Below are 97,903 nucleotides of genomic sequence, written 5' to 3'. Positions count from 1 at the left end.
TCTGGGTTGGAATGCATTTGGCGAAGAAGTTGGCGCGCTACATGGAGTCATAGATCCCCTTTGTCAGGCAGCTCGCGCAGGCAACGTGCTTCATCGGCAGGCGCATGCAAGGCGAAACCGCAGCCTCATCATCCCGTTTCATCCTTGAATGAATATAACCATTTTTGACCGGCTATTCAATGATGCCTAATGCAACATTTGATGATTTCGTAGGCATCGGCAGCTAACCGCAGAGAACAACTTGCGCGCTGATGCGGCAAACGTCCGGCGCAATTGGATTTCTTGAGGGCTGGCCGCTCTGCTAACCTAGCCGACTCAAATCCCGGCTTTTTTACGAGGTACAAAATGGAGTTTGGAATTCAGCTGCACAACATGGAGCCCGCCCAGTATCGGGCCAACGCGCAAGCCGCGGAGGCACTCGGCTACGACCTGATCGTTTTTCCCGATCATCTCGTGGAGGAAGGTCCGGAGCGGCAATACGATCCGAAGGAGCCGGCGTATGACCATATCGCGATGGCCGCCGCCGTCATCGAAGCCACGAAGAAGATCCGCGTCGGCCATCTCGTGCTGTGCAATTTGTTTCGTCATCCCGCAATCACGGCGCAGAGCCTGATGACGCTGGACCGGCTGAGCGGCGGCCGGCTCGTCGCCGGTCTCGGCACCGGATGGACCGAGACGGAATTCAAGATGAGCGGGATCGCGTTCCCGCCCATCACCGAGCGGCTGCGGATGCTCGACGAAGCGATGACCTGCATCCTGTCGCTGTGGAAGAACGAGCGCACGACTTTCGACGGTGAGTTCTACCATTTCAAAGATGCGATCCTGTGGCCCAAGCCCATACAGCAGCCACATCCGCCGATAATCGTCGGTGGCGGGGGCAAAGGTCTGCTGCGCCTCGCGGCCAAATACGCGGACTACGTCAACATCATTCCGGATGCGGGCAAGGCCGGATATATCTCGCTCGAAGTTGTGAAGCGCACGACCGACGACTCGTTCCGCGAAAAGGTGAGCTTCATCCGCGAGGAAGCCAGGCGGCTGGGCCGCAAACCTGACGCTGTCCGGATCAGCAACTACATTTTCGCGGCGATTATTTCGGACTCCCGCGAAGCCACCCGCAAGACCGCCGAGATGATGGCGCCGATGTTCGGTCAGACCCCCGAAGGGATACTGGCTTCGCCGATGACGCTGATCGGAACGCCGGAGGAATGCATTGTCGAGCTGAAGCGGCGCGCGAAGGACTGGAGCACGTCGCAGGTTATCTTTACCGGCGCCGTCGCGCGGGACGAAGAGCTGATGCGCAAGCTGCACGAGGACGTCCTCGCGCACGTGTAAGCGATCTCGAAGGAGGCGCCAATGAGGCGCCGGCGCCTGTCCTAGATGTTGTAGCTGATTGCGTGCTTGCGCTTTTCCGATAGCGCCTGCAGCGTCACTCCACGCAGGATTCCGTTGACCGAATCGCGGACCTCGCGCCAAACGTCGCGCATCGCGCATGCCTGATCGCGCGGGCATGACGACGAGCTTTCCTCGAGGCATTCAACCGGGGTGTAGTCACCCTCGATTATTTCCACCACGTCCGCCATCGTGATTCGCGCCGGCGGCTTGGCCAGCATGTATCCGCCGCTGGGCCCTTTCTGGCTGGCGACCAGACCGCCGCGCTTGAGTTCGATCAAGAGCCGACGCAGGTAGTTTTCGGGGATGTCCTGGGTCGCTGCTATTTCCTCGACTCGAACGGGCAAAGTGGTAGGATAACGCTCTGCCAGCAGCAGAAGGGCTTTCAAAGAGTAGTCAACGCCGACGCCGAACTTCATTTTTTCCGGAGCTTCCCCGGTCATATTGTTAGCATAACGCGTCAATCGGTGGAATAGGCGACCAGCTTAGTCATCTACTTAATTGACTAAATCAGTAATCTAAGTTACTTTTTATGTCCGCAGGAGATTCGATCAGTGCCGAAGAGAGAACCGCCGACTTGGGAAATGGTCTTGAAGCGCAATTCAGTCGAGCGCCTAAAGCACGAGCTGTTCCCCACTGAGCTGGCAAATCAATGGGACCGGCTGGCACAGACGTCGTATGAAAAGCTTCCCGAAGAAGACATCGTGCGGCTCCAGTGGTTCGGCATGTACCATGACAAGCCGAAGATCGGCACGTTCATGATGCGGGTGAAAATCCCCAGTGGCATCCTCAGCGCCGAGGGGTTGCGCATGTTGGGTGAAATCTCCGAGACCTACGGGCGCGACCAGGGCGAACTGACCACGCGCCAGAATTTCCAGCTTCATTACATCACGCTCGACAAATTCCCCGAGATTCTGGAGAAGCTCAAGAGCGTGGGGCTGACGACGATGGGCGGATGCGGCGACGTGGTGCGCAACATCACGGGATGCCCGGTCGCAGGCGTGGATCGGGACGAAATTTTCGACGTGACGCCGCTCGTTGCCGACGCCGCGGGATTTTTTTACGGCAATCGCGAGTACTCGGACCTGCCGCGCAAGCACAAGATATCGATCGCCGCATGCCAGCATCAGTGCAACGCTCCCGAGATCAACTGCGTCGCGCTGGTCGGGATGGTGAAGGACGGGCGCGAGGGCTTTGCGGTGCGCGTCGGCGGCGGACAGTCGTCCACGCCGCGCCTGTCGCGGCATCTGGGCGTGTTCATCACGCGCGAGCAGGCGATGCCGGTGATGCGCGCGATCATCGACGTGTGGAAGGGGACGACCGAGTACCGAATCTCGCGCGTCAAGGCGCGGCTCAAGTTCATGATCGACGATTACGGGCCGGAGGAATTTCGCCGGCTGGTCGAAGCGCGGCTCGGCTTCGCGCTCGAGAATCTCGCCGCGATGCCGATCCCTGAGACCGAGAGCGATCACATGGGCATCCGCGAGCAAAAACAGCCCGGGCTCAACTACGTCGGCTTTCCGGTTTACCTGGGCCTGATGAGCGGGCGGCAGATGCGCGAGGTTGCGGCGGTCACGGCCTCGTTCGGCGGCGACATCCGTCTCACGCGCCGGCAGAATTTCATCGTCACCGGGATTCCGACCGCGCAGCTCGACGACGTGATCGCGCAAGTTGGCGCGATCGGTTTCCCGCTGGATGCGAACGGCCTCTACGCGTCGTCGATCGGATGCATCGGCGATCCGCATTGCAACTACGCCGTCACGCCGACCAAGACCAAGCTCGCGACAATCATCGAGCGGCTGGTGAATCAGTTCGGCGAGCAGGTCGGCGGTCTCAAGCTGAATCTCGACGGATGCCCTCATGCGTGCGCGCAGCACTGGACCGGCGATATCGGGTTGCAGGGCACGACCGGCCGCGGACCCGCGGGCGAGCCGCTCGAGGCCTTCGACATTATATTGCGCGGCGGGCTGGGCAAGGACGCGGCGATCGGCAAGCCGATCATACGCCGCGTGCCGTCCGCAATGGTCGAAGACTACGTGTCGCGGCTGTTCGGGACTTACCTCGAACGGCGCAACGCCAACGAGACCTTCACGCATTTTTGCGTGCGCACCCCCGACGCTGACCTGATCTCGATCGCAAGTGGAGACGCAGCCGGCGCCAATGTCGCCGCCGCCTGAACCGGGTATCGCCCCAAGGACTCCGTCATGGCCGCAGGACCCCAAGTGCAAATCGAAAAGCCCGAACTGAGCCTGATTATGGACGAACTCGAGGCGGGTGAAGCCGCCGTCGAGCTCGACGACAAGGAGCCTCAGGAAGTCCTGGCGTGGGCCATCGATCGGTTCGGCAAGGAGCTGGCGATTTGCTGCAGCTTCCAGGCCGAGGGCTGCGTGTTGATCGACATGGCGCACAAGATCGATCCGAACATCCGCGTGTTTACGATCGATACGGGGCGGACGCCGCAGGAGACTTACGACCTAATCGACAAGTATCGCCAGCGCTACGGAATCAAGGTTGAAATCTTCATGCCTGATACGGCAGTCGTGGAGCAGATGGTTACCCGGCACGGCAACAATCTTTTCTACAACGACGTCAACCTGCGCCTGCTATGCTGCCAGGTGCGCAAGGTGCTGCCGCTGCGCCGTGCGCTCATGAATTACGGCGCGTGGGTGACGGGACTGCGCCGCGATCAGTGGGCGACGCGCTCTAACATCCGCAAAGTTGAAATCGATCACGACCACGGCGGTATCGTGAAGCTCGCGCCTTTGGCTGACTGGACTGAAGACGAGGTCTGGGATTACATCCGCGCCAACGACGTGCCCTACAACGCGCTCTACGCCAAGGGCTACAAGTCCATAGGATGCGCGCCGTGCACGCGCGCGGTAGGCGAGGGCCAGGACGCTCGCGCAGGCAGGTGGTGGTGGGAAACAGGCGCGCCGAAGGAATGCGGGATGCACTGCGCGATCGAGACCGGCGGCTTCGAGCACGAGCTGGCGGCGTTGCTCGGACAAAACGACGGCGGACACACCAAGTCGTAAACGGCGATGGCGAGCGACGACCAGCCCAAAGCGGGCGAATCGATAACGCTCGATAGTCTCCAGCGCGACATCCTTATTCCGCAAATTCAGGCGTTCCTCGACGCGACGAGCGATCCGCAGGCGCGCGAGGTCTATCTCTCGCTCAAGTCGGCGATCGAGTCGCTCGAAGTGCCGGCGGATCTCCAGCTTCGTCTCGGCGCGATCGTCGAGGTCGCGCTGACCAGCGGCCGCGTCAGACGGCTGTTCGGTCCCGGCGCGGAGCTGTCGCTCAACGCACTGTTCATGAAAACGCCGCGCGGCCGCGAAGTGGCCCAGTCGCTGGCCGAGCTCAACAAGGCGCTCGCGACGCTCAAGGGGGATACGGTCGAGCAGATAACCTCAACGCAGCGGAGCCCCGGCGCATACGCGCTCACGCTCAAGACCAGCGGATGCCAGATGGTGATTCGCTTCGAGCAAGCCGGCGTCCGTGTCGAAAGTCTGGAAGTAGACCTCGCCCGCTAGGGAACCTCTGCACGCATCTATTTCCTGCAGCAGTGGTTCGACCTGTCGGAGCCGCAGGCCGAGGACGCGATCTACGACAGCGAGTCGATGCGCCGCTTAGCAAGCAAATGGCACTCAACTGCCTGTGCAGAGGCTCCCTAGTGGGCGCCCTTGCGCCGCAACACTGCCGGAACGGTCCGCAGCAATATCTCGAGGTCTTTGCCGAGCGATTGGTCGCGGATGTATTCGAGGTCCAATTCGACCCGCTTCTGGTACTCCGCGATCTCGCTGCGGCCGCTGACTTGCCAATGGCCGGTCATCCCTGGCTTGGCGGACATGAAGAGCATCGCTGAATCGCCGTATTGAACCGCCTGAGGGGGCTCGACCGGGCGCGGCCCGACCAGGCTCATTTCACCGCTCAACACGTTGAATAGTTGCGGCAGCTCATCGAGGCTGGCTGCACGCAGGAAATTCCCGAGCGGAGCGAGGCGTGGATCTTCGCCCTTGGGAAGCTTGAAATTGTTTTTCAGGAATTTGGCGTACAAGGACGGCGAGTCCTTCAGGATCTGCTCCGCGTCGGCGCGCATGGTGCGGAATTTATAAAAAGTAAAGGGTTTTCCGTTGAGACCCAGGCGCTTCTGACGAAACAGCACAGGGCCCGGCGAGGTCAATTTGATTGCGACCGCGATTGCGGCCATCACCGGGGACAGAGCGATTAACAACAGCCCCGACACGACGAAATCGATGGCGCGTTTCACAGCTGCCTGAATGGGGGTCAGCTCACCCTTGCTTACTGAAAGCACAGGAATGCCCGCGATATCGCCGAGCGACTGGCGGAACAGCCTTGTATCGAGCAGGCTGGGTATGATGTGGACGGACTTGCCTTGCTTGAGAAGGGTGAGCATGCACTCCGTACTCGCCGGCCCGTCCGCCCCGTCGTTCATGCCGATGAGGTAAACATCATCAATCTCTTTGAGCGAAGCGCACTTCAGGTCGCAGCCAGACTCCGCCCGATTGCCGTTGCAATCAACCGCCCGCTTCGCCGGCTTAGCGTCTACCCGCTGATAGCCCATGGGATGCGCGGTGGTCAGAAGTCGCGCGAAGTGCTCGCGGGATGCCTCGTCGTCGCCGATCACGACCGCAGTCCGCCACTTATGTGCGGAGCGGCGCAGGCTCCGCAGCAAAAGTGTGGTTCCCATCTGCCTGAAGCAGATGAGAACCGCCGACGCGGCAATGAAATAAGCAGTGAACTGTCGGCTCAGATATTGAAATTTCAGTGCAAAGATCGCCGCAATCGTCACGAGGGACCAGATCAGCAACGTCTGTATCAGCCTGCGAGCAAGGAAATTGAGGCGTTCCGTACGGTGGGGTCGATAGGTCTCCGTGTATGCGGTCAGCGTCAGCCAGGACAGGATCGCGAGGATTAAAAGGGCCGAATACTGCGATTGCGCTTCGGAAGGCCTGCCGTGCGGGAATACCTGAATCTGTCCCCTGTACAGCGCGAGCACGATTTCTGACGCGACAAAGTAGCCGACGAAAATACAAATTGCATCGGCAATTCGCTCTGCCACTTCCCTGCTATTTTGCGGATTCAATGTCACCCCCCAGCGGTATCGTTCCAGCATCCCGAGCCTTCGGGCAGCAGTCCCCTAAATCTGCCCTAAAGCGTCAAATGCTCGTTCTTTTCGCCCCAAGCCATTCAGTCTTAGCTCTGTTACGGCTTTGTTGTCAAACTGTGCAAATTTGAAAAATCACCCCCTCCGGCGGGTGCTTGATTAGCGTGATTTTGCCCGCCAACGATTGGCAATTTGCGTTCGTGTTCGCCCGCTTGATAGATTGCTGTTCTTTTGGAAACCATTTTGCCGCGGAATCTGACTGGGCAAGTCCGGCGTGACTCAATAACGACTCGCCGGTTCGAGTGATTTCTGCATGCCACGCGTTTCAGCAGTTCTCGCACTGATTCGAGACGAGGGGATCCTGAATCTGCCGCGAATTGCTCTCGATTCGCTGAGGCTCCTCGACTTTCACATTTTCGTAATCAATCGCGGAGAGCAGCTGGCGCCGCTTCCGGTACCCGACGGCGTCACCATGTATGCCGACGCTTTGGATCGCCTCAAGCGCGCTCGCGAAAAGCGGACCGCCCTGTCCAATGAATTCTGGCGCGACCAGATGAGCGGCGCATCACACTGCGCGACGCTCGAGCTCAACGGGGAACTGGGAGGCGTGGTCTGGGCGTACGACTATCCGGCCGAGCGCCCGATAATCGTGTTGGAACCCGGGGAGGCGGAGTTATCGACGTCATACACCGTGGAAAAATTCCGTGGCCGCGGACTTTACCGGGCGTTGCTGTATTTCGCGACTGATTGGCAGCTGCGCGAGCGCCCCCGCCTGTTCACTATTGTCGCCAGCAACAATCCCACCCCCATGAAGGCGGTTTATCAAGTCGGATTTCACGAGGTCGGCGTCATCCGGCGTCGCGCGATACACGGGCCAAAGTTTTCGATTAATCAGATGACAGTGAAGTAGACCGCCGCGCCCAAGGGGTCCGGGGTAACTCCAGTTCGGCAGCTCGATTTTCAAGAAGTGCGATAATCGGCCAACGTCTTGCAGAGCGGTGCCGCTCATTTCAGAAGGACTAAAACAGAGTGTAGATGAATGGCGCAACCGCGGACGTCTCAGCGGCCACAACGAGCAAGCCTATGAAAACCAGCAGAACGACTACGGGAGTCAGCCACAATTTTCTGTTAGACCGAAGAAATTCCGCCAACTCGCGAAGGATTCCGAGTCGGGTCCCCAGTTTACTCATTACAGATCCTCTTTTTTAACTATCGTATTCTCTAAGACGACCATGTCCATCCCGCTGCGAGCGAAGCTGCTCAGGGCCTCGGCCGGCGTATTTACAATTGGCTCACCGCGCAGGTTGAACGAGGTGTTGAGTAGGACTGGTATTCCCGTCGCTTGCTCAAATCCAGACAGGAGTCGGGCATACAGCGGATTGGTTTCGGGAAGGACTGTCTGAAGGCGCGCCGTGCCATCGACATGGGTGACAGCGGGGATTTTTTCCCTTGCCGCGGGATGGACGTTTGCTACCATGGCCATGAAACGAGCCGGCAACTGCTCGGCGACTCGCGCTTCGAAGAAATCGGAGGCCTTGTCGACGAGGACAGACGGGGCGAAAGGACGAAACGGTTCGCGGAATTTTATCTTGGTGTTGACTATTTCCTTCATTTCCGATCGTCTCGGATCAGCCAGAATCGAACGGTTGCCGAGAGCTCGAGGGCCCCACTCGAATCGTCCCTGCATCCAACCCACCACTGAACCGGCTTCGAGCGCTGCCACAGCCCTACCGCACAGGGCATCTTCGTTGTCGAAGGTTTCGTGTCTGACGGATTGCGAATTGAGATAATCAACGACCGAACCGTTCGAGTGCTCCTCACCCCAATATGCGTGCGTCATTTCAAATTTTCGCGGCCGTCCATCGACTACATGATAAGCCCATAGTGCAGCGCCGAGCGCACCGCCTGCATCTCCGGCTGCTGGTTGCACAAAAATCTCATCAAAGCCGGCTTCCCTGAATATTCGCGAGTTCGCAACACTGTTTAGAGCAACCCCACCGGCTAGGCACAGGCGTTTGAGTCCCGTTCGTTGTTGCAAATGACGCGCCATGTGAAGAAGTACGTCCTCTGTAACTGACTGGACGCTTGCGGCTATATTAGCATAGTGCTGATTGGTTTCTGCCTGCCTTTTGAAGTCAGTTGGCTTGGCCCCGAAATACGAAGGGTAGCCGTAACTCTCCGTGAAGAACGGTGATTCCGGCGCTCGCGGCGGTCCGAAAAGCTCTACAAATTTTTCATTGTAGGTGTCGGTGGACGATCTATCAAAGCAGAAATATTTCATGTCAAGCTGGAAACTGCCGTCCCCGCCGACTCGAATAAGTTTTGAAACTTTGTCTCGATACTCCGGACGCCCGAAGGGAGCCATACCCATCACCTTGTACTCGCCTTCGTTTACTTCGAAGCCCAACAAGGCGGTGAATGCACTATAGAGAAGCCCCAAGGAATGCGGAAAACGTATTTCGCCGAGGAGCTTGAGATCTGTTCCGCGACCTTCCCCAAAGGTCGCGGTAGCCCATTCGCCGACTCCGTCGACGGTGAGTATGGCGGCATCGGTGAATGGCGAGCAGAAGAAAGAGCTAGCGGCATGGGAGAGGTGATGCTCGCAGAAGATTACTTTTTTTGGATCGAGTTTAAGATAATTGGCAAGCTTGCCTTTTATCCACAACTTGTCCTTCAACCAGGTAATCATCGCCTTCTGGAACACCACACACGACGACGGATAAGTGGCTGCGGCAGTCGTTAGAATTCGTTCCAACTTCAGGAAGGGCTTTTCAAAAAAAACGACCGAATCGAGCTCTTTACCGTCGATTCGTGCTCGACGGAGACAGAAGTCGATAGCTTTTTCCGGAAAATTATAGTCGTGCTTCTTGCGCGTGAATCTCTCTTCCTCTGCGGCTGCAACGAGTTCGCCGTCGTTCAGCAGCGCAGCGGCCGCGTCATGAAAGAAGCAGGAGACTCCAAGTGTGTACATAAACTAATTTGAAATTCCGATTGGTGATTATCGCTACGATCCGCTTAAGAACACACCTTGAAGAGCTCCGGGTCCAGGAACGGACCTTACGATAGGCCCTTGTCTACCATCTCAACTAACATAACTGATTCTCAAACTACGTTCCGAAGAATAATTAGTTTAACGGACTTCTGCCCGGGGTTCAATCGATCACTGAGCACGCTTGCGTCCGATCATGATGAAGAGGCCACCTTCCGCGCCGCCCTTTAGTAGCATCCCTGCCTGGGTCAGAAAGCGGGCCATGCGCGTCGGATGCGGCTCGGGCTGATCGAACAGCCGCTCGGTTCGAAGCAGCGGGCTTCCCGTGCATGTCGGGATGCTGGCGATGAATTCGATCCCGCACTGCTCGAACCATTCCAGCACTTCGCCAAAGGTGTGCTTGGATTCATGCGGGTGCTTGTATTGATCGTACAGCCAGGCCCGCCGCCTGCCCTCGTTAAGCGATACCTTTCGCAGGCGTGGATCGAGAACCGCAGCCTTGTCGCCGAATACCCGGATCATCGTGCGCCGGAAATCGGTGGGCAATCTCCCATAGGTGTTGTACAGGCCGACCAAGATGATGCCGCCCTTTTTGATAAGGCGCACGATCGATTTGAACCCGCCGTATGGGTCGCTGGTATGATGCAGCACGCCGTTGCTGAGGACGACATCGAAGCTTTCAGCCTTGAACGGCGGGCGAAACAGATTTATCTGGTAGAAGGTCACATTCTCGAGCGCGTTGCGCAGCTTGAATTCCTGCGCAAGCCGCAGCGAATTGAGGCAAAGGTCGGCGCCGATTACTGTCCGTGTGGTGCACTCGCCAAGGAAGTTGCTGAGTTGGCCGGTACCGCAGCCAACCTCCAGCACCTTTGCCGTCAAGGGGAGGTTGTCGTCGAGCAATTGGGCGAAGATGCCTTTGCGGGCTTTTTCGCGCAGCGTGAAGCTTGATTCGACGTCGTCGTAATTGGGGAAGGGATTCTGCTCATAAAATGCCTTCACGACGCCGGTTACGTCTCCGCTTGAGGCTTGATCGCCGGCGGGCCAAAATAGCAGCGCAATCCCGTTGTCGTATTCGAAGTTGCGCCCGCAGTGCAGGCATCGAAGCGTTTGCGCCGCATTCTCGAGGTCGCAGCCGCAAACCGGGCAGCAGACAAGCGCGAGATTTTTTGCAGACAATACCGGCGACGATGCGATGGCGGCAGCCTCGGGTGCTTGTGCGCTCATAGTTTTAGAATCTCGGCGCCTTAGCAAATCAGTAGTTCACACATAAAACGGAAATCCGGGCTAATACTGTTTGGTGGGATCGGTGCCAGGGGACACGCGAGGAGACCACGTTACTTCGGCGCGGTCCTCGCCCTCGATTGATTTTCGCCGCCCATTTCGAAGCGCCAAAGACACGACGCCAAAGACGGTGTAATAAAATACTCTCAAGATTAATCGTGCCTCGGCTTCCCCCACACGCTTATTCAAACGCTTGGCGCCGGCGACAATGCGTTTGCCGGCGCGAGCGAGTGCGCTCTTCCGCTCAGGGGGAGGTTGGGCCGTCATCGGAGTCGTGGTGATATCTGAACCCAATTGTTTACCGTACCTTAGCAAGCCCTGGGCTTTGCGCGCGAGAGTGCAATTCATCGAGAACCAGCGACGAAACCAGGTCGGCGATAACCTGATATCCCACTGGGGTCGGATGCATATCATATTTTGTATAGAAAAGAGCCGGCTGTCCGGCGCCAGCACTTCTCATTTCGGACGTCAGATCGCGAAACGGGATGTTGGATTGTGCGCAGACGCGCGAAAGCGTGTCGACCATCGCGAGGGATTCGCCTACAACGGAATTCGTTTTCGATGCTTGTCCATATACGCTCTCCCTGAATGGGACGAATACGACCAGCAATTGAGCACCTGACGAACGAACCTGTTGATCAAGCCACCGCACTTCTCCACCGAGTAAACGAAGACCAACGGTTTCAAAGGCGGCAGGACCAGCACTGGCGCGAGTATCTCTCAAATGGCGGCGTCGAATCAGGCCAGACATCGTGCCGCGAAACAGATTGAGTAGTTCGGAGTGCTTCGCAAGCCAGTCGTACCCGGGTAACTCGGTAATGAACTGGCGCGCGGTCAGGGTCCGAGACTGAAATCGCTCGCGTTGTACGGCGGACTTCGGATTTACGCCTCCCGACGCGTCAATGGTAAACAAGGGACGAGCAAGGTCGTCGTCGGTGTCGTTCGGAACGACGGTGAGAATAACCAGATTAGGATGGAAACGGCGAACCCATAAATCATACCACAGTGCCTCGTCCCCTGTGCCTATGCCGGGAATTCCGGCATTGAGCACTTCTGCGGGCCCGTATTTGCTATTCAGCAATCGCTCAAGCTGGCTTGGGTACGTCTGATCATCATTGGCGCCCCAGCCAAAGGTAAAGCTGTCTCCTAATACCGCCACCCTTATGGTGCGAGAGTCCGGGAAGGGCGCGAAGAGCTTCGCCGACCGGAAGCGTTGCGCATTCGTCGTGTAACTCACACTAAACGCGTGAGGTACGACGTGAACCTCGCGAATGTCAGGTCTTAGCGCAGGAACTCCGAGAATTACCTCGTTCAGCGGCACTAATCTCTGCGTTGGTACAAAAACACGGACAAAAATTTCGCCGAACAGCAACGTCAGAACGCTTGCGATCATCACAACCGAAGCTGACAGGAGAGCCCGGGCAAGCCTCGTGCGCAGGCGTTCCCCAGGTCCAGAAGGGCCGACGCTGTCGCCCTCTGGCGCCGAAGCGTGCATCGCATGATCAACCATTTGGCATTTGGCACTTCGACGGACAGTTTTACCCGCCCTCGCGAGATTCAGGTAGCTGTATAGCTTCCGAATTTCGGTTTTGCAAGCATGACGATGCTTCACGCCCGCTCAAATCTGTTTCAGCGCAGCCGATCAGATGCGCCACTTCGTTCGGTGTCCATAGGTTGGTTTCCCAGAGCCCGCGGCTCGCGTTTGAGCACGCGCTCGATCTTGTATCTAAATTATGCAAGAGCTGATGGAACCAGCGCAACTCATTACGCATCACCGCACATGGGCGGCGAACGACGCCATTTACGCTCGATTTCCACTACTACTCGGTCGGCCGCCATCCGGTTTAAGGCACGGGACTCCTGAATGAAAATCCTGGTAACTGGCGCGGCCGAAACGATGGGACTGGCCGCTTTCGTGGACCAGCTTCAGCTAAGACCAAGGAAGAGCCTCGGTCGCTTGCGCTACAGGGCGGGGTTGGGCTACACGGATTCTGATCCCAGACGTCAAAACGGAAATTCCGGGTTAATGATTCTGGATCAGTAATTTCGTTGCGAGCCTTGGGCTCCAGCATGTATTTCGTGTCGGCTGTCTCGGCGACGGAGTCTGGCTGGTATTCCAAGTGTTCTGATCCTTTTCTATAGCAAATCTGAAACTGTCCTCTTACCGGTCTGAACCACTTGAGTGCCTCGCGGTCCAAGATGCGCGCGAGCTTCCGTTCAGGTTCGGACTGAAACTTCTGCACGGGCTACAGGCATCGCTGGAATCCGCCGAACAGGTACTTGGCCATGTTGCTCTTGTCTGCGGGTGACACTCTGAAGTCTATCGGGGGCTCGCCCGCTTCAGCAGTGTAATTGCTCGGCTTCAGTTCCGTGAAGCCCTTGTTGACCTTCACCTCAAAGCCAACGTCTTCCTCCCAATAATGCTCCTGCATTTGGGCGTGGATGAACTTGGCGTCTGCAAGTGCGAAATCGTCGCGAACCTTGCGGCTCGCGTGCTGGAACCTTTCAAGAAAGGGGAGAGCATCCGGCGCGCATGCCGCACGATAGGGCGGGGAAGTGGCGAAAGGCTCGCATGGAGCGACGAAGACGCGCGCGCGCATGTAACAAGCAAGTTTGTTGGCTGCACGGTCGAACGAAAGCGAGAATTGCAATAGCCGTCGCGAGAACATCCACCTCATTTGTCCATAGCATATGCGTAGTATTCTTCAAAAGTTTCCGCCGGCGCGCGGTGTTTGAGAAGACGTGTTGACAATTGAAAGGCACGTGCCTGCTCGGGCATAATAGTAAAGGTCCAGTTAATCCCCTCCTTATATACCTGCGCAGGTAGTGAAGGATCAATCTCATGTGACAGCAGGATCACGACTGGCCTGCCCGTCGCCTGTTGGAGCCGCCGCCCATTGGTCAGGACATCGCCGAGGCTGAGCTCCAGTTGAGCCTTGCGTGTGAAATGGACTACATTGCCATACCGTTGCTCTCGCATGAGGTAGGTTGGGTTTGAGACATAGTAGGGCAGCGTCTCCAAAAGAAAATCGGGATCTGCGATGATAACCGCTTGCTTGAGGTCTGGGTGTCCTGCGAGAATCGATCTCACATTATTGTTGCGGTTGTCCAGCGCCGCGACTGGAGCGATCACAGTTCCGAAGACCTTTTGGGCGCTGTACCGCAACTGCAGAAGCAGAACCAACACAAACAGCGCCGTGCCCGCGGTTGACAGCCGACCGACGAACGGCTTCAGTCGGACAGGCGAAACAGGCTCCTTCTGCGCATTTCCGGGCACTGCAAGCCAGTACATACAGATTAAAAAAACAAGCCACAGGGCTTGATGACGATACGATCCAGGGATGAGGACTACGAAGAAGAGGGAGAATCCAACCAGAGTTGTCAAAGCGGCGAGGAAGGCGCCTGTCCGTCGAATCAAGCCCAGCGTGCTGCCGAATAAGATCAGAGACTTGACTATCGTCAACGGCTTGCCGAGCAGCGGCATTAGCCTTGCCAACCTGTCAGGGCCCGGAAGACCCCAGGAGTAAAACTGCAGCGAAGGCAGAAACATTCCCTTAATCAGTGTCTTGAATGTGACACTGTTGGGGTCAATCCTGATCGAATCAGCCAACGTCGGGAAGACCGTTATGAAGCAGGTCACGACGCCAATGGCCGCCAGGGCCGCGTTGTAGAGAAACATACGGATATTCCGCAGTTTGTTGGCGGCTTCGCCGCAGAGTATGTCCACAAACCAAAAGAGCAGGAGCCCGCCGACGAGCAGTACAGAATGCACGTTACAGTTAGCCAGCAAAAACAACAGCACTCCCAGCAAACAATCTCTATCGCGATGGCGCTCGTAGAAGGCGGCGAACAGGAAGAGAAGCAGCATGCTAATTCCGTAGTTGCGGGCCATCACGGAATACTCGTACATTGAAAAGCGCGCAGTCAGAATCAGAGCCAGAAGCGGCAGGCTGAAGGGGGCGCGTAGCACGAGAATCAGCACTGCAAGGGCTGCAACAACGATGGAAACAAGCTGCAGAACCTCAGGGCGTGGGACCAACGTATGCGCGGAGCGAAGAAGCAGGTACCAAAGAGCAGGATGACCCTCCCAGCGAAGCTCCTTAACCATGGCGAATACAGAGTCTCCCTGCAGGGCTATCGATAGCGCCTTCACTTCATCGCGCCAAACCAGATGCGTCCATGCAAGAAAAGAGACAACACCAAGCCAGACCACGAACATCGCCAGAGCGATCAAGCGCCTATGGGCAGCGCCTGTATCGCTGTAAATCGACGTTACATCAGTCATGCCCCTCCGCCCGATCATAACGGCAAACTGCGCGAGGCTCTGTGGGTGATGTGGCGGCGGGGATGGCGGATGATCCACGTTATTGTTTTCAGCGAGCCGACCCATTTTACCCGGAATTTCCATTTTGACTTTGCAAACGCGAGATCTTTAACCCGATAGCCGCTCCAGCGTCAACTCGGCGCCGGTCTGGCGGTTGTGGCCCGCTCGCGGTGGCGGCAGTGACCCGCTGCGCGCCGTTCCGGCCGCTTTCGCGTTGTTGCCGTACCTTATTTGGCGGCGGTCGGATCGATCGGATGGCTCGGCCGGAGCCGCGAGCAGGATAGGTGGGATTGTGATGGAAGCGGGGAGAATTGATCCTCGTCCGAAGGCCGTCCGTCGATAGCCACTACAAGCTTAGTCCGCGAATGTTAGCTCGCTCCCGGAGCGCCCGCTGGCTTATGCCGAGGTGCTATCCATGAGACTCGCCGCTCGCCGAGGCGCGATTCTGCCTCATCGCAACCACCGCCGCATCCTGATCTATAATTGAAATCTAAGGCTTATATCGGTAGTATCAAGTCATGCTGAGAGTAACTAGTCGAATGGCTGTCATAATGGTCGTCGTCTGCAGTTCGATGATCACGCTGATTGGCGCCGGGCATTGTGATGGCATCGTTACCGGAGGGCTCGATGAGCCGGAATCCGGGTTCAGTTTGGGACCGAATCTTCTAGTCAACGGAGATCTGCGGTCTGGACTCCAAGGCTGGACGCTCAACCCTTCCTGCTTCAGCCTCGAAGGGAGCGGCGATTCCGCCAGTCTGCGGCTGCACGTACCGTGCAACCCGCCGGTTGCAACGGCCAGGAATGCTTTGAAATGTCCGCCCGGTCTGTACACGATTTCGACTGAAATAAAAACTCAAACCACCATCACCGTGCCACAGGGGCGCGCGGGTGCCCGAATCAGTCTGTTGGCAACTCCTGCCAATAAATGGGCGTTCACTTGGCCGGTTGCAGGAACGACCGCTTGGACTACCGCGGTGAAAGCGCACGCTGCGGTCGCCGATGGAAGCATCGGTTCCTTCGTTGCGGGAAACGTGGGACCCGTCGCTGGAACGTCATGGTTTAGAAAATTTTCGGTGCGGCGCGAGCTTCCTGCGCCGGTGGAAACGTTTCTGCTGTACCCGAACTATCGCGGAATGATGTTCAGCGACCAGAGCCAGGTCGCGCGGGTCTCCATCGATGTTAATCCGCCTGCGGACACAACCATGGCGCAGCTTCACGTCGTGCTCGAAGTTATGGATCCGGGCGGAAAGGTGCTTTCGACCCATCGGCTGTCGCCACCGGTGGATGGCTCGATGGTCGCGAACATCGACATGGGCAGTCTTCCGCTTGGACAATATCGGCTACAGGGATATCTGGAAGGGCCCGGCGACAAGCGAATCTTTACGCAATCGTCCTACACGATCGTAAAGGTCAGCACCGAAACGCGCGCCTCGATGAAGGCGTGGATCGATTCGGACAATATCATTCACATGGGCGGCCGCCCGCGATTTGTGATTGGCCTGTACGATACGACCGGCTCTGGGCTTCGGCCAGATAACTACAGTCCGAGATTAAAGGGGATAGCCAAGGCGCCGATCAATCTGATGATAAATTATTTTCTCGGCAACGGCTGGCCGGATGTGATCTACCCTTACACCGAGGCGATGGAGCCGTTCGGCATTTTTTACCTGGCGACCGTAGGCGCGCTTTTCCCTTTGAAGAATAGCGCGCATTATCCAAAATGGGTGCATGCGGGAAAGGTTGGCCCGGACCAGGTGATTGCTCAATATAGTAAAGCATTGGCCGGCGATTCGCGCGTGATCGGCTATTACACATGTGACGAATGCGCAAGCGAGCTGCAACCGCGGACATTCCATCAATATGGCGTGATCAAGCAGTACGACCCGGCCAGCATAGCTTTTGCGGTGGAAAACTACCCCAACGAATTTCAATTCTGGCGCGACACCGTCGACGTGCTCGGTCTTGACCCATACCCTATCGGTACCCGCGCTCCTGAAAGCTATGTCGGCGATATGACCAGGAAGGTGATCGGTGCGGTGCATGGCGCACGGCCGGTGTGGACGGTGATCCAGTTTTTCCGGACGTATGCGCAATCGCACTTCCCCACCGAGCAGGAGCTCCATGACATGAGCTGGATGGCGATAACCGAAGGAGCGCGCGGAGTCTTCTATTGGTCATACGGAGTGCGCGGGCTCTCCTGGGGCAACGAGGGCCCAGTGGTTCGCCAGCAGCGCTACGACGAATTGGTCAACGTAACGCGTGGAATCAGCGCGCTTGAGCCGGTCCTGCTCGCGCCGGACAGCCCGGTGCTCTCTGCAAATTCGGCTTCCGGCATCGTGATTACCAAGGAGAAGGGCCTCCACGACGGAAGCCGTTACCTTATTTCGTACAATCACAGCGGCGACAGCGTTGAAGCCCGCTTCACGCTACGGCGGCCCGCTCGCGCGGTATCAGTGTACGGCGAAAATCGCTCAATTGCGGTGGACCAAGGCGGCTCTCAATTCAAAGATATTTACGCTCCATTTCAGGCTCACGTTTACAAGTTAAATTGATGGATTCTCGCGGGCGTGAATGCACCCTGTTGAGAATCCGTCATTCCTTCACTTCCAATCACCGATGCGCTACGTTTGTTGGGTTGTCGGTGATAGAAACTTGACATATGCGTGGCTCGCCCATGCGGGAGCGATCGCTTACACGAAGGTCATTTGACTGCGTCGCGTGATCGTTGACGTGAGAAGAGTGTCCTGCCGCGGCGATGCGTTTCGCATCTGGGTATACGGCGTCAGGAGAAATGAGTAACGGAAAAGAATTACGACTGCCCAGTTTCATTCATGTGGGGCCCCCTCGAACCGGTACGACCTGGTTGCACGAAGCGTTGATGGGTCACATCGGCTTGCCGAGTGAAAAGGAAACGCGCTTTTTCGATGTTCGCTACGATCGCGGAATCGAGTGGTATTGCAGCCTGTTCGGTGACTATCCTGCTAATGTGCCTGCGGGAGAGATTTGCCCCAGCTATTTCTCCAATGCGGTCGCGCGGGAAAGAATCAAACGGCACATCCCGGACTGCAAAATAATTGTCACCTTTCGCGAGCCGGCCGCCAGACTGTATTCGTTTTATCGGCATCGGCGGGGATTCCGCTCCAAGCGCGATCTGGCGATGAATGATACTTTCGACGCATATTGGCGCCTCGAGATGAGCGGCGGCGCGGATCTGTGCAGCTACGCGACTCACCTCAGGCGATGGCAAGCGATATTTGGAAAGCCGTGCGTGATGGTGCTGTTCTATGAAGATCTAAGTTCAAATCCGCAGGGTTATTTGGACGCGGTCTGCGATTTTGTTGGAGCGCGCCGCATCGCGCTTGATCGCTCCAGGGTCGGGAGCGCGAAAGTCAATTCGGCTCCTCGCGCCGCTCGCTCTAGGGTTGCCCGGCGCATGGTCGAGGCGATCTATTGGGCATCTCGCCATGGCGCACGACCATTGATTGAACTCGGCCAGCGCACCGCGCTGTGGCAGATCACGCGGCGACCATTCGTCGCCGACTTCCCGCCGCTGAGCCAGGAATCGGCTGACGAAATGCGCGCGATAATGCTTCCGGAAATCGAGGAGCTTGAACAAATCACCGGGAGAGACCTTTCCCACTGGAAGTCCGGCGCGCAGCGCAAATTTGACGATGGTCGCGCGGACGTTCGATCGCAGGCTGGATAGCAACTTGATGAAGCCGATCCCGTTCCTATCGAACCCGAGACTTTCGCTCGTCGCTACGAGTGGTGCCGTCCGATACTGCGGAGGACGTTCGCGTTAAGCCGCTCTCTCATGGAACTGCAGGCGCAAGCGGAAGCAGCAGAGCCCGGCAGAAGTTGGAAGCGCATCGGTTTGGGACGCGGCCTGAGCCATGCAGGGTCAGTCTGATCTTGTCGGGGTAGCGAGAGCGAGCTGAAAGAGGCGCCATGCAGAGGGATCTGATCTACGATGTGGGCTTCCACCGCGGGGAAGACACCGAATTTTATTTGACAAAGGGGTTCAAGGTCGTAGCCATCGAGGCACACCCCGCGCTTTATCATGCGGGTCGCCAGAAGTTTACTCACGACATAGAATCCGGACGCCTAGTGCTGTTGAACGTTGCCGTCGCGGAAACTTCCGGCCCGATCAGCTTCTTTGAGAGTGACAACGACGTCTGGGGAAGCATCCGACGCGATGCCGCCAAGCGTAACGAGCGGCTGGGCGCTGTATCGCGCGAAATCACGGTTGAAGGCAGGCAGTTTGGCGAAATTCTCAGCCAATTCGGCATTCCCTACTACATGAAAGTGGACATCGAGGGAGCTGATCTGCTGTGTCTGAAGGCTCTCGCGGAGTTCGACGACCGCCCCCAGTATATTTCGATTGAAGCGGAAGTAGATGCTCTCTCCGGTATCCGCAAGGAAATAGCGGCCCTAAGTGGATTGGGCTACGTCAAGTTCAAGATCGTCCGACAGGGCCATGTGCCGCTTCAGTCCTGCCCCTCTCCGGCGCGCGAGGGACGATTCGTCGAGTACAGGTTCCCCTACGGTTCAAGCGGAATGTTCGGCGAAGAGGCTCCCGGCCAGTGGCTTAGTGGCGACCGAGTGGTCGAGGGATACCGCAAAATTGTGCGCGTGCAGCGACTCTTCGGTGACAAGGGATGGATTCGCCGGCTTCCGCTCGGCAACAAGATAACCAACGTCTTGCGGCCGGATGTGAGCTGGTACGATACACATGCGAGTCTCGCCTAGGCCGATGCATCGCTGCCGTCTGAACGTCCCCGGGTCGACCGAGGCATCCAGCCACGCGGCCTTTGATCCAACCCCGCCGAATCGTCCGCAAATGCGATGAACGCCGGCGAAAGGCAGAACGACTTGCAACCGCTGGTCAGCATTGTCGTCAATAACTTCAACTATGGTCGTTTCCTGCGCGCGGCAATTCATAGTGCGCTTGAGCAGACCTATGCGCCCGTCGAAGTAGTAGCTGTCGATGACGGTTCGACCGACAATTCCCGCGAGGTGATTTCGAGCTATGGCGGCAGGGTATCCGCAATCTTTAAGCCAAACGGCGGGCAGGCATCCGCATTCAACGCCGGATTTCGCGCGAGTCACGGCAGCATCGTGATGTTTCTCGACGCGGATGATCTCTTGCTGCCGAACGCCGTCGAGGAGGTCGTGCGGGCGTGGCATCCGGGAGTGGCGAAGGCGCAATTCGTTCTGGCCCATATCGACGCGCAGGGGCGCGCGCTTGGAGGAGTCGTTCCATATTCCCCGGCGCAGATGCCAGAGGGCGACATCAGGGATTCGATACTCGATGCAGGCGGCTACATCGGAGTTCCCACCAGCGGGAACGCTTTCGCGCGAGCGGTTCTCGACCGAGTCCTGCCGCTGCCCGAGCCACAGTGGCATCAGGCAGCCGACGCCCCGCTTCTAATTATTGCGCCGTTTTTGGGAGAAGTCGTTTCGCTCAGAAAAACCCTCGGTTGCTACCGGATTCACGAGTCCAATCTCGGCATGCTCGGCGAGGAGATGGATTCACGCAAGCTGCGCGTCAAGATCATCATCGATCTGCAGCGCGAATGGGCGCTGGCTGAGTTCGCCAGCCGCTCAGGGTTCACAATTCCACGCAATTGGGCCGCGCGCGAGCCAGCGCATCTGAAGTATCGACTGGCCTCATTGCGTGTCGACCCAACCCATCACCCGATAATGGACGATCGGCCGATGCGCCTGATGCTTACGGGAATAAGGGTCTCTTGGCATAATTCCGGATACAACCTTCGAAGCAGGCTCTTTCACACGCTCTGGTTTCCGCTCGTCGCGCTTCTGCCGCAAGCCGCGGCAGTGAAGATAATCCGGCTCGGTTTGCAGCCCCGTCGGCGGCGCGCGAAGACTCTGGCGAAGGATTTCGTCCCGTCGACGCTCAGGAGCGACGGGACGCCGCCAGCGCCGGTCGCCAGACCAAATGGCGGCCATCGCAACGCAAGCGTTTAGCGGCCTTTGAACGGGCCTCGCGACTCCAGCAGATGCGGCGGGTCGCGCTGCGCCAAAGCTTCGCGATATACCTCCTCATATTTCGTCGCGACCGAGCGCCAGGAGTACTCCGCTTCGGCTTTGCGCCGCGCTTCGCGCGAGAGCGATTCGCGCAGCGCGGGGTCGGCCAATAGCCGGGCGACCGAATCGCCGAATTTTGCGTCGTCATCCGCGATCATCGCGTGCCGCCCGTCGATCAATGGCGTGCCGGAGAGGCTTCGCGAGGTTGCAACTATGGGCGCGCCGGAAGCCATCGCCTCGAGAATCTTGTTTTTCACGCCGAGCCCAAATCTCAGCGGACTGGCGTAAACGGCCGCGCTCCAGATCCACGGCCGAATATCGGCGACCGTCCCTGTGACGTGAATTCCGGGAACGCTCGACAGATTTCGAACTCGCAAGGATGGTTGCGCGCCTACGATCCAGAAAGAAGCGCCTGGAATCCGATTTCGGATCGCTGGCATGAGATCGCGAGCAAAATGTTCGGCCGCATCTTCATTAGGCGGCCAGCTCATATTGCCGGTGAAGACGATTCGGCCCGCTTCTGGCGCCGGCCGGTACGCGAAATACTCAAGGTCAACGCCGTTGGGTATCACGGCGATTCGTTCCGCGCTTAATCCGACCGACAGCGCCTGTGCGTCGGAGGGGGACGTGACCACGACGCGGTCCGCGTATCCAAACCATCGTAGCTCCTGACGCCGCGCGAGAAGCGAGAGAAGCTTGAGACGAAACCGCTCTCGCGCCCGGGCGGCATAGCCGGCGAATTCCCGGCACCTCAGCGCCTTCGAGTCATGCACGCAGAGAATTCCCGGCAACCCTCGCGTCGTCGAGCGAAGCAGCGCAGCCAATCCTCCGCCTTCGAGATGGAGCACGTCCGGACGCACTCTTGCGACCGCATCGCTGATGAAGCGCGTCAGCGCTGGATCGACGTCGCCGGTTATCGCGCGCACTTTGGCTCGAATTCCATGTTCGGAACGAAAAATCGAGACGGATTGGCAGTAAGCGCGCGGCCACTCCGATTGCTCTTCGCTCTCATCCCCGCGCGATAGCGCAATCAGGTGAATTTCGTGACGATCGAAGAGGTTGCGAATCAGGTTTGCGGATATCAGGCGGAACCCGTCATGGCTCGGCAGACAAGGGATCATCTCTGAAACGAGCAGGATCCTCATCCGGTACGCAGGCGTGGCCTCAGGGCCATTTGCTTCGCAGGCTTGGGCTGAGCGGATACGGTCTTCCTGCTCATTGCCGCCGCCTGAACGGAAAGTGCGTACAAATTGGGCGCGAGCGAGATAAATATCCAGGTTTCCTTTACGTATTGCGCGCTGATAAAAATTCCCGCCACCATAGCGCCGATCAATCCGATCTGAAATGACAGTGCGAGCGCCGAAATATCTTCGGGCACGCCCGGCAACTTCTGGGAGGCCCGGCAAGTAGCCAGGGTCACCCCCAGAATCGCCAAATAGAGCGCCAGCGTGGGAATCCCTCCCTCGGCGCCCAACTGTACGTAGGTGTTGTGTGCGATGTGACCAGTTTCCCCAACGCTGGTCAGCATCGGGTTGTAGTGAACCACGACCGACTTGAATTGGCCCAGCCCTACGCCGAAAACCGGATGAGCCTCCATCATATGGAGCCCCGCTCGCGCCAACTCGACACGCGCTCGCGTCGAGGCTTCAGGGCCAGTCTCCCACTGTCCTTGGAACTGAATCTGCTGGAACCGCTTGATCGTTTGGCCGGGACCAATCGCGACCATGAGGGCGGTCGCGACTGTGAATCCCACCACCAATCGCATTTTATGCCGGGAATTCACCCACGCCAGCGCGGTCATCACGATTAGCGCAAGCACCCCCCCTCGCGACTGCGAAAGGAAAACCGCGAATGTGAGAATCGGGGTGCAAATCCGTCCGGCCCATTTCCACAGATCGCGCTGGTCGTAGCGGGCCAGCCAGATTGCGAGCGGCACCGTCATGACCAATGAGAGCGCTTCGTAATTGGAATCCATCGAAGGACCACTCGGCCGCGGCGAATGATCAATGTAGTACTGTTTGTACAGCCAAATGCTGGCAAACGTTTCGACCAGCACGATCACCCGAATAGTCATTCGCAATCTGCGTTGTGAGCTGATCAGGATATTCGTCGCGAACATGAGAATCGCGGCGGAAAACAGCAAGGATGCATCGCTGGCCGGAAGTCTCAAGGAAGACAAGGTAGTCCCAAGAACCTGAAACAGCGCGAACGCGGCGAACAGCAAAAGAATTCCCGTGCTTGGCCGCGGCGCTGCATCGCGCGGCCGGCTGAGCAACAGGGTGGCAACGACCAGGGGAATTCCCACCAATTTAATCGGCGTGACGGGAAATGACCCGACATGGAAAAGCTGGGCTCCCAGGATGTGATGCTCCTGAAACGGAACGAGAAACAAAAAGATGAAATAAAGAATCACGGCGCTGAGCCCGTCCCCTGCATCAATTGGCGATCATTCGCGTGCCGCTGGAAGGTTCCAAAATTTGAGATACACCCCGAACAGACTCCGCAAATGCTACAGAATTCTCTCGCGGAGGTGGCGCTGGATTCTTCCAAATAATGACGCCCGTTCAGACCGGATCTCGCGCACATGCTTTAGTGAGTCAGCATCGAGATTGCGGCGGTCCATTCGCGACAACCCGCGCACCCCGTCTACGAATCCCCGCAGATACGCCCGACCTTGCCCTGCGCGCAGCGAAAAAAATCCCATCGTAGCGAGATGGGCAAACATGCGTGGGATGGCCGTCAACGGCGGAAATAATCGATAGACAACCCAGATTCCATTTCGTGTGTAGTAATAATAGACCCGCCAAGATGGATGCTGCTCGATCGCGACGTGATGCGTTGTCGATACGCGGGGTGTATGCACGACGCGGCAGCCGCTGCCGATTAATCGGTAGGCGAGGTCCACGCCCTCGTGGCCGAGGAAGAATTCGCCCGAGTAGCCGCCCACCGACAGAACCTTTTCGCGGCTGAGCGCGCACATTCCCTCTATAATAAAGTGAGTTTCGAACTCCCTGGTGGCGTGCGAGATCGGGCGGGGATGGCACCAATCGCGTGCCAGAACCTTACCGTCTACGCCGTTGACGGTGAAGACAAGGCACGCGAGTTGCGGATCGCGCGAAAATGCGGTTTCCACTTCCGTGATGCAATTGGAGCTGGACAATTCGACGTCGTCATCGAGTGTAATTACGATTGGAGTACCGGCTGCGCGCAGCCCGATGTTTCGGCCCTCGCACCCGGCGTTGGACGGTGCGGCGATGTAGCGCACATTCGGATATTCGGACGCCAGAAGGCTTTTCAGTTCCGGTTCAGCGGCGTTGTCGACCACGATGATCTCGGCCACCTGGTCCGCGTACGGAAGCACCGATGCCAGCGCGCGCCTGAGATGTTGATGGCGCTTGTAAGTGAGAATCGAGATGGTGACCGTGCGACTCATGCGGCAGCGAACCTCAAATGCCTCTCCCAAGCTCCGAGCGTGGCGCGAGTGAGCAGCCGCCGGCGTTCCGACGCGTCCTGCGCTTCAACGGCGAGCGCGCGGCAAAGCCCGGCCACCATGTCGGTTCCTCGACCGCCATCCGATCCGATCTCGTCCCAGAAGAAATCGATCACGCATCCGGTTCCGTATATCAGCGTGGCGAGCGAACCGACCCGCGCCGCCGCGAACATCGCGCGGGATCCCAATTGACGCAATCTGGAAGGCCGCCGAAACACGCGAGCCCAGTCACGTAGCCGCTGCGCGGCGGTCTCGATACTGCTCAGTCGCACGAAGATCCCGCGCCAATCACCCACAGCCGTGTTTGTGCCCAGCAATTGCCCGCTTTCCCAGTCCCAGGTCGCGCGCGCAATCTCAACGGCCTCGCTGAATTCACAGGCGAGATCTCCCGGCGCAAATCCGGTCTGGCCGAGCTTTTGAGCCATCGCATTGCGGAAACGGGAGATGAGCCGACTGGACATCTCGGCTCCCAAAATCTCTTTGTGCGCGCCAAGGGCTTCCTCAACCGGCTTTCGCCTGCTCCGATATGCCGGTTGGTAGCATCCCAAAAAAACCGACAGCGACGTTCCCAGATCAATCCAGAATTTGGCCAGTGAGTACGCAGTCGCAGTATTATCGCTGACGCGGTCCGCATACTCACTCCGTACCGCAATTTGTTCGATTATCCGGTTGTTCAGCAAACGAAACGCATCATATTTGGGGATTGCGTCTCCGCTCGGCGCCACCCGCGGAACCGGAATCGCGGCGGGATCGCCCCACAGCAGCTTTGCATGCTCGCACAGCTCTCGGGTAAAGATAGCCGGCCGCAACCGAGTCATCCCCTGCGTCAGAATCGCGCGCAATTCAACCTTGATTCCGCGCTCGGCATTGGCGGAATCGGAGTTGGTGTCCAGTTCGACCTGCCGCATCGACCGCCGAATCTCCCGCCTTGAGACGATGCCGCCCTTCACTACCACCAGGCACTCGACGTCGCTCAACCACCGGCTATTGGTCCTGGGATGTGGGATTATTGTTCCCTCGCCGCGCGCGAAACTTCCCGTCAGGAGAACGCCGGCGACACTTGGAGCGGCGGCGCAATTGCGCACGCGCGCGAGCAGCCGTTCCAGCTCGCCGCGCACCTCGTCTTGAAATGCGGGATCGGCGCTGAGGCGGAACGATCCTGGCGGGCTCAAGCTGAACGCGCCGTCAGTCATTCGTGCAATTCAGGGTCCGTGTACTTCGAGTACTTCGAGTATTTCCCGTAGCGCCCGTAGCGGCCGTAGCGTCCGTAGCGGCCATAACGCTCGCTGCGCAAAGTCGAATACGAAGGCTTGAAGCGGTTCAGCACCACGCCGAACAGAGTCTCGGGATCGAACATAAGAAAAGTCTTGGTGGTCGCGACGCGTGAGGTGCTGTCGGCGGCGGTCACGAGGATTGTGCCATCTCCGGCTCTCGCGAGAATCTGGGCATCCGGAACCAGCAATGCCGGCGGGGTATCAATTATTATGTATTGGTAAGCGCCGCTGCCCTTCAAGGTTTTCATCAACTCGTCCATTTTGGCGGAAGCGAGGTATTCCGGCGCGCGGTTGCTTGTTCCTCCCGAGGGCAACAGGCTCAGCCCCGGCACGGGCGTCGGCAGTACGCTGGAAGCGAATTTCGTGGTTCCCTGCAGACATCCGAGCAGTCCTCCCACTTTCGGCACCGGAAAGGCATAGTGCTGAAATGGCGCGCGGATATCGCCGTCGATCAAGAGAGCGCCGCTACCCGATACGGCTAGCGCGGCTGCCAGATTCAGCGCGACAAAACTCTTTCCCTCGCCGCCGATGCCGCTTGCAACGACGAATACCTTGGCGTCGTCGTGTTGCGCCGCCCATGATTTCAGCTTGAAGGCGAGCAGCTGGAACTCGTCAGCCGCACTGCCGATCATCCCCTCTCCAGCCACCACCAAGGGCGGCGCCGGATAGCGCGTGGCGAACCTTGCGGCGCGGCCCATGAGCGCCTGCAAATCTCCATTAGCCCCATTATGGTTTGCTGATTCGCCATCGGCCGTAGTTTGACCGCCGTTGGCGGACTGTCCATTTCCGCTTGCGTCGGAGTCGGCTGCGACCCCATTTCCCGGCAGCGCGAGCAGGGCCTCCGCCGATTTTAGCTCACCATTGACGTAACCGGGCTGGATTTCCCGCACCCGCGAGATGACAATTGTGTTGACATCGGCGAACTCGGCTTTCACGTCATCGGAATCCTTGAATGAAGTATCCGTGTAGAACAGCCCGAAGGGGATCGCCAGCGCGATCAACAGCGTCGCAGCAACGCCGCCTCCTATCAGCAAGAGCGGCTTTGGGTATGACGGGCTGATGGGCAGCGAGGCAGGCTGCAGCATCTGTAAGCGCTCCCCCTGGCCGCGTTCAAGCACTGCCTGATCGGCGCGAGCTTCGAAAAAGAGATTGCTCAGATCGTGATAGCGGTTCGACAGGATTCCATAGTCGCGGTCCACCGCAGCCATTACCTCCTCATGCGCTGGAGTCTCGGCAATTCTGCGCTGGTAATCGTCAATTTGCTGCTGGACCATACGGGCAGCCGAATCGGGGGGGGGCGGCGCAACGGCCGGTTGATTGCCGGGTTTTACGATTTCCTTCTCCAGGTCGGCGATCTGCGACTTGGTTTCGATCACTTCCGGATACTCGTCGCTGTACTGGGCTTTGAGCGCAAACAGCTTTGCCTGCAGCGCCGCCAGCGCCGCATCGGGCGTGTTTGGCATTGGCGCCTTCGGCAAAGGTGCTCCCGACGCATCGGTCTTGTTGTCGGCGCTCTGCTTGGCCCGTTCGAGCTGCAATTGAAGCGCCTGCAAGGCATTGACGTTGTCATCGAGGTCTTGCGGCATGCTCCCGCGATATTTCTCCTTCAGGATTTTGATTTGGCGCTGGCTTTCGGCGAGCTTGCCTTTGGTCTCATCCAGTTCGCTCGAAAGTAGTTTGATGGTTTCCGCATTGTGGCGCTCACGTTCCCTGCGGTACTCATCAATCATTATGTTTCCCAAATCACTCGCAACCGCTTGCGCCTTGGCCGGATCGCGGTACTGAAACGAAATCTCGATGTCGTCCGGAGGAAGGCTTCTCGTCCAACGATTCGGGGTCCCGTTCGCTGACTGCAACACGGAATCGGGAATAGTAATCGAAATCTCGCCGGCCATTTCTCCCATTGCGCCGGGCTCCGGCTTGCCGCCCAGAAGATACAGTCCGTGCTTCGATATCAATTCCGCAAGATGGCCGGGTCTGATGGTTTCCTCGCTAAGAGCCTCCAGACGCGATTCCAGATGAGTATTGTCGGTAGTATTTTGCGGCTCGGCTCCGATCAAATTGGCCTGAATATCGGCATGCCAGACTTCCAGCAGCACTGATGAAGTGTATTCCTTGGGTACAAGAACCACAGCCAGCACCGTGAGCGCCAAACCGGCCGCGACGGTTGAAAAGAAGATCACCCAGTGGCGGTGAATGATATCCCAGTAGGGTCCGATGGTTATGAAGGTCTGATTACTCAAAATTGCCAGCTCCAGCTAAGCGCTTCATTGCCAGCTCCAGCTAAGCGCTTCGACCGAAGCACTTAGCCCCACTATAATATAATTGCCAACCGCTTCCCGTCCATATTGGGACCCGCTGGGAAAAAATTGGCTGGCGACGGTCTCAGTCCGGCGAAGCTCAACGAACCGGGTGTAGATGCTTAGCCATTTGTTCACGCGATCGCTTAAACCGAGGCCCCAGTAAATCACTTGCCCATTAGATCTGTTGTTTCCGAGCGATTCATAATATCCGGCGCCCACATTTCCGGTCAGCCGCGGTGCGATGTCGTAGTATAGGTTACCGTTCACCCATCGAAAATTGACGGCGCTGACAAAGCCGGTGGCCAGACCCGGACGCTGGCCTCCGGTTATGGTCAGCAATGCGCGCTGGAAAGTGTATTTAAGCGACCCTTCCCCGGCCGGATTGACCGCATGCTCGCTGGTCCCCTGGGTATGGGAAATCTCGACGCCCACCTGTCCGGTGAGGTAAAGCTTTTCCATCGGCTGCCAGGCAGCCCGCACGAATGCCCAGTGTGCCTGTTCGCCGGGTTGTCCGGGATAGGCAAACATGAAGTCATAGAATTGATATCCCAGCCCTACAGCGATGCGATAAGGGAAATGGTAATCGGTGGAGCCGCCAATGCTTTGGTCGTAGCTGGTATTATTCGTGTTGCTGTTGGAGCCGGGCCACCAGACGGTATCTTGCAGAACGTTGAAGGCACTGGACCAGTTACTTCCCCAAGAGTGATACAGCTCTCCATTGAAGTAATTGGCCGACGCTCGGTCGCTCGCCAGCAACAGCTGAGCCCCAATGGTGTCGTACTGCAGGGGCTGAATGCTGGTGGCGACGGCCACATAGCCCGGCGCATCGCGCCAGAAGTATTCACGCAGGCGCAGCTTGGTCGTCGGCGACAGGTCTTCATCGTCGGTCGCGCCGACATACTGGCCTTCCCCTGCCCGATCGAACTTAGATTCGTGCGCGAATAGCTGGGCGAAAGTATCGTAATGCAGCGACGCGTATCTGGTGGCCGAGGTGTAATCGAGGTAAAAGCCGCCGATCATCAACCCACCGAAATCGCCCATCTTGTTGCTGGTCTGGAGCAGGACATTGTCGGAATAATATCCGCTTAGCGAGACCTCGGGATAAAGGCGGAACAAGTTGTCCGCACGCCCTGCCGCTGGAGCGGCGAAGATGAAGAAGACAGCGATAAGTGGAATACCTAGATGATTTCTCGTTCTCATGATCATGGCACTGATACCGTGTCTCCGGGTTCCACCGGAACATCCGCAGTTAGGTCTCCACCGGATCGCACCACGTTGTAGTTGACCGTCAGCACGATGGTCTCGTTTTCCCTATGGCGCAGGATATGAATCTTGCTGGGGTCGGCAAACTCCCCAAACCCGCCCGCCTCGGCGAGCGCTTGCGACAAGACTTCACCCGAGTGCAGCTTATAGGCTCCCGGTTTAGTTACCGAGCCGAGTACATAGAATACGTGGCTGGCTGGATCGCTCACACGCACCGTAACATTCACCTCATGAACATAGCGGACGTAGCGCTTCTCAAGGTCCGCTCTGAGCATGTCCGGCGTCAGGCTGGCCGCCACAACCCGCCCAATCAGCGGCATCGCGATCGTTCCGTCAGACGCGACGATTATCTTGCCGCTGAGTTGCGGCTGGTTCCAGACAACTATTTCGAGCTCATCATCGCTGCCGATCCGGTCGGGATCGGCGGTCTTCGCCGCCGCGTGCGGCACCACTTTTTCCTGCACCGCGTTGGAAGCGAACACGCTGCATGCGGCCATCGACATTGAAATCGTGACCGCGAGCAAAATTGTTACGGTCAGAGCCGCACTCGCAGCCACAAACTCGTGAGCGAACTCAATAGCGCCAATCTTCATCAAATTACTTTCCAGTCGCGCCTTTCAGCGTGGTCTTGCCCCTCGCACCCTTGGGCCGTTCGGCGACGACCGAAAGCCGGCTATAGTGCTGCTGCGCACCCGGCTCCGCAGCACGTGGCCCATCGCCGAGCGGCGGGCTGTGCATCCGTGCGAATCTGGGTTCCTGGAGGTCCCAACCCCTCAACAGTATATACTGTTTGCCGCGCCGCTGAACCAGACCGCGCTCCTCCATTTCGTTCAAAAGCCGGCTTACCAGCGGTCGCGAGCTCGCGATCATCTCTGCCAGATCCGCCTGCGAAAGCTCGGGTATTATCAGCGTGCCGCGGTTGTCGTGCACACCGACCCGTCGACCCAGATCACCCAGTACGACTTCGAGACGCTGCTGGAACGGCAAGCCAAGAAAACTTGTCCACCAATGCAGAGTTGACGACCAGAACGAATTTAACGTCTGGTAGAGCTCGATAGCCTGATCGGGATCAAGTAAGCGAAGCAGCCGTACGGCCCGCTCTCGCGTGAAGAGCGCAATCGAGCACTTGGTCAACGCCTGCGTCTCAAATATCTTCGACCGGCGGCCCTTGCCGTCTTCGCAATCGGCGTAGCCAATTATATCGCCCGGACCCGACAGCCGCGCCAGCACCCGCGCGCCATTAGCCGCGTTGCAGTACACCTTTACGTAGCCCGCCAGCACGCAGCCGAACAGATCGCCCGGCGATCCTTCCAGAAACACCATTGCGCCGCGCGCGTAACTGACCGTGCTTCGCTGATCGACGAGTTCGTCAACAATGGCGCTCGGCACGCGCCAGCGGCTGAAATTTCCCCGCAGCCGGGCGTAGCCTTCCTCGCATACGGCGGCGATCATCATTACCCGTTCCTCCGTGTCATACGTGCGCCTTCATCACGCCGAATATGTCGGTGATCTGATTGATGCTGTCGCCATAATCGACGCTCGACACGAATGCCGACCGCGAGTGCGGCGCGGACGGATGAAAGCCGTGCATCCCAGCCGGAGCCCGCGCACTCATGTGACTCGGCGCGATTACCGTTCCTGATTCGGTCAGAAAAATCTGTTCGCCGTACTTCCCGTCTGGAAAATATGAATGGAGCTTGATGAGGTCGTCGGAGTCGAGCCATCTTCCGCCATCGACCTCCATCAGAGCTTTGGTCACCAATTCGCGGGCGCGAGCGGAAAAGAACCAGAAGCGCGCCATCGTGGAATCCAGCAGGCACAGGTAATCGGCCGCGCTAATCGGAAGCGCCGCCAGCGCCGCTTGGATATCGACTGTCGCCAAGGTCGGCGCCATGCCGTGATCGCCGAAGACGTGAATGTCCGCCGCGCCGAAGGCCTCGAGCGCGACCTTGTGCAGGCGTGCGAGTGCAGTCGAATATTTTTCCAGCACCTGTGCCGCGGCGGCGCGATCGTCGGCGTGCAAATGCAGAAAATGATCGAGGTCCGCGAGGTAGAGAAAATAGAATTTCGCCCCGCCCGCGCGCAAGTCTGCTTCGATCGACGCGAGCAACTGCTCGTCCGTGCCATCGTGATAGCAGTAGGTCTTGTAGGATGTGCCGTTGCTCTCGAGTAGGTCGAAAATCGAAGTCGAATCTGGAATTCCGCCCGGCTCGTAGATGTTGCGCTTCTCGCAGACGTCGAGCTTCGGCAAATAGCTCAGCGGTATGCCGCAGAGGTGAAAATATCCGGTCAGATGATTGGTGCGGCGCGTAATTGTCTTGACCGCGAAGCGTACGTAACGGTTCTCGACCATCCGCGGCGGCATCGCGCAGATGAAGCTCAGCTTCGCGAACGGCGAGTGTCCGTTGGCGCGATGGAACATTGAGAGCCGCCCGTGCTCTTCCGGAAATCGCCCGGTAAGAATCGATGGAATCGCGGCGGCGCTGAAACCAAGCACGGAATCGAGCGGACGGCGATAGGGCGCAACCTCCTTCAGGAACGGATGGTCTTTGATCCATTCCCACCCCAAGGCGTCGATCAACACGAAGATGCTAGCCTTCATTGGTTCACCGCTTTCCTCACGCTCAATTTGAGATCCCCCGTCGCAGCCCCGGTCCCACCGTGCGGGCTACTCCCAGCGGCAGGTAGCGCCACAGTCGGCTGATCGTCTGCAGGCTCTTGCGCTGGCGCGGCGCCGCCGCCCGGGGCGAAAGGTACAGTGTGCTCCAATATGGCTGCACCGGAGTCGGCCCCCATTGGCGCTTGAATTCAAAGATGCCCGAGCCCAAGGTCGACCGCCCGAAATCGAAGGTGTGGCAACCGGACTCGATGCCATGCCGTATCCCCGCCCAGTACAGGGCGTTGGTGCCGTATACCGGACGCGCCTCGGCCGTGGCGCCCGTATACGGAAGCGTCATCCAGCCGCGGAAATTCATTGCCAACCCGGCCGCGACCACGCGGCCGCCGCTGCGAACGCGAATCAGAGAAAGCCGATCGCGCAGGCCGCTGGCGAATTGGCTGAAGAACCTGCGACCGTGCGTAGGCGATCCAAGATCGCGCTGATTCTCCGAATAGGTCGCGCAGAAATCGGCCAGCGCCACCGGATCGGTCGGGTCACCCACCTCCACGCTGAGCTTGAGCTTTTCGACCCGCTTAAGCCGATTGCGGCGCTCTGAGGGCAGCCGGCGTAACTGCTCTTCGACCGTCGATGCGAGCGCCAGATGCTGCGTCACCTTCTCTGTGCTGACTTCAAATGGCGCCTCCAGCTGTTGCAAGCTGCGGACGTGCAGTCGCTTGGCGCGCAGCTTTCCCGCCAGCTCGCGGGCATGGGCAATCAGTTCGGCCCGCGTAGCGTCGCGCTCCGCTGAATCCAGCCAATCGGCATGACACACGCCGCCGTAATCGATATAAGGCATCGATACGAGTTCATTGCCGTAAAGAAGGCTGCGCACGAAAATAAATGGCGCCGCGGCGATCGGGCGGCCGTGCCCGTCCTGAGCGAGCAGGTAAAAGGAATCGAATCCGTACCCCGAACCGACTACCTCGCGCCATTGCCAAAGATGGCCAAAAGTGGCGTCAGCGCAGTGCGCGACCAGGTCATCCCAATCCGCCCGCCGATTCTCGCCGCAAACTAAAACGCTCAACCTTGGATCCCCCGCCTTAAAGGTTTCTCGGTTTCCAGACCACCGGGACTTCCCCGGAAAAACATCGCCACAGTCCAATCGCCTGCGCACAGTTGAGCGCAATGAACTGGTACGCGAAGGTCGCCTTGCCTTCGGCGCCGCGCCGGATCGCGACCCTGCCGATTGCCGCGACCAGCGCGAACAATATCTCCATGCCCAGCACGACTCGAAAGGTTCCCCCATACCGAGCCAGCGACACTGTCGCGATTACCCCAATCGCGAGCAGTGGCGCCGTCAACCAGCGCAACAGCTTATGCGAAGTTAAGACCAGGATCGAGCGCCAGAGCCGCTTTGCGATGAGCTCGGGCAGCAGGCGGAAATACACCAGCGCCTGCTGCGAGACCATCCGTACCTGCCGCGCGAATTCGCCCGCCGCCGAGAATTCCTCCAGCGCGATCGCGTTGCCCGCCATAACCGATTGCGCACCCGCGAGCGAGGCGATAATGGGGTGCACGAAGTCATTGATCAGCGCCGGGTCCAGCGGCTTGAACAGATCGCGGCGCAGCGCGTAGAGCGCTCCGTCAGCTCCCGCCACCAGGCCCAGCCGCGACTCCAGCCCCTTCAGCATCTGCTCGTAGCGCTGGTACACCGACCCGATACTATCGCCCGAGTAATGCGACACGCCCGTCACCAATCCGATCGATTTGTCGCGCAGCGGACGCGCCACCTTCTCCAACGCGTCGGCCGCAAACATCGCGTTCGCATCGGTGAACACCAGCACCTCGCCGCGCGCGGCATTCGCCCCCGCATTCACCGCGACTCCCTTGCCGCGGCGCTCGGGCTGGCGAATTACGCGCACCCGCTCGCAGGCCATCGATTCGGCTATTTCCGCGGTGCGATCGCTCGATCCGTCAGACACCACGATCATCTCGGCCTCGCCTGAGTACCGGCAGGAAAGAAAATTTTCGATCTTCTGCGCGATACAGCCTTCCTCGTTGTACGCCGCGACGATAATCGACAGCGGCGGCGCCGGCGCACCTGCGGCACAATCGCCATCGGAGCCGGCGCGACGCGGCTGCCATGCCGACAGCGCGATCAGCACCACCGGATACAGCACGTATGCGTACATCAGCAGGAATGCTGAAATGTAAAAGAGGCTCGTCAAAATCTGCGTCCCCCGACGCGCGTCCCCGTTAAGCGGCTTCTCCTTTTCTTCCAATTCCGATCAGTTCGGAGTAAAGCGCGGCGGTCTGTTCGATCTGCCGCCGCACCGCAAAGTTTTCCTGCACGAATTTGCGCCCCTCGGATGCCAGCCGCGATGCCAGCGCCGGATCGTCAAGCAATCGCTCGATCGCCGCCGCCAGCGCGGCCGGATTGGCGGGCGGCGCGAGCAGCCCGGTTCTTTCGTGGATCACCACCTCGGGTGTGCCGTCAACTTCCGTCGCGACCATCGGGCGTCCTGCCGCGAGCGCCTCGATCGCCACCAGCGGCAGACCCTCGTACAGCGACGGCAGCACCACCAGGTCGGCCGCCTCGAGCAGCTCGGGCACGTCGCTCCGGTAGCCGAGGAATCGCACGCGGTCCCCGAGCCCCAGCGCTGCACATTGCGCGCGCAACGCCTGCTCCAGCGGACCCTCGCCGGCCAGCAGCGCGACCAGGTTCGGCCGGCGCGGAGCGAGGATCGCCAGCGCATCGATCAGATGCCGATGGCCCTTTTGATCGTCCAGCCGCGCCAGCGTGAGGCAGGCCGGTTCATCGCCGAGCCCCAGCGCAGCGCGAGTCGCGGCGCGCCGCCGCGTATCCGTTGGAGCGAAACGGTCCAGGTCGCGCCCGTTGTGAATCACCCGGACTTTGCTCTTGGGCACCCTTTTGGTTTCGATCAAATGGCGCGCCGCCGCATGCGACACCGCGATATACTTGTCCACCAGCCGGCCGATCTGCCGATCCACCCAGAAGCTGCCGCGCAGGCCTTTTCCCATCCGCCAGACCTCTGGCAGGTGACAGGTCTCGAGCACCGCGCCGACGCCCGCCATCCGCGCAACCCCGGCGCCGAAGAAACTGGCAGTGAACAGATGGCAATGCACGAGCGCGACATTTTCGCGGCGGATGAATCGCAGCAGGCGCGCCCCTGACGCCACGTCAAGCCGCGACGAAAACTGAAGCGGCAGGCATTTGACGCCGGCCGCCGAAAGGCCAGGCTCCATCGCCGCGATTAGCTTGCCCGGCGCCGCCAGGCATGGCTCGAATCCGTGAGCGCTCATCCCGGTCAGCATCGACAGCGCGTGCTCTTCCACGCCGCTGAATACACTATTTGTCAACAAATGCAACACCGTGCGACGCGGCCGTGCATTGGACCGTTTTGTATCGTTGAGGCTCCCCTTTTCCATCTTCAACCGACGACCCTGGAAAATCCTGACGCTCGACTTCGAGTCATCTACACTCGAATTTGCGCCACTCAGAGCGAAATAGGCATAATAATTAGCTCATCGAGCCGTAATAATCCACCAATAAGGCGGTCAAATCCGCTAATATTGACACCCGGGGAGATTAGGACGCGCAGCCGGCCTGAGCCAACATTTCGCGCCGCCGGCCGGCGCCTTGACAATCAAGTCGCCAGCGGGCTAAAAGCCGCATGCTTGGAAAGTCAAAACGGAAATTCTGGATCGGGAGTTGCAGTCGTCGCGGCATGAGCAATCCCCCGCGGCAGGCGGGGGCCTCGAGCGCGCTGCTTTCGGAAGGAACCGTTTGATATTGCTTTCCCGGCTGACACGCCGTCTGATTGAGTGGCGCGGCGGTTACCGCGCCGCGCAGGTCTTGATCGGTCTTTTGGGCGGCGTTACCCCGGTTGAGGCAGAGGTCCTGGGCTTGCGAATGTGGCTCGATCCCAGGGACTATGCCTGCCGTATGCTGCTGTACTACCCGCAGCTTTACGAACCCGCGGAACGCGCCGCTCTTCTGCCGCAAATCCGGCCGGAAGATGTGGTGATTGATGTGGGAGCGCATTTCGGCTTTTATTCGCTGCTGGCCTCCAAACGCGCTGCCAGCGTACTGAGCATCGAAGCTGACCCAAAAACGTTCCGCTATCTCGAGCGCAATCTCGCGATGAACCGTGCGGCCAACGTCCGCGCCGTGCAAGCGGGCGTCTCCGACCGGCGCGAAAGATTGAAGCTCTTTGGCAATGACGCTCTTGGAGATTTGAGCGGCCATTCTTTTGTTCCGGGTGACGGCCGCAACGATGCGGTTGAGGTCCAGTGTTTTCCATTGATTGACATAATGAAGGCTCAGGGCTTCGACCACTGTGACGTGCTCAAAATCGATGTGGAAGGGTTCGAGTACCGCGTCCTCAAGCCGCTGTTCGAACAAGCCGCGTTTCGGCCGCGCCTGGTGCTCGTTGAATACTACGAACAACGAAATACAGGCGATGTCCTTACCCTGCTTCGTAACCAGGGTTATCAGCTAAGCCTCCAGACCGGCCGCGACTATCTGTTCGCTCTCGCCGAAAGCCAATAACCCGGACCAGGCGGAATTTAGCGATTGAATCGTTGCAGGCCGACTCACAGGACACCCCGGTGCGGATTGCGCTAATCACCCAGTACTTCAACGTGATCGGAGGGATCGAAAGCCTGCTCAGAGGCCTCATCCCCGAATACGAGCGCCGCGGCCATGAGACAGATGTAATCGTAACCCGGGAAGAAGCGGCGGCGGGCACCACAGTCGCTCTGGGCGACAAGACCCGCGAGCTCTTCCTTCCGCTTCATACCTACCAGGCTCCGGCGCGATGGGCCTTGATGTATCTGCCCGACACCTTGCGGCTGGCCAACTACCTGCGCAAAGCAAAAATCGACGTTGCGCACAGCCATCTCTTTGATTGGTCGCTGCTGCCGCAAGTCGTCGCCGCCTGCGAGATTACCCGGACACCTTTAGTCCACACCTGGCACAGCGACACTGATTTCAATTCCCGCGCCAGACGCCTGATGGTCAGAGTCCTAAGAAGCGCTGACGCTCTTACCGGCGTGAGCGCGGCAACGCGCCATGGCTTCGATCGCATACTGCCCGCAGCCAAAGATGCGCTGGTAATCAGCAATGGGATTGACGTTGAGGCCGCTCAAAAGGCGGCCCCATACCAACACGGCAGGCCATATATCTTTTGCGCCTGCCGGCTGACCTTGCCTGACAAGGCCGTCGATGCCCTTATTACGAGCTTCGGTGCGATCGCTGAAAGTCATCCGAACGTGGATTTATTGATCGCGGGCGAGGGCCCCAGCCGCGATGCAATCAGCAGGCATATCAGCTCGCTTGGATTGGACCGCCGAGTGAAATTGCTCGGAAAGGCGGACGCAGCCCAAATCCGAAGCTTCAATCGAGGCGCGCTCTTTTTCGCGATGCCCAGCAGGATCGTCGAGGGGCAACCGGTCGCCCTGCTGGAAGCGCTGGCAGCAGGGCGAGCCGCGATCGGCACCAACATCGGCGGCGTGCCCGAAGTTATTTCACATGGCGAGAATGGCTTGCTCGTGGAAAAGGACGACCTGCCCGCACTCACGGACGCCCTCACAACGCTCCTGGACAACCCCGGTTTAAGCGAAGCTATGGGTCGAAGAGGGTTGCTCCGTGCCCGCGAGCAATACGAGATCTCACGGACAGCCGAGCGTTATCTGGAGCTCTACAAGCTGGTGCGGGCGCGCCGGAAACTACCCTCGAGTGCTCCCAAATCGGCGGATTCACCAGCCTGAACTGCCAGCGGCGCTGCTGGCCATCTCTCACTGTGCGTTGGCTGCCGCTTCATCCGCCCTTTGCGCTGCTTCGTCGGCGGCATCCTTGCCGGCTCGGTCCTGTGCAATCGCCTGATTGGCCGCATCGATATCATCCTGCGACGCGCCGGCGCCCTCGAGCTGATCGCGCTGCTCCGTCGCCGCGTCCAGCGCTTGTTGTGCCGCATCCGCGGCATCGTGCGCCTGCTGGGCGGCATCGGCCGCTTCCTGGCTCTGCGCTGCTGCGTCATCATCCTGCGCCCGCGCCGGGGAGATGTGCCCCAATGCAAGCCCGATCGAGAACGCCAGCGCCGCGATCGCCACCAGCCCAAAGCGCAACGTTCGCGTGGCGCCCGTCTCCAATCTCATCGTTACTCACCCCGTTTTCATTTTTTCACTTTTCGCTTTTCACTCTTGCAATAACGATAGTTCTGCGATTCCTGCCGATCAAGCTCAGTGCGCACCGGGAGCCGCCGGAGCCGCAGGCGCTGCCGGAGCGGCGGGCGCACCGGCGGCGGGCGCGGGGCCGGGAGTTACTATGCCGGGCGCCGACTTTTTAAACTGCGGCAATTGCTTAAGCTGCGGCGCCGTCGGCATTTCAGGCTTTCTGTAGATGGCGGGCACGACGAATGTGTCAGCCGGAAGGTCTTTCACCTCGATTTTGGAAACCGTGGTATTGATGGTGACCGGTTTGTACTTGGCCATCATCGCTTTGATTTTGGCCGCCCGCTCGGGCGAAAATCCGGGTGGCGGCGTGAAGGGAGCCACCGTCCTCGTGACGGTCGATGAGACCGGGATTCCGTCAGGAATTTCGCCCTTGCGCGCCAAGGGCTTGCCCTTGAGCTTGTCCGCCATCGCCTTTTGAAACTCGACGAACTCCCTGGTGCCGGGCACGTCCCTCGCCACGCATTGAGTCACATCGAGGTTGCTGCGACCGATGAGCGCGGCGCCCGTGTAATCCTGACAGGCGTATCCGGCCACTTGATGAGTGCCGCCGCTCTTCTTGAGTTCGACGGTTGATCCTTGCACCACCATTGCCATCGCGAACATTCCGGTGGGCGGAAACGGAATCTCAATGAACGTTTTGCTCTTCGCCGCGAGAATGTACGTCTTTCCGGCGTCGAGATCGGTAATGCTCTCGCGATCGCCGGCGATGATTTTCTGCTTGTGGCCTTGGACCATCACGGTCTGATCGGTCTTGCGCTCGCCAGCCTGGTTGAAGGACACCTGCTGGGAGATTACGACACCTGCCGACGCTGTCGTGGCCGCAATCGCAATCGCCAGCGCAGTGGCCGCGGTGAATCCGGATTTCATACCCGTTGTTCTCCTTCCAATCGTTGTATTTTCGATATCATTCCCGCTCGCGCGCGGGCGCTGAGGACTGCTGTCACGCTCGCTGAATCCCCGCCGCCTGCGCGTCCCAAAATTGCAAACGGCGGGCCCTTGCGGGCCCGCCGTTCGGTTACAGACGTTTAACTGATCTGACGCTCCGCTACTTCACCCATCGCCTCTAGTTCTGGCACTTGACCGCCTGAACGTAGGGGGTCATGGGGCAGTCGGGCGAGCTGATCGTCAGCGTTGACGTGGCGGCGGCGACCGGATAGGTCAAGGTGTACGGCGGCGTCCCAGTCGAAATCGTCGCCTCGGTGCAGGTGCATCCGAGCCCAAAGCCCATAGGAGTCAACGACTGCGGAGTGTAAATCGGTGCGTAGAGCGTGCTAGGCAGCGTCATGGTGCACTGCGCCGTCGTCGTGTACCCATGCACCCCTGTCACCACCTTAGTCGCTACTGCCGACGTAACTGATGTCGTCAAACCTCCGTTTATCGCTATATTCACCGCGCAGTAAGGCAGGTTCTCGAACGCGCTGATGGTGTTAGTGGAACTGAAGACTGAGGAGCCGGGGGTGCAAGTGCCACCGCTGCAGACGTCGGTCACCGTGCCCGGTGCGTTCGACGCTGTCAGAGTGCCCGAAGCCGCGCCTTGGTTGTACACAGTGCAGGTCGCCATTTGGCCCGGAGGAGTGGCCCCGGTTGCGGTGGAGATCAAGCCGGTCACGGCTACGTATTCGTTCTTGTCGCCGGAGCCCCATACCACGTTGCTGGTGGTATAACCCGCACCCGCCGTCAACGCATCGGTGCAAGTCGGGTCAGTTGACAACGAGGTAATGACTGAAGCCTGATTGCTGGTGCCATCGGCAAAAGCCTCGGTAACGGGCGCCGAGCAAGTCCCCCCGTAAGTGACGCACTGTGCATCTAATGCGGCACTAACGCAGGGAGAACCCGCTGCATATCCGCCCACGCACGCAGAAGTGAAAGCCTTCCCCGGGAAGTCCTCGAAGGCGCAGTCGGTGTTGTTCGGGGTTGGCCCGCTTGCCACTATGTTATCATTGTCGTTGAAGCTCAAGCTTCCCCAAGCGAAACCGTTGGCGAAGATCGATAGCGAACCAACATTTCCGCCGAAGGAGCCCGCGATTGTCGGGGGATTCTGTGCGCCGGCGACAGGGTCGGTCTGGTTGGCGCCGTAGCCCGAGCACATAAGCATCGCAGTCCCGTTATATGGGGCCGCGCCAAAGACGGTTGCCACATTCGTCGCCGCCAGTCCTATCTTCTGCAGCGTCATGACGAGAGGCGCTCCAAAATCGGAGGTCGTTCCCGGCGCGCTGACGCCGACTGTAACGTTGTTGGAGGTACTCCCGATTTGCAGGGTGAACTCCAATGAAATGCTGCCGGCGGTGGGTCCTGATCCCGGCGGAGTGGCAGATATGGAGTAGTCATTCCATTTCAGGCCGCTTGCGGTAATTGTGAGGTCAGCCGACCCGTTGCCGTTAGGTCCCGGCATCGTCAGCGCGGCCGAAGTGTAGTGGTTGGTGCCGTCGAAACACGCAATTCCTCCCTCGGCGATCCCGAGAGCCGGGTAGCAGGCGGCCGGTCCAAACATTTCGCCGGTTGGCGCGTAGTACGGGGCCACTCCGGTGTTTTGCAGATCTCCGTTGTTCAGGATCAATTCGCCTGTGGCCGTGCCGTCGCAAACCCCAGGAACAACAGGAGAGCCGCCCGTAGCAGTACCGCCGAACTTGATCACACCAACGCCGACCACGCCGGTTACAGGGTAGTTCTGAGTGCTGCTGTCTTGGCCGCCCGTGATCAGCATCGCGTAGCTGTTCCCGCACAATACAGAGTTGTTCCAGCTTGCTGGTGTTGCTGGTACTACTGATGTTGCGTTGGCCTTGGGGGCTGCCATCAGAGCGAGGCCGCCGGCCACCATTAACGTAAGAAGAATCCTTTTCATATATCCTCCGAGACGTTTACTGAGTTAAAAAACCGTTGGAATCCCATGCAATCCCATGGAACCCCATTTCCCCAACACTGCCCGTCCCCATTACTTAACTAATGATGAGGGCCTGTGCGGCACTATCACACCTCCTTTTTCTCACGACGCGCGCGGACTGTACCGCAAACCGCGCGGCGCCGAAAATACTCTCGCTTACGTGACTCCCCATCCCCCTTGCCCATCCCCCTTTCCCCATGCCGAGCACGTCTGATCGCAAGGCAGACGTGCTAGCAATGCAGACTCTAATCATGGCGCAGGCTATCCGTCCATCTTTATTCGACCAAAAAGTGTCAATTTTTGTGAAATAGCAAATTATTGGCACTTATTTTGGTAAATCCTGACCATGCTTTCCCGATTCGAGGCTCGAAAATCCCTGCTTTTGTTCTTTTCAGAACCTCGCCGGGAACCTCGCGCTTGACAAATTTACCCGATGCGGAATACGCTCATGCGGTTCTGACACTTTTGCTTGGGTTTGACACTTTTGCGTGGGAAGGAGTCTGTCGATGCGTTTCAACAAGTCGTTTACGCGGTCAATCGTGGCCCTGAGTTTCTCGCTGTTGTTTCTGATTGCCGCGTTTGCGCGTCCGGTGTTGGCGCAATCGAATGACGATGCGTCGCCGGAAAAGGCCGTTAGTAAAATTTCTGTCACGCCCACGACGCTGAGCTACAACATCAATCTCGACAACAGGACCTCCGGGACCCAGCATTTCACCATCACGAACACCGGAACGCTGCCGCTGGAGGTAAACGTCACCGCGCCCACCAACAGCCGCGGCATCGTATCCCGTCGCTACGTCATCACCTCCGGCTGCAATTTCTGCACGATTCCTGGCAAAGGAAGCCTTGCGATTGACGTTGAGTTCATCCCCATCGAAAAGGGCACCTACGACGCGACGATCGTGGTCGTCAGTAACGCGACCAGCGGGGGCAAGTACCCGATCGTGAAGCTGACGGGGAAAGCCACCCAGAAGTATCCGACCCCGACCGCAACTGCAACGGCAACCTCAACGCCGTCTCCAACCTCAACGCAAACCGCGACGGCGACCCCGACGTGCGGTGGCAGTGGCCCCGCATGTAGCACGCCGACGAACACCGCAACCGCAACTGCGACTGCGACTGCAACTGCATCGCCGACCGCAACTGCAACTGCGACCGCGACCGCAACCGCAACCGCAACTGCGACCGCAACCCTGACTGCGACGCCGAGCCCGTCGGCAAGCCCGAGCCCGTCGGTAAGCGCGACTGCAACCGCCACGCCGAGCCCGAGCCCGTCGGCGAGCCCGACTGCGACCGTCACACAGACTCCGACGGGGACGCCAAGCCCGAGCCCGTCGGCAAGCCCGAGCCCGTCGGTAAGCGCGACTGCAACCGCCACGCCAAGCCCGAGCCCGTCGGCAAGCCCGACTGCAACGGCAACCGCAACGGTAACCGCCACGCCAAGCCCGAGCCCGTCGGCAAGCCCGAGCCCGTCGGCAAGCCCGACTGCAACGGCAACCGTGACTGTAACCGCCACGCCGAGCCCGAGCCCGTCGGCAAGCCCGAGCCCGTCGGCAACCTCGACCTCGACGGCGACTGCGACCAAGACTGCAACTGCAACGCCAACCTCGACGGGAACGGCAACCTCGACGGCAACCTCGACTTCGGGGGGGCCAACGGCAACGCCGACGCCGGGAGTGGAGGCGGGCAGCATCCTGGTGGCGGGCGGCGATCTGGGCGGCAAGCTGGGAAATCTCCTCAACTTGGCGACTTCGACGGTGTCGAGCGCGACCGCGCAGGTCTTCAACGCAAACGCCAGCACTCCCGCCTTCCTGCTGGTGAGCCCGCTCAACACCGCGCGCGAGTCTGGCGCGACAGTGGTGCTGCTCACCGGGCAGACCCTGATCGTGGGCGGTTCGGACTGCGTGGGTGGGGTGGGGTCCGCGTTTGGCGGCGAGACCGGTGGCTTCACGTGCAACGCGCTGCAGACGGCGGAGTTGTACACCGAGAGCGCTTCGGGGGGGACGTTCAAGTACGCTGGTACGTCGTTTGGCGCCAACCCCGGCGGCATGATGACGACCGCGCGCAGCGGGCCGACCGCAACCCTGATCTCGGGCTGCGATTGCGACTTGGACGGCGATGTGCTGATCGTGGGCGGCTCGACCGGCAGCTCGTACCTGGCGACCTCCACGCCGTCTGGAGCGCCGAGCATGACCGCGCTCAATACGGCGGAGTTGTACGACCCGACGACCGACACCTTCACGGCGGTAACTGCGCCGATTCCGGGATGCCCGGCGGGAGAGGACATTATCTCGACGCCGCCATGCACCGGCAAGCTCGCTTCGGTTTGCGCTCTGCCCGCAATCGTGAGTCCGATTACGTCGGTAAGTGAAAGCGGGACAACTGTAACCGTCACCAGCCCGGCGAACCCGCCCGGCCTTACCATCGGCAGCAGCGTTGCAGTTTCCGGCGTTGGAGCTGCCGGGGCAAGCATTCCCGCATACAACAATGTCTTCATCGTAACCGGAATTCCCTCGGGCACGACGTTCACCTTCTCGGAACCCTCCACAGTAACAGGATTGGCCACCGGGACAGGCGGACTTGCCCAAGCCGGGAACATTTTGACGACAACTGAAAGCGGAACAACTGTAACCGCCACCACCACAGTGAATCCGGTCAGCCTGGGCCTGATCGTTGGTGACTTGGTGTCAGTCACCGGCGTGAGCGTTGTGGGCTACGACGGCCCCTTCGTCGTAACCGCCATTCCATCGAGCACCTCGTTCCAATACACCCCAGCTGGGTCTCTAAGTGCGATTACCTCTGCATCCGAAAGCGGAACAACCGTAACGATCACCAGCGTCGCGAATCCGGCTGGCCTGAAAGTTGGTAACGAGGTTGTAATTAGCGGCGTAAGCGTTGCGGGATACAACGGAACCTTCACCGTAACCGAAATTGGTACCGGCCTCACCACGTTCCAATACACGGCCGCCTCAGGGTTGACCGCTGGGACGGGTGGAGCGGCTGCAGCCATCGCGGAAGGATTGGCCGCTGGGCAAGGTGGAACGGCAGCAGGCCAAACTTATGAGTGCGGCATGGTGGACCAGGGCGCAGCGCTGATCCCGAACGACGGCGGCCAGGTGCTGCTGGCGGGCGGCGACTTGGTGACGTTCCTTGGCGAATCGTCGAACCTGTCGTTCATCTTCAACCCGGTTACGCAGACCTTCGCGGGCACCGGGAACCTGAATACCCCGCGCGAGGAGTTCACGCTGGTGCCGATGGATCCGTCCGTGGTTAAAGGTGCGCTGTCCGGCGACGTGGTCGCGTTTGGCGGCATCGAGGCTAATAGCGCCGTCTGCTCCGTCGCGGGAGATATCGTTGCGACCACGCTCAATACGGCGGAAGTGTTCAACCCGGGCACGGGGACCTGGAGCGTGCCGGCCAGCAAAATGGGAGTGAAACGCGCGGGCGCGGCGACACTGATAGAGGCCGGCCCCCTCGCGGGCGAAGTGATCCTGCCCGGCGGCGTGGACGTCGAGGCGGGCACGCTGCCTATAACCTGCTCGGGCGTCACAAACCTGGTACAGGCGGCGACGACTGAGACCGACCTGTACAATCCGGGCTCGGGAACGGGCGGCACCTTCACCTCGAGCACCTCGCTCGCGACCGGAAATCTCAATCAGGCGCGCGAAGGCCAGGGCCAGGGCGTAATCGGAGTGGGGACCGACGAGACCGAAGTAATGGTAATCGGCGGCGCGTGCACTCTTACGCCACCGAGCCTGCAGTCGGTGGCCATCGGCACCTCAACTGCGAAGGTCTACTGCGACCCCGTCGCGCAGGCCGATTACTCGGAGATCTACAGCCAGTCGACCAAGACCTGGACGGTCGGCCCGGCCCCGGCCACCGGCTTCACTCCGGCCAACATTTCGGAATATGCGGTGCTGCCATAGCCGGGCGCCTCGAAACAGACTGACCTAACCGGCAACGCCGGCCCCCCAAAAGGGGGGCCGGCGTTGTTGCATCCGGACCGAAAGAAAGATCGAGAGAGCATTGGTAAAACCGCGACACTCTTCGGATTCCGCTTCATCAGAATCCGCTCGGCCCGTTGGTGATGCCGGCGAAGCGTCCGCCTTTCCCTTCAAAGGAATCGACGCGGCGATACTCGCGCTCATCCTCGGGGTTGCGCTGCTCCTGATCGCGGGTACGGGATTTGCCAACGGAGAGGAATTGTGGCCGATGCCCGACGCGGTTGAATACGCGGCGATCGCGGTAAACCTGGATCGCGGCCTGGGCCCGGTGCTCCATTTCGGGGGATATTCTTATCCGTGCCGCTATACGATCGGTTATCCGCTCATCCTCGCCGCGGCGTATCCGCTTCTGGGCCATAGGCCCGAGCGGCTTTGCCTGGTTACCGCTCTGACGGCATTGGTCGCGATAGCCGGGCTTTACATTCTGACCCTGTGGGCGTTCGACCGGCCAAGCGCGATTTTGGCCGGGTTGCTGCTGGCTACATCGCCGCATTTTCTCGGGCTTTCCACCTGCGTGCTGAGTGACGTTCCTGCGCTTGCCGTCGCAGTCCTCGCTGCACTGGCATTCTTGTATGCTCAGGAAAAAGAAAGCCTGGTTGCGTCCGCGCTGTGCGGGCTGCTGGCCGGCTTGGCCCTCACAATCCGCGCCACCAATGGCGCCATTTTAGTCGGAATGCTCGCGGCGGCTCTGCTCGTCCGGCCACGCAGATTGCAGTTCGCGCGGGTGATGGCGTTCGCAATCGGATTCAGCGCATTTCCAGGATTGCAGGCTTGGGTAAATCTGCACTACCTCGGTTCGCCGCTCTCGACCGGTTACGTGTTCTGGTGGCCGGAGGCCTACAGCTCAGTTTTCACGGCCTTTGAGCTGCGGTTTCTGTTTGTACCCTGGGATTCGAGCTATCAGCACGGAAATCTTGTCGCTTATGCTCTGGCAATGCTTGGTCTCGACGGCCTGCTCGGCCAGCTTAATTTGGGTACTGAGTACCGAACGTTAACTGCCTCGCGCTACGCTTTTTACCCGTTTCCAGTGGCGGTCTTCGCAACCTTGGGCGTGTTCTTCGCCATCCGCCGCAAGCGCCGCACCGCAAGCACGATGCGCGCGTTGTATTTGGGCTTCGGCTTTCTTGCCTCGCTGTTGCTAATTTACCTCTTTTATTTCTATGTCGATCCTCGCTTCCTGCTACCGGCGTTCTTTATCGTCTTTGCCGCGGCGGGCTGGGGGCTGGTCAGCGCGAATCGAAGGCTCGAGATGGGATGGGCGGGATTTGCGGTGATTGCTCTGGATGTGCTTCTCGCCGGCACGATTGTGGTCGAGACGGTTTCCCGGCTTGCGATGCCGCCGCCGCGGTCGAAACTGGTCGCCGATGTGCTCGCGATACGGCCGCGGCTGAAGAACGCCGTGGTGGTCAGCGATATTTCTTTGCAATGGATCGAGCTTCTTGCGGGCGGAGAACGAACCGAATTCATCGGCCTCAACAGTTTTTCTGCCGCACAAGTGAGAGATCAAGTGGTAACCGAATACCATCTGGACCTGCTGTACAAGAAAAAGTCCGAAGGATGGTCCATGCCGATACCGCCGGTACTTCTTCCCGGCGGCAAACTCGACTTGGCCGAAGCGCGCAAGCTCGCAGAGGAGGATGAGAAGGGACGCCCGGTGTACCTGCTCGTGGTGATGCCGAGGACCGACGAATGGTTCGATCTGGTTCAGCGGGAGTTCACCGAGATCGATCGCCACTTCTCCCACGAAACGGTCGTAGACTACCCCGAAGTGGGGCTTTACCGTCTGAAGCCGCACTAACCCGCCCGAATCCGCACGAGATCTATAAGCAAACCGCGGTTCGAACTCCCTAATTATTAGATACCTTGCTTTGGCAGGCCTGAAATTTCCCGCTTTATCGCGTGGTTACACTGTATCGATCGGTGCCATCTGTTCGTTACAGAAGGATACAGTATGCTGTGTTCCCACGGATGACTTATCGAAAAAATCACACATTTTAAGGGCCTCTAATAAGGCACGAACTTTGCGATAAGTTGGTTCTGAGCAGAACAGCACTCTAGACATAAAGACAGTTTTGGACAAACAAAGGGACGCGCGTAATCGCACAGGAGGATCAGGAGAAAAAGTTTATGAAACGAAAAATCGGGGTCATTGTACTGGCCGCAATAGCGGTATTGGGGATGGCGAGGGGACACTCTTGGGCGCTCGGAACTGAGACACCAGGGGCGGGCATCACCGGAACGGTCCATGATTTTACAGGCGGTTTTGCCGGTACGCTGCCCACAGTGCCCATCGGCCAATGCACCTTCTGCCATACGCCTCATGGTGCAATATCGACCACTCTGTTGTGGAACCATGAACTCTCCGGGCAGACGTACAATTGGGATATCACCGCGACCACGGCGGGCACCCCATTTCCGACGATCGTCGACCAGACTTGGCAGGGACCGACGGCGAAGTGCCTGAGCTGTCATGACGGCACAGTGGCAATCGGCGCGATCAACTGGTTCGACTCCGGCCACGGCGGTGGGGGAGCTTGGGCTGGAACACCGAAAGTATCACCGTACTATGCCAAGCCGATCATCAACAAGTTTGCCAGTCTGCAAGGCCTGAGCAATAGCGGCGCCGCCTCGACCCTGTCGGGCGTACATCCGGTGGCGATGCCGTATCCTATGGGGCAGGTACGGAACACGTACAATGCGGTCCAGACCGGCGGAGCTTTCCAGCCCAGCCAATGGTTCAGTCCGCCACAAGGGAACGTCCGTCTCTACATGCAGACCGGCAGCACTGTCAGCCTTGGCTACAACGGAGCCACTGCCTGGACAAATCCCAGTCTGTCAGCTAATGCCGGCATGGAGTGCTCGTCCTGCCACGACGTGCACAACAAGCTGACCAAGGATGGCTACCTCCTAGTCGGACTCGGGACCGGCACCGGAGCCACCTATCTCTGCAACATGTGCCATAACAAGTACTAGGTTCTGGCGCCGATTCAACAGCGAAGGCCCGGCACGATGCCGGGCCTTCGCGTTTTTTGGCTGCCAACGCCTGGCAATCCGGCTTATCAGGAGGGAGTCCAAGTCTGCTTTCGGGGTTCGTGGGATAGCTGTCTCCTTTGGATTCTCTTCGCGCCGCCTGATCCCAAAGGGAGCACCCAAATTCCAGTGATCCTCGTTTTCTTATCTTAAGGTTTAGACATTTTGAGCGGAGCTTCTAGGGCACGGTCCTTGCTCCATCAAACATGTTTTTGCCAAGTTCTGCTGTAGTTTGACCGTTTTTTGAAAACAAAAGATTGCAATGCGGCCGGAAGACTGGGGGGTGAACGGAGAACTGTCAGCATGATTGCTCATAAATCGTTCTACACGAAGGTTGCAAGCTGGATCGGTCTGGGCCTGATCACCTTAGCTGCCGGGTGCGCTGCGCAAAAGCCGGTGGAGGAGCCAGGTCCGTTCTGGCCGCCCCCTCCGCAGCAGGCCCGGATCGAATTCGTGCGCACCATCTCGAGCGAGGACGATGTCGTGCACAACACCACGTTCACGCAAACGGTGTCCAATTTCCTTGCCGGGACGAAGCCGACGCCTGCTCAAATCGTGGAGCCAGACGGACTCGCGGTCTCCGACGATGGCAGCGTGCTCTACGTCTCGGACCGTGCGCAGGGCGCGGTGTTCGTGTTCGACTTCGGCAAGAAGAAGTTTCTCAAGGTCGGGGCGGACAATGGAGGGTTGGAGTGGCCGATCGGAGTGGCGCTGGACGGCGAACAGAACATTTATGTCGCGGAGCAGGGCAAGAAAGCCATCACGGTATTCGATCCGAGCGGGAAACAGCTACGTTCCATCACCGATTCCAGCCTGGAGCGGCCGAGCGGCATCGCGATCGACCGCGAGCGCAGGCGCCTCTATGTGGCCGATACGTCGCACGCAACGTCCAAGGAGCATACGGTCAAAATCTTCAGTCTCGACGGAAAACTGATTGGAAAAATCGGCGGGGAGAAGGGCTACGCTCCGGGGCATTTCCTGTTTCCCACCTACGTTTGGGTTGACAGTAACGGCGATGTATACGTGACGGATACGATGAACTGCCGGGTGCAAGCGTTCAGCCCCGACGGGAAATATTTGCGCAGCTACGGTGAGCGCGGCGATGCGTGGGGACAGTTCAGCCGGCCCAAGGGCGTGGCGCTGGACACCTTCCACAACGTTTACGTTGTGGACTCCGGATGGAGCAATGTCCAAATTTTCAATCCGCAGGGGCAGATCCTGCTGTTCTTTGGCGGCCGCGGACCGCTTCCGGGCCAGCTCAAGAACGCTACCGCGCTTACGATAGACAAGAACAATCGCATCTACGTCGGCGACTACCTGAATCACCGGATCGAAGTATACCAACTGGTCAATACCACCGCGGCTGACAGCGTGCCTGATTCCGGGGCGCCACCGGCGGCGCCGGCCACGGATTCGCCGAAAAGCTGAGCCCAGCACGGTCCGCGCGCGGGATGGGCCGCGAGGAACCGCGCTTGGAGTGAAACGAAAGCGACCGGTCTCAAGTGTCGGGTGAAGGATGCAATGAGCGGACGGGGTCAGGGCGAGCATCCAGTCTCATCCAAATGCTGAGCGAATCGAGAGAGGCGCCCGATGCCATCCAGTTCTCCGACAGCAACGGTTCCGCGATGGCGGGCTGGTAGCGGGCGATCGCGATGCTGGTGCGAAAGCGCGGTGTGCTACGGAGCGTGGTCGTCGCGTTGTGCGCGATTGGGTGGGGAGCGCTGGTGATTGGCGGATGCAGCGAGGAATCGCGCTACCAGGTGCTTTCCTTCTTGTTCGAGGGTGTGCCCAAACCCGGAGAGAAACCCCAGTGGCAGCAGGTCACCCATCTGGCGCGCCGTCCTCCGCCGGCGAAAGCGACTGCCACGCCAGCGCCAGTCGTCATTGCGAAGGAGAAGTATCCCTTCGGATGGCTTCCTGCGTTGCTGAAGACCGTGCCTCACGACGCAGCCGGCTACCCCGACATGGTGGCCGCGTTCAAGGAAAAGAAAATCGATCCGCTGCCGGGCCCTGAACAAGACCACGTCGTGCCGAAGGCGAAGAAAGTCGACGAGGAGGAGATCACGCTGATCCCCGAGGGCAAGACCAAGTGCAGCTTCTCACACGAGATTCATACCACCTTGGTCACTTGCAAGAGCTGCCATCCCGGCGTGTTCAAAATGAAGACCGGGGAAGAGATGTCGATGGATGCCATGGGGGACGGCAAGTTCTGCGGCTTCTGCCACGGCAAGGTGGCCTTCCCGATCACGGGCGAGTGCGTGCGGTGTCATCCGGCGATGAAGAAGAAGGCGGCCAAGAAACCGCCCAAGGAAAAGCTGCTGGAAGGCGAGGTCAAGCTGACGCGCGCCAAGAGCAGCGATGCCAACCTCAGCGGAATACCGCCCGCTAGCTTCCCGCATCTGCCGCACCGCGTGAACTACAGATGCTACGCGTGCCACAACACGATCTTCCCGATGAAGGAGGAAGGCACGAAGCCGATCACGATGCAGGACATTTCCGCAGGCAAGTACTGCGGTGTCTGCCATAACGGCAAGATCGCATTCTCGGGCGACGATCTCGGGAGCTGCAGCCGATGCCATCCCTGAGCACAAAAGCGATCCGCACCTCATCCCGGCTGGTCCTGGTTGTATCGATCTGGGTAATCATCACGAGCGGAAATGGGTACGCATTCTCGCTGCTTTCCTGGGTCCCCTCCGAGGGCGACTTCGCCTTGGGCGAATGGCAGGGCGGGGTCATCGGCGGTTACGAGTGGGAAGACCAGCAGACGACCACGGGAAACAACACAACCAGCGTCTTGCGAAACAGGTTCGACGAAGACGTCTTTCTCAGAAACAACGCCTTTTATCTGATGGACCCGCGGCTGCTGTCGGGCAGCGCCGGAGTCGACCTCGACTTTTACCAGGAAAACGACAAGTTAAACGGGGAAAATAAGCATCAAGACGGCACGCTCATCGGCTTTGACGTGAATACCACTATACTGGGGCAAATGCCGTACACCGGCATCTTGTTTGCTCATCGCAATGAAAATAACACCAGCACGGACTTTGGAGGCCAGACTTACAGCCTCAACCAGAGTATCGGCGGGATGGCCACGCTTCGGCAGGACAGTTTCCTGCGCGAAGCGTTCCCATACTTCTCCGCCGACGTCTATGCCCGCCAGGAGGAGGCGGACCAATCCACCACACAGTTTGGCCAGACCTTCACGGTCAACGAAACCCGCGATGTGGCCGGCGTTGACGCCGAGAAAGGGTTCCAGACTGCGGACCTCGACTTCACCTACCAGTTCGCCAACGACAGCTATACCGGAAGCACTCCCGCGTACAGCTTCATTACCCAATGGGCGAGCCTGAACTACAGCCTGGACTTCGGACCTACCCTGAACCGCAGATGGGATTCCCGGATCAGCTATTTGACCCGCTCCGGCAACGGCGTGGACGAATCATTCCTGTACGCTGACGAAAAGCTGCGCATCGACCATTTCAAAAACCTGTCCACGAGCTACGAGTATCTCCTCACAGACACCGATACCCAGGGTCAACAGGACATCAACAACAGCCTCACGTTTCAGGTTCAGTATCGCCCGTTCCGAAACCTGACGAATACTCTCACCCTGCAGGGGGCTTACGATACGCTCTCGCCGGCAGGCCACACCGACTTCGTCGCGGTGGAGGGGAGTTCCGACTACACCCACTCGATTCCCTGGGGCGGCAACCTCATTCTCGGCGGCGATGGGCGCTACGAAATCGATCAATCGCACGTCACTGGACCGGTCACGGCCTTGAATGAAAAGCACATCGCGCCGCCCTTTTTCGGCCCCGGAATCGGATTCAACCTCGGCGCCCCCTTTGTTATTACCTCGACCATCGTCATGTACGACACCCGTGGCGGAGGAAGACTACTGACCAAGCTCGGGGTGGATTACATCACCCAGGCGCAGGGTCAGTTGACGAAGATAGTGATCCTTCCGACAACGACGCTCCCGATTATGCCTGGCGACCCGCTTGAGGTCACCTACTCCTACGTGGTTGGGCCCGATGGCACGTATTCGACTACCAGCTTGTCGGGAGATGCGGGCGTGACTTTCGGCTGGATCTCGTTGATCGGTGCGTATCAGCAGTCGAATCAGTCGATGCTGAGCGGGGTAGGCGCGCAGTATCTGTACAGCACGCGCCAGGAAACCGGCCAGCTCAATCTGCAAAAGGACTGGGAATGGGTCGATGCCAGGGCCAGCGCTCTCTACGAGATCTATCACGCGCAATCTCAATCAGTTGGTGTTTTCGACTACACGCTGCAGGATTACGGCGAGTATCTGACCTTCCGGCCCGGATGGAACACGACCCTTAATCTCGATGGCAACGAGATGTATACCGACTACACTGTGCAACCGACACGGCATAACTCGGACCTTGATTTCGAGGCCGCGCTGGACCGCTTCCTTTCGTCGGGAAATTACTTCACGGTGTTCGCCCGGGCGCGCCAAGCTGCCGAGACAGACTACCCGACCGAGACTGACTACGAGGCGGGCCTGAGAGGCAATTTCCGGTACGGCAAGATCTTCATCTGGCCGTGGTTCTCGTGGATCAACAGAACCTACGGCCCGACGAAGACCAACGATCCTCACATAATGCTGAGGATTGGACGGGAGCTGTAAGGTGAATATAATTTACGCGCGATGTTCAAGACGATAATTGCCGTCCTGGCGCTTGCAACTGCGCTGGGCTGCCAGCCCACGGGGGGCCTCAACGGACTCGAGGGCGGAAATGCAACGGCACAGGTATCCGAGGATATCGTCTGGCCCAAGCCGCCAGATCCCGCACGAATCCGCTATGTGCGCAGTATTTCCATCCCTGGTGATGTCGGGATCAAGCGCGGATTCTTTGGAACGCTCCTCGACGCAGTGACTCGCAGGCCAGAGGAGCGCTTCATCCGTCCGACCGGAGTCACCGAGAGCGACGGTGCGATCTATGTGGCCGATCCCGGTGCGCCGGCGCTCTGGATCTTCGATGCAGAGAAGCAGGCCTCAGTCGCAGTCCGTGAACTCGGCGGGGACGCGCTGCTTTCGCCGGTGGCGGTGACGCCGGAGCGCGACGGACGCGCCTTCGTGGCGGACTCGCTTGTCAACAAGGTCTTCCTGGTCGATCGCGGCGGAGAGATGGTGAGCATGATTGCGGATAGCGCGCTCAAACGCCCGGTTGCGCTCGCGTGGGACCAGGCTAGTGACAGGCTCTACGTCGCCGACGCGGTGGGACAGCAGGTCCTCGTCTATGGGAGCGGCGGAAAGCGTCTGCTGAGCTGGGGAAGCAGGGGCTCTGGAGACGGCGAGTTCAATTTCCCTGCCTACATCGCGCTGTCCCGCTCCGGAGAGGTTCTGGTTACCGACGCTCTGAACTACCGCGTGCAGGCGTTCGATCAGAACGGGAAATTTCTCTGGAAGATGGGTCGGCAGGGCGACGGCTCGGGCGACTTCGCCGCGCCCAAGGGACTCGCGACCGACACCGAGGGACATCTCTACGTGGTCGACGCGCTGTTCGACGGCGTCCAGATTTTCGATCGCGAAGGAGCCCTACTGCTCGGATTCGGCTCACGCGGCCGGGCGCCGGGGGAGTTCTGGTTGCCGACCGGGGCCTTCATCGACGCGCGCGATCAGATCTATGTGGCCGATTCCTACAACCAGCGGGTACAAGTGTTCGCGTTTGTCGGCCGTTCCGGCGATTCGCACCCGGCGGAAACCGCGAAGCGCTGACGACGGTTCGCCGGGAAAAGCGCTCGGAAGAAGCAATAGGCAGATGAGAAGGGCGGGAGGGACGATGGCGTTGGCGCTGCGGTTGATGCTGGCGCTCGCGCTGGTCGTGCTCGCGGCGGGGAGGGCAGGCGCGCAGATCGAGAGCACCGTCCACAACCTGAGCACGACCAACGCGAAAATGCACGGCGACAGCAAAAGCGTCGGCGTTTGCATCTTTTGTCATACCCCGCATAATGCGCGGCCTACCAGCGGGCTGTGGAACCGCGACCTTCCGGCCGTTACCTACAAGCTCTATGAGAGCAGTACGCTCCAGGCGCAGATGTCGCAGCCGAACGGCTCCTCGCGGCTCTGCCTCTCATGCCACGACGGGATTCTGGCGCTGAGCAACATGCGCGTGGCGCCCATCAGCGGCCCGGTCGCGCCGATGCCTCCGCTCACCGGCACAGCCTCGTTGGGGACTGACCTCTCCAACGACCATCCAATCTCGTTCATTTACAACAGCGCGCTCGCGCTCAGGGCCAGCGACCTGATCGATCCCACGGCCCTGCCGCAGACCGCGCCGCTGGACAACGACAAACAACTCCAGTGCAGTTCGTGCCACGATCCGCACCTGAATCGCCCCAACTTCCTGCGCATCGACGATCGCTTCGGCGCCGATTGCACGGTGTGCCATCGCGACCACAACTGGCGTAGTTCCAGCCATGCGACTGCGACGCAGACGTGGCGCGGCGGCAAAACCACCGCTCCATGGCCCGCGGACGGCTACGCGACCATGGCTGAAAACGCATGCGAAAGCTGCCATCGGGTCCATGCTGCGCCGCATCCGGAGCTGCTGCTCGCGCAAACCATCGAGGAGAAGAACTGCACCATCTGCCACAACGGCATGCTCGCCAAGCAAGATATCGAAGCCGAACTCGTCAAGCCCTCTAGTCATCAGGTCCAAGGCAGGCAGTGGATCCACAATCCGGCTGAAGATCCGGTGACGATGCCGCGCCATGTGACCTGCGTCGACTGCCACAACCCGCACGCGGCGACTTCCTCGGCGCTCGGTATCAAGCCGCCGGTGCTTTCCGGTGCGCTGCGCGGGGTCAGTGGAGTCACGGTCGGAGGCGTGCTGATCAAGGAAGCCAATTTCGAGTACGAGATCTGCTTGAAGTGCCATGGGATGAACGAGCCGCCCGGCCTTGGCATCGTCCGCCAAGACATCACCCGCAACATCGGGCGCAAGATCAATCCGGTCAACATGTCATATCATCCGCTGGCGGCTCCCGACCGAAAAGTGCGAATGTCCGGCCTGATAACGCCATACAACTCGTCCAGCGTGATCAGCTGCACGGATTGTCACAACAACGATCAGTGGACGCAGGGCGGCACGGCGCCGCGCGGGCCGCATGGCTCGCGTTTCGAGCCGATCCTTCAGATGGAATACGAAGCGGTGGACCCCAGTACGGAGTCCTATTCGAGCTACGCGCTTTGCTACAAATGCCACGACCGCAGCGCCATACTGTTCAACTTCGGCGGGTTTCCCCACAAGCAGCACGTAATCGATCAGCACACCTCGTGCGCGGTCTGTCATGATCCGCACGGCTCGCGGCAGAGCACGTACCTGATCAATTTCATGGTGATGTCGAAGCAGGGAGCACCGGTGGTGAGGCCCTCCAAGAGCGGGCGCTTGGAGTATGTTCCCGACCCGGCGCGTCCCGGCCATGGGAAGTGCTACATGACCTGCCATAACACCGACCACAACCCGGCGTCGTACTGACAGCGCTGAGTTTGCTGCCTGAGATCGGGTCGGCTCTGGCGGTTTACTTTCGACCGCTTGCTCCTGGGTACTACCAGCCGATCACTTGCGCGGGCATTACGGGCGCGGCTTGACCGCGCGGGTCGGCGCCGCCCGCGAGCACGCCGGTTTTCGCGTCGATCTGCACGGCGAGCACGTGACCCTCGGACCACGGCGGCCGGCTCTCGATCTGATGGCCGCGCGCGGCGAGCGCGTCGCGCACGTTTGCGGGAACTCGATCCTCGATGCGCAGGACTCCGGGGCGATTGTCGTGGGGATAGAACGTCGAGGGGAAATGCGGCGTCGAAAACTTCGGCGCCTCGATGGCGGCCTGCAAGTCCATTCCGAAATCAACCACGTTCAGAAAAAATTGCAGCGTCCATTGATCCTGCTGATCGCCGCCGGGCGTGCCGAATGCCAGGTACGGCTCGCCTTTCACCATCGCGAGCGACGGCGACAGGGTGGTGCGGGGGCGCTTGCCGGGTTCGAGCGCGTTGGGATGGCGCTCGTCGAGAAAAAAAGTTTGCATCCGCGTTCCTAGCGGAAAGCCAAGCGCGTCGATCACCGGCGAGCTGGGAATCCATCCGCCGCTCGCCGTGACGGCGATCATGTTGCCGTCGCGGTCGGCAGCCGTGACGTGAATCGTGCCCGCACCCCATGGGCGCGCGCCGATTGCGGGACCGTCGCGCAACGCACGCATCGCAATCGGATCGCCCGGCCGCTGATCCATCGAGGCGTGGCCGGAATCGATAAGCTCGCGGCGAATCGCCGCATAACGATCGCTCAGCAATCCTGCGATCGGAACGTCGATGAATTCAGGATCTCCGTACCAGGCCTCGCGATCGGCGAACGAGAGCTTGGCGGCCTCGATGACAGCGTGGATATAGTCGGCGGAATTGTGGCCCATAGCGGCCAGGTCGAAGCCTTCGAGCAACTTGAGCTGCTGAAGGAACACCGGACCCTGCGACCATGGCCCGCACTTGAAGACCGTGACGCCGCGATAGTCCGCGCTCACGGGCGATTCGGTTCGAGTCGTGAAGCGATCGAGATCGGACGCGGCGAGCAAGCCGCCGTTGGCGTCGGACCAGGCGACGATTTCGCGCGCAATGTCGCCCCGATAAAAGCGCTCGCGCGCGGCGTCGAGGCCGGCCTCGCGCCCACGATTCTTCGCGGCTGATTCGGCGTCGAGCACGCGCTTGAAAAAGTTGGCAAGCGCAGGATTCTTGAGCACGTTTCCGGGCTGTGGGACTTTGCCATCGGGCAGATAAACGCGCCCCGAAGACGGCCATTCGGTAAGGAACCGCCTGGCGTTGCTTCGGATCGACGCGCCCGCCCCAGCAACGGCATCGTCAGGGCCGCCAGCCTCACCAGACAGTCCCAGGTGCATCGGGAAACCGTCGCCCGCAAGTTCCAGCGCCGGCTCAAGAACGTCGGCCAGAGACCTGGTCCCGAAATCTCTTAGCGCAATCACCAGCGCGTCGAAGGCTGCGGGGACACCGGCGGCAAGCAGCCCGGCCCCAGGGATCATCTCGATACCCAGCGAGCGGTAATGGGCAATTGTCGCGCGTTCTGGCGCCATCGTATTACCGTTAATCGCAACCACGCGGCGGGCAGATGCCGAATAAATAAGCATTGGCGCCTCGCCGCCTATGGTATGCATGTGCGGGTTGACGACGCCCTCGACGAATGTTGCAGCGATGGCAGCGTCGATGGCACTTCCGCCGCCGGCGAAGATTCGCGCACCGGCAGAAGCGGAAAGATAGTGCTCTGTCGCGAGTATCGCACGACGGCCCATTATGAGCGGATACATTGTAGCCATCTGATTAGTTCCTTCCTGAGCTGGATTTCGTCACGGGATCGCTCTGGGCCGCGGATTTTCGCGATTTGCTTTCGTGACCCTTATCTGAATATCACGACCCGAATTTAGCAACAGCTGCCTGTATTCGGTCAGTGCAGTGTCAAGAATCGGTAACGCAGAGAAGGGCGTCAATGCTCAAATCTGGTCGAGAAAACATGAAAACCGTTGATTTGCGGGGTTTTCCACAGCTCTGGATAAATGAAACGCGGACCCCTCCCAAGCGTCTAAATATCAGGCCCGAAGATTGCTAGTATTTAGAGCAGGGTGGGGTGGCCGTGAACTATTATCGGGAGGACGTGGAGGGGAAGGAATATGATGACGAGCATAAACACTGAAGGACTGGTCGGAAGGCATTGCAAGCTGCAGAAACCCGTGCGCGACCACGACGGGCGCAGTCGATTCAGCGAGCAACCACGAATCCTGCGTGAGGTAAATAATCTGGACCGGCGCATGTACCTGGTGCAATTCGACGACGGCGCCACCACGTTCCTCTTTCCGGACGAAGTAGTAATCCAGTAGCGGGTATGCGGCGCACGGCGCCGTTCAAAGCATGGATGCGCCGGTTGGCGAGCCTTAGCCGCGGCGCTCCAGTTCGATGAAGTCGCGGGCGCGATAAAGCGCGACGATTGTTTTCGCATCGACGATATCGCCGCGACGAATCATCGCAAACGTTTCCTCGAACGGCACGCGGCTGACGGCGATCGCCTCGTCGTGATCGAGTATACCCGCTCCCGCTGACAACTCGCGCGCCAGGTAGAGCTCGATTCGCTCGTCGCAGAAACTTGGAATCGTGATAATCGACCCAAGATGGTCCCATCGCGCGGCCGCGACGCTGGCCTCTTCGCCGAGTTCGCGCCGCGCGCATTCGAGCGCATCCTCGCCCGCGTTGCGGCATCCCGCGGGAACCTCCCACATCCAGCCGCCGATCGCGTGCCGATACTGACGCAGCATCGCAACATTCATGTCGGGGTAGAGTGCGACGATCGCGCTGGCGCCGGGATGCCTGATGACGGCGAGATCGACCTGCACGCCTCCGGGCAGCGTCGCGCTCTCGACGCCGAAGTCAACGACACCCAATTTGAGAACTGGCCGACGATTTGAAGACATTGTGCATCAAGAATGTGCGCGCCGCGTGGGCTGTGCAAGCACCGCGCCGGCGCAGGGCAATTGCAGGCGATGCTTGAACGGGAGATTATCGGAGTCAGTGCGAACGAATGGCGTCGCGATTGAATATGAGCCGGATTCGGATTCCAATCTACTTCGATTACGCCTCGACTCTTTGCTACATCGCGTGGCGAATCGTAGGCCCACTCGAGGACGAACTCGGTTTCGAGGCGCTCTGGAAGGGCGTGCCTATTGCGACGCGCGATTTTCGCTTCAAGCCCGGCCGCGTGCTGGGCGAGCGTGAGCGGCAAAAAGTACTGCTCGTCGCCGCGGAGACGGGCATTGCGGTCACGCCGCCGCCGAGCTGGATCGATTCGATGCCCGCGCTGCAGGGGTCGGAAATCGCGCGTGACGCGGGCGTATTCCCGGCGTATCACGATGCGGTCTTTCGCGCGGCGTTCGAGCAAGGCGCCGATATCGCGGATCGCAAGGTACTCGACGCGATTGCGGAGCGCACCGGCATCGATCGATCAATGTTCCGCGCGGCGCTCGAGAGCGGAGCGATGACCGCACGCCTGGCCGAGCACAAGCGCGAGGCCGACGAGTTTTCCGCGCTCGGTTACCCGACGTTCATCCTGGGCGACTTCCCGATGATCGGGATACAGCCGATCGAATCGATGCGCCTGTTGCTCGGCAGATTCATCCGTCAGCGCGCCGAGGAACCGCAGGCCTAGCAGGGTGTTGAAAAATACTGACAGGCGGATTTTGCTACACTCTTATTGATCTCTGGTGATCCCAGGCTCATTGCAAACTCGATGTGCTGATTTTCCCACCCGGCCCATCTCTCACCCGATTCCGTCCGGGATGCTGAGAATGCGGTTGATGAGCCGCACCATCCACGGATGCACGAACAGAAAGCGGCGCGGCCATAGTGGGGAGTGCCATTCCGTTGGCGGCAGTGTGCCGTCGAGAATCTCGGTGACGACGGCAGCCGCGTGCGAAGCGAGCGTGTCGAGAATACGATCCCCCAGCTCGGGCGAGGCCGCGCCCGGTGCTCCGGAGTAGGTCTCGGCGCGAAAGAAGCGCAGGTCGCCGCGAATGGCCTTGATCATCCCGAGAATTCCCGGAGAGTCGCCGCGCCCCATGCCGGGTAACGAATCGCCGCGCTCGGTGAGCCAGCTCTTAACCGTCTGCCGCGGCAGCCTCGCGTAGTCGCGTTCGACCCACTCGGGATGGAGCGCGAGCAGTTGCGCAGTCTCCACAAGGCCGGCGTGCGTATCGCCGACCAGATCGTCGCGATTGACACCCGGCAAGCCGCCGAGCACGTCGTCCAGCTCCGAGCCGCCGAGGGTTAGCCGGCTCAGCATCACGGAAAAGACCGATACCATGCGGATGCCGCGCTCGCGGCTGACGCGCTCACAGGCCGTTTCGATGGCGAGGAAGTGGCGCGGGCTGCCGTGAAAGTTCGAGACCAGCACGTCGCGAAAGCCCTGCGCCGCGAGCGAGCGGCCGAGATCTTCGAGCACGGCGATGGTTGTGGACGGGCGAAAGAACAGCGAGCCGGGATGAGGGACGACGTCGGTTGCGGTGTAAATGAAGGGCAGTTTGAGGAACGTGCGCTCGCGATGACGTTGAGGCAGCATCGGCAGCATCCGCTCCGCCAAACCCTCGCCCTCCAAAGCATCAGCGCCCAGCGGCAGATGGGGGCCGTGCACCTCAAGCGGCGAGCACGTGACCAGCACAACGCATCGCTGGCGATCCAGTTCGTCGAAACGCCGTTTTGTCAGCGTCTCCCAACGCATCAGCTTGATGTCGCCGTTCGCCTCCGCCATGTGTCTCTCTCCGGTCGAGCAGGTTCAGTATCCGTGTCCGCTCTCGGGACGCTGAAGAGCTCGGTTACGGTCGTTCTTCCCAACGCGGAGTGTAAGTCGTCAGAACCTTTTGGACAAGTTGGCGGAGCCGCCGTCGTTGCCCGCGGACTCGAAAGCAATCGAGACTTCGCCAGTCCAGTAGCCCACGGCCGTCAATCCCCGTTGCCAGCCTTGCGCGCGTCGGCGCGCCGTTCTGTTTCCCAAGGCGGTCCAAACGGGCGGTTCAATGCGGGACGCGGCGGCTTGTCATAGCTCGGCAGCATCCCGGCATAGTTGACGTAATCGGCGAAGTACGAACGAATTCCCGCGCGTTCGAGAACCGCGTCGAGTGCATCGCTGCGATACTTTGCATAGCGAGCGAGCAGGGTCGCGCGGGCTTCGGCGAGGAACGGCGTGGCGGCGATTTCGATCCGCTGCCCACTCGCGAATACAAGCTCCGCGTTCCCATCCACCACCGCGCGGCTGACCCACGGCAGGTAGAACCGGCCGAGTTCGGCCAGAATCGCAATCATCGTCTCGGGCACTCCGCCGGCCGCCATCCATTCACCGAACCCCTGATCCTCAGGCTCCATGATGCGGTGAGTATGCGTGATGATGGCCCGCGCGTCCGCATCGACCCATCGCCGGCACAGCGGATCGTTGATGAAATGCGCCGCGTTACCGCCGAAGAACGCGAAATCCGAGAGCGACGGCCGCGCGCCAAAGAAATACGGATGCGACGCGAGATGCGCGCCGGTCAACCGAAGCCACGGCCGCAGAATTTCGCCAATCCATGAGTCGATGTTCGCGGCCGTCACGCCGAAGGGCTCGCAAGTCGCGGTGACGTGCGCCTTAACCACCGCGTAAGCCTGGTCGCACGGAACTTCCAACTCATGGGTGGCGTCGCGCGCAAGCTCCCATCCGCCGACGCGATGGTTTTCCTCGTAGAACCATCGCGATCCCACCGCGGGCCGATAGAACCATTCGTCGAGCGCATCTTCGAGGACGTAATCTATGAACCGCAGCACCGGATCGGCGGGAAACACGCGAGGCTCGGGAAAGCGTGACTCCAGATGATGAATCATCGCGGTCGTATCCCACATGAATCCGCCGTCAGGCGTCTTCACCACCGGCATAGCGCCGGGCCATCCGGCCTCGCGCGCCGCGCGATTTGCACCTGCGAATCGCCGCATAAGATATGGGATAGCCTTGTAATCGAGATAGCCGGTGAGTTTGCGCGTGAAGTAGGACTGCGTCATCCCATACACGCGATAGCTCGCGGCGCGAGGCTTGCGGTCAGACGGCATCGCCGACGTCAGCCGCGCAGCCCCGCAATACAACCCGCACGATCGAGGACTGCGTCAATGGCTCGCTTGTCGGGCAGGGCGGCGTATTTTTCGCGCAGCGCGCCGAGGGATTTGGCGTGATACTTCTGCGGCTTCTGAGTCCACGCGCGACCGGCCAGTTCCACGCTGAATTCCTCACGCCCGGCCGCAATGGCCGCCGCGTTAGCTATCGTCCAAGGTATGAAGAGCCGGCCGACCTGCCGCTCCAGCAGCGGCATCAGCGTCGGTTCGAGACTCGCCCACGTCTCGAACTCACCTTCCGCTCGCGGCCACAGCATCCGATGGATCCACGCGAGAACATTAGGCGCGCGAGCATCGATGAGCGCGCCCGGCGTGGGATCGGTCCACGCGTTGTAAAGCTGACCCCACATAGCGAAGTCTGCAAAGGCCGGCCGCGCGCCAAAGAGATAGGCCCGGTTCGCCAGGTGCGTCTCGAGGATCGCAATCGTCTCGCAGAAGGAGTCTTCAATCTGGGGCGCGGTCTGCGCGTTCGAGCCGACGAACCAGATCCGCCCGACCATCCGCTCGCGCACATTGGCAGTCGCGACGGAAAGCTGCTTCTCGTCCACCGCCGGCATCATTATGCGCGCGATCCGTCCCGCGGAACTGATCTGATCGACGTCGCGCGCCCATCGATAGTGGAACATCCACTTGTTGCCCCATTCGTCGCCAAATTCCTCAAGCAGCACCGAGACGAAGGCGGCAACCGGATCCGACGGATGAATCGGCGGCTGGGGGTACTGAGATTCAATGCGCTCGATTATCGGGGTCGAGTCCTGGAGGCCTTCGTCATCCGGCGTAACGACGAGCGGGACGATCGGAAGGCGGGCATATTTCTGATATTCGGCCTGGTTGTCGAAGTTGCGGATTATCCACTTGTGCGGGATTCCCTTGTAACGGAAATAGGAGCGAACCTTAACCGAGTAAGGAGACAGCTCAATGCCAAATATACGGTAGATATTCGTCATTCGATTTTTCCCGGCCGGCCTCCCTGTGAGCGAGGCGACCAGTTGAGTTCGCATATTGGCACATTGCGCGTCAATATCTCGAAGCTGATGCCATCCCGCGAATTTCAAAGCGTCCGTAGAACGCGCTCCCGCCGCGAAGGTCAGACTGCGACCGGCGCGATTCTGATTGGTCGAATAGAGGCGGAAAGTCCAATTCATACCACCGGTAGTGGTTTCGGGACGGGCTCATCACTATGGATAGTTTCGTTCCGTCAAAAATTATTTTTGCCGGAAGCGGGCGCCGCCCGATTTCGAGCGGGCCCGGCGAGTATGAAGCATCCTGACGGTTGTCCATAGCGTCGGCATAGCACATCAATATCGGCCGGCGTCAGGCCGAATAGTTCATCTCCAAGCCCGGCCCGAAACCCGGATTCACAGAGACGTGCGCGCGGGTTCAGTTGTAAATGTGCGGCTGCGGCGCTCAAACACCGGCATCCGCCACGCGGACTCCTGCACATCGGCCGGCGGAGCGAGAGTTAGAATAGAGGGCGTTGGGCGGCGGCGGCGACGGGCCAGAACGAGCGCCGATGAATCGGAGAGGGGCCGAGCTTGGCGAGCGACTGCATATGCTCGCTGGTGCAATAGCCCTTGTGCTGCGCGAAGCCGTAGCCGGGGTACATCGCGTCGAGTTCGACCATCATGCGATCGCGCGTAACTTTGGCGACGATGGAGGCGGCCGCGATGCAGAAACTTTTGCGATCGCCGCCTACGATTCGGGTCTGTGGAAGTTCGAGGCCCGGAATCAGGCGGCCATCGACCAGCACGTGGCCGGGCGCCAGATTCAATGCGGACAGCGCGCGGCGGCTCGCGGACATCGTGGCCCAATAGATATTGAGGCGATCGATTTCGTTGACCTCGGCGATGCCGACGCCGACCGCGATGGCGCGGTCGCGGATCGGGGTGAACAATTCCTCGCGCTGTTCGTGGGTCAACTGTTTGGAATCGTGCACGCCGCTGATGAATGTCTCCGGTGCGAAGACCACGGCGGCGGCGACGACGGGACCGGCCATCGGGCCGACGCCGGCTTCGTCAACACCGGCGACGGCGTCGATGCCGAGTTTCCACAGGCGCCGTTCGTAGCGCAGGTCGGGCCGCTTGCTCATCGTGATAGTTGGTGTTCGTCAGCCACCGGTTGTGTGTCGTTGTTTATGCCATCCGTTTCAGGCGCGCCTTGCGAATCGTCTCAGCGGTTTCATCGGGAGCGCCGATGTCGTTGAGACGGATCGCGTAGTCGGCGCTGGCGGCGGACGCGATCGTGACGTCGCCAAGTCCGATCATCCGTTGAACGATGCGCTTGCTGACCTCGACCGAGCGGATGTCGGCCAGTTCCATCTCGCGACGGCGTGACGCGAGCAGTCCGCGCTTTTCGATCAAGCGATCGGAAGTGAGACTCCAGCTGACGGTCCTGGCGCGAATCATGGTGACGATGAACGTCAGCGCGCCGACGCCTGTTACAGCGAAGCCGGCCTGAATCAGTTCGCGCTTGAGGTACAGCAAAATGGCGCCTATCGCGATCAGCACTCCACCGAAGAGGAAGCCGTTGGCGTAGTACCATAGCGAGGGACGGAATTGGGCGAGCGCGTACTCGCGCACGGTGGCGGGCTTGGGCGCGTACATCCGCGCACCGCATCGCGAGCAAAAGGCGGCGCCTTGCTGGGTATCGTTACCGCACTGGGGACATCTCATCGCGCCGCCTCAAGCCGCCGCATCGGGAACAGTGTCAGTCGGTGCGATTATGATGGTGCTTGGCGCGTCGCGTCAATTCAAACCGCGTCGCCGCCGGGCCAAGGAGAAGACGCGGATTCCAGATACCGAAAGCAGGGGTCACGAGTCAACCATTATGGCAAGTCCATTCGTCCTTGAAAGCCGCGGTGCCGCTGATGATAATCAAACTGGAAGCATCACCGGAAATTGCGGGTAAGCCCGATGAGCACTGAACGTCAGGCAGACTTTTACGAAGCGGAACTGCCGCAGGCGTCGCGCGAACTGGCCAAGCTGCGCGCGTCGAGCGACTACGTGGCGCCGTTCGAGATCGTGCGGCGGCGCGTGATCGACGACGTCAACGAAGGCAGGATGACGGTCGATGCGACGGTCGTAATCCGAATCGGCAACGTCGAGGAAACCGAAGCGGCCTCGGGCGTCGGCGTGGTGCACGCGCTCGACGTGGCGCTGCGCAAGGCGCTGCTGAAATATTTTCCATACCTCGGGCCGGTGCGCGTGATCGAAACCTACCAGCATGCGACCGGCGACTCGACCGAGGCGGACGTCGTATCGGTGAAGAAATTTTCCGACGGCCAACTGCTGTGGACGACGCTGGCCAAGTCGTCGAATACGGTCGAAGCGGGATGGATGTCGCTGCTCGACGGTTACGAATGGCGAATCATCAACGAGAACGCGAGGCTGCGCCGGATGAATGCGAATCCGAGATTGTCGAGGCGCTGACCCCCAAGGGGCGAGGCGATCGCGATGAGCGCGGGCGAGCGAGCAACCGGCAACGGCAAGGCGGCGCCGGGCAAACTGGCGATTTTGTACGACGGCTCGTGCGAGATGTGCCGCGCGAGTCTCGACGGAATCGTGCAATTCGACAACTCGGGAGCGATCGAGCCGCTCGATCTTCATCGCGAAGAAGTGCGCGCGCAGTTTCCCGGGTTGACGCTGGAAAATCTGCTCGAGGAATTGCACGCGGTGGACGAGAGCGGGCGCGTGTACCGCGGCGCGCGGGCGATCAACGAAATACTGCGGCGGCAGCGGGGGCTGCGGGGCTACCTCGCGTACCTGTGGTACATCCCGCCGTACGCGTGGCTCGCGGATCGGCAGTACAAGCGGATCGCGGCGTCGCGATACGCGCGCGACGCGCGCGGCAAGCTGAAGACACCGGCGGTCCCGGAGCATTGACGCCGCGCCTTGTTCGAGATCGCGAGCGCACGCTAAGCTGAACGCTCGCACTCGTGAAACCATTTTACATTTTCAATTCGCTGAACCGCGCGGTCGAGGAATTCCAGGCGCTCAAGCCGCCGGAGGTGACGCTGTATTCATGCGGGCCGACGGTCTATCTGCCGCAGCATCTTGGGAATCTGCGGGCGTACGTGTTCGTGGACAGTCTGCGCAGGGCGCTGGAGTTCAACGGCTACCGGGTACGCCACGTGATGAACGTGACGGACGTCGGACACATGACGGGCGACGTGGACGACGGCGAGGACAAAGTCGAGAAAACCGCACGCGCGCAAGGGAAATCGCCACTCGAAGTCGCGAACTATTATTTCGAGCAGTTCCGGCGCGATTGCGCCGCGCTCAATCTCGAGCCGCCGCACGTGTGGTCGCGCGCGACCGATCATATCGGCGACATGATCGCGCTCAGCGCGAGAATTATCGACGCGGGATCCGCGTACGTCACGAAAAGCGCCGTGTACTTCGACGTCGAGAAGTATCGTGGGAGCAACCGGGCCGGGCGGCTCTCGCGCCAAAGCCTCGACGAGCAGAGCGCCACGCAGCGCCTCGAGCATTCGGCCGACAAGCATAGCCCGCACGATTTCGCGCTGTGGGTGCTCGACCAGCCGGACCATCTGATGCAATGGGAGAGTCCGTGGGGGCGCGGCTATCCGGGCTGGCATATCGAGTGCTCGGCGATGGCGATGAAATACCTGGGCGAGACGATCGACATCCACACCGGCGGAATCGATCACATCCCGGTGCATCACGAGAACGAGATCGCGCAATCTGAGAGCGCCACGCACAAACCGTTCGCGCGGTACTTCGTGCACAACGCGTTCCTGGTCGGCAAAGAGGGGACCAAGATCAGCAAGAGTGCGGGCAAGTTCCCGCTGCTGAGTGATCTTGGGCCGGCGGGGATCGATCCGCAGGCGTTTCGGATTTTCTGTTACGGCGCGAAGTACCGTTCCGAAATTGCATTCAACGACGATGCGATCCGTGCGGCGCAGAGCAATCTCGATTATTTTCGGGAGTTCGCGCGCAGCGTGCCGGACGACGCGGCGGCGGACGGGGTTGAGGCGGCGGGATGGGCGGCGGAATACTACGAGCGTTTTCACGACGCGATTAACAACGATCTGAACACGCCGCAGGCGCTGGCGGTGGCTCTGGAACTGATCGCGGAATCATACCGGCGCAAGGATTTCCGGGCGTGGCCGACACTGCGAGCGCTCGACGCGGTGCTGGGGCTCGGCTTGGAAAAGCATCGCAGGTCGGCGCACGCGGGCTTGATCGCAGCGGACGTGCAGCAATTGATCGACAATCGAACGGCGGCTCGCAAGGCGAAAGACTTTCAACTTGCCGACGAACTGCGCAAGGAAATCGAGCGGCGCGGCTACGAGGTCAAGGACAACCGCGACGGCACGGCGGCCTATCAGCAGCGTCGCGCCTGAGTTGTTGAGCGCAAGGGGCATTTCGGGCCGCAGGTTTGCCTTGAATGGATGCGCAAAAGTCTCTTAGAATCGCGCCTTGACGAGTCAAATCGTCTGCCCAGAAGGAAGCGATGGGGATTGAGTTAAAGAAGTTCGACACCAGGCTGCAGGCCGAAGGACCCGAGGTACGCCATCTCGATCCGGCTGCGGCGCCGTTTTACCTGCCGATTGGCGACGAAGTGGAAATCTTCACCGCCGCGTACAAAGCCCGCCTGCCCGTGCTGCTCAAAGGACCGACAGGGTGCGGCAAGACGCGTTTCGTCGAGCACATGGCGCATCAGCTGGCCTCGCTGCCCGACGGTCCCAATGAGCTGATAACCGTTGCGTGCCACGAGGATCTGACGGGCAGCGACCTGGTGGGCCGCTTCCTGATCCAGGCCGACGAGACGGTGTGGGTTGACGGTCCGCTGACGCAAGCGGTGCGGCGCGGCGCGATTTGCTACCTGGATGAAGTGGTGGAAGCGCGCAAGGACACGACGGTGCTGATTCATCCGCTGTCGGATCACCGGCGGATTCTGCCGATCGAAAAGCGCGGCGAGACGATCGAGGCGCACAACGGATTTCTGCTGGTGATTTCGTACAATCCCGGCTACCAGAGCATCCAGAAAAACCTAAAGCATTCGACGCGCCAGCGCTTCGTGACGATCGAGTTCACGTATCCGCCGGCGGACAAGGAAGTCGAGATTATCGCGCACGAGGCGGGAGTCGAGCAGGATATCGCGCTGCAGCTCGCGGTGCTGGGCGAGAAGGTGCGTCATCTGAAGGCGTCGGGATTGGAGGAGGGCGTTTCGACGCGCCTGTTGATCTACGCCGGGGAGCTGATCCGGCAGGGAATTGCGCCACGGCGCGCCGCGACCGTCGCGGTCACATGGTCGCTGACCGACGAAGCCGACAGCAAACGCGCGATCGACGAAGTGGTAAAGGCGATCTTTCCATAAGTTGCGGCAGGATTCCCGAATCGACGTGAAGGGAATTATATACTTGACTCCCTTTTAACGGCTTCTTTTGGGTCGCGCATTACCTACACGGAGTTAACGGCGTGAAAGAGCTGGGGGCATTAAACAAGACGATCGGTGTAGTGGTCGCCTATCGTCCTCGCGGCAAGAAGATAGATCCCAAGAGGGAAGCGGGGGCGTAATTGGATACAGCCCCCATTGACGTTTACCGTCGGCAAATCGAAAAAGCCCTGCAAGCGGGAAATTCGACCGAGCACACCCATCGCCCTGCACTCAAGACCCTTATTGAAGCTCTCGCCAAGGGGGTGACGGCCACAAACGAGCCGAAGCGCGTCGAATGCGGCGCTCCCGACTTTGTAGTTTCCCGCAAGGCACATCACGGCCCGGTAACGCTCGGCTACATTGAAGCCAAAGACGTAGGCAAAGCCCTCGATGAAATCGAGCGGTCCGACCAGATGAAGCGGTATCTTCCCGCACTGCCCAATCTGATTCTCACCGACTACCTGGAATTTCGATGGTACATTGGCGGAAACCGTCGGCAATCGGCTAGGATCGCCCGCGTTTCCAAAGGCGGGAAGCTTGTCCCGGAAAAGGACGGGGCAAAAGCCGTTTCCGATCTGTTGACTGAGTTTCTCTCCCAAAAGGCAGAACCCATCAACGACCCGAAGACCCTAGCCCTTCGCATGGCCCGGCTAACGCATTTCATTCGCGACATGAATGTAGCGGCCTTTGAAAAGCAATCGGCTTCCGCCACTCTGCGGGATTTGCATAGGGCTTTTGAAGAGGCTCTCATCCCTGACTTGCCCATCCCTCAATTTGCGGATATGTTCGCCCAAACCCTCGCTTACGGCCTGTTTGCGGCGCGTTGCAATCATCGAGGGCCAGCAGGTTCATTCAAGCGATTGGGGGCCGCATCGGAGATTCCGAAAACCAACCCCTTCCTTCGGCAGCTCTTTGAAACCGTCACTGGCACGGCTCTTGACGATGAGCCTTTCGTGGGCTTTGTGGATGACCTGGCCCAACTCCTGGCCGACACTGACATCGACGCCGTGCTTGCAGACTTCGGCAAGCGGACGGCGCGGCAAGACCCCGTAGTCCACTTTTACGAAACTTTTCTTGCCGCCTACGACCCAAAGTTGCGCGAATCGCGCGGAGTCTATTACACGCCGGAACCTGTGGTTTCTTACATCGTTCGGTCCGTGGACCATCTCTTGAAGACGCATTTCGGATGCCCGAGCGGACTCGCGGACAGGACGACGGTTGAATACGAGAGAGAAGAAAAGAACGGCGGAAAGGCCAAGAGAGTCAAAGTCACATCTCCGCGCGTCCTAATTCTTGACCCCGCCTGTGGGACCGGAACGTTTCTCTATTCAGTGGTTGACCAAATTCGCACCGACTTTATTCGTCAAGGAAACGCGGGCATGTGGCCCGGCTATGTGCGGAATCACCTGCTGCCCCGCATCTTCGGTTTTGAATTGCTGATGGCCCCATATGCCGTCGCTCATTTCAAGCTGGGGATGCAACTTGCGGGGCAAGACTTACCGCCAGCGCAACGTGAGAAGTGGGCTTATGACTTTTCCGGGGATGAGCGGCTCGGAGTTTTCCTCACGAACACATTGGAAGAGGCAGAATGGCGAGCCCAAATGGAGTTTGGCTTTCTCCGGAGATTGACAGAAGAAGCCAATGCAACCGTTCGCATCAAGCGGGAGTTGCCCATACTCGCCGTTGTCGGAAACCCGCCGTATTCAGGGCACTCCGCAAATCGAAGTTGGGAAATTAAAAAAGGCAAGAGGGTGCGGACTTTTATCGGCCAGCTTATTGAGGATTACCACTCCGTGGACGGGCAGCCATTAGGCGAGAAAAACCCCAAGTGGCTCCAGGATGACTATGTGAAATTCATCCGCTGGGGCCAGTGGCGGATTGAGCGGACCGGCGCGGGGATTCTAGCGTTTATCACCAATAACGGTTACCTGGACAATCCCACGTTCCGGGGAATGCGCCAGCAGCTTATGAACGCTTTCACAGGAATATACATCCTGGATTTGCATGGCAGCAGCAAGAAGAAAGAAACCGCGCCGGACGGCTCAAAAGATGAAAATGTCTTCGATATTCAGCAAGGAGTCACTCTCGGAATCTTCATCAAAAAGCCCAATGAGCCCAGCCCGGCCAAGGTTTTTCACGCGGACCTTTGGGGACGGCGAGAAGCCAAATATAAGACGCTTTTTGAAGCAGATGTAAAAACAACGAATTGGGAGGAGCTTGACCCGCAGCCGCCTAGTTACCTCTTCATACCGCAAGAAACGAGGCTGAGAGCAGAATATGAGCGCGGATGGAAAGCCACGGATATAATGCCTCTCAATGCGATTGCGCTAAACTCACACCGCGACGACTTTGCAGTTGCGTTCGATAAAGCGGAACTAGAAAAGCGTATAGACGATTTGATTTCAAAGCAGGAAACCGATGAGGAGTTGAGAATCAAATACGGTCTCTACGATACATCGGACTTCAATCTGACAAGGGCACGGGTTTCTCTCAGGCGGGCGAAATCCCCACACACGTTTGCTGTTTCGTGTCTATATCGGCCCTTCGATTATCGCTTTCTACTTTGTCATTCAGAGATTCTGGACCGGCCCCGGCCAGAGCTGAATTCTCATTTTATTGGCCGTGAAAACCTTTCGCTTGTTACAACCCGCCAGACCCGTGAGCCATTCGCCACTCTCGCTGTGGATAGGATTTGCGGACAGCATAAGATTGTCGCCGCCTATGATGGCTCTTCAGTGTTCCCGCTGTTTCTATACCCTGATTCCGAGCACAATAAAAAGGGACAGGCCGAGCTAGACGTTCAAGCATCGCCGTGGCTCCCTGGCAAAGGCGGGCGGAAGCCGAACTTAAACCCCAAGTTTGTTGCGGACCTCGAAAAGAGGCTCAGATTTTCATTTGCGCTGGACGGCAAAGGCGATTTGAAAAAGACCTTTGGGCCGGAAGATGTTTTTGATTACATTTACGCGGTTTTCCACTCTCCCACCTACCGCGTCCGCTATGCGGAATTTCTCAAGAGCGATTTCCCCCGCGTACCGCTCACTTCAGATGTGAACCTTTTCCGCTCTCTGTGCGGTCTGGGCGGGAAGCTTGTCGCCTTGCATTTGCTCGGAGCACGCCAGCTCGAAAAACCAATTGCCCGCTACCCCGTCAACGGGTCTAATCTTGTCGAAAAGGGCTTCCCGAGGTATCTAGCACCTGGAGAGCCGGAGTTGGGGACCGGCACTCCGCTGAAAGCAGGCCGCGTGTATATCAACGGTTCAAAGCAGCAAACCCCGAGCGACGGCCAATACTTCGAAGGCGTCCCGCCCGAAGTCTGGAATTTCCATATCGGCGGCTATCAGGTCTGCGAGAAGTGGCTCAAGGACCGCGGGGGTCGCAAGCTGATCTATGCGGACCTGGAGCACTACTCCAAAGTCGTCACGGCCATTCAGGAGACGATTCACCTCATGGCCGAGATCGACGCTGCCATTCCCAACTGGCCGATCGAGTAAAGCCGCCAAAATGACGGCTCAGTTTTTATCTTCCAGCGCGGGGGCTGGGAGGGGGGTGCGAAAGGAGTTGAACGACATGAAGAAAAGTCTAGAGTCAAATATATAATTATCGACGTGAATGGACAGCGGGCAACAAATTTAGCGAGGTCGCGTAAATGAGAGTCTCCGCAGCTTACTTCAAGGTGATTCTGGTTTCGGTTTCGGCCGCGATGCTCACGATGCTCGGCGTGGGCGCATCCGCCATGGCGCAAGAGCTGCAAGGGCTCCAGGCACAGTCAGGACCGAGGCTGGATTTTCCGGCCGGGCTGGCGACCGACGGCCGCGCGATTTACGTTTCGAACAGCCGCAACAATACGATCGAGGCAATCGATGCGGCGTCGAAATCGCTCCGAATCGTTGCCGGCAAACTTTTCCAGCAAGGCAGCAACGACGGCGCTGGCGATTCGGCGCGCTTCAACAGCCCGGACGGAATGACGATCTCCGGGCAGGATCTCTATCTTTGCGACACCAACAATTCCGACATCCGCAAGATCAATGTCGGCAGCGGGACGGTCACCACGATTGCGGGGACGGCTAATATCTCGGGCACCGAAGACGGCACCGGCTCGGCGGCGCACTTCAACCTGCCCACGCAGATCGCGACCGACGGCGTCTCGCTGTACGTAGCCGACAGCGGCAACAGCTCGATCCGGCGCATCACGCTTGCCGACATGAAGGTCAAGACGATCGCGGGACAGCCGGGCACGCCGGGCAAGACCGAGGGAAATCAGGACAAGTCACAGTTCAGCGGCCCGCGCGGAGTCGCGGTGGACAAAAAAGCCATCTACGTCGCGGATACCGGCAATGACGTGATCCGCAAGATCGATATCTCGACGCTGCAGACCAGCACGATTGCGGGCACCGGCGAGGAAGGGGACAAAGACGGTCCCGCGCTGCAAGCGCAGTTCAACAATCCCGGCGCGATATGCACCGACGGAACGATGCTCTACGTGCTGGACGCCGACAATCATTCGATTCGCAAGATCGATCTCACCGCCAACACTGTAACCAAACTGACGCTGGTCAACGGCCATATCGGTTCGGGCTGCACGCTCGCCAGCGACGGCAAGCAGCTGTACTTCTCCGACACCACGGAAAACGCCGTGGAGGTCGTCGATACGAGCAGCGGCAACTTCACCACGCTCTATCCTCCGGGGCAGTAGGGCACGCGCGCCGGGCATCGCGTCTTGATCGATCTGCGCAGCGACACGGTTACGTTGCCGACGCCCGAGATGCGCGAGGCGATCGCGCGCGCCGAGCTGGGTGACGACGTTTACGGCGAAGACCCGAGCGTGAACCGGCTCGAAGCGATGGCGGCGTCGATGATGGGGAAAGAGGCGGCGTTGCTCGTGCCGAGCGGCACGATGGGCAATCTGGCCGCGATGCTGACGCATTGCGCGCGCGGGAGCAAGGCGATCGTCGGCTCGGAGTCGCACACCAATCTTTACGAGGCGGGCGGCGCGTCGGCTCTGGGAGGCATCGTGCTGACCGCGGTTGCCAACACCGACGACGGCGAGCTCGACGCGGACGATCTCGCGCGCGAGCTTGGGACGCCGGCGGACGATCATTTCGCGCAGCCGGCGCTGGTCGTCATCGAGAACACTCACAACCGATGCGGCGGCGCGCCGATCAAGCTATCGCACATGGCGGAAGTTTCCGACGCGGCGCATCGCCGAAAAATCCGGCTTCATCTTGACGGCGCGCGAATCTTCAACGCGGCGCTGGCGCTGGAAACGACACCCAGGGAAATCGCGAGCGTCGCGGATACGGTATCGTTTTGCCTGTCGAAGGGGCTTGGATGTCCGGTGGGCTCGATTCTGTGCGGGAGCCGCGAATTTATCGCCGGTGCGCGTCGGACCCGCAAAGTGCTGGGGGGAGGAATGCGGCAAGCGGGAATAATCGCGGTGGTGGGAATCGTCGCGCTGACCACGATGGTCGATCGGCTGGCCGAGGATCATCAGAATGCGCGCGCGCTGGCGCAGGGATTTGCGCTGGTCGCGGGACTGAACGTCCGTCCGGTTGAGAATCGGACCAACATGGTCGTATTCGACGTGGACGGCGACGCGGACGCATCGCGGCGTTTCGCGGCGGCGATGCAACAGCGGGGGGTGCTGATATCGCCGCGCGAGGCGACGTCTTTCCGCGCCGTGACGCATCATGGGATTTCGCGCGCCGATGTCGATCGAGCGGTCGCAGCGGCCGCACAAGCCGCCGGCGAAGTCTTCGGCGACTGAATCCTTCGATCGCGCGCATGGGAAATCACGAGATGGATTCGCTCGATTCGCTGTTCTCTCTGCGCGGGCGTCGCGGACTGGTAACCGGCGCGTCGTCCGGGTTGGGAGTGGAATGCGCAAGGGCGCTGGCGATTGCGGGCGCCGACGTTGCTCTGGTCGCGCGGCGCAAGGGTCGCGTCATGCGAATTGCGGCCGAGCTCGCGAAGACGCACGGCGTCAAGGCGATCGGAATCGGCGCCGACGTGACGCGCGAGGACGACCTCGATCGCGTGATGGCCGAGACGTCGGCCGCGCTTGGCGACGTGGACATCCTGGTGAACAACGCGGGCGTGTCGCCGACGGGGCGCGCCGAGAATTTCAAGCGCGATGCGTGGGACGAAGCGATCGCTGTGAATCTGACCGCGCCGATGATGCTCGCACAGCGCGTCGCGCGCCGGCTCATCGAGACCGGCCAACCGGGCCGAATCATCAACATGGTTTCGATCTATGCGTCGGTGGCGAGTTCGGTGTACCGGCTGTCGGCATACGCGGCGACCAAGGCGGCGTTGGCGAATTTGACGCGTCAGCTGGCGGTCGAATGGGCCGGCTATGGAATTCTGGTCAACGCAATCGCGCCGGGATGGATTCCCACCGAGGCCACCGAAGGCGGAATCGCGAAGCCCGCGAACAAGGAACGGATGGAGGCGTTTACGCCGATGAAGCGGCTGGGGCTCCCGCATGAGATTCGCGGCGCGGTGATCTTCCTTGCCAGCGCGGCTTCAAGCTACGTTACGGGTTCGGTAATTTCGGTGGACGGCGGATACCAGGCGTGGTGAAAGCGGCGCGTGTCCGATCGCAAAGCTTGCGAAACGCGCCGCCGCAATCTCCGGGCAGTCGTTAGATTAGGAGTCGGGATGAACGGCACCGGGCTTCGGGCGCAACTATTCCGGCGCAAGCCGGCGGCGGCCTTGATGGCGGAAGCCGAGTCGCGCTCGGGCGGCCTCAAACGGGCTCTGGGAGCGCTCGATCTCACGCTGCTCGGGATCGGTGCGATCGTCGGTGCGGGAATTTTCGTGCTGACCGGCGTCGCCGCGGCAAGAGACGCCGGCCCCGCGATCGTTGTCTCGTTCGTGGTGTCGGGATTCGCGTGCGCGATGGCGGCGCTGTGCTACGCGGAGTTCGCGGCGATGATCCCGGTGGCGGGCAGCGCGTATTCATATTCGTACGCCACGATGGGCGAGCTGGTCGCATGGATCATCGGCTGGGACCTGGTGCTCGAGTACGCCGTTGGCGCTGCCACCGTTGCCTCCGGCTGGTCGGGATACCTGGCGATCCTGCTGAAAGGTCTCGGCATAGAACTTCCACGCGCATGGACTCACGCGCCGTTTTCGACACCCGGGGCGATCATGAATCTGCCTGCGTTGGTTATCGTGTTGTTGATCAGCTACGTGCTCTACATCGGCATTTCAGAGAGCGCGCGGCTGAACTCGATAATCGTCGGGCTCAAGTTGTTCGTCATCGGGGCTGTGATCGTGGTCGGCGCGTTTTTCGTGAAGCCCGCCAACTGGAGTCCGTTTGCGCCGATGGGGTGGAGCGGCGTTATGCGCGGCGCCGGTGTTATATTCTTCGCATATATTGGATTCGATGCGGTCTCGACGGCGGCCGAGGAAGTCATCGATCCGAAGCGCGACCTGCCGCTCGGCATCCTCGGTTCGCTGTTGGTGTGTACTGTGCTGTATATCCTGGTCGCCGGAGTCCTGACCGGTATGGTGCCTGCCAAGGGTATCGACATTACGGCGCCGCTCGCGTCCGCATTTCTGGAGAGGGGGATGCATGCCATTTCGGGGCTAATCTCGCTGGGTGCCGTCGCCGGATTGACCTCCGTGTTGTTGGTGCTGATGCTTGGACAGTCGCGAGTTTTTTTTGCAGTATCGCGCGACGGATTACTGCCGCCCGCGTTCAGCAAGATACATCCGAAATATCGCACGCCGTATATTCCGACGACCTTGACGGGAATCGCAGTCGGTATCGCCGCGGCGTTTCTGCCGATTGACGAACTGGGGGAAATGACCAGCATCGGCACGCTCTTCGCCTTCGTGCTGGTGTGCATCGGAGTCTGGATTCTCCGCAACTCAGAGCCGCAGCTGCGCCGACCGTTTCGCACGCCGCTGGTTCCTCTGGTTCCCATTCTCGGCGCGTTCTTCTGCCTGTACCTGATGGCCAGCCTGAGAGAGGCGACGTGGTACCGCCTGCTAGTATGGCTGGGGATCGGGCTGGTCATCTACTTCAGTTATGGCCGCTTCCATAGCCGGGTGCAGAACAACGCCGTCGAGCGCGCCGCCGCGTCGGGAAGATAGGCAGGATTTAAGACCGCTATTGGCCGGAGCGGTCGGCGGCCTTCTGCGCGGCTGCTGCGGCGGCGGAGGCGGCGGCGCGGGTCCGGGCGGCCTTTTCCATCGCAGCCTTGCGCTGCTCGCCGCGAGCGAGGTTCTGGTTCATTTGCCTGGCGCCCGCGACGCCGAGATCCTGCGATTCCCACTTGGGCTTCGCGACGGAGACCCATTGCTTTCCGTCGAGCGCGTAGGTGAAGACCAGGTACTTGAGCTTGCCGGTGGCGAGGCCCTTGGCTGTTCCCGGCTTGGCAGGGTCGTACTCGACGCCGCCGAGCTTGCAGCTCACAACGAGATGATTATGCGGGCCGTAGGTCGGCAGGTACTCGAACTTTTGCTGCAAATCGATGTACTGCCGGCCCTCGGCCTTTTTTTCATCCTGCTCGGCAAAGTAAGGCGCGACGACATCGGAAAGTTTATCCTGGAGCGACTGCTGGAGGGCAGGCGAGAGGTCTTTTTGCGCGCGTGCGTGCTGCAAGTCCATCGCATATGCACGCGAGGCATCCAGCGAAAACGAAAGCGCGGCCGCAAGGGCGACCGCGCTGAACATCTTGAGATTTTTCATGGCATCCCGGCCACCATCATAGTGGACGATTGACCGGGCGCAAATATTTACGGGCTGGGACTGTTGAGCCCGCGGCCGAACGACGCGACCTGCGACTGCCATTGCTCGCCGAAGGCCAGGATCAGCACCTGCTGATTGATGTGCGCGTCCTTGGTCAGCGATTTCATCGAGCCGCCACCTGCCGTAGCCAGCACTTTGTACGCCGCCTGCGTCTGCCGGTAGAACTCCGGCAACGGCGAGATTTTCGGCGGCTCCTCGCGATGCACCTTGAGCCAGAACTCGCGCTCGAAGCGCTCGTGCTCCTCGGCCGCCACGTCCACCGTGTTGAAGGTGCCGTTGTTGGATTTGAACTGCCGGATCAGCGCGAGCAGCGGCGCGAAGTCCTCCTTGTGCGGGGGAGAATCGCCGACCAGCACCACCACCTTTTTTGCATAGGGCTTCCAGTCCATCTTGTCCATCGCCGTCTCGCACGCGCCAAACGTATCCTCTTCCCACTCGCCGCCACCCATCGCCTGAATGCCATTGAGGAAGTCGCTGAGCTTTTGCGGTGACAGCGTCAGCGGCTGGATATTCCTCTTCTCGCCCTTGCCGCCGAACACGATTATTCCGATTCGCGCGATCGGCACCAGCCGGTGAATCGACTGCACCAACTGCTGCATCTTGGCCTTGACGTCGTCGATGATCAGTTTCATCGAGCCGGTCCCGTCAATGACCAGCACCACGTCCAGTCCCTTGCGCCTAAGCTCACCGATGAACCCGCCGAAGCCCGAGCCGATGCCGTGACCGTAGCCCGAGCCCATGCCGCCGCCACGGCCAATCCCGATGCCGCCGCCGCCGGCTGCGCGCACGTAGTCATTGGCCAGTCCAACCGCCTGCGAGGTGTCGACCGCGGTCGGCTGCTCCATCTGCTGCGGCGCCGTGTCGGGCATCGGCACTTCGGGCATGTCGAGATCCTGCATCTCGTTGCCGCCACCGCCGCCGCCGCCCGCTTCGAGGTTCACCATGATCAACTCGCGCCCGCGCTGCTCGTGCACCGTGATGATCAGGAAGAGCAGGGCGAGGACGTGAAGGGCGACCGACAGCGGAAAGGGGCCGATCAGCAGTCCGAGCGCATCTTTCATCTTCTGAAGACGGGTCGCGTCAGCTTCGTCTTCTTCGCGGCGCGCCTCGGCCTCAAGCTCTCGTTTGCCGATAATGCGGTAGAAGATGAAAGCGACGACGAACGTCGAGAGGACAAGCAAAATAATTATTGCTGCGATCATATAAAAACGTGCTCCCCGCTTGGGCTACGCTTGGCGCGGCCGAGGCCGAGATCCTCATTCACTAGACTTAAAGCCGCGCGATCGTCGCGGCGACGCGTGAACCGTCCGAAAATCAAATTCCTACGCTCCGCCTCCCGGCGCTCTGGCAGAGGCGCCCCCGGGAGGGAGAGAAGACACGGCGATAGCGATAGCTTCCGCGCCGGCCGACTTGGCCATATCCAGAATACGAACCATATCACCAAGTATAACCTTTGGGTCGCCCTGGAAAATCACAATTTTGTCGGTCGAATTCGCAAGCGCGTCATGAAGCTGGAGCACCAACTCGGGCTCGGTGACCTGCTTGTCGCCCAAATAGATCAGATGGTCGGCGGTGTACGTCACGATAATGCCCTTGGGCTTTTCGTTGGGGTTGGTCTGAGCTTCAGCTTTGGGCAAATCGACGTGGGCCGCGGATTCAATTGTCACCGCAGTCGTCACCATAAAGATGATCAGCAGGACGAGAAAGATATCGGTCAACGGGGTGATGTTGATATCGGAGAACACCCCGCCGCCTTTGTTACTACTCATTGCCATGGGCAAATACCTCTGCGGGTATCGATGCTCAGGTCAGCCACCGGGGCCGGCCCGATCAACCTCCACCACCTGAGGAGTTGGCTAGTTGCGCACCGGTGACCCGCTTGGCCGCGATTGCAATTTGTTCGGCGCCGGCGGCCTTGGCGATATTCAGGATTCGCACCATGTCGCCGAGCAGCACTTTGCGATCACCCTGGAACACGACGATCTTCTGGTCCACTTTGCCCAGCGCCTCGCTCAGGCTCGAGCGGAGTTCACGCTCGGGAACGTCCTTCGAGTTCACGAACAACTCGTGCTGGGCGGTATATGTCACGATGACGCCCTTGTTCTCCGGCGCGGTATTGGTCGCGTTGGGCAGATCGACGTGGGCGGCAGATTCGATCGTGACAGAAGTCGTGACCATGAAGATGATCAGCAGAACCAGGAAGATATCGGTCAGCGGCGTGATATTGATGTCGGCGAAAACGCCGCCACCAGCGCCACCATGGGGTCCGCTAATTGCCACGCGCTTGTCTCCCCTGGAGTGTGGCGTCGATCAGGCGGTCGTCGTTGATGTGCTGGATGGCGCTGATGTTCTCAATCTTGACCGAGAAATAGTTGTAGAAGATAACCGCGACGATCGCGACAGCGAGTCCAAGCGCCGTCGAAATCAACGCTTCCGAAATACCGGCTGCGACGACCGAGAAACCGCCGGTGCCCATGATTGCCATCGATTGGAACGCCCGGAGGATACCAACGACCGTGCCGAACAGCCCAATGAACGGAGCCGATGCGCCCGCGGTCGCGAGCACCCAGATGTAGCGCTTGAACTCGAGGCCTTCCTGGTAACGGCGCTCGTCGTCGAGCTCGAGCAGATGATCCCTGTCCATCGTCTGCGAACCCGAGATGAGGGTGTGATAGATGCGCTCGGCCGCCGTGGCGCGCGCCTGCGTGGCCTGCAACGCTTCGTTGAACTTGCCCTGCCGCAGCTGCGGAATCAGCGAATCAGCCAGCTTCGCCGTCTTGGGTCCGACACCCCACAGCGCCCATACGCGTTCAAAAATTATCGCCAGACAGACTACCGAAATGAACAGCAGGGGATACGTTGCATAGTAGCCCTGCTGAATCATCGACAAAATACCGAAGTTGCTTTGCATCTCTTAATCCTCTCGAGTTTGAAATAGATCTGAGCGGCGAAACTCTGGCCCCGCTCGAACTGTTGCGTAACTGCCTTTGCGGTTCTCCCTTGAACCGGTCGCGAACCCTATTTTTCACAGATTGGGCTCTCACCCGCCGGTCAAGTCGTCTGTGATGGCGCGAAAAGTTTGAATGCAACAATAGACAGTATTTGTCAAGAGTCGCCGCGCGCGAACCTAAAAATAATTGACCAATATTGACCAATTCGCCTGCGATTGCAAATGAGCGAATCCCACGTTCGCGCAAACGCTCACACCACGCTCGATCATCGGGTCCGCATCCCGTTTACTCTACGCCATTGGCCATGCTGGCGACTACCGTAAACTGGTCGCTCGCGACACCGCGAAGTATCTTTTTGCCTTGACTTCTTGGCCCCTCACGTCTATCCAGAAACTTGCCAGAACACGCCGTAGGCTGACCGCGAACGCGGTCGTTGTTTTATTGGTCGATTGACGCTTTTGAGAAATCTGAACTCACCATTGATTAAGACGGTGCATCGGCCTGTTTTGTTCAGGCGGGCTGCGCTAGCTGCCACGTGCATGTTCGGATTCATGGCTTGCAAAACCGCGCCGGTAGCCGCTCCCGTCGCACCCCCTGCCGTGCAAGCCTCGATGACCGCGCCCGACGAGCCCAGCCAGGCGTTGCCACCGGATCTGTACAAGTCGATGCCGATATATCCGGGCGCCAAGATCGAACACGTCCGCAAACCCAAGGGTGCGATGCGCGAGATTCTGTTCAGCGCCGACGCGCAGATGCCCCAGATGGTTGCGTTTTACAAGGACGAGCTGAAGAAGAACGACTTTCACATCACCTCGTCGCTGATCATGCCGGCGCGCAAAATCTGGTCGTGCGATTTCCACTACAACGGGAGTCCCGGCAGCATCATGCTGTTCCCGAGCGACCAGGATAAGTCGAAGATGACAATCGACCTTATCTACGAGCTGCCCGCGCATCTGGACGAATCCATGATGGAACCCAAAGAAGACTTTGATGTAGAAGGACCGGGCGAAATCGCCCAACAAGCTCCAAATCCCAGCGAGAAAGAGAAGAGGAATTAGGAAGATGGCACTATTAACAGGCAAAGTTGCAGTGATTACCGGCGCCGGCCGCGGCATCGGGCGCGAAGAGGCGTTGTTGCTGGCCAAGCATGGGGCCAAGGTCGTCGTCAACGATCTCGGCGGCCACTTCGACGGGACAGGGCAGTCGCGTTCCCCGGCCGAGGACGTGGTCAAGGAAATCCGCTCCGCCGGCGGCGAGGCAGTCGCCAACTTCGAGAGCGTGACCGACTTCAAGGCCGCCAAGCGGATCCTCGATTGCGCGATCGACAACTTCGGCAAGCTCAACATCGTCGTCAACAACGCAGGCATCCTGCGCGACCGCATGATGTTCAACATGAGCGAAGAAGACTGGGACGCGGTCGTTTCGGTCCATCTGAAAGGCTCGTTCAACGTCGCCCGCCATGCGACCGCCTACTGGCGCGAACAGCACAAGGCCGGCAACGTGCTCAATGGCCGGCTCATCAACACCAGCTCCGACTCGGGCATCCTGGGCAACGCGGGACAGAGCAACTACGGATCGGCAAAGGCGGCGGTCGCCGCGATGGCGATAATCGTGGATCGCGAGATGAGCCGCTACGGCGTCACCGCAAATGCGATCGCGCCGATAGCGCGCTCGCGGCTTACCGTCGACGCGACTCCGCAGACCGCCGCCGGCATGGCGCAGAAGCCGGGAGAATGGGATGCGTTCACGCCCGCTCACGTGGCGCCGATAGTCGTGTGGCTGGCCAGCGACGACGCCAAAGACGTTCACGGCGAAGTGTTCCGCGTCGGCATGGGCAACGTGTGGCTGATGCGCGGATGGCATACCGGCGCCAAGGTCTCGAAGAAGGGCTCGATGTGGGAGCCGGCGGAACTAGGCGCCAAGCTCAAGGAAGAGCTCGCCAAGGGTGTGACCAAGAAAGAGAGCATGGGCGAGGTGATGGGCGGGGGCGCGTAGATTTTTGACGGCTGAGACGAAACCGAGGAGCGCGGCTCGTCGCGAGCCGCGCTTTCGTTACATCCTGTTCATTTGCGCCGCCAACACCGCGCGCAGCGTGATGGCCGAGCATATCCTGCGACGCGAACTCGACGCGCTCGGCTTCGACCATCGGATCACGATCACATCGGCGGGAATCGCTCCCTACGCCCGCGACGGGGCGTTGGTTTCGCTCGATACGCGGATGGCGCTGCGCGATGTCGGTATCGATATCGGAGACCAAGCGACTTCAACCGACCTGAAACGGCATCCCGAGATGCTCGAGCAGACCGATCTCATCATCGCGATGACCGAGCAGCAGGCGCGCGAGTTGGTCGAGCGATTTCCCGGCGCGGCGGGGCGGCCGGTGTTCACGCTGCGTTCGTTCGCGGGTGAGGCAGGCGATATCGACGACCCCTACGAAAAGGGGGATCTCGTATTCGCCGAATGCCGTGAGGAGATTCATCGGCTCGTTCCGACGATCATCGAACGCCTGTTTCATCGTTAGCGCGGGACCGCGTCGCGCGGGATCAGCGGGATCATAATGACCATGGAATTCAGAAATCCGCCGGACGCCGAGATTCGCGCGATTTTAGCGCGGCCAGCCACGGTCGCGGTCGTGGGATGCTCCGACAATCCGGCGCGCGACTCGCTTCGAATTGCAAAATTGCTCAAAAGCCGCGGTTTCAAGGTAATTCCGGTCAATCCGCAGCTCGGCGCCGATGCGCTGCGCGGCGCTCTCGGAGAGAAGTGCTATCCCGATCTGGTGTCGATTCCCGAGCCGATTGAGATCGTGGACGTGTTTCGGCGATCGGAGTTCGTGCCGGAAATCGTCGAAGACGCGATCGCCAAAGGTGCGCGCGTGCTGTGGTGTCAGCTCGGCGTAGTCAACCTCGACGCGGCCCGCCGCGCGGATCAAGCCGGGATGACGGTGGTGATGGATCGATGCCCGGCGATCGAATACGCGCGATTGTTCTAAGCCAAGGTCGCGCAGGCGGAATTTTCTGATGAAGCCGCGCAGGTGGAGGACGCTCAAGAGCGACATCGCCTACCGGACGCCGATTTTCGATCTCCATCGACGGCGCTCGACGCATTCGCGGCGCGGCGAACGCGACTTCTTCATTCTCGACGCGCCCAACTGGGTGAATATCATTCCGATCGCGAACAGTGGCGATGTCGTGATGATTCGCCAATGGCGTCACGGCATCTCCGAGTTCACGCTCGAGGTGCCCGGCGGGATGGTCGATCCCGAGGATCCGTCGCCGATGCATGCCGCGCGGCGCGAGATGATCGAGGAGACGGGGTTCGATTCGGACACGATCGTGGAACTTGGCAAGGTGCATCCGAATCCCGCAATCCAGGGCAACATCTGTTTCTCGTTTCTTGCAGACAAGGTGCGCCAAGTCGAAAGGGTGGTATCGATCGGCGACGAAGAGACCGAGGTCGTGCTGGTGCCGATGCGCGAAATACGCGGCCTGATCGCGTCGGGCAAGGTCATGCATGCGCTGACAATCGCCGCATTTTCGTTTCTGCACGTGTACAACCCGCCGCCGAAGGCCCGCCGCAGGAAGTAGCCGTGCTGCCGCATTGACAGCCGCCGGAGCGTGCCCTAGCCTTGACGGTTTGCTAGACTACAGAAACAAACCGACTGGGCCGGAGCCGCTTACCTCGACCTGCCGCAACTGAATTTTTACCCATGTTTGACACGCTCAGCGACCGCCTGGAAGGGGTCTTCAGAAAACTCAAGGGCCACGGGCGCATCACCGAGCGCAATATCGAGGATGCGCTGCGCGAAGTCCGGCTCGCGCTGCTCGAAGCCGACGTCAATATCAAGGTCGTTCGCGATTTTATCGAGCACGTCAAGACCAAGGCGCTCGGCGAGGAAGTGCTCCGCTCGCTCACGCCCGAGCAGCATCTAATCAAGTTCGTCGCGACCGAGCTGCAAAACGCGATGGGCGGTTCGGCGCGCGAGCTCGATCTGAAGGTCAAGCCGCCCGTCAAGATCATGGTGGTGGGCCTGCAGGGCTCGGGCAAGACGACTTCGATTGCGAAGCTCGCGCTGTGGCTCAAGTCGGAACGCAAGCGCCATCCGATTTTGGCGTCCACCGACGTTTATCGCCCGGCCGCGATGGAGCAATTGCGCGTGCTCGGCGCGCAGGCGCAAATTCCAGTCGTCGAGAGCCGCGAAGATCAGAATCCGATCGAGATCGCGTCGCGCGCGCTGGCCCGGGCCGAGACGGGCGGGCATGACGCGGTGCTTATCGACACCGCCGGCCGCTTGCAGATCGACGAAGAGCTGATGGATGAGCTGGTGCGCCTGAAGGCCGCGCTGAACCCGCATCACATCATATTCGTCGCCGACGCGATGACCGGGCAGGAAGCCGCCAACGTGGCGGCTGGATTTCACGAGCGGTTGGGAATTTCGGGCGTGATTCTGACCAAGCTCGACTCCGACGCTCGGGGCGGCGCGGCGCTTTCGGTGCGGACTATAACCGGGGCGCCGATTCTGTTTGCGGCCACGGGCGAGAAACTCGACGCGTTCGAGATTTTCTATCCGGACCGGCTGACCTCGCGCATCCTCGGGATGGGCGATGTGCTGACGCTGATCGAAAAGGCGCAGCAGAACTACGATCAGACCAAGGCCAAGGAGCTCGAGCGCAAGTTCAAGAAGAACGAATTCACAATCACGGACTTCGCCGAGCAGATCAAGGCGATCAAGAAGATGGGATCGCTTGGCGATCTGATGGGAATGATCCCCGGGCTCAAAAAAGTGGCGGGCGCGGCGGATTCCGAAGAGGCGAAACGCGAGCTGGAGCGCATCCAGGCGATTATCGACTCGATGACGCTGCAGGAGCGCGGCAACCATCTGATTATCAACGGGCGCCGGCGCGCGCGAATCGCCACCGGCAGCGGCACGTCTGTGCAGGACGTGAATCGTTTTCTCAAACAGTTCGAGCAGACGCGCAAAATGATGAAGAAAATCACCCGCATGGGCGCGGGAAAAATGATGATGCGCGGACTGGGGCTCGGCAGCTAGAATAAGTAACAGGAGAATCGCATGGCACTTGTAATCCGGTTGCGCCGGCATGGCGCGCGCAAGAAACCTTTCTACCGCATCGTGGTGGCAGACTCGCGCTCGCCGCGTGACGGACGCTTCGTCGCTCAGGTCGGGACGTACGATCCGGCCTTCGATCCGCCCCGCGTCACGATCAAAAAGGACCTGGCGGAGCACTGGCTCAAGGCTGGCGCTAAGCCGAGCGACACGGTAAGAAAGCTAATTAAACGGGCCGAAACCGCAACGGTCTCCGCCTGATGCGACCCGCTGCACCGGAGCCATCCCATGAAGGAGCTCGTTGAGTTCCTCGCACGACAGCTGGTAAACAATCCTGACGCGGTGGACGTGAAGGAGACGCAGGGCGATACCGCCTCGGTACTTGAACTGCGGGTGGCGAAGGAGGATTTGGGGCGCGTGATCGGCAAGCAGGGGCGGACCGCGAAGTCGATCCGCACGATTCTGAATGCGGTCGCCTCGCGCACCAACCGCAAGGTTGTTCTCGAAATCGTCGAGGACAAATGATCGGGCGGCCAGCTCCGGCAGGTTGAGGCGAATCGCGTTACAACATCGATGCTCCGCGTCGGCCGCATAACCGGGGCCCACGGCCTCAAGGGCGCGCTGCGATTGCGGCCCGACAATCCCGACTCCGAAACATTGGAACAGGTCGCACGCGTGTTCCTGGAAAGCGCGGGAGAAGCACGCGAGTTCCGGCTGACTGGAATGACGCGGCTGAACGCGACGACGCGACGAATCACGCTCGAGGGCGTCGCGGACGTAAACACGGCCGAGTCGCTCAAGGGCGCGGTCGTGATGCTCGCGACGGAGGATGTCCCGGCGGCCAAGCCGGGCGAGTTCTACTATTACGAGGCGATCGGATGCGAAGTATTTCTGACCGACGGCAGCCGCCTCGGCACGATCGAAGAAATCTTCTCGAACGGCGCGCAGGACATCTGGGTGGTGCGAAACAGCGAGCGCGAAGTCCTGGTTCCGGTAATCGAGGACGTCGTCAAGGCGATGGACTTCGCCGGCCGGCGCGTCACCATCGAGCCGATCCCCGGCCTGCTCGACTGAAATCGACCGGCGCCGTCTGGCCCGAAGCGGCGCGCCCGGATAGATTTGGATTTACGACGCATCCGCACTTCGGTGTTTCGGTTCGCCGCGATGGAATTTCACGTAATCACACTGTTCCCCGAGATGTTCGAATCGCCGTTTCGCGGCGGTATGATCGGACGCGCTATCGAGCAGGGATTGATCGCGATCAAGATGCATCCGCTACGCGCGCACGGTCTGGGTAACTACCGGCAAGTCGATGATGCGCCGTACGGTGGCGGCAGTGGGATGGTGATGCGGCCGGAGCCGATCGCCGCCGCGATCGACGCGGTCAACGCGGAGCGCCCGGGATTGTGGCGCATCCTGATGACGCCGCAGGGCGAAGTGTTCGACAATTCGTTGGCGCGTGACCTCGCCAAGCGCGCACCCGGTCTGATGATCGTCGCTGGGCGCTACGAAGGAATCGACGAGCGCGTGCGCTTGCTGGTGGACCAGGAAATTTCCATCGGCGACTACGTGCTGAGCGGCGGCGAAATAGCGGCGATGGCGGTGATCGAGGCGGTGGGCAGGATGATACCGGGCGTGCTCGGGAATCCCGAGTCACTCGACGAGGAATCGTTCGCTGCCGGGATGCTGGAGTACCCGCAATACACGCGGCCCGAGGAGTTCCGCGGGATGAAGGTGCCGGAAATCCTGCTTAGCGGCGACCACGGCAAGATTCGCGCGTGGCGCGAGGCGGAAGCAAAACGGCGAACCGCGCGGCGGCGCCCCGACCTGCTCGAACGCCGCAAGTTCTGAGCGTGTCCGATCTTTTCGTAGCGCTGATTCATCATCCGGTCGTCGACCGGAACGCAAAGATCGTCACGTCGGCGATAACCAGCCTCGACATTCACGATATCGCGCGCGCGTCGCGAACCTACGACGTGCGTGGCGTGTTCATCGTCCATCCGATTCCCGAGCAGCGGAAATTCGCGGCGAGCGTGATCGATCATTGGCGTTTCGACTTCGGCCGGACCCACGATTCGCGACGGCGCGAGGCGCTCGAGCGCGTGCAAATCGTCGCGGAACTCGACGACGCGATCGCCGCGGCAACGCGAATCTCCGGCGCACGGCCGCTCGTCGTGCACACCTCCGCGCGCACCGAGGGGGGTACCAGCTACGCCGACTTGCGCAAGCGGCTGGAGGCTCCGGACGCGCCGCCGATGATGATCCTGCTCGGGACCGGATTTGGAATGTCGCCCGAGGTTGCCGAACGTGCCGACGTCGTGCTCGCGCCCATTGTCGGCCCCGGCGATTACAACCATCTGTCAGTGCGCTCTGCTGCGGGAATTATCCTCGATCGCATTCGCGGCAAGTGACGCGGTTTTCCCCCCGCACCCATTGAGTGGCCGCGCGCATTTCGGTAAATTTAGAAGCTCGACCCGAGGTCTGTCTTCCCATGAATACTGTTATCCAGAAGCTCGAAGAGCGGGGCCTGCGCAAGGACCTGCCCGAATTCCGCGTGGGCGACACAGTTCGCGTTCACGTCAAAGTCGTCGAAGGCGAAAAAGAGCGCATTCAATCCTTCGAAGGCATCGTGATCAAAATCAACCGGGGCGCCAACCGCGCGACCTTCACCGTCCGCAAAGTTTCATACGGGGTCGGGGTCGAGCGAATATTCCCGATGCATTCGCCGCGGATCGACAAGCTGCAGGTGCTGACGCGAAGCCGCGTGCGGCGTGCGCGCCTATACTACCTGCGCAATCTGTCGGGCAAAGCGGCGCGACTCGACGTCGCGACCTGAGCGCCGGGCGGGTCCTCGATCATATGTCGATGGAGACGGCGGTCTCTTCGACAGAAACCCGCGTCATGCGTACGTTGCCGTCCAGGTAGGCGCCTTCGGACACCGTCAAGTTGCGCGTCTCGATATTGCCGAAGAACTTGGCGCGCGGCCCCAGCACTACGCGGTCGCATCCGACGACGTCTCCGCGCAACTCACCCATTATGAGCAGTCGCGGTGCGAAGACCTTGCCCTCGATCATTCCATCCTCGCCGACCACGACCAACTCCACCGAGCGAACCTCGCCACGGAAGCGGCCCTCGATTCTGACCGGTTCATGAAAGATCAGTTTGCCCGAGACATTGACGTTGCGGCCGACCGCGACGCGCGTGCGTTCCTCGGCCCACGCCACGCCTGCATCCTGCGGTATCTGTATTGAATCCATCCGCTACGGCGACGGGAATACGTGACACGCCACCGCGTGCCCGCCGCGCCCGGTTTCCAATTTCGGTTCGACGTTGCTGCAAACATCATTCGCATATGGGCATCTTGGATGGAAGGCGCAGCCGGCGGGAGGGTTCATCGGACTCGGCATTTCGCCGGGCAGTTTGATTCGCTCCGGCTTGTGGGCGGTGTCGATAGTCGGAATCGCCGAGAGCAGCGCGCGCGTGTAGGGATGCCGCGGGTTCAGGTAGATCTCGTCGCGCGATGCGATTTCGACAATCTTGCCGAGGTACATGATCGCGACGCGATTGCTGATGTGCTCGACCACGCGCAGATCGTGCGCGATGAACAGGTAGGTGAGTTTCAGCTTCTCCTGCAGGTCCTGCAGCAGATTGATTATTTGCGCCTGGATCGAGACGTCGAGCGCCGAGACCGGCTCGTCGAGCACCAGGAAGCGCGGATTCACCGCGAGCGCACGCGCGATCCCGATTCGCTGGCGCTGCCCGCCCGAGAACTCGTGGGGCAAACGATCCATCGCGTCAGCGCTCATCCCGACCATCGCGAGCAGCTCGACGATTCGCCGCTCCTTTTCCGCCCCGCGCGCGAGTTTGTGAATCTCGATTCCTTCGCCGACGATCGATCGCACGCGCATCCGCGGATTCAACGACGCGTATGGGTCCTGAAACACGAGCTGCATCTGGCGGCGCAGGGCGCGAAGTTCCGCGCGGCCAAGCGTCGAGAGATCGCGGCCGTCGAAATAGACGGCGCCTGCGGTCGGCTCGAGGAGTTTCAGAATCAGCCGTCCAAGCGTCGATTTGCCCGAGCCCGACTCTCCGACCAATCCCAGTGTCTCGCCGGGCTGAATCTCGAGGTTGACGCCGGCCACCGCTTTTATCGAGAGCCTTTTCCCTCCAATTATTCCCGTCGAGCCCGCCGGGAACTCCTTGCTGAGATGCTCGACGCGAACCAGCGGCGCGCCGGACGCGGTTGCGGCCGTATTACCGATGGGCGATGCGGGATTAGGCGCGGATGCAGGCGACATAATGGTTTGGGCCCCTGTTCTCGAGCGGCGGCTCTGCCGCGGAGCACTGAGGAATTACGCGCGGGCATCGCGGATGAAACCTGCAGCCCGCCGGTGGATTCAGCGCGCTCGGAATCGACCCGGGAATCGCCTGCAAGCGGCGGTGCCGGCTGCCGTCCATGCCGGGAATAGATTCGAGCAATCCGCGCGTGTACGGGTTGAGAGGATTTCGAAACAGCTCCGCACTCGGCGCCTGCTCCATCACGCGCGCCGCGTAAAGAATCGTCACGTCGTCGGCATACTCGGAGACGATTCCGAGATCGTGGGTAACCAGTATCACGGCGAGGCCGAGTCGCACCTGCAACTCGCGGATCAGATCGAGAATCTGCGCCTGTATCGTCACGTCGAGCGCGGTGGTCGGCTCGTCCGCGATCAGCAGGCGGGGATTGCACGACAGCGCCATCGCGATCATCACGCGCTGGCGCATCCCGCCGGACAACTGATGCGGATAGTCGTCGATGCGATGCTCGGGGTCGGCAATCCCGACCATCCTGAGCGCCTCGATGGTGCGATTGCGAGTCTCGGCGCGATTGGTGTGCTGATGCAGGCGGACGGCCTCGCCAATCTGGCTGCCGATGGTGAAGACGGGATTGAGCGAGGTCATCGGCTCCTGAAAGATCATCGCGATGCGCGCGCCGCGAATATGGCGCATCTCGGGTTCGCTCAGCTTGAGCAGATCCTGATCCTCGAAAATTATTTCGCCGCCGACGATTCGCGCCGACTCCGGCAGCAGCCGCATGATCGAGAGCACGCTCGCCGTCTTGCCCGATCCCGACTCGCCTACCAGGCCCATCAGCTTTCCCGGAGCGACGGAAAAACTCACGCCGTCCACCGCGCGCACTTCTCCCGCATCGGTGAAGAACGAGGTGCGCAGCGACTTAACTTCGAGCAGCGGTTTCACGTGAAATTCAGCGTATCATCGCCCCGCCGCGAGCATGGCCTTGCGCGGCAGTGCGCGAAGCCCAGTTTCTGAAGTAAAAAGCGGCACAATCGGAATTTAGCAGATTCGAGCGGGACGTTCCCGCACTTGTTCCGTGTCATTGTATAGCGAAGCGAAGAATCCCGCGCGCGCAGCCGCGTTCGCCTGGGATTTCGAAAAGAAGGAATTCGCCGAGACAAAGCTGACCGTAGAATGAATTGCCGCTGGATAAATGCCTGACTGAAACCGTGGCTATTTACGAACGCATTTAGAAGGGTTTACTGTGCGCATTTAGAACACTTGACGCACCGCATAGATTACGGTAATTGATCGCCTGGCTTTTGCGTAATTTCTGCCCGTAATGAGCAAGGAGAGCAGGAAAATGGAATCAAGCACCGCAATCAAAAGGGAAAGGGAGACCGCGCCGCAGCGAGACAAGAGAGCGAAGTTTGTCGCGCTGGCAGAGAGTCGAACGGCAAACGCCATCCGCGCGATCAGAGTGATTGGCAAGCTCGGCAACAAATCCCATTACGAATACGGCGAAGCAGACGTTAAGAAGATCGCTCAGGCGTTGAGCAAGGAGATTGAGTTGCTGAAATCACGCCTGACGGATAAGGGCGGCAAAACCGAGATCGAGTTCAGGTTGTAAAGGATTTAAAATGCGCGACGAAATTTTGCTGCAATCACTTCTGGAGTCAGAGACTGAGGAGGATGTGATTCGAATCCTGGAACACCGGGAATTGCTGAAGCCTCAGAATCGGCATCGTTGGAAGTATCTTGGCAACATGCCGAACAATCAGAGCATCGTTCTTAACCAGCAGAGCACTGCCGCAGCCGCGCAGGTCGAGAAATTTACGAATGGTGCGGACGCGATCCTGCTCGGACATTGTAAGGCGATGGGAATTGACCCGCGTGGTGTTGATGCGCCTCAGACGATGGCCAAGGCCGTCGAAGCGTTCCTTGGTGACCTGAGCGAGAAGACCAGGCCCGAGATCAGAGAATTCGCCGAGGATAACCTGCTCTTATACGCGACCGGCAAGAAAGACCGGCCCAGTCTTTCTCTCTATGATGCTGGCGAAGGACAGTTTGCTGAGGACTTTCCTTCAACTTTCTGTTCCCTCATATATGGCGACCAGACTGGGGCTTACAAAGGTGCAATTCCATTCGTTCAGGGTCGGTTCAATATGGGGGGCACCGGCGTGCTTCCATTCTGCAGCGAAAAGTATGAACTGCAATTGATCCTTTCGCGGAGGCCCAGCAATGTAGCAAAACGAGACGATCACGAGTGGGCATTCACGTTGTTCTGCTTCTTCGCGTCAAAGCAGAATCCTTCGTGGTGTTACCTTGTTGGCGAAGATGAAAAGATCTTGACGACGGGAAGCACTCCGCTTGCACTTTTACCCAAAAAAGGCGTCAAAACATCGGAGATAGCAAAACCGCGAGAACGCAAGGTGAGCAGTGGAACGCTCATCAAGATGTACGACTTCAAAGCTCCCAAAAGCAACATCTGCGGCGAACTGTACAAAAAGTTAGGCGAGTTTCTCCTGAGGCCCTCCCTCCCACTTCATATTGTTGAGTGCCGCGAGTCCTACCTCGCCCGAGTCATGGCGGTGACAGTATGGGACCGCTTCGACCGGTGGGAACATACCGGGAAACTCGAAGAAGACTTCGAACAAGGTAGCAGCGTCTTCATTACACTCAGTACCGGCGAGACCGTGCCTGGGGAAGTGCGTGTATTCAAATCCGACGATGCCCTTGATGACGACGACGATCAGCCTCAGACCGGTGTGCGTGCTCTCATAAACGGACAATCGCACGCCAGGCGAGGGGCGGAATTCTTTCGTACCAAAGAAGTAGATAAGGAGCACATCGCAGGCAGCATACTGGTCACAATGGACTGTACCGGTCTTGGCCAAGATTCACGAAACGCGCTGTTCATGAGCGACCGTGAACGATTCCGCGATGATACATTGCTCCAGGAACTGTTCAAGAAGTTAAGAAAAGAGCTTCGTGAGCATCAAGGCCTGATCGACCTGAACAAAAAGCGTTACGCAGAGAAGGTTAAACACGCCGTTGACGACGAAGACGGGATCAAGGCTCTTGAGGAACTTCTTTCAACCGATCCGACTCTCGCGGACTTGTTCGGAAGTGTTACGGCGGGCAAGGTAGCAGCGCCAACTGCGACTGACGGAGCGGGCGGAACGATTCACGGGCCATTCATAGGTTTAGAGTTCCCCACTTACTTTAGGAGACGAAACGGATCGCTTGAAGCCGACATTGGCATACCCCGAGGAGACTCCGTGCGAGCATCGTTTCTTACTGATGTAAAGAGCAACTATTTCACGCGACGTCGCCCGGCACCAGGTACATGCACGTTTACCGGGGATCTCCAACCCACATACAGTCTATTCAATGGGCGTCTTGCGTTCACATGCCTCGCCGACAAAACGTTGCCGGAAGGCACCAAGATGAAAACTACGGTAGAGATCACGGACAAAAACGGCAGCGGCCCCTTTGTCCTCACCTTGAATGCTCAGGTGCTCCCGCCACGCGAAAAGAGAAAGAATGAGGGAAATGGCAAAGAACATGGTGAGCCGCTTGTTCAAGCTGGCCCAAGTCGGCCTAACATTAAGGAAGTAGATAACAAGCCGGACGACCCACCCCTTACCATTGGTAGGAATCCCGACACTGGGCGATTGGAGTTACTGTTGAATAGGAAGTCTCACTTGCTCGATCAGGCAAAGAAGTTGCGACCGAAAGAGGAGGAGCCGGCGGTGGAGTTCGTCTTCAAATATGGCCTCGCTCTGACGGCCATGGGCCTACTCGACACTGCACAAAAAACCGACGAGTGGAAGACTGATGATGCTGGCTGTCGAAAAACGATTGAGCACACAGCTCTTGGTATTGCTCGCGTCATCGTGCCACTGTGCTTGTCGCTGCCTAAGAAGTTGCCGAAAACAAAGTGACTTTAGGTAGTGACTCACTGAATCCGCAATACAGAATCGTGAACAGCTTCTACGGGCGCTATGCCGGTAATTTATGAAACAACACGACCTCTTGGCTGGCTGGCGTCTCACCTAGCTGGCCGGCGTGCCACTTACGATTAGGCACCGGCCTCCAAAGTCGACCATCGCGCTCGCCGACCATTATCGACAAGTGAATTTCCTCAAGGCCAGCGAGGTAGTTCGCTTCGAGATACCGAGGCAGCTGCCAACTGGGTTCCGAAAAGGCGACGACCTGCACGACAGTAGTATCTTCGTCGCACAAGCCAGCTATCGAATTGAGGGCAGCTTGTATCTGTTCGAAGTAGCTTCGTAGATCTGCAGCTTTCCGGTCGCCCATAGAATAGTAGGCAGCTCCTGAACCATCGAGGCGGTTCGCGATCCAAAACGGTGCGGGTGTTTCCTTGCGACCATCCACTTGCCAGCGATGATAGAGAACGTGAATGCCAGGATAAGGTGGGGAGGTCAAAATCAGTTTCGGCTTTGCCCCGTGCGCGATCTGCTCATCATTCTCAACTTCGACGGCTGACCTGTTTAGGCAACGGACGGTAGCGAGCCTGCTGAGGTCTTCGTTTACTGCTGTTCGCAACTCAAAAAGCCCGCCGATCATTTCCTTCGCCGACCGCATGAGCGATTCTCGAAACTCTTGAAGGTCCGGTAGGCTCTTGCGACCGTCGAGGGCCCATTGCGCACTTTTGAGGACAACGCATCGGGCAAAAGCCTCCGACCTGGGCGAAGCAAGCTGGACAGCCGATGCAAGTGCCTGCTCGATTGCCTTGCGAAGACGCCATGTCATCCTGTTATCGAGATGACGATGGTAACCGTTTGCCGCGTATTTCTCGAAGTTGAAACCGGGACGTTGCATATTGATGCGCGAACACAAACGCTTCGCCCACCGTTCCAACGTCTTGATTTCATCGTCATTTAACAAGGTTGTTTTCACTTGCGCTACGAATACGGCCAAGGAACTGACATCCGTTCCGATAGCGTGGCGGCCTAGCGCAAGAGCCTCGACTAGAGTCGTTCCACCTCCCATAAACGGATCGACTATAAGATCACCGGGCGCAGTAAAAGCCTCTATCACGGCGCGAACAAACTTTGGTGAGAACCTTGCCGGATACTTGTAGAAATTATGTGTGAAACCGGAGACGTGTGACGAATCTCGCGCAGCCTCCACAATCCGATGCTGCCACGCGCGGCTGATGCCACTCGACTCGTTTCTTTCTTCACGGCCAACGATGCTCATGTTGGTCGCCTCAGATGAAAAAGCGGCAGGTCATCAGCGAGGAGCCGCTCAATTGCTTCGCGAGCTACCCACGCTGCTGAGACTCGATTCTTGCGGGCTATCGCCAACAACTCGGCGTGCTGCTCGTCCGACAGACTTATCGACAGTCTTCGGATCTTTTTGTCTGGCGATTTGAGTGGTGAAGACCGCATTTTTGGTGCACCATTCAGCACCACATTGGTGTTCAAATCTTCACCACTCTACACCATTTCAGTGCAAGCCTAAAGAGCTGGTGCCCGCTACGGACCGAGGTGCGCCAATTCGCGAAGTGCGCCGCACAGTTGTTCCTCACCCGCGCCGGCGGCGCGGCCTCTCCCGCAACTAAGCGGGCGAGGCGGGTAACAAGTCGCGCGGGACGCGGCGCCCTAACTTGGGAGAGGGAAGGAACCGGGATTCTTCGCTTCGCTCTAGAATGACGGGGCGGCGGAATCATGCGGAGGTGGCGGGATCCAGGCGGTCGCGCAGATGGTCGCCGAGAAAATTGAACGACATCACCGCAAGGAAAATGAAGATGCCCGGAATCAGGATCCACGGGTAGCGCGCGAGGTTCTGCACGTCTTGCGCCTGCGCTAAAAGGTTTCCCCAGCTCGCGGCCGGCTCCTGAATTCCCAGTCCGAGCAGCGAGAGCGCGCTTTCGCCGAGGATGAAGCCCGGAATCGAGAGCGTGGCCGCGACGATCGCATAGCCCAGTACCGACGGAATGATGTGACGCGTGATGATCCGCCATCGCGACGCGCCCAGCGCGCGGGCTGCCTCGACGTACGGCCGCGAGCGCACCGAAGACGCCATCCCGCGAATGATTCGCGCAAAGCCGGCCCAACTGATGAAGCTCATGATCGCCACGATCATGAAGAACGTCGCGACCGTGCTCATCCCCGACGGAATTACCGCCGCCAGCGCAAGCAGGAAATAGAATGACGGCAGCGACATCTCGATTTCGGACCATCGCATGATCAGGAAATCGACCGTCCCGCCGATATAGCCGGACAGCGCGCCAATCGTGATGCCGAGCGAGAAGGTGATCAGCACGCCGATCAACCCGACGCACATGCTCACGCGCGAGCCGTACACGATTCGCGAGTAGAGGTCGCGCCCCAGGCCGTCGCTGCCGAGCATGAAGTACGGCTCGCGCTCGCTGTCGGTGGTGAATAGATGGCCGCGCGTGAACAGATGTATGTCGAGCCGGCGGGAAGCGTCGGCAACGAACGTGCGCGCGATCGGATCATTCATGTGCATTGGATGGGTATAGAACAACCCGCGCGACCAGTCCGACGGCGCATTCAAGTGGATCGACATCGGAGGACAATCGGGCATCTCGCGGTTCTGATAGGTCGGATCGTAGCTCGCGAAGAACGGCGACGCGGCGGCGAGCAGGTAGAACAGCGCGAGGCAGATTGCGGAAAAGCGGACCGTCCGCGACGCCAGCCGCCATTCGCGGGCAATGCCTGACGTTTGTCGCGCGGCTACCGCAGCGCCCTGGAGATTCGCCTGCATCGCGCCGTCCACGTTCATCTCACTCGGCCGCCACCGACGAAAAATCGACGCGTGGATCGACCGCCACCAGTGCGATATCCGCGAGCAGGTTGCCGACCAGCAGCAGAATCGTGCCCATCAGGACCGAGCCCATTACCAGGTAGATGTCTAGCGAGCGCACCGCTTCGAGCATCAGCAGTCCGAGACCCTGCAGGTTCATCACGGCCTCGACCAGCGCGGCGCCGCCGAGCAGATCGCCCAGCGAATATCCCGCCATCGTAACGAACGGGTTCAGCGCGTTGCGCAGCACGTGCTTGTAGATGACGACGCGCTCGGACAATCCCTTGGCGCGCGCGGTGCGCACGAATTCCGAATTCTTGATTTCGAGAATCTGCGAGCGCATCAGGCGCATCAGGCCCGCGGTGCCGGAGATGCCAAGCACGAAGACCGGCAGGATGAGATGGTTGATGCGATCGGCAATCTGGCTTAGCGGATCGAGCGTCGCGTAATCGGGCGAGAAAGTGCCGCCAATCGGAAACCATCCGGTTTTCAGCGCGAGGTACATCATCAGGAAGGCGAGAAAAAAGCTCGGCACCGACATTCCAAAGAACGCCAGGAACGAGAGGCAGCGATCCCAGATTGAATTCTGATTCACCGCGACGATGATGCCGATCGGTATCGCGATCGCCCACGAGAAAATCATGCTGCTCAGCGACAGGATGATCGTGTTGAAGGCGCGCGACGCGATGAGGCCGGTGACGCTCACGCGGTATTGCAGCGAGAAGCCGAAGTTCAGATGCAGCACGCCCCACAGCCACTTGAAGTAGCGGACCATCAGCGGCTGATCGAGACCGAACTGCGCCTCGAGCTGGTGAATGACCTCGGGCGTGATGGTTGGGTTGAGTTTGAGATTCGAGACGAAGTCGCCCGGCACCAGCGACATCGCGAGGAACGAAATGAAAGTGATCCCGAGGATGAGCGGGATCATGTTGAGCAGGCGACGAATCAGAAAGCGGGTCATCGTGTCAACGGCCTGATATTTCGAGGTGCGTTGCGCGCCGGATGCTCAGTCGGCCTTGAATTGCATCCACTCCGGCTTGTACAGACCCCACACCTTGGGCTGATAGTTTTCCAGCGAGTTTTTCCACGACGAATAGCGCTGCTGGCGCACCGTTTCGAGTATCGGCAACTGGTCGTGGAGAATTTGCTGAATTCTCCAATAGTACGGCGCCCGTCTGTTGGGATCCATTTCGGACGCGCCCTGATCGAGCAGCGTGTCGATCTCCGCCTCCCATGGTGCGGCGGGTTTGGGCTGATTCGGATTCCACAAATGAAGGTTGCCCGATGAGCGATAAAAGTTCGCGCCATCGTTCGGCTCGATGCCGCCGGTGAATCCAATCAGCACACAATCCCAGTCGAAAGACGAATCGAGCTTGTCCACCAGCGTCGTGAACTCGAGCGGCCGATAGTTCACCTTGATGCCGAGGCTCTCGACGTCCTGCTTGAAGATGGTGCACATTTCGTTGCGCTCGGGCGTGCCGGTGTTGGTGGTGAGATCGAATTCGAGACGATTGCCTTTCGGATCGGTCCGCACGCCGGGTTTTGCGAGGTGATAACCCGCCGCCTCGAGCATGTCGGCGGCAAGCTTCGGATCGTAGTCGTAATCCTTGAGATTGGGATTGTGGAAGATTTTGTTCTCGGGCGAGATGTTCGCCACCGCCGGCACCGCGAGTTGGTGAAAGACA

General features: G+C 59.7%; 87 protein-coding genes and 1 pseudogene (1 of these 88 running past the window's edge). 45 read left to right on the top strand and 43 right to left on the bottom strand.

The genetic code is table 11. The features are described from left to right. The first annotated feature begins 345 nt into the window (after nucleotides 1-345). Nucleotides 346-1,332: an LLM class flavin-dependent oxidoreductase gene (locus ABR989_RS05700; RefSeq protein WP_428126404.1), complete on the top strand. Its 987-nt coding sequence runs from the start codon at nucleotides 346-348 to the stop codon at nucleotides 1,330-1,332. A 41-nt stretch (nucleotides 1,333-1,373) separates the two neighbouring features. Here ABR989_RS05700 and ABR989_RS05695 read toward each other — a convergent pair whose 3' ends face one another. After that, nucleotides 1,374-1,808, bottom strand: a complete 435-nt coding sequence (locus ABR989_RS05695; RefSeq protein ID WP_428126402.1) for an RrF2 family transcriptional regulator — start codon at nucleotides 1,806-1,808, stop codon at nucleotides 1,374-1,376. A 135-nt stretch (nucleotides 1,809-1,943) separates the two neighbouring features. Here ABR989_RS05695 and ABR989_RS05690 point away from each other — a divergent pair, with 135 nt between their 5' ends. The 4 genes and pseudogenes from ABR989_RS05690 to ABR989_RS05675 all read left to right on the top strand — a co-directional run. Beyond that, on the top strand, nucleotides 1,944-3,566 hold the full coding sequence (locus ABR989_RS05690) for a nitrite/sulfite reductase (protein ID WP_428126400.1): 1,623 nt from the start codon (nucleotides 1,944-1,946) through the stop codon (nucleotides 3,564-3,566). A 27-nt stretch (nucleotides 3,567-3,593) separates the two neighbouring features. Then, a complete protein-coding gene (locus tag ABR989_RS05685) occupies nucleotides 3,594-4,424 on the top strand; it encodes a phosphoadenylyl-sulfate reductase (protein ID WP_428126397.1) in 831 nt (276 codons plus the stop codon). Between the two features lie 6 nt (nucleotides 4,425-4,430). Further along, complete coding sequence (locus tag ABR989_RS05680; RefSeq protein ID WP_428126395.1) at nucleotides 4,431-4,925, top strand: hypothetical protein; 495 nt, start codon at nucleotides 4,431-4,433, stop codon at nucleotides 4,923-4,925. A gap of 12 nt (nucleotides 4,926-4,937) precedes the next feature. Then, a pseudogene (locus ABR989_RS05675) lies at nucleotides 4,938-5,027 on the top strand (hypothetical protein); the annotation flags it as partial. Between the two features lie 35 nt (nucleotides 5,028-5,062). Here the strand turns inward: ABR989_RS05675 and ABR989_RS05670 are convergent. Beyond that, entirely contained in the window at nucleotides 5,063-6,529 is a 1,467-nt protein-coding gene (locus ABR989_RS05670; protein ID WP_428126393.1) for a sugar transferase, read from the bottom strand. 304 nt (nucleotides 6,530-6,833) lie between these two features. On the opposite strand from ABR989_RS05670, the gene ABR989_RS05665 reads away from it, so the two are divergent. Beyond that, on the top strand, nucleotides 6,834-7,430 hold the full coding sequence (locus tag ABR989_RS05665) for a GNAT family N-acetyltransferase (RefSeq protein WP_428126392.1): 597 nt from the start codon (nucleotides 6,834-6,836) through the stop codon (nucleotides 7,428-7,430). Between the two features lie 109 nt (nucleotides 7,431-7,539). Here the strand turns inward: ABR989_RS05665 and ABR989_RS05660 are convergent, their stop codons facing one another. From ABR989_RS05660 to ABR989_RS05635, 6 genes are all read right to left on the bottom strand, one after another. Next, a complete protein-coding gene (locus ABR989_RS05660; protein ID WP_428126390.1) occupies nucleotides 7,540-7,710 on the bottom strand; it encodes a DUF5989 family protein in 171 nt (56 codons plus the stop codon). Next, a complete protein-coding gene (locus tag ABR989_RS05655; RefSeq protein WP_428126388.1) occupies nucleotides 7,710-9,491 on the bottom strand; it encodes a carbamoyltransferase family protein in 1,782 nt (593 codons plus the stop codon). Before ABR989_RS05655 ends, ABR989_RS05660 begins: the two co-directional genes overlap by 1 nt. A gap of 189 nt (nucleotides 9,492-9,680) precedes the next feature. Beyond that, nucleotides 9,681-10,733, bottom strand: a complete 1,053-nt coding sequence (locus ABR989_RS05650) for a methyltransferase domain-containing protein (RefSeq protein ID WP_428126387.1) — start codon at nucleotides 10,731-10,733, stop codon at nucleotides 9,681-9,683. Nucleotides 10,734-11,088: 355 nt separating this feature from the next. Next, the gene (locus tag ABR989_RS05645) at nucleotides 11,089-12,300 is read right to left on the bottom strand and encodes an SGNH/GDSL hydrolase family protein (RefSeq protein ID WP_428126385.1); all 1,212 of its coding nucleotides are present in this window, start codon (nucleotides 12,298-12,300) and stop codon (nucleotides 11,089-11,091) included. A 736-nt stretch (nucleotides 12,301-13,036) separates the two neighbouring features. Then, entirely contained in the window at nucleotides 13,037-13,468 is a 432-nt protein-coding gene (locus tag ABR989_RS05640; RefSeq protein ID WP_428126382.1) for a hypothetical protein, read from the bottom strand. Then, on the bottom strand, nucleotides 13,465-15,198 hold the full coding sequence (locus ABR989_RS05635) for a hypothetical protein (RefSeq protein WP_428126380.1): 1,734 nt from the start codon (nucleotides 15,196-15,198) through the stop codon (nucleotides 13,465-13,467). Before ABR989_RS05635 ends, ABR989_RS05640 begins: the two co-directional genes overlap by 4 nt. Nucleotides 15,199-15,653: 455 nt before the next feature. On the opposite strand from ABR989_RS05635, the gene ABR989_RS05630 reads away from it, so the two are divergent. The 4 genes from ABR989_RS05630 to ABR989_RS05615 all read left to right on the top strand — a co-directional run bounded on the left by ABR989_RS05630 (nucleotide 15,654) and on the right by ABR989_RS05615 (nucleotide 21,102). Next, entirely contained in the window at nucleotides 15,654-17,666 is a 2,013-nt protein-coding gene (locus ABR989_RS05630) for a hypothetical protein (protein ID WP_428126379.1), read from the top strand. A 239-nt stretch (nucleotides 17,667-17,905) separates the two neighbouring features. Beyond that, nucleotides 17,906-18,820: a sulfotransferase domain-containing protein gene (locus ABR989_RS05625; protein WP_428126377.1), complete on the top strand. Its 915-nt coding sequence runs from the start codon at nucleotides 17,906-17,908 to the stop codon at nucleotides 18,818-18,820. Nucleotides 18,821-19,062: 242 nt separating this feature from the next. Continuing rightward, nucleotides 19,063-19,863 carry an FkbM family methyltransferase gene (locus ABR989_RS05620; RefSeq protein ID WP_428126374.1) on the top strand — a complete coding sequence of 267 codons (801 nt, stop codon included), beginning with the start codon at nucleotides 19,063-19,065 and terminating at the stop codon, nucleotides 19,861-19,863. Nucleotides 19,864-19,959: 96 nt separating this feature from the next. After that, the gene (locus tag ABR989_RS05615) at nucleotides 19,960-21,102 is read left to right on the top strand and encodes a glycosyltransferase family 2 protein (RefSeq protein ID WP_428126371.1); all 1,143 of its coding nucleotides are present in this window, start codon (nucleotides 19,960-19,962) and stop codon (nucleotides 21,100-21,102) included. Here the strand turns inward: ABR989_RS05615 and ABR989_RS05610 are convergent. From ABR989_RS05610 to ABR989_RS05555, 12 genes are all read right to left on the bottom strand, one after another. Beyond that, nucleotides 21,099-22,307, bottom strand: coding sequence for a glycosyltransferase (locus ABR989_RS05610; protein WP_428126369.1), 1,209 nt, complete (start codon nucleotides 22,305-22,307; stop codon nucleotides 21,099-21,101). The genes ABR989_RS05615 and ABR989_RS05610 overlap by 4 nt on opposite strands. Further along, nucleotides 22,304-23,575, bottom strand: coding sequence for an O-antigen ligase family protein (locus tag ABR989_RS05605; protein ID WP_428126367.1), 1,272 nt, complete (start codon nucleotides 23,573-23,575; stop codon nucleotides 22,304-22,306). Before ABR989_RS05605 ends, ABR989_RS05610 begins: the two co-directional genes overlap by 4 nt. Before the next feature lie 96 nt (nucleotides 23,576-23,671). Further along, a complete protein-coding gene (locus ABR989_RS05600) occupies nucleotides 23,672-24,595 on the bottom strand; it encodes a glycosyltransferase family 2 protein (protein WP_428126364.1) in 924 nt (307 codons plus the stop codon). After that, nucleotides 24,592-25,845: a hypothetical protein gene (locus ABR989_RS05595; RefSeq protein WP_428126363.1), complete on the bottom strand. Its 1,254-nt coding sequence runs from the start codon at nucleotides 25,843-25,845 to the stop codon at nucleotides 24,592-24,594. The genes ABR989_RS05600 and ABR989_RS05595 overlap by 4 nt, the downstream gene beginning before the upstream one ends. After that, a complete protein-coding gene (locus tag ABR989_RS05590; RefSeq protein WP_428126362.1) occupies nucleotides 25,842-28,169 on the bottom strand; it encodes an exopolysaccharide transport family protein in 2,328 nt (775 codons plus the stop codon). The genes ABR989_RS05595 and ABR989_RS05590 overlap by 4 nt, the downstream gene beginning before the upstream one ends. Before the next feature lie 24 nt (nucleotides 28,170-28,193). After that, entirely contained in the window at nucleotides 28,194-29,435 is a 1,242-nt protein-coding gene (locus ABR989_RS05585; protein ID WP_428126359.1) for a hypothetical protein, read from the bottom strand. After that, nucleotides 29,432-30,085, bottom strand: a complete 654-nt coding sequence (locus tag ABR989_RS05580) for a polysaccharide biosynthesis/export family protein (protein ID WP_428126357.1) — start codon at nucleotides 30,083-30,085, stop codon at nucleotides 29,432-29,434. Before ABR989_RS05580 ends, ABR989_RS05585 begins: the two co-directional genes overlap by 4 nt. A gap of 4 nt (nucleotides 30,086-30,089) precedes the next feature. After that, on the bottom strand, nucleotides 30,090-30,947 hold the full coding sequence (locus ABR989_RS05575; protein WP_428126355.1) for a Crp/Fnr family transcriptional regulator: 858 nt from the start codon (nucleotides 30,945-30,947) through the stop codon (nucleotides 30,090-30,092). Between the two features lie 16 nt (nucleotides 30,948-30,963). Continuing rightward, complete coding sequence (locus tag ABR989_RS05570; protein WP_428126352.1) at nucleotides 30,964-32,094, bottom strand: alkaline phosphatase family protein; 1,131 nt, start codon at nucleotides 32,092-32,094, stop codon at nucleotides 30,964-30,966. A 22-nt stretch (nucleotides 32,095-32,116) separates the two neighbouring features. After that, complete coding sequence (locus tag ABR989_RS05565) at nucleotides 32,117-33,175, bottom strand: GNAT family N-acetyltransferase (RefSeq protein WP_428126350.1); 1,059 nt, start codon at nucleotides 33,173-33,175, stop codon at nucleotides 32,117-32,119. A 16-nt stretch (nucleotides 33,176-33,191) separates the two neighbouring features. Next, nucleotides 33,192-34,373 carry a glycosyltransferase gene (locus tag ABR989_RS05560; protein WP_428126347.1) on the bottom strand — a complete coding sequence of 394 codons (1,182 nt, stop codon included), beginning with the start codon at nucleotides 34,371-34,373 and terminating at the stop codon, nucleotides 33,192-33,194. Then, nucleotides 34,348-35,472, bottom strand: coding sequence for a glycosyltransferase family 4 protein (locus ABR989_RS05555; protein ID WP_428126345.1), 1,125 nt, complete (start codon nucleotides 35,470-35,472; stop codon nucleotides 34,348-34,350). Before ABR989_RS05555 ends, ABR989_RS05560 begins: the two co-directional genes overlap by 26 nt. A gap of 427 nt (nucleotides 35,473-35,899) precedes the next feature. On the opposite strand from ABR989_RS05555, the gene ABR989_RS05550 reads away from it, so the two are divergent. Both ABR989_RS05550 and ABR989_RS05545 read left to right on the top strand, forming a co-directional pair. Beyond that, nucleotides 35,900-36,664 carry an FkbM family methyltransferase gene (locus ABR989_RS05550; protein WP_428126343.1) on the top strand — a complete coding sequence of 255 codons (765 nt, stop codon included), beginning with the start codon at nucleotides 35,900-35,902 and terminating at the stop codon, nucleotides 36,662-36,664. Between the two features lie 59 nt (nucleotides 36,665-36,723). Then, complete coding sequence (locus tag ABR989_RS05545) at nucleotides 36,724-37,884, top strand: glycosyltransferase family 4 protein (RefSeq protein ID WP_428126416.1); 1,161 nt, start codon at nucleotides 36,724-36,726, stop codon at nucleotides 37,882-37,884. Nucleotides 37,885-37,911: 27 nt separating this feature from the next. Here ABR989_RS05545 and ABR989_RS05540 read toward each other — a convergent pair whose 3' ends face one another. From ABR989_RS05540 to ABR989_RS05525, 4 genes are all read right to left on the bottom strand, one after another. Further along, nucleotides 37,912-38,271, bottom strand: coding sequence for a hypothetical protein (locus ABR989_RS05540; RefSeq protein WP_428126341.1), 360 nt, complete (start codon nucleotides 38,269-38,271; stop codon nucleotides 37,912-37,914). 84 nt (nucleotides 38,272-38,355) lie between these two features. Then, nucleotides 38,356-39,216, bottom strand: coding sequence for a hypothetical protein (locus ABR989_RS05535; RefSeq protein ID WP_428126339.1), 861 nt, complete (start codon nucleotides 39,214-39,216; stop codon nucleotides 38,356-38,358). 196 nt (nucleotides 39,217-39,412) lie between these two features. Further along, nucleotides 39,413-41,191, bottom strand: coding sequence for a hypothetical protein (locus tag ABR989_RS05530; RefSeq protein WP_428126337.1), 1,779 nt, complete (start codon nucleotides 41,189-41,191; stop codon nucleotides 39,413-39,415). Nucleotides 41,192-42,116: 925 nt separating this feature from the next. Further along, on the bottom strand, nucleotides 42,117-42,953 hold the full coding sequence (locus ABR989_RS05525; protein WP_428126335.1) for a hypothetical protein: 837 nt from the start codon (nucleotides 42,951-42,953) through the stop codon (nucleotides 42,117-42,119). Here ABR989_RS05525 and ABR989_RS05520 point away from each other — a divergent pair. From ABR989_RS05520 to ABR989_RS05485, 8 genes are all read left to right on the top strand, one after another. Next, complete coding sequence (locus tag ABR989_RS05520) at nucleotides 42,928-45,156, top strand: Kelch repeat-containing protein (RefSeq protein WP_428126333.1); 2,229 nt, start codon at nucleotides 42,928-42,930, stop codon at nucleotides 45,154-45,156. The genes ABR989_RS05525 and ABR989_RS05520 overlap by 26 nt on opposite strands. 286 nt (nucleotides 45,157-45,442) lie before the next feature. Beyond that, the gene (locus tag ABR989_RS05515) at nucleotides 45,443-47,032 is read left to right on the top strand and encodes a glycosyltransferase family 39 protein (protein WP_428126332.1); all 1,590 of its coding nucleotides are present in this window, start codon (nucleotides 45,443-45,445) and stop codon (nucleotides 47,030-47,032) included. 485 nt (nucleotides 47,033-47,517) lie between these two features. Further along, on the top strand, nucleotides 47,518-48,207 hold the full coding sequence (locus tag ABR989_RS05510; RefSeq protein WP_428126329.1) for a hypothetical protein: 690 nt from the start codon (nucleotides 47,518-47,520) through the stop codon (nucleotides 48,205-48,207). 360 nt (nucleotides 48,208-48,567) lie between these two features. Beyond that, the gene (locus ABR989_RS05505; RefSeq protein ID WP_428126327.1) at nucleotides 48,568-49,692 is read left to right on the top strand and encodes an SMP-30/gluconolactonase/LRE family protein; all 1,125 of its coding nucleotides are present in this window, start codon (nucleotides 48,568-48,570) and stop codon (nucleotides 49,690-49,692) included. A 224-nt stretch (nucleotides 49,693-49,916) separates the two neighbouring features. Then, nucleotides 49,917-50,849, top strand: a complete 933-nt coding sequence (locus ABR989_RS05500; protein WP_428126325.1) for a cytochrome c3 family protein — start codon at nucleotides 49,917-49,919, stop codon at nucleotides 50,847-50,849. Further along, nucleotides 50,837-52,915 carry a hypothetical protein gene (locus ABR989_RS05495; RefSeq protein ID WP_428126323.1) on the top strand — a complete coding sequence of 693 codons (2,079 nt, stop codon included), beginning with the start codon at nucleotides 50,837-50,839 and terminating at the stop codon, nucleotides 52,913-52,915. Before ABR989_RS05500 ends, ABR989_RS05495 begins: the two co-directional genes overlap by 13 nt. Before the next feature lie 21 nt (nucleotides 52,916-52,936). Further along, a complete protein-coding gene (locus tag ABR989_RS05490) occupies nucleotides 52,937-54,007 on the top strand; it encodes a 6-bladed beta-propeller (RefSeq protein WP_428126321.1) in 1,071 nt (356 codons plus the stop codon). A 64-nt stretch (nucleotides 54,008-54,071) separates the two neighbouring features. After that, nucleotides 54,072-55,769, top strand: a complete 1,698-nt coding sequence (locus tag ABR989_RS05485) for a cytochrome c3 family protein (protein WP_428126320.1) — start codon at nucleotides 54,072-54,074, stop codon at nucleotides 55,767-55,769. 70 nt (nucleotides 55,770-55,839) lie between these two features. On the opposite strand, the gene ABR989_RS05480 is transcribed toward ABR989_RS05485, so the two are convergent. Continuing rightward, on the bottom strand, nucleotides 55,840-57,606 hold the full coding sequence (locus tag ABR989_RS05480; protein ID WP_428126318.1) for a gamma-glutamyltransferase family protein: 1,767 nt from the start codon (nucleotides 57,604-57,606) through the stop codon (nucleotides 55,840-55,842). Nucleotides 57,607-57,957: 351 nt separating this feature from the next. Here ABR989_RS05480 and ABR989_RS05475 point away from each other — a divergent pair, with 351 nt between their 5' ends. Beyond that, a complete protein-coding gene (locus tag ABR989_RS05475) occupies nucleotides 57,958-58,164 on the top strand; it encodes a hypothetical protein (RefSeq protein ID WP_428126316.1) in 207 nt (68 codons plus the stop codon). 54 nt (nucleotides 58,165-58,218) lie between these two features. On the opposite strand, the gene ABR989_RS05470 is transcribed toward ABR989_RS05475, so the two are convergent. Next, entirely contained in the window at nucleotides 58,219-58,752 is a 534-nt protein-coding gene (locus tag ABR989_RS05470) for an NUDIX hydrolase (RefSeq protein ID WP_428126313.1), read from the bottom strand. A gap of 125 nt (nucleotides 58,753-58,877) precedes the next feature. Here ABR989_RS05470 and ABR989_RS05465 point away from each other — a divergent pair, with 125 nt between their 5' ends. After that, nucleotides 58,878-59,483: a DsbA family oxidoreductase gene (locus ABR989_RS05465; RefSeq protein ID WP_428126311.1), complete on the top strand. Its 606-nt coding sequence runs from the start codon at nucleotides 58,878-58,880 to the stop codon at nucleotides 59,481-59,483. 111 nt (nucleotides 59,484-59,594) lie between these two features. Here the strand turns inward: ABR989_RS05465 and ABR989_RS05460 are convergent, their stop codons facing one another. The 5 genes from ABR989_RS05460 to ABR989_RS05440 form a co-directional block, all read right to left on the bottom strand. After that, the gene (locus tag ABR989_RS05460) at nucleotides 59,595-60,581 is read right to left on the bottom strand and encodes a creatininase family protein (protein ID WP_428126309.1); all 987 of its coding nucleotides are present in this window, start codon (nucleotides 60,579-60,581) and stop codon (nucleotides 59,595-59,597) included. A 191-nt stretch (nucleotides 60,582-60,772) separates the two neighbouring features. Further along, entirely contained in the window at nucleotides 60,773-61,906 is a 1,134-nt protein-coding gene (locus ABR989_RS05455; RefSeq protein ID WP_428126306.1) for a glutathione S-transferase N-terminal domain-containing protein, read from the bottom strand. Between the two features lie 8 nt (nucleotides 61,907-61,914). Continuing rightward, nucleotides 61,915-62,913, bottom strand: coding sequence for a glutathione S-transferase family protein (locus tag ABR989_RS05450; protein ID WP_428126304.1), 999 nt, complete (start codon nucleotides 62,911-62,913; stop codon nucleotides 61,915-61,917). Nucleotides 62,914-63,428: 515 nt separating this feature from the next. After that, entirely contained in the window at nucleotides 63,429-64,055 is a 627-nt protein-coding gene (gene rnhB, locus ABR989_RS05445; protein ID WP_428126303.1) for a ribonuclease HII, read from the bottom strand. Between the two features lie 43 nt (nucleotides 64,056-64,098). Next, nucleotides 64,099-64,638 (bottom strand): zinc ribbon domain-containing protein, encoded by a 540-nt coding sequence (locus ABR989_RS05440; RefSeq protein WP_428126301.1) that lies wholly within the window; start codon nucleotides 64,636-64,638, stop codon nucleotides 64,099-64,101. 240 nt (nucleotides 64,639-64,878) lie between these two features. Here ABR989_RS05440 and ABR989_RS05435 point away from each other — a divergent pair, with 240 nt between their 5' ends. The 9 genes from ABR989_RS05435 to ABR989_RS05395 all read left to right on the top strand — a co-directional run bounded on the left by ABR989_RS05435 (nucleotide 64,879) and on the right by ABR989_RS05395 (nucleotide 76,468). Beyond that, complete coding sequence (locus ABR989_RS05435; RefSeq protein ID WP_428126299.1) at nucleotides 64,879-65,394, top strand: alpha-isopropylmalate synthase regulatory domain-containing protein; 516 nt, start codon at nucleotides 64,879-64,881, stop codon at nucleotides 65,392-65,394. Nucleotides 65,395-65,418: 24 nt separating this feature from the next. Continuing rightward, nucleotides 65,419-65,847: a thiol-disulfide oxidoreductase DCC family protein gene (locus ABR989_RS05430; RefSeq protein WP_428126297.1), complete on the top strand. Its 429-nt coding sequence runs from the start codon at nucleotides 65,419-65,421 to the stop codon at nucleotides 65,845-65,847. A 53-nt stretch (nucleotides 65,848-65,900) separates the two neighbouring features. Beyond that, complete coding sequence (gene cysS / locus ABR989_RS05425) at nucleotides 65,901-67,331, top strand: cysteine--tRNA ligase (RefSeq protein WP_428126295.1); 1,431 nt, start codon at nucleotides 65,901-65,903, stop codon at nucleotides 67,329-67,331. A gap of 110 nt (nucleotides 67,332-67,441) precedes the next feature. After that, nucleotides 67,442-68,308: a CbbQ/NirQ/NorQ/GpvN family protein gene (locus ABR989_RS05420; RefSeq protein ID WP_428126292.1), complete on the top strand. Its 867-nt coding sequence runs from the start codon at nucleotides 67,442-67,444 to the stop codon at nucleotides 68,306-68,308. 200 nt (nucleotides 68,309-68,508) lie between these two features. Next, nucleotides 68,509-71,859 (top strand): type ISP restriction/modification enzyme, encoded by a 3,351-nt coding sequence (locus tag ABR989_RS05415; protein WP_428126289.1) that lies wholly within the window; start codon nucleotides 68,509-68,511, stop codon nucleotides 71,857-71,859. A gap of 155 nt (nucleotides 71,860-72,014) precedes the next feature. Beyond that, nucleotides 72,015-73,061: an NHL repeat-containing protein gene (locus ABR989_RS05410; protein ID WP_428126287.1), complete on the top strand. Its 1,047-nt coding sequence runs from the start codon at nucleotides 72,015-72,017 to the stop codon at nucleotides 73,059-73,061. Nucleotides 73,062-73,085: 24 nt separating this feature from the next. Then, nucleotides 73,086-74,132: a low-specificity L-threonine aldolase gene (ltaE, locus tag ABR989_RS05405; protein ID WP_428126285.1), complete on the top strand. Its 1,047-nt coding sequence runs from the start codon at nucleotides 73,086-73,088 to the stop codon at nucleotides 74,130-74,132. Between the two features lie 32 nt (nucleotides 74,133-74,164). Further along, nucleotides 74,165-74,947 (top strand): SDR family NAD(P)-dependent oxidoreductase, encoded by a 783-nt coding sequence (locus tag ABR989_RS05400; protein ID WP_428126283.1) that lies wholly within the window; start codon nucleotides 74,165-74,167, stop codon nucleotides 74,945-74,947. 78 nt (nucleotides 74,948-75,025) lie between these two features. Beyond that, nucleotides 75,026-76,468, top strand: a complete 1,443-nt coding sequence (locus ABR989_RS05395; protein ID WP_428126281.1) for an amino acid permease — start codon at nucleotides 75,026-75,028, stop codon at nucleotides 76,466-76,468. A gap of 16 nt (nucleotides 76,469-76,484) precedes the next feature. On the opposite strand, the gene ABR989_RS05390 is transcribed toward ABR989_RS05395, so the two are convergent. The 5 genes from ABR989_RS05390 to ABR989_RS05370 form a co-directional block, all read right to left on the bottom strand. Then, nucleotides 76,485-77,066, bottom strand: coding sequence for a hypothetical protein (locus ABR989_RS05390; RefSeq protein ID WP_428126279.1), 582 nt, complete (start codon nucleotides 77,064-77,066; stop codon nucleotides 76,485-76,487). Nucleotides 77,067-77,113: 47 nt separating this feature from the next. Next, a complete protein-coding gene (locus ABR989_RS05385) occupies nucleotides 77,114-78,328 on the bottom strand; it encodes a vWA domain-containing protein (RefSeq protein ID WP_428126277.1) in 1,215 nt (404 codons plus the stop codon). Between the two features lie 120 nt (nucleotides 78,329-78,448). Continuing rightward, nucleotides 78,449-78,895 carry an ExbD/TolR family protein gene (locus tag ABR989_RS05380; RefSeq protein ID WP_428126274.1) on the bottom strand — a complete coding sequence of 149 codons (447 nt, stop codon included), beginning with the start codon at nucleotides 78,893-78,895 and terminating at the stop codon, nucleotides 78,449-78,451. Between the two features lie 61 nt (nucleotides 78,896-78,956). After that, nucleotides 78,957-79,406, bottom strand: coding sequence for an ExbD/TolR family protein (locus ABR989_RS05375; protein WP_428126272.1), 450 nt, complete (start codon nucleotides 79,404-79,406; stop codon nucleotides 78,957-78,959). Then, nucleotides 79,396-80,037, bottom strand: coding sequence for a MotA/TolQ/ExbB proton channel family protein (locus ABR989_RS05370; RefSeq protein WP_428126269.1), 642 nt, complete (start codon nucleotides 80,035-80,037; stop codon nucleotides 79,396-79,398). The genes ABR989_RS05375 and ABR989_RS05370 overlap by 11 nt, the downstream gene beginning before the upstream one ends. 591 nt (nucleotides 80,038-80,628) lie before the next feature. Here ABR989_RS05370 and ABR989_RS05365 point away from each other — a divergent pair. From ABR989_RS05365 to rplS, 12 genes are all read left to right on the top strand, one after another. Continuing rightward, complete coding sequence (locus ABR989_RS05365) at nucleotides 80,629-81,135, top strand: hypothetical protein (RefSeq protein WP_428126267.1); 507 nt, start codon at nucleotides 80,629-80,631, stop codon at nucleotides 81,133-81,135. A gap of 4 nt (nucleotides 81,136-81,139) precedes the next feature. After that, complete coding sequence (locus ABR989_RS05360) at nucleotides 81,140-82,072, top strand: SDR family oxidoreductase (protein ID WP_428126265.1); 933 nt, start codon at nucleotides 81,140-81,142, stop codon at nucleotides 82,070-82,072. 4 nt (nucleotides 82,073-82,076) lie between these two features. Continuing rightward, nucleotides 82,077-82,598, top strand: a complete 522-nt coding sequence (locus tag ABR989_RS05355) for an arsenate reductase/protein-tyrosine-phosphatase family protein (protein ID WP_428126263.1) — start codon at nucleotides 82,077-82,079, stop codon at nucleotides 82,596-82,598. Between the two features lie 42 nt (nucleotides 82,599-82,640). After that, entirely contained in the window at nucleotides 82,641-83,069 is a 429-nt protein-coding gene (locus ABR989_RS05350) for a CoA-binding protein (RefSeq protein ID WP_428126261.1), read from the top strand. A 28-nt stretch (nucleotides 83,070-83,097) separates the two neighbouring features. After that, nucleotides 83,098-83,664 (top strand): NUDIX hydrolase, encoded by a 567-nt coding sequence (locus ABR989_RS05345; protein ID WP_428126259.1) that lies wholly within the window; start codon nucleotides 83,098-83,100, stop codon nucleotides 83,662-83,664. Nucleotides 83,665-83,786: 122 nt separating this feature from the next. Beyond that, nucleotides 83,787-85,127, top strand: coding sequence for a signal recognition particle protein (gene ffh, locus ABR989_RS05340; RefSeq protein WP_428126257.1), 1,341 nt, complete (start codon nucleotides 83,787-83,789; stop codon nucleotides 85,125-85,127). A gap of 21 nt (nucleotides 85,128-85,148) precedes the next feature. Continuing rightward, nucleotides 85,149-85,403 (top strand): 30S ribosomal protein S16, encoded by a 255-nt coding sequence (gene rpsP, locus ABR989_RS05335; protein WP_428126255.1) that lies wholly within the window; start codon nucleotides 85,149-85,151, stop codon nucleotides 85,401-85,403. Nucleotides 85,404-85,430: 27 nt separating this feature from the next. Further along, nucleotides 85,431-85,667, top strand: coding sequence for a KH domain-containing protein (locus tag ABR989_RS05330; RefSeq protein ID WP_428126253.1), 237 nt, complete (start codon nucleotides 85,431-85,433; stop codon nucleotides 85,665-85,667). A 48-nt stretch (nucleotides 85,668-85,715) separates the two neighbouring features. Then, entirely contained in the window at nucleotides 85,716-86,216 is a 501-nt protein-coding gene (gene rimM / locus ABR989_RS05325) for a ribosome maturation factor RimM (RefSeq protein WP_428126251.1), read from the top strand. Between the two features lie 90 nt (nucleotides 86,217-86,306). After that, nucleotides 86,307-86,993 (top strand): tRNA (guanosine(37)-N1)-methyltransferase TrmD, encoded by a 687-nt coding sequence (gene trmD / locus ABR989_RS05320; RefSeq protein ID WP_428126414.1) that lies wholly within the window; start codon nucleotides 86,307-86,309, stop codon nucleotides 86,991-86,993. Between the two features lie 2 nt (nucleotides 86,994-86,995). Beyond that, nucleotides 86,996-87,553 (top strand): RNA methyltransferase, encoded by a 558-nt coding sequence (locus ABR989_RS05315; protein ID WP_428126249.1) that lies wholly within the window; start codon nucleotides 86,996-86,998, stop codon nucleotides 87,551-87,553. Nucleotides 87,554-87,633: 80 nt separating this feature from the next. Then, entirely contained in the window at nucleotides 87,634-87,978 is a 345-nt protein-coding gene (rplS, locus tag ABR989_RS05310; RefSeq protein ID WP_331962586.1) for a 50S ribosomal protein L19, read from the top strand. Nucleotides 87,979-87,997: 19 nt separating this feature from the next. Here rplS and ABR989_RS05305 read toward each other — a convergent pair whose 3' ends face one another. The 3 genes from ABR989_RS05305 to ABR989_RS05295 are packed head-to-tail and all read right to left on the bottom strand — an operon-like array spanning nucleotide 87,998 to nucleotide 90,380. Then, a complete protein-coding gene (locus ABR989_RS05305; protein WP_428126247.1) occupies nucleotides 87,998-88,399 on the bottom strand; it encodes a bactofilin family protein in 402 nt (133 codons plus the stop codon). 3 nt (nucleotides 88,400-88,402) lie between these two features. Continuing rightward, complete coding sequence (locus tag ABR989_RS05300; RefSeq protein WP_428126245.1) at nucleotides 88,403-89,440, bottom strand: ABC transporter ATP-binding protein; 1,038 nt, start codon at nucleotides 89,438-89,440, stop codon at nucleotides 88,403-88,405. Continuing rightward, nucleotides 89,418-90,380 (bottom strand): ABC transporter ATP-binding protein, encoded by a 963-nt coding sequence (locus ABR989_RS05295; RefSeq protein WP_428126242.1) that lies wholly within the window; start codon nucleotides 90,378-90,380, stop codon nucleotides 89,418-89,420. Before ABR989_RS05295 ends, ABR989_RS05300 begins: the two co-directional genes overlap by 23 nt. Before the next feature lie 400 nt (nucleotides 90,381-90,780). On the opposite strand from ABR989_RS05295, the gene ABR989_RS05290 reads away from it, so the two are divergent. Both ABR989_RS05290 and ABR989_RS05285 read left to right on the top strand, forming a co-directional pair. Next, nucleotides 90,781-91,047: a hypothetical protein gene (locus ABR989_RS05290; protein ID WP_428126239.1), complete on the top strand. Its 267-nt coding sequence runs from the start codon at nucleotides 90,781-90,783 to the stop codon at nucleotides 91,045-91,047. Nucleotides 91,048-91,057: 10 nt separating this feature from the next. Then, complete coding sequence (locus tag ABR989_RS05285; protein ID WP_428126237.1) at nucleotides 91,058-93,364, top strand: hypothetical protein; 2,307 nt, start codon at nucleotides 91,058-91,060, stop codon at nucleotides 93,362-93,364. A 58-nt stretch (nucleotides 93,365-93,422) separates the two neighbouring features. Here the strand turns inward: ABR989_RS05285 and ABR989_RS05280 are convergent, their stop codons facing one another. The 4 genes from ABR989_RS05280 to ABR989_RS05265 form a co-directional block, all read right to left on the bottom strand. Then, nucleotides 93,423-94,646, bottom strand: a complete 1,224-nt coding sequence (locus ABR989_RS05280) for a TRM11 family SAM-dependent methyltransferase (protein ID WP_428126234.1) — start codon at nucleotides 94,644-94,646, stop codon at nucleotides 93,423-93,425. 468 nt (nucleotides 94,647-95,114) lie between these two features. Beyond that, a complete protein-coding gene (locus ABR989_RS05275) occupies nucleotides 95,115-96,197 on the bottom strand; it encodes an ABC transporter permease (protein ID WP_428126231.1) in 1,083 nt (360 codons plus the stop codon). A 1-nt stretch (nucleotide 96,198) separates the two neighbouring features. Further along, nucleotides 96,199-97,179 carry an ABC transporter permease gene (locus ABR989_RS05270; protein ID WP_428126230.1) on the bottom strand — a complete coding sequence of 327 codons (981 nt, stop codon included), beginning with the start codon at nucleotides 97,177-97,179 and terminating at the stop codon, nucleotides 96,199-96,201. Nucleotides 97,180-97,224: 45 nt separating this feature from the next. After that, nucleotides 97,225-97,903 carry the end of an ABC transporter substrate-binding protein gene (locus ABR989_RS05265; protein WP_428126227.1) on the bottom strand. The gene runs 1,049 nt beyond the window's last position, so 679 of the gene's 1,728 nt are visible here — the last part of the coding sequence; its start codon lies beyond the right edge, outside the window; its stop codon occupies nucleotides 97,225-97,227.

The sequence above is a fragment of the Binatus soli (SeqCode) genome, assembly GCF_050015535.1.
In the GTDB taxonomy this organism is placed as follows: domain Bacteria; phylum Desulfobacterota; class Binatia; order Binatales; family Binataceae; genus Binatus; species Binatus soli.
The sequence above is the reverse complement of the archived record's forward strand: the minus strand, read 5'-3'. Positions and strand labels throughout refer to the sequence as shown.

Bases quoted from the DNA above. Each gene is read 5' to 3' on its own strand.
- ABR989_RS05505 (WP_428126327.1), top strand. From the start codon at position 48,568: ATGATTGCTCATAAATCGTTCTACACGAAGGTTGCAAGCTGGATCGGT.
- ABR989_RS05305 (WP_428126247.1), bottom strand. From the start codon at position 88,399: ATGGATTCAATACAGATACCGCAGGATGCAGGCGTGGCGTGGGCCGAG.
- ABR989_RS05640 (WP_428126382.1), bottom strand. From the start codon at position 13,468: ATGAGGTGGATGTTCTCGCGACGGCTATTGCAATTCTCGCTTTCGTTC.
- ABR989_RS05450 (WP_428126304.1), bottom strand. From the start codon at position 62,913: ATGACGAATATCTACCGTATATTTGGCATTGAGCTGTCTCCTTACTCG.
- ABR989_RS05470 (WP_428126313.1), bottom strand. From the start codon at position 58,752: ATGTCTTCAAATCGTCGGCCAGTTCTCAAATTGGGTGTCGTTGACTTC.
- ABR989_RS05535 (WP_428126339.1), bottom strand. From the start codon at position 39,216: ATGAAATCCGGATTCACCGCGGCCACTGCGCTGGCGATTGCGATTGCG.
- ABR989_RS05500 (WP_428126325.1), top strand. From the start codon at position 49,917: ATGCTGGTGCGAAAGCGCGGTGTGCTACGGAGCGTGGTCGTCGCGTTG.
- rplS (WP_331962586.1), top strand. From the start codon at position 87,634: ATGAATACTGTTATCCAGAAGCTCGAAGAGCGGGGCCTGCGCAAGGAC.
- ABR989_RS05660 (WP_428126390.1), bottom strand. From the start codon at position 7,710: ATGAGTAAACTGGGGACCCGACTCGGAATCCTTCGCGAGTTGGCGGAA.
- ABR989_RS05285 (WP_428126237.1), top strand. From the start codon at position 91,058: ATGCGCGACGAAATTTTGCTGCAATCACTTCTGGAGTCAGAGACTGAG.
- ABR989_RS05395 (WP_428126281.1), top strand. From the start codon at position 75,026: ATGAACGGCACCGGGCTTCGGGCGCAACTATTCCGGCGCAAGCCGGCG.
- ffh (WP_428126257.1), top strand. From the start codon at position 83,787: ATGTTTGACACGCTCAGCGACCGCCTGGAAGGGGTCTTCAGAAAACTC.
- ABR989_RS05495 (WP_428126323.1), top strand. From the start codon at position 50,837: ATGCCATCCCTGAGCACAAAAGCGATCCGCACCTCATCCCGGCTGGTC.
- ABR989_RS05290 (WP_428126239.1), top strand. From the start codon at position 90,781: ATGGAATCAAGCACCGCAATCAAAAGGGAAAGGGAGACCGCGCCGCAG.
- ABR989_RS05685 (WP_428126397.1), top strand. From the start codon at position 3,594: ATGGCCGCAGGACCCCAAGTGCAAATCGAAAAGCCCGAACTGAGCCTG.
- ABR989_RS05665 (WP_428126392.1), top strand. From the start codon at position 6,834: ATGCCACGCGTTTCAGCAGTTCTCGCACTGATTCGAGACGAGGGGATC.
- ABR989_RS05410 (WP_428126287.1), top strand. From the start codon at position 72,015: ATGAGAGTCTCCGCAGCTTACTTCAAGGTGATTCTGGTTTCGGTTTCG.
- ABR989_RS05615 (WP_428126371.1), top strand. From the start codon at position 19,960: ATGAACGCCGGCGAAAGGCAGAACGACTTGCAACCGCTGGTCAGCATT.
- ABR989_RS05465 (WP_428126311.1), top strand. From the start codon at position 58,878: ATGAGCCGGATTCGGATTCCAATCTACTTCGATTACGCCTCGACTCTT.
- ABR989_RS05270 (WP_428126230.1), bottom strand. From the start codon at position 97,179: ATGACCCGCTTTCTGATTCGTCGCCTGCTCAACATGATCCCGCTCATC.
- ABR989_RS05435 (WP_428126299.1), top strand. From the start codon at position 64,879: ATGAGCACTGAACGTCAGGCAGACTTTTACGAAGCGGAACTGCCGCAG.
- ABR989_RS05635 (WP_428126380.1), bottom strand. From the start codon at position 15,198: ATGGAAATTCCGGGTAAAATGGGTCGGCTCGCTGAAAACAATAACGTG.
- ABR989_RS05360 (WP_428126265.1), top strand. From the start codon at position 81,140: ATGGCACTATTAACAGGCAAAGTTGCAGTGATTACCGGCGCCGGCCGC.
- ABR989_RS05695 (WP_428126402.1), bottom strand. From the start codon at position 1,808: ATGAAGTTCGGCGTCGGCGTTGACTACTCTTTGAAAGCCCTTCTGCTG.
- ABR989_RS05580 (WP_428126357.1), bottom strand. From the start codon at position 30,085: ATGAAGATTGGCGCTATTGAGTTCGCTCACGAGTTTGTGGCTGCGAGT.
- ABR989_RS05460 (WP_428126309.1), bottom strand. From the start codon at position 60,581: ATGGCGGAGGCGAACGGCGACATCAAGCTGATGCGTTGGGAGACGCTG.
- ABR989_RS05670 (WP_428126393.1), bottom strand. From the start codon at position 6,529: ATGCTGGAACGATACCGCTGGGGGGTGACATTGAATCCGCAAAATAGC.
- ABR989_RS05475 (WP_428126316.1), top strand. From the start codon at position 57,958: ATGATGACGAGCATAAACACTGAAGGACTGGTCGGAAGGCATTGCAAG.
- ABR989_RS05575 (WP_428126355.1), bottom strand. From the start codon at position 30,947: ATGATGATCGCCGCCGTATGCGAGGAAGGCTACGCCCGGCTGCGGGGA.
- ABR989_RS05700 (WP_428126404.1), top strand. From the start codon at position 346: ATGGAGTTTGGAATTCAGCTGCACAACATGGAGCCCGCCCAGTATCGG.
- ABR989_RS05540 (WP_428126341.1), bottom strand. From the start codon at position 38,271: ATGAGATTGGAGACGGGCGCCACGCGAACGTTGCGCTTTGGGCTGGTG.
- ABR989_RS05625 (WP_428126377.1), top strand. From the start codon at position 17,906: ATGAGTAACGGAAAAGAATTACGACTGCCCAGTTTCATTCATGTGGGG.
- ABR989_RS05490 (WP_428126321.1), top strand. From the start codon at position 52,937: ATGTTCAAGACGATAATTGCCGTCCTGGCGCTTGCAACTGCGCTGGGC.
- ABR989_RS05400 (WP_428126283.1), top strand. From the start codon at position 74,165: ATGGATTCGCTCGATTCGCTGTTCTCTCTGCGCGGGCGTCGCGGACTG.
- ABR989_RS05385 (WP_428126277.1), bottom strand. From the start codon at position 78,328: ATGATCGCAGCAATAATTATTTTGCTTGTCCTCTCGACGTTCGTCGTC.
- ABR989_RS05455 (WP_428126306.1), bottom strand. From the start codon at position 61,906: ATGCCGTCTGACCGCAAGCCTCGCGCCGCGAGCTATCGCGTGTATGGG.
- ABR989_RS05300 (WP_428126245.1), bottom strand. From the start codon at position 89,440: ATGTCGCCTGCATCCGCGCCTAATCCCGCATCGCCCATCGGTAATACG.
- ABR989_RS05275 (WP_428126231.1), bottom strand. From the start codon at position 96,197: ATGAACGTGGACGGCGCGATGCAGGCGAATCTCCAGGGCGCTGCGGTA.
- ABR989_RS05330 (WP_428126253.1), top strand. From the start codon at position 85,431: ATGAAGGAGCTCGTTGAGTTCCTCGCACGACAGCTGGTAAACAATCCT.
- ABR989_RS05630 (WP_428126379.1), top strand. From the start codon at position 15,654: ATGGCTGTCATAATGGTCGTCGTCTGCAGTTCGATGATCACGCTGATT.
- ABR989_RS05420 (WP_428126292.1), top strand. From the start codon at position 67,442: ATGGGGATTGAGTTAAAGAAGTTCGACACCAGGCTGCAGGCCGAAGGA.
- ABR989_RS05515 (WP_428126332.1), top strand. From the start codon at position 45,443: ATGCCCGACGCGGTTGAATACGCGGCGATCGCGGTAAACCTGGATCGC.
- ABR989_RS05390 (WP_428126279.1), bottom strand. From the start codon at position 77,066: ATGAAAAATCTCAAGATGTTCAGCGCGGTCGCCCTTGCGGCCGCGCTT.
- ABR989_RS05280 (WP_428126234.1), bottom strand. From the start codon at position 94,646: ATGAGCATCGTTGGCCGTGAAGAAAGAAACGAGTCGAGTGGCATCAGC.
- ABR989_RS05440 (WP_428126301.1), bottom strand. From the start codon at position 64,638: ATGAGATGTCCCCAGTGCGGTAACGATACCCAGCAAGGCGCCGCCTTT.
- ABR989_RS05650 (WP_428126387.1), bottom strand. From the start codon at position 10,733: ATGAGCGCACAAGCACCCGAGGCTGCCGCCATCGCATCGTCGCCGGTA.
- ABR989_RS05570 (WP_428126352.1), bottom strand. From the start codon at position 32,094: ATGAAGGCTAGCATCTTCGTGTTGATCGACGCCTTGGGGTGGGAATGG.
- ABR989_RS05485 (WP_428126320.1), top strand. From the start codon at position 54,072: ATGGCGTTGGCGCTGCGGTTGATGCTGGCGCTCGCGCTGGTCGTGCTC.
- ABR989_RS05600 (WP_428126364.1), bottom strand. From the start codon at position 24,595: ATGAGTCGCACGGTCACCATCTCGATTCTCACTTACAAGCGCCATCAA.
- ABR989_RS05365 (WP_428126267.1), top strand. From the start codon at position 80,629: ATGGCTTGCAAAACCGCGCCGGTAGCCGCTCCCGTCGCACCCCCTGCC.
- ABR989_RS05645 (WP_428126385.1), bottom strand. From the start codon at position 12,300: ATGGTTGATCATGCGATGCACGCTTCGGCGCCAGAGGGCGACAGCGTC.
- ABR989_RS05655 (WP_428126388.1), bottom strand. From the start codon at position 9,491: ATGTACACACTTGGAGTCTCCTGCTTCTTTCATGACGCGGCCGCTGCG.
- ABR989_RS05430 (WP_428126297.1), top strand. From the start codon at position 65,419: ATGAGCGCGGGCGAGCGAGCAACCGGCAACGGCAAGGCGGCGCCGGGC.
- ABR989_RS05350 (WP_428126261.1), top strand. From the start codon at position 82,641: ATGGAATTCAGAAATCCGCCGGACGCCGAGATTCGCGCGATTTTAGCG.
- rnhB (WP_428126303.1), bottom strand. From the start codon at position 64,055: ATGAGCAAGCGGCCCGACCTGCGCTACGAACGGCGCCTGTGGAAACTC.
- ABR989_RS05680 (WP_428126395.1), top strand. From the start codon at position 4,431: ATGGCGAGCGACGACCAGCCCAAAGCGGGCGAATCGATAACGCTCGAT.
- ABR989_RS05370 (WP_428126269.1), bottom strand. From the start codon at position 80,037: ATGCAAAGCAACTTCGGTATTTTGTCGATGATTCAGCAGGGCTACTAT.
- ABR989_RS05620 (WP_428126374.1), top strand. From the start codon at position 19,063: ATGCAGAGGGATCTGATCTACGATGTGGGCTTCCACCGCGGGGAAGAC.
- ABR989_RS05530 (WP_428126337.1), bottom strand. From the start codon at position 41,191: ATGAAAAGGATTCTTCTTACGTTAATGGTGGCCGGCGGCCTCGCTCTG.
- ABR989_RS05480 (WP_428126318.1), bottom strand. From the start codon at position 57,606: ATGGCTACAATGTATCCGCTCATAATGGGCCGTCGTGCGATACTCGCG.
- ABR989_RS05610 (WP_428126369.1), bottom strand. From the start codon at position 22,307: ATGAGGATCCTGCTCGTTTCAGAGATGATCCCTTGTCTGCCGAGCCAT.
- rpsP (WP_428126255.1), top strand. From the start codon at position 85,149: ATGGCACTTGTAATCCGGTTGCGCCGGCATGGCGCGCGCAAGAAACCT.
- ABR989_RS05595 (WP_428126363.1), bottom strand. From the start codon at position 25,845: ATGACTGACGGCGCGTTCAGCTTGAGCCCGCCAGGATCGTTCCGCCTC.
- ABR989_RS05380 (WP_428126274.1), bottom strand. From the start codon at position 78,895: ATGAGTAGTAACAAAGGCGGCGGGGTGTTCTCCGATATCAACATCACC.
- ABR989_RS05585 (WP_428126359.1), bottom strand. From the start codon at position 29,435: ATGATCATGAGAACGAGAAATCATCTAGGTATTCCACTTATCGCTGTC.
- ABR989_RS05345 (WP_428126259.1), top strand. From the start codon at position 83,098: ATGAAGCCGCGCAGGTGGAGGACGCTCAAGAGCGACATCGCCTACCGG.
- trmD (WP_428126414.1), top strand. From the start codon at position 86,307: ATGGAATTTCACGTAATCACACTGTTCCCCGAGATGTTCGAATCGCCG.
- rimM (WP_428126251.1), top strand. From the start codon at position 85,716: ATGCTCCGCGTCGGCCGCATAACCGGGGCCCACGGCCTCAAGGGCGCG.